Source organism: Polaromonas sp. (assembly GCF_029945685.1).
GTDB lineage: Bacteria > Pseudomonadota > Gammaproteobacteria > Burkholderiales > Burkholderiaceae_C > Polaromonas.
On sequence record NZ_JAQSDA010000007.1, the window covers coordinates 1 to 113,307 of the forward strand.

Sequence of the window (113,307 nt, forward strand, 5' to 3'; positions counted from 1 at the left end):
GCTCTCTGCCCCCCGAGGGGGCGCATTTTTCCTTGGGGCGGCCCGGCGGAAAAACCCGGCCCCCACGCTCGCTCGCTGCGTGTAGCTCCGTGGCTGGTCCCCGTCTCGGCCAGCAGGGGCCGCGGGTCCGGCTTTGCCGGGCCGCAGGCGCAGCGCCCCCGGGGGGGGCAGCGAACCTCACGCAGTGGGGAGCGTGGGGGCACACAGCTCCATGCCCTTGAAACTCTTCCAGCGGGAACGACGCAGCCTGTTCGGGGAGATCCTGGACTGGATGCTCACACCGCTGCTGCTGCTGTGGCCGATCAGCCTGGCGCTGACCTGGCTGGTGGCGCAGAACATTGCCGGCAAGCCCTTTGACCGCGCGCTGGAGTACAACGTGCAGGCACTGGCCAAGCTGATCGTGGTCAGGAACAAACAGGTGCAGTTCAACCTGACCGCGCCGGCACGCGAAATATTGCGTGCCGACGATACCGACCTGGTGTTCTACCAGGTGCTGGGCGCGCGCGGCGAATACATTAGCGGCGAACACGACCTGCCCCTGCCGACGGACGAGGAAATGACCTTTGACGGCGAAGTACGGCTGCGGGAAGACATCATGCAAGGACAGGACGTGCGGGTGGCCTACACCTGGATCAAGGCCGACGTACCGGGCGGCCACCCCATCCTGGTACAGGTGGCCGAGACGCTGGAAAAGCGCAAGACACTGGCCACCGAGATCGTCAAGGGCGTGATGGTGCCGCAATTCGTCACCCTGCCGCTGGCCGTGCTGCTGGTCTGGCTGGCGCTGGTGCGCGGCATCAAGCCGCTGGACCAGCTGGAAAAACGCATTCGTGCACGCAAGTCCGACGACATGAGTCCGCTCGATGAAACCATCGTGCCCGAAGAGGTGGCGCCACTGGTCTCGTCCATCAACGACCTGCTCGGCCGCCTCAAGGTGCTGCTGACCACGCAGAAGCGCTTTCTCGCCGACGCCGCCCATCAGCTCAAGACGCCTCTGGCCGGACTGCGCATGCAGGCCGACCTGGCTCAGCGCGAGACCGACGCCGACGAACTTAAAAAATCCCTCAAACAGATCGGCCGCGCCAGTATCCGCGCCACCCACACCGTCAACCAGCTGCTGGCCCTGGCGCGCGCCGAAACCACCGGCCGCAGCCTGGCCAAGCAGCGGCTGGACCTGGTGCACATCCTGGCCGAGGCCATCCAGGACTCGGTGCCACGGGCGCTGGAAAAACACATCGATCTCGGCTACGAAGGCCCGCCGGCCGGCGAAGCCGCCAACATGCTGGAAGCCAACCCAACGCTGCTCAAGGAGTTGGTACGCAACCTGCTCGACAACGCGCTTAACTACACCCCCGAAGGCGGCCAGGTCACGGTCCGGCTGCTGACCGACCGCTTCAGCGGCGTGGTGGTGCTGCAGGTGGAGGACTCGGGCCCCGGCATCCCGGCCGCCGAGCGCGAGCTGGTGCTGCAGCCGTTTTACCGCGCGCTCGGCACCAATGTCGACGGCTCGGGGCTGGGGCTGGCGATCGTGGAGGAAATCGCCAAACAGCATGGTGCCACTGTCGTCGTTGACGACGCCATGCCCGGGCGCACGCCCCCGGGGACACGCATCACCGTTCGGTTCATGGGGTTTGCCGACCTGCCGCAGGAATAAATGCCGTCACGTCACTACACTGCGCAGTAGCCCCGAACCGACGACCTGCCACTGGATCCGCGATGAGCAAAACCACAGCCGCCAACAGCCAGCGCCACATGCGCTCCAGACTCAAGATCGGCCTCTCGGCCTGCTTTTCCCACGCCGACCCGACGCGTTCGCTGTTCACCGGAAAAACCTTGCAGTATGTCGAGCAGACGGTCGCCCACTGGATCATGTCTTCGGGTGCGATGGTGGTCATGGTGCCCTGCCCGACCGGCGCCACCCAGCGCGGCGATGCAGGTTTTGACGACTATGCCCAGTGGCTCGACGGCCTGGTGCTGCACGGCGGGGCCGATGTCTGGCCCGGCAGCTACGGCGAGGAGCCGCTCGAAGAACGCTGGTCCGGCGACCGCGTGCGCGACGATTACGACAAGGCCATGGTCGCCTCCTTCGTAAAAGCCGGCAAGCCGGTCTTCGGCATCTGCCGCGGCTTGCAACTGCTCAACGTGGCCTTCGGCGGGACGCTGTACCAGGACATCGCCACGCAGGTGCCCGAGTCCTTCCTGCATCGCGACGCCGTGATCTACGACCAGAACTTCCACAGCGTGGAGATCGTGCAGGGCACGCAGTTGTCCCGCCTTTACCCCGGCGTGGAACGCGCACGTGTCAACAGCATTCACCACCAGGGCATCAAGGACCTGTCGACCGAGTTCGTGGCCGAGGCCTTCAGCGTGCCTGACGGCATGGTGGAAGCCATACGCCGCAAGGACGCATCGAAAAGCTACATCGCGGCGCTGCAGTGGCACCCCGAGTTTCACCAGCCGGGCTCGGACACGATTGATGACGCGGCAGTGCTGGAGGATTTTCTGTCTGCCGTGAAAGAGGCGAAGAGCCGGGCGCCGATCGGCTAAACCGCTGACTTGGTGCGCAAATCAGCCCCCAGCCCCCGTCTGAGCTGCGCGGGTAGCTATTGAATTCGTAGCATTTTGATTGTCATCCCGGACTTGATCCGGGATCCATGTTGGCTAGCTCTTGCGGGGGTGGTGTGCCAACAAGCCGGGGGTTGCCCGGCGGCAAGTAACTTTCTTTTGTCTCGCCAAAAGAAAGTCACCAAAGAAAAGGCGACCCTACTGTCTGCGACCCTTCGCTTGCGCTCAGGGCAACCTGCGGTGCTCGGTCCAGCCGGGGTCGAGCTCGAACTCGCCTTCGGCTCAAACAATCGCTCGCCCTTATCCGTCTGGCCCTGCGCTCCTCGGCGCATCCAGAAGGGCGGCGGAAAAAAACCAATGCGTGGACAAATCCGGAGTCCTTGAAGCGCGCAGCGCTTCAAGGACGGGAATCCCAACGAACGGTCATGTTTGCACGCGAGCGCAGCGCACGCGGCCACATGAAGTCCCCTCCATCGCCCAGCGGGGCGAGGGAGGGGCTAGGGGTGGGGAGTTGAAACTACTGCCCGAAGCGAGCCGGGGACGGAGCGTGATACATGGCAGGCAGGCGGGGCCTATTCCGCCGTCAGATGTTTCCCCACAATCCCCGCCAGCTCAAACATTGTCACCTGCGGCTTGCCGAACACGGCCAGCAGCTTGGCATCGGCATTGATGGCGCGCTTGTTGGCCGCGTCCTGCAAACCCTCGGCCTTGATGTAGTCCCAGAGTTTCTTGATGACCTGGGTGCGCGCCACCGGTTCTGAACCGATGACCGCGGCCAGGGCGTCGCTGGGTTTGAGGCCGCTGCCCGGTTTGGCCACGCGCGGGGCCTTGGGTTTGGCGACCTTGGCGGCTGGTGTCTTTTTGGCGGCGACTTTTTTTGCAGCCACTTTTTTTGCGGCCGGGCCCGCGCCCTTGGCGGCCACGGTTTTGCCGAACGGCGTTTTCACCGTGCCGGTGCGCGGCGGGCCGGCGGTCTTGCGCGGGGGGAATTTGGATGGCGCAAACTCGAAGTTGACCTTGCCGGCTTCCGCGTCCCAGGCCAGCATGGCCTTGAAGGGCCGGCGCGTACGCATCGACACGAACTTGTCGAGCAGGTCGGTCTTGCCGCTGGTGAGCAGCTTGACCATCTGTTCGCGCTCAACCGGCTGCTGCAGGATCATCTGGCCGGTCTTGAAGTCGCAGCTGGGTGTCGGTTGCGCGTTGGTCGGCACTGACTTTTCACACACATAGTTCTTGCCGTGTTCAAACACACCTGCACCGCACTTGGGGCAGGCCCCCAACGACTGCTGGGCGCTGAAGTCCACGATCTCGCCGGTTTCGCCGGCCTTGTCGTCGCCGAAATCAAACTCGAGTTTGTAGTTCTTGGTCTCTTCGTCGAACTTGATGACCATCTCGGCCGTAAAAGGCCAGCCGGCCTTGGAGCGGAAGCCGTCCAGCGGGCCGATTTTTTTGTCGCGCAAAAACTGTTCCACCTCGGCCACCTCGAAGGTGCGACCGGCCGGCGTCTTGCCGAACGAGAAGCCGCAACCGTCGTCGCCTTTTTTGCCGGTGCAGGTGTAGCGGCGGTAGTTTTCCTTGATCACGCCGCCGCAGTTGGGGCAGGGCGCGCTCAGGGTGGCGTAGTCGCCGGGAATGGTGTCCTTGTCGTAACCTTTGGCCTTGTCGACCAGGTTCTTGGTCATGGCGGCAATTTCGGCCATGAAGGTCTCGCGGCTCAGCTTGCCGTGTTCCATCTGCGCGAGCTTGTGCTCCCACTCGCCGGTCAGGTCGGCGCGCGAGAGTTCTTCCACGCCCAGGCCGCGCAGCAGCGTCATGAGCTGGAAGGCCTTGGCCGTGGGGATCAGTTCGCGGCCTTCGCGCAGCATGTACTTTTCGTTGATCAGGCCCTCGATGGTGGCCGCGCGCGTGGCCGGCGTGCCCAGGCCTTTTTCCTGCATGGCTTCGCGCAGCTCGTCGTCGTCAATGGTCTTGCCCGCGCCTTCCATCGCGCCCAGCAAGGTGGCCTCTGAATACCTGGCCGGCGGCCGCGTCTTGAGCCCTTTGGCTTCGACCACTTCGGCACGCACCATCTCGCCCGGCTTGACCGGCACCAGGCTCTGGCCCTTGTCGCCTTCCTTGGCATCGGCCACTTCATCGGCGGCTTCCTTGCCGTAAATCGCCAGCCAGCCCGGCTTGACCAGCACCTTGCCTTCGGTCTTGAAGCTGTGGCCGACGGCCTGCGAAATACGTGTGGTGACCAGGTATTCAGCGCTCGGGAAAAACACCGCCATGAAACGGCGCACCACCAGGTCGTACAGCTTTTGCTCGGCGTCGCTCAGGCCGCTGGGCGCCTGCAGCGTGGGAATGATCGCAAAGTGATCGCTCACCTTGCTGTTGTCGAAAATGCGTTTGCTGGGCTTGATGTAGTTGCCCTTGAGGGCCGTGGCCGCGTGCGGCGCCAGGTGCTTCATGGGGCTGGCGGCCAGCATTTCAAAGGTTTGCTTGACCACCGGCACATAGTCTTCGGGCAGCGCCCGCGAATCGGTACGCGGGTAGGTCAGTGCCTTGTGGCGCTCGTACAGGCTTTGCGCGATCGACAGCGTGGTCTTGGCCGAAAAGCCGAACTTGCCGTTGGCCTCGCGCTGCAGCGAGGTCAGATCAAACAGCAGCCCCGCGGCCTGCGTGGTCGGCTTGCTTTCCTCGGTGACCGTGGCGGCCTTGCCGCGCACCGCGTCGGCAATCGCCAGTGCCTCGCGCTCGGACCAGACGCGGTCGGCTTTCAGCTCGGCATCAGGCTCGGCGTTGTCGGCGTTGGCGGCTGCCTTTTTCCACTTCGGGTCGAACCACTTGGCCGGGTATTCGCCGGCCTCAGCCAGAAACGTGGCGTGGATTTCCCAGTAGTCGCGGCTCACGAACTTGCGGATTTTTTCCTCGCGCTCGACCACCACCGACAGCGTCGGCGTCTGCACGCGCCCCACGGTGGTCAGAAAGAAGCCGCCATCACGCGAGTTGAAAGCCGTCATGGCACGCGTGCCGTTGATGCCGACCATCCAGTCGGCTTCGGAGCGCGAACGCGCAGCGTCGGCCAGGCCCTGCATTTGCTGGTCGCTGCGCAGGCTCTCGAAGCCGTCGCGGATCGCAGCCGGTGTCATGGACTGCAGCCAAAGCCGCTTGACCGGGTGTTTGCTCTTGGCGTACTGCTGGATCAATCGGAAGATCAGCTCGCCTTCGCGGCCCGCGTCGCAGGCGTTGACGAGGGCGTCCACGTCCTTGCGTTTGGTCAGCTTGACGATGGCATTGAGCCGCGTCTTGGTCTTGTCCATCGGCTTCAAGTCAAAGTAGGGCGGAATCACCGGCAGGTTGGCAAAACTCCACTTCCCGCGCTTGACGTCGAACTCTTCCGGCGCCTGGATTTCCACCAGATGGCCGACAGCCGAGGTGACCAGCCAGTCGTCGCTTTCAAAGTACTCATCGTGTTTTTCAAACTTGCCCGCGGTCGGCGTCATCGCCCGCACAATGTCCTGTGCGACCGAGGGTTTTTCTGCAATCACCAGCGTTTTCATAAGTACTTCTTCAAACCTTCTACATCTTCGGGGAGCATTTCCCCGCTTTCGGCAAACAGCACTTTTCCGCTTTTGCCATTGACTTTCAAAACCACCACCACCGGCAAACCGTCCGGCTTGGGCAGAACTCTGGCTACCTCAGGGGTCAGCATCCCGGCGGGAAAGCTGTAGCCCCGGGTCTTCATATAGTTGACCGCCGCAACAGCCTCCCTATCAATCGACAGCGCCAGCACCTCCAGCCCCTGCGCCTTCTGCGCGCGCCATAAAGACTCAATGTAAGGCGACTGCACCGCACAAAAAGGGCACCAGCTGGCCCACCAGTACACCACAAGCAGCTTTCCCTGCATCTGTTCCGGCGTCCAGGCTCGCCCGTCCAGCAGGCTCAAGGCCGGCAAAGTCAGGGTGCTGCCCAGCCTGGGCAAGGGGCTGTCCGAACCCCTGGACCAGGCCAGCGGCCCCAGGCCCGCGGCGGCCAGCGCGGCGACGGACTCGATGGCCTTGCGGCGGTTCAACATGGCTTGCTCCTTGCGTGCATCACTACAATAACGGCTTCGCGCGTGCGCATGCGCGCACCCGCATGTGCGCGCACATGCATGAATTAACCATACCAAAAAAATACGTCGTGTCAAAAACTCAGGTCTCTGCCCCCCTTTCCAGCCCGCCTGCCAGACCCGCTCCTGAAGCCGGCCGCCGTATTCAAACCCGGGTATCCAACGTCCATGGCAAGGGCGTGTTCGCCGTGCAGGACCTGGCCGAAGGCGAGACGCTGATCGAATACGTCGGTGAAGTGATCACCTGGAAAGAAGCCCTGCGCCGGCACCCGCACGACCCGAAGGACCCGAACCACACCTTCTACTTTCACATCGATGAAAAGCATGTGATCGACGCCAAGTACGGCGGCAATTCCTCGCGCTGGATCAACCACAGCTGCAATCCCAACTGCGAGGCTGACGAACAGGACGGCCGCGTCTTCATCAAGGCGCGGCGCAACATCCAGGCCGGCGACGAGCTGTTTTACGACTACGGCCTGATCATCGACGCGCCCTACACGAAAAAACTGCTGGCCGAGTACCCCTGCTGGTGCGGCGCCAAAAACTGCCGTGGCACCCTGCTGGCGCCCAAGGACGACAAACCGGGCAAGAAGGACAAAAAGAAGAACAAGCCTGAAAAGGCGTCCGGTGCCGACAAGCCCGTGAAGGGCAAGCAGCTCAGGAAAGAGCTGAACAAGGAACTCCGGAAAGTCCTGAAGAAAGCCGGCAAGACCGGAAAAGCCGGGAAGGCCGACAAACCAGGCAAGGGCAAAAAGGACTGAGCGGTCCCTGCCGTGCACCCCCCTCCTGCTGCCCCCATCCGCTGGCCCGCCGAGGCCATCTGGGAGGCCGTGGCGCCGGTGTTGCCCGGTTTCACGGTCGAGGTGCTGCCGCAGCTGGATTCGACCAACACCGAACTGATGCGGCGTTTCCGGGCAGCCGGGCCTGACGCATGTGCGCCGGTGCTGCTGGTGGCCGAGCAGCAGACTGCCGGTCGTGGCCGCATGGGCCGCAGCTGGCAAAGCAGCGTCGGCGACAGCCTGACCTTTTCCCTGGGCCTGCCCCTGAAGCCGGCCGACTGGTCGGGCCTGTCGCTGGCGGTCGGCATCAGCATTGCCGAGAGCCTGGAGCCCGGCAACCCCGCCGCACCTGCCATCCGCCTCAAATGGCCCAACGACCTGTGGCTGGGCAACACGAGCGGCGAATCCAAGCTGGCAGGCATCCTGGTCGAAACCGCCAACTGGGGCGAGCAGCGTTACGTGGTCATCGGCGTCGGCATCAACGTCCGACCGATGGCGCAGCCGCTGACCCCTGCGGGCGCCGGCCAGCCGGCCGCACTGGCACCCGGCGCCCTGCAGGCGCTGCAGCCCGGCATCGACGTCGCGCAAACGCTGCTGCGCGTGGCGGCGCCGCTGGTGCAGGCGGTGCAGGCTTTTGGCCTGTTTGGTTTTGCGCCGTTTCAGGCCCGTTATGCGGCGCGTGACGCGCTCGCCGGCCGCGCCGTGCAGCTGTCCGACGGCACCCAGGGCGTGGCCCACGGGGTCGGCGAAAACGGCGCGCTGCTGGTGCATACTGCGGCTGGCATGAAAGAAATCACCAGCTCCGAAGTCAGCGTCCGGCCCGTGACGCCCCCCACCGCAGGCAGCGCGCGCCCATGCTGAGGCTGGTGGTGCTGCTGCTGGCGCTGGCCAACGTCGCCTACTTCGCCTGGTCCCGGGGCGCGCTGGCGCCGCTGGGCATGACGCCCAGCGTGCAGACCGAGCCCCAGCGCATGGCCACGCAGATCCGGCCCGAAGCCATCCGCCTGCTGAACGCCGACGAAACCCGGCAGCTTGAAAACAGCGGCGGCGCGGCCCGCCCGGGCAATGGCGCCAGCGCCGCGGCCGAAGCCACCGCCCCCGAATGCCTGCAGGCCGGCTTGTTCAACGAGCAGCAGACCACGACCTTGCGGGCCAGCCTGGAAAAAGCACTGCCCTCCGGCAGCTGGCAATTCGAGAGCAGCGCCGAGCCGGCGCGCTGGATTGTCTACATGGGCAAATACCCCAGCGAAGACGCCCTGGCCAAAAAACGCAACGAGCTGCGCCAGCTCGGCGTGGCCTTCCGTCCGGTCAGCAACGACGCGCTCGCCCCGGGGCTGGCACTGGCCAGCTTTGCACAGCAGGCCGACGCTGACAAGGAACTCGCGCGCGTTGCCAACAAGGGCGTGCGCACCGCCCGCGTGGTCCAGGAGCGCGCCGAGGCACGCGGCCAGATCCTCAAGCTCGCCGCGGTGGATGCCGCCCTGCACGCGCAGCTCGACGTGCTCAAGCCGCAGCTGGAGGGCAAGGCGCTGCGGCCCTGCCCTTGAATCGCCGCGCACCTGATTTGCTACATATTCGATAGCTGCTTGCGCCCGCCAGATATGGGCTGACGACCAATTTTAGTTACAAGACTGAGGCCTCAGCGGTCCTGTGCACGCACCGGCCGCTTGAACAGCTTGTGCACCAACGCCCGCATCCACTGGTGCGCCGGGTCCTTGTCGGTGCTGCTGTGCCAGACCAGGCGGACCTCGTACGCCGGCACACCGGGAATGCCCCAGACCCGGCAGTCGTAACGCTGGCGCAGGTTGCGCGCATACATTTCCGGCACGATGGACAGCAGGTCCGAGGTGAGCGCAAGGTCAGGCAGTGCGCCAAAGTGACGGGCCCGGAGCACGATGCGGTGTTCCAGTTTCATGCGCGCCAGCATCTGCTCGACGCTGCCGTGAAAGGTCGCCGTCGGCGCGGCCACGACAAAAGAGGCCTCGGCCAGTTGCTGCGGCGTCAGGCTGCGGCCGCTGCGGCCGGAGGCGGGCCGCCACTGCGGTGCGGCTATGGCCACATAACGCTCACGAAACAGCAGCTCGGTGCGTATGCCCCGGTGGCGCGGCTGCAGGATGCCGATGGCCAGGTCAATCTCGCGCGCCTCCAGCGCAGCCGCCACGTCACCGGAGGCCACCGAGATATTGGACAGGCGCGCGCTTGGGGCCTGGCTGCGCATCGCGCCGGCCAGCTCCGGCAGGAACAGCATCTCCCCGAGATCGGACAGCGACAGCCGCCAGTGCATGTCGCTGCGAAGCGGATCGAACTCCTCATGACCGGTGACCAGCGTCTCCAGCGCCAGCAGCTGGGCCAGCACCGCAGGCGCCAGCTGCTCGCACAGGCGCGTCGGCTTCAGGCCTGACGGCGCGCGGACAAACAGTTCATCCTCGAAAAAGCTGCGCAGCCGCGCCAGCGCATTGCTGGTGGCCGGTTGCGACAGCGCCAGCGTCTTGCCGGCCAGCGTCACCGAGCCGGTGCGGTGAATGGCCGCCAGCACACGCAGCAGGTTGAGGTCGAGTTGACGGAAATTCATCGCCGCGCCTTTCGTGAAGAACCCTGTGAATGGGTCTCAGGGTTGTCCCGAATTATTGATCAAACGCATGTGCCTTATTCATACAATCCATTTGCATGATGCTTTCAAGCTGCGTAAATTGCGATGCAAACAGAAAGCCATTGATGCAGCAAGCACCTATTTTCCAGACCACGAACGCCGTTGCGGTCAACGGGGCGACGCATGGCTGAACGCTCGTTTGCCGCCGAGGTGGAAAAACTGCGCCTGGGCGCGGGGGAAGAGTTTCGCGGCGAGGGCATCCTGGCCGTCACCAAGGCCCTGCTGCAGTCCGGCGTGTCTTATGTCGCCGGCTACCAGGGTGCGCCGATTTCACACCTGATGGACGTGCTCACCGATGCCAACGACATCCTGCAGGAACTCGGCGTGCGTTTCGAGCACAGCGCCTCCGAAGCCACCGCCACCGCCACGCTGGCCGCGTCCGTCAACTACCCGCTGCGCGGCGCGGTGACCTTCAAGTCCACCGTCGGCACCAACGTGGCCTCCGACGCGCTCGCCAACCTGGCCTCGGGCGGCGTCACAGGCGGCGCGCTGCTGATCGTCGGTGAGGACTACGGCGAGGGTTCCAGCATCATGCAGGAACGCTCGCATGCCTTTGCCATGAAGTCACAGGTCTGGCTGATGGACCCGCGCCCCAACCTCGAAAGCATTGTGCAGGCAGTTGAAATGGGGTTTGAGCTGTCCGAAGCCAGCCGCACGCCGGTGATGCTGGAGCTGCGCATACGCGCCTGCCACGTGCATGGGCGTTTTCCCGCCAAGGACAACAAACGCTCGGTCTTCACGCTCAAGGACGCGATGGAAAACCCGCAGCGCGACGCCAGCCGCATCGTGCTGCCGCCGGCGAGTTACGCGCAGGAGCAGGAAAAAATCACCGAGCGCTGGCCAGCCGCGGTGAAATTCATCCAGCAGCACCAGCTCAACGAATTTTTCGCCGAGGATGCGAAAGACTTCGGTATCGTCATGCAGGGCGGCCTGTACAACAGCGTGTTGCGCTCGCTTGAGCTGCTCGGTATGGCCGATGCCTTCGGGCAGTCGCAGGTGCCGCTGTATGTGCTGAACCTGACCTACCCGCTGATCGACGACGAGTTCAAGCGCTTCTGCGCCGGCAAGCGCGGCATTTTGCTGGTCGAGGAAGGCCAGCCCGACTTCATCGAACAGAACGTCAACACCATCCTGCGCCGGGCCGACCTGCAGACCCGGGTGCACGGCAAGGACCTGTTGCCCATGGCCGGCGAATACACCGGCGGTGTCGTGCTCAAGGGCCTGGCCCGCTTCATCGCGCTTTATGCACCCGAGCTGCTGGAAGGCCGGGAGCTGCCCCTGGCGGCGCGCCCCGCGGCCACCGGCCTGGCGCTGCTGGACGGCAACCCCAAGGCTTTTGCGATCCAGGCCGCCTCTGCCGAAGTGCAGGCCCGCCCGCCCTCGTTTTGTACCGGCTGCCCCGAGCGCCCCATCTTCACCGCGATGAAACTGCTCGAGCGGGAACTCGGCCAGCACCATGTGAGCTGCGACATCGGCTGCCACCTGTTTTCCATCCTGCCGCCTTTCAACATCGGCGCCACCACCATGGGTTACGGTCTGGGCTGGGCCGGCGCCTCGGCCTTCAACACCACCGAAACCTCCAAACGCACGATTGCCATGATGGGCGACGGCGGCTTCTGGCACAACGGGCTGACCAGCGGCGTCGGCAACGCCGTGTTCAACCAGACCGACAACGTGCTGCTGGTGGTGGACAACGGTTATTCGGCCGCCACCGGCGGACAGGACGTGCTGTCGTCCAAGGCGGTCAACCCGCTGCGCAGCACCAACAACCCGATCGAGAAAGCCGTGCGCGGCGTCGGCGTGAAATGGGCCAAAACGGTGACCAACACCTACAGCCTGACGCAGATGCGCGACACCCTGCGCGAAGCCCTGACCACGAAAGAAAAAGGCCCCAAGGTCATCATTGCGCAAAGCGAATGCATGCTGAACCGCCAGCGCCGGGTCAAGCCGCAGATCCGCAAGATGATTGCCGGCGGCGAGCGTGTGGTGCGTGAACGTTTCGGCATCGACCCCGACACCTGCACCGGCGACCACTCGTGCATCCGGCTCTCGGGCTGCCCCTCGCTGACCATCAAACCCAACCCCGACCCGTTGCGGCGCGACCCGATTGCCACGGTGATCGACAGTTGTGTGGGCTGCGGCCTGTGCGGCGAAGTGGCGCACGCCGCGGTGCTCTGCCCCTCGTTTTACCGCGCCGAGATCATCAACAACCCGACCGCCTGGGACGGCTTCAAGCTGAAGCTGCGCACAGCGGTGATCGGCTGGCTGCAAAACCGCATCGAGCGCCGGCTTGAGGGGATTGCGGCATGACTGAAACACTGCTGAGATCGGGCAGTCCCGCACTGAGCGCCGCCGGGCCGCCCCAAGGCGCGAGCGCCCCCTCGGGGGGCAGTGCAGTACACGGAGTGACAAACGTGGGGGCTCGTTCAATCACCATCGCCATTCTCGCGATGGGCGGTGAAGGCGGCGGGGTGCTGGCCGACTGGCTGGTGGACCTGGCCGAGCAGAACGGTTACTTCGCGCAGACCACCTCGGTGCCGGGCGTGGCGCAGCGCACCGGCGCCACCGTGTATTACCTCGAGATGTTCCCCGAAGCCGCCGTGCCCGCGGGCCGCATGCCGGTCATGGCGCTGAGCCCGGTGCCCGGCGAGGTCGACATCGTGATCGCCTCGGAACTGATGGAAGCCGGCCGCGCCCTGCAGCGCGGCCTGGTCACGGCGAACCGCACCACTTTTGTGGCCTCGACGCACCGTGTGTACTCCATGACCGAGCGCACCGCCATGGGCGACGGCCGCGTCAGCTCGGACAAGCTGCTCGAAGGCGGGCGCGCCGCGGCCCGGCATTTCGTCAGCGCCGACTTTGCCCAGCTGGCCGAAGCCACCGGCAGCCTGATCAGCCCCACCCTGTATGGCGCGCTGGCCGCCACCGCCCGGCTGCCTTTTACCCGCGAACAGTTCGAAGCCACCATCACGCGCGGCGGCGTCGGCGTCAGCTCCAGCCTGAAGGCCTTTGCGGCCGGTTTCGCCGTGGCACAGCAAACGCTGGCACCGCCTGCCGCAGCAGCAGCCATGCCGGCGGCCCCACCCATGCCCCCGGTGGGCGCGCGGCTCGCAGCCCTGGCGCTGCGTATTGAACAGGACTTTCCGGCCAGCAGCCGCGCGACGCTGGCCGCCGGCATTGTGCGTATGGCCGACTACCAGGATGTGGCCTACGCCGCGAGCTACCTGGACCGCCTGCAGCCGCTGCTGGCCCGCCTGCCGGCCGAGCCTGCGCTGGCCGCCGAGCTGCTGGACGAAACCGCGCGCCATCTGGCACTGTGGATGTCCTACGAAGACACCGTACGTGTGGCCGACCTGAAAACCAGGCGCTCGCGGTTTGCGCGCGTCGGCGGCGAAGTCAAATTGAGCAACACGCAGCACCTGGGCATCAACGAGTTCCTGCATCCGCGTGTCGAGGAAATTGCCGACACCTTGCCGGCAGGTTTGGGGCGCTGGCTGCTGGCCACGCCCTGGGCGCGCGCCTGCATCGAGCCCTTCACGCGCAAGGGCCGCATCGTGCAGACCAGCTCGATACGCGGCTACCTGCTGCTCTACACGATTGCCGCACTGCGGCCGCTGCGCCCGCGCTCACTGCGTTTTCAGGTCGAGCAGCAGCGCATCAGCGGCTGGCTGGCCAGCATAGAAAGCCTGGCGACTATCCACCCGGCGCTGGCGATGGAGGTGGCTCGCTCGCAGCGCCTGGTCAAGGGCTACGGCGACACCCATGAGCGCGGCTGGCGCAGCTACCAGCGTGTGATGGCCAAGCTGCCGCAACTCCAGGCGCAGCCGCAGGGCGCGCGAACCCTGCAGGCCCTGAGCCAGGCCGCGCTGGCCGACGACAGCGGCAAGGCGCTGGAACAGATGCTGGCGACGGTGTAGGTCACCGGCGTGAGAGTGGCAGTTGCCCGCATTGACGGGATTTTGTGCAGAGCGGATCATCGATAACACCATGAACAGGAGACAGACCCCATGAAACTCAGCTTTTCAAACACCGTCAGGACGGTTTCGGCCGTGCTGGTTGCCGCCAGCTTTTCGGGCGGCGTCGCCGCCCAGGAAGTCACGCTGCGCCTTGTCAGTGCGTTTGCCGAAAACGGCATTTACGTGCAGCGCCTGCAGCCCTGGATCAACAAGGTCAACGCCGAAGGCAAGGGCGTACTGCAGATCAACTTCCTCGGCGGCCCGAAAGCCATCCCCACCTTTGAGGCCGGCAATGCGGTGAAGACCGGCGTCGTCGACATGGCGCTGAACACGGGGGCGTTTTACACCAACGTCATGCCCGAGGCCGACTTCCTCAAGCTGACCCAGATCCCCGTGGCCGAGCAGCGCAAGAACGGCGCCTTCGACGCGATCAACAAGGTCTGGAACGAGAAGGGCAACATGCAGTACCTGGCCCGCATGGTCGAGAACCAGCCCTTTCACATCTACACCAACAAAAAGGTCGACAAGCCCGACCTGACCGGCCAGAAGATCCGCATCACCCCGGTGTACCGCGACTTCTTCCAGGCGCTCAATGCCAACGTCATCACCACGCCACCCGGCGAGGTCTACACCGCGCTCGAGCGCGGCGTGGTTGACGGCTACGGCTGGCCGATCGGCGGCATTTTTGATTTGAACTGGCACGAAAAAACCAAGTTCCGCATCGACCCCGGTTTCTACGACGCCGAAGTCTCGCTGATCATGAACCTGCCGGCCTGGAAAAAACTCACCGACACGCAGCGCAGCTACCTGCAAAAGCAGCTGCTCGCGCTCGAAGCCGAGAATACCTTCTGGGCCCAGTACACCACCACCGAAACCGCCCGCCAGCAGGCGGCCGGCATCCAGACCATCAAGTTTGATGCCGCCACGGCCAAGGCCTTCCGCGACAAGGCTTACGACATCGGCTGGGCCGGCGCCGCCAAGCAAAACCCGGACATCGCCGCCCGCTTCAAGGCGCTGTTTTCCAAATGAGGGGCCACCCGCAGCCGGCGCACGCCCGCCCTCCCTGCCGGCACCCTGGCTGCGGTGGCTTGATTCATGATTGACCGCTTCTCTTCCCACTACGGCAGGGCGCTCAGCGCGCTGGCCATGCTCGGCTGCGCCATCCTGATGGCCATGATGCTGATCATCGTGGCCGACGTGGCGCTGCGCAATGTTCCCATTCCCGGGTTGCCGCAAGGCCTGGCCTGGAGCAACGAAATCTCCGAGCTCATGCTCTACCTGATCACCATGTGTGTCGCGCCCTGGCTGCTGCGCCAGGGCCAGCACATCCGGGTGGACATCATGCTGCAGGCGCTGCCACCCCGGCTGGCCTGGACCCTGGAATGGGTCGGCGACCTGATCGGTTTTGCCTGCTGCGTGGTGATCGCCTGGTATGGCACACAGGCCGCCTGGTCGAGCTACACCTCGGGCGCCGTCAACATCAAGACCCTGGTCACCCCCGAGTGGTGGGCGCTGGCGCCGCTGCCCCTGGTTTTTGTTCTTCTTGGAATTGAAATGATTTTTCGCATGATCCGGCTGCAACGCGGCCCGCGCGGTCCGCGCCACGACGCAGTGAGCGCAGCATGATTCATTCGCACGGCCGCCCAAAGAATGAATCGCTCCCGGCTGGCGGGACGGCGCATGACGCGAGAGTTTTGGCCAGGGGGCTGTCATGAGCGGCTGGGGCCTGGCCGCCTGGCTGATGCTGGGCGGCTCCACCGTGCTGCTGTTCATCGGCATGCCGGTGGCGCTGACCTTCATCACCATCAACATCATCGGCGCCTGGTTTTACATGGGCGGCGAACCCGGGCTGATGCAGCTGGCGCGCAGCAGCGTGACCTCGGTCACGGCTTTTTCACTGACGCCGATTCCGCTGTTTGTGCTGATGGGCGAGATCCTGTTCCACACCGGCCTGGCGCTCAAGGTCATCGAAGGCGTGGAGCGCCTGATCAGGCGTGTGCCCGGCCGTCTGGCTGTGGTGGCCGTGGTCGCCGGTACGGTCTTCTCCGCGATTTCGGGCTCGACGATTGCCACCACCGCCATGCTGGGCTCGCTGATGCTGCCCATCATGCTGGCGCGCGGCTACCACCCGACCATTGCCACCGGCCCCATCATGGCCATCGGCGCGGTCGATATGCTGATCCCGCCCTCGGCCCTGACCGTGCTGCTGGGCTCGCTGTCGGGCATCTCGATTTCCAAGCTGCTCATCGGTGGCGTGATTCCCGGCGTGATTCTGTCGGTGGCCTTTGTGCTGTGGATCATCATCCGCGTCAGCATCAGCCCCCGGCTGGCGCCGGTCGACAAGGACGACGTGGTTCAACACCGCGGCTGGGCGCGCTGGAGCCTGTTTTTCGGCTATGTGCTTCCCACCCTGTCGATCTTCGGCGTGGTGGTGGGCGCGCTGGCCGCCGGCTGGGCGACGCCGACCGAATGCGCCGCCCTCGGCGCCTTTGCCACCATGCTGCTGGCCCTGTGTTACCGCGCGCTGACCTGGGATGCGGTGATCAAGGCACTCAAGGGCACCGCCGGCATCTCGGGCATGATTCTTTTCATCATCCTGGGCGCCACCACCTTTGCGCAGATCCTGTCGTTCTCGGGCGCCAGCAGCGGCCTGGTGCAGTTCATCACCGGCCAGGGGTTGTCCACCAACATGATTGTGGTCGGCATGATGCTGATGCTGATTTTCCTGGGCATCTTTGTCGACCAGGTCAGCATGATGATGATCACGCTGCCCATCTTCATGCCCATCGTGCAGGCGCTCGGCATCGACCCGATCTGGTTCGGCGTGATGTTCCTGATCTGCATGCAGCTGGGCCTGTTGCTGCCGCCGCACGGCCTGCTCTTGATGACCATGCGCGGCGTGGCGCCGCCGTCAGTCAGCATGGCCCACATCTTCATCGCCGTCGTGCCCTACGTGGTCATGAGCCTGGTGTTGCTCGCCGCGGTTTTCTGGATCCCGGCGATTGCGACCTGGCTGCCCCAGCTGATCGGGTAGCGCCGTGCACCCTTGAGCCGCTGCGGTTTTCATAGCTGCTTGCGTCCGTCGTTCTTGCGCGCGGGCCTGTTTCCCCTCTTCATCGTGCCAAGGGCGGGGGGTGGGACAGCGCCTACAGCGCGAGGTGGTCCCGGCCCACAGTGGCGCCATTGCCGGCGGCTTACGGTGGTCTATTCATAAAAAGGACACCATGCTGGTCAGTACTTTCCTTGTCGAGGACAAGCCCGAAATACGCGACACCGTGGTCGAAGCCATGCAAGAAGTGGCGCCGCTCAAGTTTGTCGGCTACGCCACCAGCGAGGCCGGAGCCCGCCAATGGCTGCGCACTTTCAATGACGACTGGCAGCTGGCCATTGTTGACCTCTTCCTCGCCGAAGGTTCCGGGTTTGGCGTGTTGCGCGACTGTCAAAGCCGCAAACCGACCCAGAAGGTGGTGGTGCTCACCAGTTATTGCCACCCGAACATCATGGACCGGTGCCTGCAACTGGGCGCCGACAGGGTGTTCGACAAAGCCGCCGACATTGAAGAACTGGTGGCCTTCTGCAAGGCCCACGCCGACAGCCTCGACGATCTGACACTGCCGACCGGCCAGACCGGCCTGATGCACTGAGACTGAGACTGAGACTGAGACTGAGACTGAGGCTGCGCCCTGTCCCGTTTCAGCAGCGGCAACCCTGACGCCGCCGTACGCTTCACGCACCAGGCCGGTCGTGTAACCTCAGAGGCATGACCGCCGCCGCCCCGCCAACCGACCCCTCAGCCGCGTCGCCCCTGCTGGCCGACCCCCGCGCCATGCCCCCGCGCGCCATCTGGGTCATGCTCTTTGCGCTGGTCACCGCATTTGCGCTGAGCCAGGCTTGCCGCACCGTGGCCGCCATCATGGCCACGCCGCTGCAGGCCGACTTCGGCCTGAGCGCCCAATCACTGGGTCTGTTTGCCGGCGCCTTTCACTTTGCCTTTGGCGCCATGCAGCTGTTCATGGGCATAGGCATCGACCTGCACGGCGTGCGCCGCACCGTGCTCACCGCGTTTCCGGTGGCGATTGCCGGCGCGGCCGTGTCGGCGCTGTCCACCAGCTTCGGCATGCTGGTGGCCGGCCAAGTGCTGATCGGCATCGGCTGCGCCCCGGCCTTTCTGGTGTGCACGGTGTTTATTGCGCGGCACATGCCGGCACACCGCTTTGCCGCCATCTCGGGCCTGGCCATGAGTGTGGGCGGCATCGGCCTGCTGCTGACCGGCACACCGCTGGCCTGGCTGATCGAGGCCAGCTCCTGGCGCATGGGTTTCTGGGTGCTGGGCGGCTGGGGCGTGCTGGCCTGGGGGCTGATCTGGGCGCTGGTGCACGAGCCGCCGCACCCCCTGGACGCGCTGAAAAAGAAAGAGTCGGTGGGCCAGGCCCTGGCCGGCTTTGGCGCGCTGTTCACGCTGCCGCACACCTGGGGCATCCTGCTGCTGGCCAGCGTGGGCTACGCCTCTTTCGTCTCGCTGCGCGGCCTGTGGCTGGGCCCCATGCTGATCGAGCGCCATGGCTTCTCACTGGTGCAAAGCGGCAACGTCGCGCTGGTGATGTCGCTGGTGTCGCTGGCCGGCCCGCCCCTGTTCGGCCGCTTCGACCCCGGTCCCGCCACCCGGCGCCGCTGGATCACCGGTTTCACGCTGGGGGTGGCCGGCCTGTTTGCCGCGTTTGCCTTCACGCACAGCCCGCTGATCGACGTGGTGGCGCCCATCGTCATCGGCCTGTTGTCGGGCTACATGATTCTTCAATATTCCGACGTGCGGGCCGCCTACCCCGCAGCCATGACCGGCCGCGCCCTGTCGGTCTTCACCATGGCGATGTTCCTGGGCGTGGCCACCATGCAGTGGTTCACCGGTGTGGTGGCCTCGGTGGCCTCGGCCCACGGCGTGGAGCCGTTCACCGCGGTGCTGGCCAGCATTGCCGCGCTGCTGGCGCTGGGCGCGCTGGCCTTTGTGGCACTGCCCCAGCCAGCGCCGCAGGCCTGAGCCCCTTTGCCGCATTGTCATGGCTGCTTGTGCCCACACTCTGGGCACAGGGCCGATGTCGTCCACCGCCTGCTGGCGGGCAGACGCCCGCCAACCACCCGGCCGGGCCGGACTTTTTTGGGGTTCGGCGCAACACCACCCCACTCCCTTCGAATAATGCTTCCCGGCCGGAAGGCCACCTGATAGTCTCGGCGGGTCTGCTTGAAAGGTTACAAAACGTACGCTGGCCATTTCGCCGGCGGCGACAACAACATTTTCCCGGGAGAAAACCATGATTTCTGGACTGAAGGCGCTCGTCGCCAGGCTGGCTGTGGGCATGCTGCTGGTTTTTGCGGGCAGCCACGCCCTGGCCGCCGGCTCACTGGCCATCGACACCCTGCAGGGTGAAAAATACGGCTTCTCGTTCAACCACCCCAGTTCTGACCTGGCCGACCAGCGCTCCATGCGCGAATGCGGGGCAGATTGCGCCGTCGTGCTGCGCTTCGCCGGCGAATGCGGCGCTTACGCCGCCGACCAGGCCAGGGGCTCCAACGCCTATGGCTGGGGCACCGGCAGCACCAGCGCCAGCACCCAGGCGCGCGCCATGTCCGAATGCCGGGCCAAGGGCGGCTCCAGCTGCAAGGTGCGCGCATGGGGTTGCGATGCCGTCAAGGCGTCTTCGGCAGCGCAAGGCGCGCAGCCCTACGACCAGGCCCGCCCGCAAGCCACGCCCCAAAACAACAACAACAACAATAACAACAGAGCGCCCGCAGGCTTCCCCATGCTGGGCGAGTGGCTGGTGGACTATGTCTCAACCACCGGCTACACCGCCAACGGCACCCTGCGCGTCACGCAGAGCCTGGGCAATGGCAGCTTCCAGGGCGTGCTGGTCCTGGGCTTTGTCAACGGCGGCGAGTCCAAGCGGGTGCAGCAAGACGCCACCATCACCGTGCGGGGCAACACCGTGGTGCTCAACGCCAGCAATCCGGTGTACCTGTTGGGCGCCGGCAAATACAACGCTGACAACTACACCCTGACCATCGGCAGCCAGAACCTCCTGCGCGGCGAGAACTCCGACGCCAAGGGCGCCGGCGGCGCGGTGGTGATCAGCCGGAAGTAAGCAACCTCTGCGGGCGGGGCCGTGGCGCCCGGGTCAGGCGCCCGACGGCCCCTCACGCGTCTCATGCGTTTCAGGCGCGTCCTGTGCAGGCACCGGCAGCGCGAAATGAAAGACGGCACCGTGGCCGACCCGGCTTTCGGCCCAGACCCGCCCGCCATGCTGCGTCACGATGCGGTGCACGATGGGCAGGCCAATGCCGGTGCCCTCGAACTCCTGGTCGGTGTGCAGGCGTTCGAACACCGCAAACAGCTTGTCGTAGCTGGCCATGTCGAAGCCGGCGCCGTTGTCGCGCACGGTATAGATCAGCTCGGCGCCCTCAGTGCGGCCGCTCACTTCCACCAGCGGGTCGGGGGCCCGGCTGCTGTACTTGATGGCGTTGGACAGCAAATTGACCCACACCTGCCGCAGCAACGCGGCATCGGCTCGCGCGGGCGGCAGCTGCCCCAGCTGGATGGGTGTCCTGACGGCCGTGTCCGGCTGCAGTTCTGCGGCTACCGACTGGACCAGCGCCTGCATGTCCACCGCGCTGGTGCTGACCGCGCGGTGACCCAGCTTTGAAAAGGCCAGCAGATCGTCAATCAGCTGGGCCATGCTTTTGGCCCGCCCGCCGATGACGGACAGCCAGCCACGGCCCTTGTCGTCGAGCAGCGGGCCGTACTTCTTTTGCAGCAGGCCGGCGTAACCGGCAATCACGCCCAGCGGCGCACGCAGGTCATGGGTGGCCGCCGCCGAGAAAACCTCCAGGCTCCGGTTCAAGGCCTCCAGGTCGCGGGCCTTGGTCTGCAGCACGGCATTGAGTTCCAGGATTTCCGCCTGCATCGCCTTTTGCCGGGTCACGTCTTCGGCAATGCCCAGGATGTGCGTCAACTCGCCCTGCGCGTCGCTGACTGGCACCTTGCGGGTGTGCAGCACGCGCACCCCGCGCCTGGAAGAGATCAACTGGTCCACCGACTCAAAGGCCGGGTTGTTCACCGCCACCTGGCGGTCCTGCTCTTCAAGAATGTCGGCCTGCGGTTGCCCAAACAGCTCGGCCGCCCCTTTGCCGATCACCTCGTCCCGGCGCATGCCCATCATCTCTTCCGCGGCGCGGTTGACGCGCACATAACGCAGCTGGGTGGCCTCCTTGATGTACACCGCGGCCGGAATGTGCTCGATCATCGAATCCAGAAACAGGTTGGCCGACACCAGCTCGGCGGACCGCTGTCCCAGCAGGGCGCGGCTGTCGTGCAGCTGCCGGTTGCGTTTGCTGGTCGCCAGCAGCGCCATCACCATGTGCGACAGCTGTGACAGCGCCCGCTGCTGCGCCGCGCTCAGAAGCCGCGGCTGCAGGTCCATCACACACAACATGCCCAGTGTGGCGCCGTTGTCCGTGGTGAGCTGGCTGCCGCCGTAAAACCGTATCTTGACCTCGCCGTTGAGGGTCGGGTTGCCGATGAAACGCTCATCGAGGCTGAGGTCGGGCACCTCGAAATACGTTTCCTGAAGAATGGCGTGGGCGCACAGGCTGTGGTCTCGCGGAATGTCGCTCTGCCCCACACCCATGCCGTGCTCGGCCTTGAACCACTGCCGGTCCCTGTCGATCAGGGTGACCGCCGCGAAAGGGGTGCCGCAAAGCGTGGCGGCCAGTTCGGCCACGCCGTCAAACAGGCTGTCGACCGGCGTGTCGAGGATGTCGTACGCGTACAACGCGCTGAGCCGCTCCGCTTCGTTGTGCGGAATGTCTGGTGTAAGCATCCGGTTCCCCTGGGTGGTCTGCGGGCAGCCCGGCGGCGCCCTGAATCGGTTTGCCGAAGTCCTGAACGTGCAGGCCTCCAAGGATGCGCTGCAATTCATCTTACGCCAGACAAGGGGCGGCATTGCCATCAGGCGGGGGGAGTTCGGGCCTCTGTTCCGGGAACCGCCGGCCCCTCAGCCCCGGCCCGGGCGCGTCCGGACACCTCTGAACCACGCTCCTGTATTCATAGCTGCCTGCGCACGCAGCACAAGGGCTGACGCCTGTTTTTGTTCTGAATCGGCGGGATTCGTCCGGCCGACCGCGCGCCAGCGAAGTGCAGGCCCGGGCCGGTGATGACAAAACCGCCGCCGGCATCAAGCGCAAGCCTTGGCCTACAGACGGGTGGCCGGCCGGCGGGTAAGGTGAGCAGTCGTTTCAGCCCACGCCTTCACTCAGCCCCAGCACCTGCTCCGCCATGAAACTCAAAGCCACCTGCACCCTGACCGTGAACACGGCGTCCGACTGTCCCATCGTCGCCATGCTGCGCCCGCGCAGCGGCCAGGCGCAGTGGATCGTCAGCGACCGTTATGAGCTGCAGCCCTGGGTGCCGACCACCGAGTACGTCGACGGCTACGGCAACCTGTGCCAGCGCCTGGTGCTGCCGGCCGGCGAGATGCACATCGAGGTCGAAGTGGTGATGGAGGTCGAGGACCAGATCGCGGTGCAGCCCGACGCGCCGCACACCCCCGTGGCCGAGCTGCCCGACGACGTGCTGCTCTACCTGCTGCAAAGCCGCTACTGCCCGTCGGACAAGATGTCCGAGAAGGCCCGCGAGATCGTCGGCAACACGCCACCGGGTTATGCGCAGGCTGAAACCATACGCGGCTGGATCCATGCCCACCTGGACTACCGCTACGGCGTGAGCGACGCCAGCACCGACGCCATGGACTCGCTGGGCCACGGCGCCGGCGTGTGCCGCGATTTTGCGCATGTGGGCATTGCGCTGTGTCGCAGCCTGCAGATTCCCGCGCGCATGGTCGTCGGTTACCTGCACGCGCTGGACCCGATGGACCTGCATGCCTGGTTCGAGGCCTTTGTGGGCGGACGCTGGTACACCTTCGACGCCACACAGAAAGAGCCGCGCGGCGGCCGCATCGTGCTGGCCTACGGCCGCGACGCCGCCGACGTGGCCTTCATCTCCGACTACGGTCCTGTGCCGCTGGAAGTCAGCGACATGAAGGTGCAGGTCAGCACGGTGGCCGAACCAGTCTGACCGGTACTGACCGTTACGCCCGGGGGCGTGGCGGCTTGCCCGACAGCGGGGCCGGGTCAGGGCGTGGTTTTCTTCTCGCCCCTGTTCGGCGCCCCGGCGGCAGGGGTGCTCGCTTCCGGATCGCCGTCTTGCTCCTTTAATGATAGCTGTCCACGCATGACAGGCGGGGGCTTCAGTTCGATATCATTTGCAGTCCTGGCGTGGCGCCCGATGAACCCCGACCCGCGGGCTGCTCGACTTGCAAACTGCCAAGGGTAACCCGCTCAAAAGTCCATGCCCCGCTGCGCTCGCAGGCGTTGAAATAACCCATACTGCTTACATTTGGTGGCAATTAGGCCATTACCGACCCGCGTCTACCTGATGCTGGCCAGCAGACAAGCAGCAACAAGCGTGAAGCAAATGAAGCAAATGAAACCGTCCGAGCCGTCCGAGCAGCTGGAGCAGCCGGGACAACAGCAATCACCGCAGAACCTGCAGGACCGCCTGCTGGCACTGACGCAGCTGAACCAGGACCTGCAGCAGCAGTTGCGGCAGCAGGCCGTCCGACTCGAGGCCCTGGAGAGCGCCGCCGGCGACGCGGCCAGCGGGCAGCAGTTCACCAGCGCCTTCGAAAACGCCGCCATCGGCATGGCCGTGCTGGGCACCGACTCGCGGCGCCTGCGCGTCAACCAGGCGTTTTGCAACATGTTCGGCTATTCGCACGCCGAACTGCTGGCCCCCGACGGACCCGAAGTCACCCACCCGGACGACGTGGCCGAGGACTTGCTGCAGCGCAACCGCGCCCTGGCCGGAGAGATCGACACCTACCAGCGCGAAAAGCGCTATCTGCACAGGTCGGGCAGCGTGATCTGGGCCGCGCTGACCTGTTCAATGGTGCGCGACGCACACGGCCAGCCCCTGCACTTCATCCTGCAGTTGCAGGACATCACCGAGCGCAAACTCGCCGAGCAGCTTTCGCGCGCGAACGAAGAGCGCTTCCGCGCGCTGGTGGAATTGTCCAACGACTGGTTCTGGGAACAGGACGAGAACTTCCGCTTTGTCCAGGTCGCGGGCAGGCTCGCCGACATGGGCGGTCTCACCAATAACAACAGCATCGGCAAACTGCGCCGGGAGCTGCCCTATGTGGGCATGGACGACAGCCAATGGGTCGCGCACGAGGCGCAGCTTGCAAGGCGCGAGCCTTTTCGCGACTTTGAAGTCACGCGGCTGGACTCTGGTGGCCAGGTGCGCCACCTCGCCATCAGCGGCGTGCCCATCTTCGATGCTGCCGGCCGCTTCACCGGCTACCGGGGCACGGGCCGCGACACCACCGCGATGCGCCGCTCCAGCGACCGGGTCCGGGCCAGCGAGCGCCAGCTGCGCGAGATCACCGACACCGTGCCGGCACTGATTGCCTATGTGGATGCCGAGCAGCGCTGCCGCTTTCACAACCGCGCCTACCAGGATGCCTTTGGCCTTTCCAGCGAGGAGCTCCTGGGCAAAAGCATGCGCGAGCTGATGGAGCCGGCGTTCTACGAGAAGCTGCGCCCCCGGGTGGAAGAGGTGCTGTCCGGCTACCCGGTGATGTACGAGCGCAGGCAGCGTTCGTCCAACGGCGACGTGCGCGACTACGTCGTCAATTATTTCCCGCGTTATGGCGAAGGCGAGGACGAGGGCAAGGTCATCGGCTTTTACTCCCTGGCCACCGACATCACCGAGCTCAAGCGCATCGACCGCCTGAAAAGCGAGTTTGTCTCGACCGTGAGCCATGAGTTGCGCACCCCGCTGACCTCGATCCGCGGCTCGCTGGGCCTGGTTGCCGGCGGCATGGCGGGCCAGCTGCCCGAGATGGCGATGAACCTGATCGGCATCGCCAAAAGCAACTGCGAGCGTCTGATCCGGCTGATCAACGACATCCTGGACATTGAAAAAATCGAGTCCGACAAGATGCGCCTGGACCTGGAACCCATGCAGCTGCTTCCGCTGCTGACGCAGGCCATCGCCGCCAACGAAGGTTACGGCCTGACCAACAATGTGAGCCTGACGCTGCACTGTGACGACACTGACCTGCAGGTCAGTGTCGAGGCCGACCGGCTCACGCAGGTAGTGACCAACCTGCTGTCCAACGCGCTGAAGTTCTCGCCCGCCGGCGGCAGTGTGGACGTGCACGTGCGCCGGGCCGGGCTGGGCGCGCGGGTGGAGGTGCGCGACCACGGTCCGGGCATCCCGGGGGAATTCCGCACGCGCATTTTCCAGAAGTTCTCGCAGGCGGACTCGTCCGACACCCGGCAAAAAAGCGGCACCGGCCTGGGCCTGAACATCTCGCGCGCCCTGGTCGAACGCATGGGCGGCAGCATCGGGTTTGACACCCGGCTCGGCGAAGGCACGACGTTTTTCTTCGAGCTGCCCCTGTCGCAGGCGCCCACCGGGCCCGCAGCGCGGGCGGCGCGCTCGCGCATCCTGGTGTGTGAATCCGACGTGGACGTGGCCCGGCTGATCGGCATCATGCTGGACAAGGCCGGGTTTGACTCGGACCTGGCACACAGCGCCGAGCAGGCCCTTTCGATGATCACCTCGGGCAGCTACCACGCGGTGACGCTGGACCTGCGCCTGCCCGGCCAGACCGGCGGCGCCTTTCTCAACGGCCTGCGTCAGAACGAAGCCACCCGCAACCTGCCCGTCATCGTGATCTCCACGCTGACCGGCGACGGGCAGCTTCAGCTCGACCAGAAACCGTCTGCGGTGTCGGACTGGCTGTCCAAGCCGATTGATGAGGAAAAGCTCGTCTCGGCCATGCAGCGCGCGGTGGCCGACCTGCACGGCCGCAAGCCACGCATCCTGCATGTGGAAGACGACCCGGACATCCAGCACATCACCGCCGCCATCGCGGACGACTTCGCCAGCTTTGAGTTCGCCGGCAACCTGACCGAGGCGCGCACGCGCCTGCGCGACAAGGTCTTTGACCTGGTGATGCTGGACCTGTCCCTCGGCAAGGAGTCGGGCTGGGACCTGGTGGAGCTGATCGACAACCTGCAGCCCCGGCCCGCGCTGGTGGTGTTTTCTGCCAGCGAAGTGCTGCCGGCCCGGGCGGGCGGGCGGCCCGACGCGGTGCTGCTCAAGGCCTCCACCTCCAACACCGACCTGCTTCAAACCATTCGGCGCGTGCTGAAGATGCCGGCGGAGCCGATGGCCGACCCGCAGCGAAAAACCTGATTGCTTCTTTTTTGATAGCTGGCTGCGCTTAGCGGACAGGGGCTAGTGGCATATTTGATGCTTCAAACCATGACCACAATTGCATTGATGGCCTCGGCGCCATGAACTTGACCTCACAACGAGGCATGGCATCTGGATTGCTGATGGCAGCCACAGCTATTGGCTCAAGGGGGGCGAGGACTTCGCTTAAAGTGAGCGTCTCTCCCACATCAACGCCACCATGTCAAAACTCTTCCCTCTTCTCGTTCTTATAACTTCTTTGGTCGGTTGCACCACGGTCGCCCCCTCACAAAACTACCGTTCAGCGGGCTCCACAGCAGCGCCATGGCAAATTCGCGGGGAGCTTTTCGACATCACAAACGTGAAGATTTTCATCAATGAAAGCAAGGTGATCGACGAGCGTCTATCGCTCTTGTCCGGCGAAGGTGAATTCCGGTCGAGCTATCAAAACAAGACGGTGACAGCGTCCTGCACCACCAACGTCTTCGCTTCGACTCGTTGCATGGTCTTCATCGACAACGAACGGGCTGCAACGCTGTCGTTTTGAGCTGTGCGTGCGTCGCTCCGGCGGTTAACGCCTTCACGCGACATCCATGCCCCATCAGCCACGCCGCCGCTTGGTCTGCGCCGCAGCCAGGTTGGCGACGGCACAGCTTCGGTCATGCCAGCGCCGGCAAAGGGCGGGTGAAAGCGATGCCCTTCCCCGCATGGGTTTGGAAAAAAGAGCCCGCGACGCTCCTGTATTGATAGCTACTCCCGCTTGCTGCACAAGGGCTGTCGGTCGATTCAACGCATAGACGTAAGCACTCAGGTCGTCTGAGCTGGTTTGACTCCCTCTCCCCCCGGGAGAGGGCGGGGGTGAGGGCCGGCGGTCTGCGCACAGAGCTGTCGCAGGTGGTGAGTTGCTGGCCCTCTCCCCAACCCTCTCCCAGAGGGCGAGGGGCATGAAAAAGGGCCGCGGCTCAGTCCTTGTAGCTGGTGTCGATGCGGTCCAGCTTGCGCAGCAGCGCCGGCCACACAAACGCGCCGCCCATGCCCCCGCCGCGCACATAGGTGGCGGCGCGGTCGCTGCCGGTGTAGATATCTTCTTCAAAATGAATCAGCTCGCCGCCGGCCTGCGCGCTGAGCTGGATCTGGCAGGTGCTTTCAAAGCGGTACATGTTCATGAAGGCGTCGGCAATCGTTTCGCCCACCGTCAGCAGGCCATGGTTGCGCAGCACCAGGTGGCGGGCCTGCCCCAGGTCTTGCTGCAGGCGCGGCTTCTCGTCGTCGCGAAAGGCCACGCCTTCGTAGTCGTGGTAGCCGAGCGAGGCCAGCACAAAGGCCGACTGCTGCGAGATCGGCAGGATGCCGCACTTCTGCGCACTGACGGCCACGCCCGCGCGGGTGTGCGTGTGCAGCACACACAACATGTCGTGCCGCGCCTCGTGCACCGCGCTGTGAATCACAAAGCCGGCCGGGTTCACCGGGTAGGGCGAGTCAATCACCTTGTTGCAGTGCGCGTCCACCTTGACCAGCGACGAGGCCGTGATCTCGTCAAACATCAGGCCGTAGGGGTTGATCAGAAAGTGATGCTCCGGCCCCGGCACCCGCGCGCTGATGTGGGTGAACACCAGGTCGCTCCAGCCGTACAGCGCCACCAGGCGGTAACAGGCGGCCAGGTCGCAACGCAGTTGCCATTCTTCGGCGCTGACAACTTCTTTGAGCGAGGCGATGTTCATGGTGTTTGTCTCCGCGATACCAACAAGCCCTGACTTTAAACCGGGGAGGCGCGGCCTGCTGTAGAGTCAAGCCCTGACCAAGGAATGAACATGCGCGACCATGAAAGCGAGCAGACTGGGCGCTTGCTGCTGCACCGGGCTATCGCATCGAGCCAGAACGGCATCACCATCGGACGCGTGGACAAGGGACAGATTCCCCTGATCTATGCCAATCCCGCGTTCTATCGCCTCACGGGTTACGGGCCCGAAGACGTCATCGGCAAGGACTGCCGCCTGCTTCAAGGCAACCAGACCGAGCAACCGGGCCTCAAGACCCTTCGGGCCGCCCTGGCGCAAGGCGCGGACGCCACGGTGCTGCTGCGCAACTTCCGCAAGGACGGCAGCGAGTTCCTGAACGAATTGACCGTCTCGCCGGTGCTGGGCGACGCCGGCGTGCTGACACACTACGTCGGTATCCAGCATGACGTCACCGAACGCGAAAACGACGCCCGTGCCATCGCGGCCCTGAACCTGTCGCTGGCCCGGCGCGGCGAAGAGCTGCAGCTGGCCAACGAGAGCCTGCGCTCCTTTTCATCGTCCGCATCGCATGACCTGCGCGCACCGCTGACTTCCATCAAGGGCTTTTGCGCCGCCTTGAGAAAATCCGTCGATCTGCCGGCAGACAGCCGCGCCGAACACTTCATGAACCGGATCGAGGTCAACGCCCAGCGCATGGAGCAGCTCATCGAGGCCTTGATGGAACTTGCCCGCTCCACCGCGAGTGAGCTCAGCGTGGTGCCCTGCGATCTGTCCCAGATGGCGCGCGAGGTGGTGGAAGCGCTGCGCAGCGCTTCTCCGGCCTTGGAGGTAGAAGTGCACATCGCAGCCGACCTGAGCGCCGAGGGCGACCCGGCCCTGCTGCGCTCGGTGTTGCAAAACCTGCTGGGCAACGCCCTGAAGTATTCGTCCAAAACCCCGGGCGCCACCGTTCATTTCGGCTGCGAGCCGGGGCCCTCGGGCGAGCCGCGGTTTTTTGTGCGCGACAACGGCGCCGGTTTTGACATGGCCGGCGCCGGCACGCTGTTCGGCACCTTTCAGCGCTTCCATGCAGAACACGAGTTTCCCGGCACCGGCGTCGGGCTGGCCACGGTGCGGCGCATCGTCACCCGCCATGGCGGCATGGTTTCTGCCGAATCGGCGCCTGGCAAAGGCGCGGTGTTTTACTTCACGCTGGGCACGCCGCGCGCCTGACCGGCACAAGCAGCCCGGTGCTTCAGCTTCGGCGCAAGTGCTCCTGATTTGATAGCTTTCTGCGCTTTCTGGACAAGGGCTGGCGGCCGGTTTTATGCTCAATTCGCGGGGACAACGCGCAGCCGAGCCGGCGACAACATCGCTTCGGTCAGGCCAAAGCCGGCGATGCGTTCCGGCAGCGGCAGGCCGCGTGCCAGTGCGGCGCAGGCCTCGCCCATGGCCGCCGAGGTCTGGATGCCGTAACCGCCTTGCGCCGCCAGCCAGAAGAAACCCGGCGCATCCGGATCAAAGCCGCCCACCAGGTCGCCGTCTGCCACAAACGAGCGCAGCCCGGCCCAGGTGCGTGTCGGGCGGCGTATGGTGAGCGTGGTCATCTCCTCGATCTGGTGAATCGCCATCGCGATGTCCAGCTCCTCGGGCTGGACGTCTTGCGGCGTCACGGGGTCGGCGTTGGCCGGCGAGCCCAGCAACATGCCGGCGTCGGGCTTGAAGTACCAGCTCTCGCCGATGCTCGCCGCCAGCGGCCAGGCCGCGCTGTTGATGCCTTCGGGCGGCGCAAAGATGAAGGCCGAGCGGCGCCGCGGCTCCAGCCCGATGGGTGCGACGCCGGCCAGCGCCGCCACCACATCGGCCCAGGCGCCGGCTGCATTGATGACCACAGGCGCTTCGTAGCTCTTGCCGCCTGCCGCTACCCGCCACCGGCCGCCCTCGCGCGCCAGCGCCGTGACCTCGGCGTTGCAAATGACTTGCCCACCCGCGCGGCGCAGGCCGCGCAGAAAACCCTGGTGGATCGCGTCCACGTCCATGTCGGCGGCGTCCGGCTCCAGCACTGCGCCCAGCACCTTGTCGGGGCGCAGCACCGGCACCAGCGCACAGGCCTGGGCGCTATCGAGCAGGCGCGCATGCGGCGTGACGCTGCGGAACACCTCCCACTGCGCCGCCAGCAGCGCCTCTTCGCCCTGCGTGGCAACCATCATCGCGCCGCGCGGCGAGATCAGCGGGTGGTCACTGAAGCCTTCCGGCGGGTTGGCAAAAAACGCGCGGCTGGCCATGGTCAGCGCCCGCACCTGGGCCGTGCCATAACTTTCCATGAACAGCGCCGCCGATCGCCCGGTCGAGTGGTAACCCGGCTGCGACTCGCGCTCCAGCAAGGTCACCCGCCCCTGCGGTGCCAGCCAGTAAGCGACCGACGCCGCAGCGATACCGCCGCCGATGAGGATGAAGTCGCTGGGTTCAGTCATGGTGACGGGCTTTCATCTTGGGCCGAATGGTTGAGGGACGCTCTGATTTTGATAGCTGCTGGCGCACGACCGACAAGGGCTGGAGGCCAATTTGATGCATCATCGGGCATGCAGCTGGGTCGATCGGCAGGCGGGCTAACTAACTGGCTAACTGGCTAACTGACGGGCTATCGCGGCCGGTACATGCGAAACAGCTGCTCCGGCCCGATGGTGAAGTAGTCGCCCGGCCCACCGCCGCGCAGCACATGGCCGGCGTTGGCGGTGTCGTACACGCCGTCTTTCAACAAGGCCTTGGCAATGTGCACCGCCACCACCTCGCCCAGCACCAGCCAGGTGTCGACCTTGCTGCCGTCCACGCCTTCGAGCTGCAGCACCTGCGTGCGCCGGCATTCGAACGAGACCGGGCTCTCGAGCACACGCGGCACCGCCACCACGCGCGAAGGCGCGGGCGTGAGGCCGGCCAACTCGAACTCATTGACCTCGGGCGGTACCGCGGCGCAGGTCTGGTTCATCTGCTCGGCCAGCGCGCGCGTGGTGAGGTTCCACACAAACTCGCCGGTGGCCTCGATGTTGCGCACCGTGTCCTTGTAGCCAATGCTGGCAAAACCCACGATGGGCGGCACGTAGTTGAAGGCGTTGAAAAAGCTGTAGGGCGCCAGGTTCAGCGCACCGGCCGCGTTGTGTGAAGAGATCCAGCCAATCGGCCGCGGCCCGACGATGGCGTTGAACGGGTCATGCGGCAGGCCGTGGCCGTGGCGGGGTTCGTAGAAGTGGGTGGTGTCTGGCAAGGAAGATCCCGAAGTAACTGTTGGACAACGATAACCGAGGACGCTGGAACCTGCCCGGTTCAACAGCCTACCTCCTTTCTCCCCGACGTTGTTGCTTGAGAAGATCTCAAGCATTTCCGGCCTATTACTCAGCGACGTACTGCCGGAACTGATCAACAAAGTAATGAAGGCACCAACCAAACCATCGATCAAGCTCGGCAACGGAAGTAGGGTAGTGTTGGTGCGGAAGTGGCGTCGTTGCGTTAGCGAAATATCCTTTCAACGAGAAGGCATCTACGTGCTGCCAACGTGCGATTGTGGGCAAATGAAGGTGTTGCAATATCGAGTCTGTGTTAGAAACCATGCCCGTTGCAAATTCGTTCAGAAATTGATTCGGCGATGAATCGAGGGAACCGGCCATAAATCCAGTTTGCGGCGGCAATGTACTTCTAAGGCGCTGCTTTGCAGCTTTAGTTAGTGGTATGGAGTCAAAATGAAAATGAGGATGCGCAATACCAGAGCCATTAAAGACCAAGGATAGTTTTAACTTTTCCTCCACTGTCGCATCAGCGTAGTAAATGTCTGCTGCTTCTGGCTCATATTCATAGGGCTCCCATTCACATCGAAGCCATTGATGAAGGCCTCGATCTTCTAGGGCGTCTTCAGCTTGCACGTAAAAACGCATTCGAAGACCGCCAAACAACCATATATCCAATAATTTGTTGGCTGCCGTCCTGCTTGTTTGAATGGAACTAGACGCGGCTGTTTGAAGGGTAACTATTTTTCGCCGCCAGTCGTTCTTATCTGGTGGAACCTTACGCCACTCTTCCTCGAACGATAAATAGAGCGTGAATGCAGTGCCACGCATGATGCGACCCGCCCACTCAGGACCACGTTGAGACGTCGCCTTTATTAGCCCATCCACTTCTGATTCAAGCATCCTGATTGCGACAACATCTGGACTGACTCTTTGACGGTCAATTTGGTAGCCACTTTCCGGAGCGGTAGCAAGCACTCGGGAGAATGCAGCGGCCCTTTGACTCAGCTCCAAATCATTCAGGATCAGTAGCATGTCAATTACCTTTTCAGCAATTAACGCACTCCAAAAGCGGCGTGAGCAAATTTCTCCAATTCCAAAGGATTTGAGACAAAAATATTTGCGAGTTCGCGGACCGTCTCTATGCGATCAAATCCAGTTGCCAAATTGTTTATGGTGTTCCAATCAGGAATGGGGAGCTCGTCAATATATTTCGGCGCCAGATCATATTGGCCTCCCGCGATGTTGACTGAAACCGTTTTGACTAAGTTCAGAAAAAAATCGGATGCGAAAAGAAACGCATATGCATGCAGGATGATTAGCTTTGTTTCTAGCGAGGCATTTGGTGCTAATCGACGCCAAACTGGATTCCAGCCATAACCTTGGACGACAGCATGCCGACCGGTTTCGTCGACTGCAAAGCCCAATTGCTTTTGTCCCAAGAACATACGGCTGACAATTCTTGGGTCAAACTTGCGTAGCCATGCACGATCCCATGAAAGCTCCCAAATTTCTGGGTTTCTCGGCCTTTTTCTCAGAATATCCAAATTAGGCTCAATGAATTCTTCAAAATAGGCAGGATAGCGGTTGCGGAAATCTAGTTCGGAAAGAATGGGCCTTTGGAGACTGTCGGCAAAAAACACTTGAGTTGAAGCTACTATTTTGAATTGAAATATCCCGTCTTTTTCCGCAATCGGTCGAAAGCCAACATGTTCTTCTTTGGGCAATTTCGCGACTTGTTCATTAGTCAATACAAAAGCCGCTCGTGCTCCAGTCCGAATACCTTGCTGCACTTTAAAAAGGTCGGCGAGACGAGGAAAATTACGTAATCGAAGTGCTTCAATGACACCCTCACTTCCTGCATCGGAAGGCGCCCAACTGGTTCGTCGCGTTAGTTCTCCTTGACGAATCTGATATGTGCGCCAACTTCGAAGCCCGTCACTATCGGGTTGTTGATAATTTCCGCGTCGCAAGCTACGTAATGCCGCCGAGGAAGCCCGCGGATCTTCGTTGGCCCACAGCATTAATGTCCTTCGACTAAGCGTCGAAGAAGGCGCAGACCGTCGCACCACTAATGCAGCAATGTTGACCATTGCATAGTCGAAAATATAGTGATCTCCAAGGGAGCCAATCAAGCTGACCTCAGCTTCTTGGCTTATTTTCTCTCTCCATTTGCGGGAATAATCAGAAGTCAAGACTCCAATTGGAAGGATGGTCGCCAAAACTCCGCCTGGCTTCAATAAACCATAGGCAAGATTCGCAAAAGCCAAACTGAGATCCGGTTTACCAGCAAAGACTCCGTCCAGATGCTGTTTAACCGACGCACGTCCATCGCCACTACTTTGTTCCCAAGAGCGGAAAGGCGGGTTCATCAAAATGATGTCAAAGTCCCCAAGTGGTGGCTCTAAAAGAGTGTTCCCTAAGTTGATATCGAGACTTATTCGAGAAACGTCTAAATCGCGGGCAGCACTCAGTGCAACAAAGCGAGCAATCTGTACCGCATAGGGTGAAATATCCCGTCCAACTAGCTCAATGCGCCCAGCATAATTTGCGCGAGCCAAAGCTCGCACGACCTCGGCAAGAAATACTCCAGATCCGCATGAAGGGTCGCAAATACGTAGTAAATTTCCGCCTGTTTTTCCTTGGATTGCAGCCTCCGCAAGGGATCTAGCTAAGCCGGGGGGGGTGAAATAACCACCGTGCTGGAGTGAGTCCGGAGCACCGAATTGAGCCGTTTGGCGTCCGGTAAAGAGCTGGTATTGTGGCGAAAAAGTTAGTTGCGCTGTAGCGCGCTGGAAAATTGCTCCGCCCGCATGCCGTATTGCGATGCCGCAGTGAAGCTGGAAATTTTCAGGGGGCGAGATATCGAAACCGTACGGAAGCGCTTTTTCTAGAATCCGACTCATCTGCTCGACGCATTCCAGCGGCAGATGATAGATTTCGGCCAGCTCCTCAATTGAGGTATCTCCTGGCTCGGTCAACTGGGCCATGAATAGCAGTAGCGTACGGGTTGCCAACAGGTCTGGCTGTTCGACTTGTCCTAAGCTCCGAGCAGACTCGCGAAAGTAATCTAACCGCCTCAGGAGAGAATCTACAACCGTCGCTTTTGGCGATTGCCGATCACCAGACAAGTATTCAAGAAATCGGTCTAGGTTTGAGTTAACGTCAGAAATGGAATAAGGCTCTGGCGATTCAGGCCGTGCAACGGATGTAACCGTTACTTTCTGGCTTTGGGTGTCGACCCAAACATGTTTTCTCAAGTTTGCAGACCAGGCCCAGCTCGCTGGATTCCTGGGGTCATTGGTGCTACTTTGCGCAACCGACAAGCTAAAGCTTGCACCCACGCCATCTAGCAATGCGTAATGTTCGCCAAGGCCAAAATGCCGGTCTGGCGTTCCGAACAATCCAGACAATGCCAATCCCAGCTTTTGAGACCAATCTTTTGCGATGTCCAACTTTTCCATTTTGATCCCTAGACACATCTGGCTTTAAGGGATAAAGCCTTTTTCGCAATCGATAGTGCCAACTACCAGCACTTGCTAGTTATTTGTATTTTATTCCTGAAAATGAGCAACCACAAGGAGTATTATTCCTAATATGCGTGCTCCTCGGGAAAAAAACTTCACACATCAAGTCTGTGAACGACTGACGGATTTTGCGTTTAATCAGCTACGTCTTACGCCCAAAGGTCTGGCCGACTTGTTGGGATGCGATCAATCGATGGTGTACAGAATTAAACGCGGTGAATCACTTCCGGATGTTGGGCGTTTGGTTGAGCTTTGGTCATACGCGCGAAATGTGGGCACGCCATTGAACTTTGAATGGCTTCTCACAGGACAAGCATCTCTAGGCATGATGGAACTGACCAGCACAAAGCATGCTGAGGCTCTCAGCCTACTTCAGCAATTGGACGAACGTGGAGTTTCTTCATTGATGCCTGTGTTACAGCTGTTATCCGAACGATTGAGCGGCGTCCACCACGCTCCTAAGTGTTAGGCATTTCGATTGCATTACGTTCGTTGATGCAATTCCGCACTCAATCTGGATCGGAGTGGATCAAAGGGTCAACTCGACTTTGGGGCTGGGATCAACTGGACGATGGCGCAGTAGCCTGGCGGCTTTAATGCAATCGGTTTCGCGCTGCTTGCCGTCTGTCGCGGTCAGTTTCAACTGTACGATTTCCTCGTACGGTTGCCCGGAGCCCGCCTCCTGCGCCAGCTTGCGTTTGAGGTCTGACCAGTAGCGCTTGGCGCTTTTGCTCTCAGTCAACACCTGCACCACATCAATAACCGAGAACCACCAGGTCTCGGAGGCTTCGTCAAACACGCGGCGGATGGACTGACCGTCAAAGCTGGCAGGCGAAACTTTCATGGCGACCCCTTGGAGCGGCAGCAAGTGTGCTGCGTGATGAATACTGTATTTTTGCACAGTATGTTGGCGCCGCCTACAAAGACTTGATTTGCTCTGCTTTTTATAGCTGTTAGCGCTTATTCCATGCTCGCTAGCAGCCTATTTGACACACAACGCATACCCCGTACTGCGCCCCCCACCCTCCAGCCTGCGCAGCACCCCCCGTGCCAGCAGGTCATTGATGTCGCGCAGCGCGGTGTCCGCGGAACACTTGCCCAGCGCTGCCCATCTGGCGTTGGTGAGCTTGCCTTCAAAGCCGTCGAGCACGCGGTTCAGCACCTGGGTTTGGCGTGTATTCATGGGGGTGCCGGCGCAGCGTTGCCAGAACTGGGCTTTGTCCAGCACGCCGGCCAGCGTGGTGTCCGCGCCTTGCACGGCGCGTAGCAGGCAGCCCAGGAACCAGCTGAGCCAAGGCGTCACGTCCAGCTGGCCTTTTTGCGTGGTCTCCAGTTGCGCGTAATAGTCTTTGCGTTCGCGCTGGATCTGGGCGCTGAAGCTGAAAAAGCGTTGGCCGGTGCCCTCGGCGCGGGCAAGCGCCATGTCGCCCACGGCGCGGCTGATGCGCCCGTTGCCGTCGTCAAAGGGGTGCAGGGTCACCAGCCGCAGGTGTGCCAGTCCGGCCTTGATCAGCGCATCGCCTACCGGGGCGGCATTGAACCATTGCAGGAATGCATCCGTTTGCGCGGGCAAGGTATCGGCAGGCGGTGCGGTGAAGTGCACTTTCTCCCGGCCCACAGGGCCAGACACCACCTCCATGGGACCACTGGCATCCGAGCGCCAGCCGGCCACGGTGATGCGCACCCGCCCGCTGTAGCCCGTGGGAAACAGCGCGGCGTGCCAGCCGAACAGGCGCTCTTGCGTCAAGGGCTTGTCAAAGTTGCGGGTGGCGTCCAGCACCACATCGACCACACCATCCACGTGCCTGTCGCTGGGCGCCAAGGCGCCAATGTCCAGCCCCAGCCTGCGGGCAATGGACGAACGCACTGCGTCCAGGTCAAGCCGCTCGCCTTCAATCTCGCTGGTCTTGATGACTTCCTGGGTCAGCACCTGCAAGGTGGCTTGTTCGCGTTGCGTCATGCCCAACTCGGCCATGCGACCCATGAGCTGGCCTTGCGCCCGGTGCACCTGTGCCAGGGGCGCGGCCAGCGCCGAAGCGTCGTAGCTGAAGTGCGGCCAATCGGACGACTGCCAGATGTAGCGGGGATTTCGGGGGGGTCGATGCGCGCGCATGCGGTGATTATGCATCATATTCACCGCATTTTTTGCGGCGAATGAGGCCGCAAATCGACTCACGTACCATGCGCACTGACCCGGGGCCTTGCCCCATTCCCCGTGACACGCTGCCGCACGCCTCGTGCGCTGTGGCCGTCGCGCAGCCTGCCGACGGCCTGAGGACGAAAGAAAAGTAGCAAAGAGCGTGAAATCTGCAAGTGACCAATGGTTCGACGAAGCGTACTACCAGCGCTATTACTTTGACGAAAAAACCGGCGTGGTGGACCCGGCGCATGTCGCGCGGCTGGGCACCTTTGTATGCAGCTACCTGAAGTACCTGCGCGTGCCGGTGAAGCGGGTGCTGGACATGGGTTGCGGCATTGGCGTGTGGCGCGAGATTGTGGCCACGCACTTTCCTGATGCGAGTTACCAGGGCGTGGAGTACAGCGCTTACCTGTGCGAACGTTATGGCTGGGAGCGCGGGTCGGTGGTGGACTACACATCGACAGAGCCCTTCGACCTGGTGATCTGCCAGGCCGTGCTGACCTACCTGAACCCGGCGGATCTGAAGCGTGCCCTGCACAACCTGGGCCGCCTGTGCCGGGGCGCGCTGTATGTGGAGGCCGCCACGCGTGAAGACTACGAGCGCGACACCATTGACGATGAACTGGCCGACCCGCGCCTGTTTCGCCACTCGGCGGAGCTGTACCGGCGCGGCCTGCGCGAGGGCCTGACCGAAATTGGCGGCGGCGTTTGGCTGAGCCGCCGGCTTGATGTGCCGCTGTTTGAACTGGAGTGCGCGGGCAAGTACTGAGCGTGTGCCGCTCACCGCGCACCAACCCGGCTGGCGCGGCCAGCGCGCTCAAGTAACATGCCCCCTTGCATTCGCCCGATCCCCGGGCGTCCCACGGAGACAACATCAATGTTCAGTCATGTCATGGTCGGTGTCAGCGACCTGGAAGCCTCAAAGAAGTTTTATGACGCGGTGCTGGGCACACTGGGCTTGGGCCCCGGCGTCGCCAACAAGAACCGCTATTTCTACCGCAGCCCGACGGGCAGCTTCGCGATCACCACGCCCATCGATGGCGAGCCGGCCTGCCATGGCAACGGCAGCACCATCGGCTTCAAGGTGGATTCGCCAGAGCAGGGTGCCGCTTTCCATGCGGCCGGTGTGGCCAACGGCGGCACCACCTGTGAAGACCCACCGGGCTTTCGTGAAGGGCCAACGGGCAAGCTCTACCTGGCCTACCTGCGCGACCCGGACGGCAACAAGCTCTGCGCGCTGCACCGGCCCGCTGCCTGATTCATCACCCCCGGCGTGCGGGCCAGCTTGGCGCTGCATGAAACCCGTGCCCCAGGCCCCCCACGCCCTTCCTCATGCGGTCAGCCTGCTGCGCAGCGCGCGCCTGGCGCGCAGCGCCAAGCCTTTTCTGGCGCGCGGCGGCCCGCGCGGGGAGCGCTGCGCCGGTTGCCGCCTGGTGCCCAGCCACTGCCTGTGCGCCTTGCGCCCGGTGCTGCCGGTGCGGGCGGGCATGTGTCTGATCATGGCCGACATCGAGCCGCTCAAGCCCAGCAACACCGGCTGGCTGATTGCCGATGTGGTGGCCGGCACCTTTGCCTTTGGCTGGGCCCGCACCGAGGTGGACCCGGCGCTGCTGGCCCTGCTGGCCGATCCGCAGTGGCAGCCCTACCTGGTGTTTCCGGGCGAGTTTGTGGCGCCAGAGCGGGTGGTGACCGGGCTGCAACACGGCGCTGGCGCGGGGCACGCCGCGGGCAAACGCCCGCTGTTTGTGCTGCTCGACGCCACCTGGCCCGAGGCGCGCAAGATGTTTCGCAAAAGCCCTTACCTCGACAAGCTGCCGGTGCTGAGCCTGCAGAGCGAGCAGCTGTCGCGCTACCGCCTGCGCCGCTCGCAGCGCGACGCGCACTTCTGCACCTCGGAGGTGGGGGCGCTGTGCCTGGAGCTGGCCGGTGAAACCCACGCGGCGCAGACGCTGGAGGCTTACCTGGACGTGTTCACCCACCACTACCTGCGCGCCAAGCAGCAGTTGCCGGTGGACCTGGAAGATGCGGCGCACCAGCGGTTGCTGGCTTTGGCAAACCGCTAGAAATTTGACGCTCTTTTTTTGATAGCTGCTCGCGCCCGCACCACAAGGGCCAGAGGCCGATTTGGCTTGAAGGTTGGGGGCCAAGGGCCAAGGCGCGACAATGGAGCCCATCACGCCCGGCCTGGCCGGGCGTCACCCCCACCTCCAAAGCCCCACCATGACCGACGACCTGAACCGCAAGACCGAACTGAAGAAGATGGAGCTGTGCGACTCGTGCGCCGGCATCCAGCGCAACTGGCGCAAGGCCCCGGGCCACCCGGAGCTGGTGCAGGGCGCCAACCGCCAGGAAAGGCGCGGCGGCGCGCTGGTCACCGTCACCAAGTACCGCTGCGACCGCTGCGGCACCGCCTGGGAATACGAAAACGACAAGGCCAACCTGAAGGCGGGCTGGTCGGTGGTGGGGCGCTAGGCCACCCAGGCCTGTTGCCGGCCGACGCACACCATGCTGCGCGCCTGAGGCTTCAACACGGAGCCAGCTTGGCCAACATCTGCCGGCCGGTGTAGCCCTCATCCACCCCTTCGACCAGAAACGCGATGCCGCGGGAATTGCGGGTCCGCAGCGGCAAAATGGCCTGGTAGGCCTCTGACTGATACCACTGCCTGGCGCTGGCCATATCGGGGAAGGCAATGGCGATCAGGTCGCCGGCCCAGGGGCCCTCGACCACTTCGGTCTTGCCGCCATGGATTTTGAACACGCCGCCAAACGGCGCCAGCGTGGCGTCAATGCGGCTGATGTACTGCGCAATCTCGTCATTGATCTGAACATCGCGCAGGACCGCGAAGGCATAGGCTGGCATGGGGTTCCCTTTTTTCTGTTGGGTCCATGCTCTCCTGATCGGTCTGCGGCGGCAATGACCTGTGGGGTAAAACCGGAGCAGGCTTGCTGCCGTGCCCCGGCTGGCGCGTAAAAAGCTGGAGGTGCAGTTCAGCCCACGGACCGGGACCGCCCATAAAAAAAGACAGGCCAAGGCCTGTCTTTTTTGTGTTGGCGGGCGCAGCTGCCGGGCAGCCGCTGCCTTGCCAATTTACTTGCTGCCGGCGGCTTTCACGTCGGACTTGGCTTCTGCCTTGACGGCATTGGTTTCGACCTTGGCGGTGGCTTTGTCGGCAGCAGCGTTGGCCTTGACGGTTTCCACCTTGGTGTCGGCCTTGATGATGGTTTTGTCGGCTTTGGCGTCGGCGTTCACGCTGGCTTTTTCAGCTTTGGCGGTGGCCTTGGCTTTGTCTTCTGCGTCGGCCTTGGCGGCTTTGGCATTTGCCTTGGCTTTGGCCTTGGCGGACTTGGTCACGGCCTTGGTTTTCTTTTCAGCGGCGTTGACTTCTGCCTTCTGAACCTTGGTGTCGGCCTTGGCGTCGACCTTGGCTTCGCTTTTCACAGCAGCTGCCACCGACTTGTCGGCCTTGGCTTCTGCCTTGACCACCGCAGGTGTTGCGGGCACGGCCGGGGTAGCGGGCGCGGCCGCTTGCGCAAATGCAGCGCCGGTCACGAGGGTAGCGAGCAGGGCGGCGAGTAATTTGTTCATGGGAGTCCTTTGAGTGAGCTGGTTGTGACCCGTGACCAGATGAAGTCATGACGATCCCGTGTACAACGTGCGGCGCGGCCAGACCGACGACGCAACACACAAGTTGTTTCAAGTCGGGACGTGCGCTTTACATGGCAATGCCCGCGCGCGGCGGTCAGCGCGCAGTCTTCAGCGGCTGCAGCTCGAAGCGCGGTGCGGACCGGGTCAGCAGGCGGGCCTTGGCGGTGGCGGCGGGCCAGGCCGCGGGCACTTCGTGCATGAGTGCAGCCATCAGCGTGCGCATGTCTTCATGGGCCGACTCGTGCAGGGCTTCGGCAACGATCAGCACCGTGCTGGTGTCGGCGCTGACGGCCGACAGGCTGCTTTGCCGGTTGGTCCAGCGGCGCGCGTGGGCGTTGTCGGCCTCGTCGACAAAAATAATCTCGTGTGGCTCGGGGTGTTCGAGCTCGCCGGAGAAGGTCTGGTAGTGCTCGAGGCCGTTGGCGTGGCGCACCTGCAGGTCGCCCACCACCTTGTCCAGGTCGAACACCGCCACCGGAATGGCAAAGGCCGCCGAGACCGCATTGCACAGGTCCACCAGCGGGTGCAGCCGCGGCAGCGCGCCCTCCTTGCGCAGGCGGCGCAGCAGCGCCTCGGCCGCGCAACGGTACTTGGTGGGTTTGAGCCCCATCTTTGAAAACATCTGGCGCCATGCCTTGATCTCCGGCAGCTCGCCTTCGCCGTGACTGGCCAGCCGGGCCGCGGCCATGCTGCTGAAACGCGCCACCTGCGGGCCGACGGCCGCTCTGGCGCTGATGCCCCGCACAAACATGGCACCCGGTACGAGCTCGGGGCACTGGGTCCAGATCTCGCTGGAATGGCTGAAGAACATGGTCCTCCCTGTTTTCTGTCAATCACGGCCCGCCGGGCTGCTCTCGCCGCGGCGCGCGGGCACTCCTGTTGTTATAGCTGCTTTCGTCCGTGTGGTTTGGGCTGGCGGCCGGTTGGACGCTTCAACCCCGCAGACCCTGCGCAGTGGAGCCGTGGGCGGGGCCGGAGAAAACCGTCATGAACCGGCGGGCTCCATGACGGCAGCACGCCCGTTTTCATCCTCCATTTGGGGGATGCCAAATCGCCGCCGGGCCGCTACAACCGGGGGCACAACAACTCACAAAACGCACGCCCGCTTTTTCAGGACCGCACCGTTCCTGCAGCGCTGGCTGCAGAAGGGCAACCACTCATGTTTACAGGCAAGGCGTCTCCACTGTCGCAACAGGGAATCGACACGGTGCTCGGCAGGCTGGGGGTGGACGCCCCCGCACTGTGGGCGGTGCTGACGGTTGAAACCAGTGGCTGCGGCTTCCTGCCGGACCGGCGGCCCAAAATCCTGTTTGAACGGCATTGCTTCAGCCGGCTCACGAAGGGTCGTTTCGATGGACAGGCGCCCGACATCAGCAACCGCAGCGCGGGGGGTTACGGGGACGGCGGCGCGTTCCAGTATGAGCGGCTCACCCGGGCCATGGCACTGGACCGGGAGGCGGCGCTGGAAAGCACGTCCTGGGGCCTGGGCCAGGTGATGGGGTTCAATGCCGCCAGGGTGGGTTTTGCCGATGTGGCTGCACTGGTGAGCGCCTGCGAGGCGTCAGAAGATGCGCAGCTGGACGCCATGGCGGGGTTCATCGAGCAGGGCCATCTTGCGCCGCACCTGCGCAACGCCGACTGGGTGCAGTTTGCCTTCCACTACAACGGGCAGGATTTCCAGAAAAACAAGTACGACGAGAAGCTGGCGCTGGCCCACAAGCGTTACCAGCTCGGGCCCTTGCCCGACCTGACGGTGCGCACCGTGCAGCTGGCGCTGATGCTGCTGGGTTATGGCGGCGCGCGCTTTGTGGATGGCTGGTATGGGCAGGCCACGCAAAAGGCGCTGGTCAAATACCAGCAGCGTGCCGGGCTGCCGGCGTCCGGCGTGCCCGACGACGCCACCATGGCCCGCCTGTCCACCAACCTCGGCTGGTAGAACCGGCTTTTACCTGCGCCGCGGATCGTCGGGCCAGCGGTCTGAACGATCGCGCGCGCCGTCACCGTCGCGATCCCGGTCGCCACGGCCACGGTCGTGGTGCGGGCCATGCGGAAAGGGACGCGGCGCCACCGGCACCACCACCACGGGCGGGGGCCGGCTGTAGCCGCGGCGCTGGTACACGCCTTCGATGTACACCGGCTGCTCCACCACCAGGGGCGGGCCGCCGCCATAGCTTGGGTAGGCCGGCACCGGATAGACGGCGCAGCCGGACAGGCCGGCTACGGTCAAAACCAGAAGAGTCGTTTTCATGAGGTGTCCTGACACCCGTCCACAAGCGGCCGGGTTGATGCATTGAACGCGCCGCAGGTGTCGTGCATGTGTGGGCTTGCAGGCGGCCCGTGTCCGCAGGTAACGGGATGTACCGGACAACCGCATCAGCGGGGCGGGTATGCGCTGGCGCCGCATGGGCGCGGGGCACAATGACCGATTGCATGCCTGCATGCGCTTTTTCATGAAGAACCGATGAAACGCAGACTGTTGTTGTTGACCCTGCCCGGCTGGATGGCCCTGGCCGCGGCGGCGCGCGCCGCCGCGCCGGCGGCACCCGGCGGGACGGGCTACAAGGTGACGGCCGAGCAGCTGCAGCAAGCTGTGGCGCAGCGTTTCCCGCGGCGTTATGAGATGGGCAGCCTGCTGAACCTGAATGTGCAGGCGCCACGCGTGCGCCTGCTGCCAGAACAGAACCGCCTGGGCACCGAGATGATGGTGGACGCGGCCGGCCCGGCGCTGGCACGCCCCTCGACCGGCAGCTTCGACGTGGACTTTGCCCTGCGTTACGAGGCCAGCGACCAGACGCTGCGCGCGCACCAGATACGGCTCAACGCCCTGCGCCTGGACGACATGGCGCCCGGCCCGGCGGCGCTGCTGCAGGCCTACGCCCCCACGCTGGCCAGCCAGGCGTTCAAGGAAGTGGTGCTGCACAGGCTCAAGCCGCAGGACCTGATGCTGACCGACGGCCTGGGGCTGGAGCCGGGCAGCATCACCGTCACGGCCAAAGGGCTGACGATTGCCCTGGTGCCCAAGAAGATGCTGTGAAGCGGGCCGCTGCCTGACACGGCTCGAGCCCGCCCCCCGGTTGCTCCATTTTTGATAGCTGCTTGCGCAGGTGCTGATTGGGCTGGCGCCTGATTTGATGCCCGAATTCGGCTCTGCAGGGAGACCGGGCCCTGTGCTTGTGGCCGGAACTTCTTCCCGCGCCTGAACGAGTCGCCCCGGTCAGAGCCCTTTTTCAACCATGTCGAGCAGGCGCTGGCCGACCAGCTCTATTTGCGGGCCGATCACCGGGCCCAGCGGGCCGTCCACCACCAGCATGGCCAGCCCGTGCACCGCCGACCAGGCCAGGTATTCGGCGCCGGGCCGGCGCTCGGGCGGCATCACGCCGGCAGCCACCAGCTTGTCGAGCGCGGCGCCCAGCAGCTCGAAGGGGTTCAGGCCGCCCGGGCCGGCCGTCGGGGAGTCGGGCCGGCTCTGCATGGGCTCATCGGAACGCGCAAAGGCGGTGCGAAACAGGCCGGTCTCCAGCACCGCAAAACGCAGGTAGCCGGTGCCGACGGCACGTACGCTGGCGCGTGCATGCTCGGCCGGCGGCAGGTCCGGTGGCAGGGTGGCGAGTTCGGCTTCCATCGCGACGGCCACGGCCGACAGGGCGGCGGCGCGTACGGCCCGCAGCAGGGCGTCGCGACTGGCGAAGTGCCGGTAGGCGGCGTTGGGCGCCACACCGGCGCGGCGCGTGGCCTCACGCAACACCACGGCGTCGGGGCCGCCCGTGCGCGCCAGCTCGATCCCGGCCTCCAGCAGCGCGCGGCTCAGGTCGCCGTGTCGGTAGGTGCTGCGGGCAGCAGGCGCGGCCGGGGGTTCGCAGGGGTGGGTCATGGTTTGTTACGTTTTTATGTGGACAGTGTTCATTGTCTTTGTTATTCTCTTGTGGACGGTGTACACAATAGCCTTGTTCTTGAGCTGGCACAAGACAGGCCAAAAAATGACAACACGCCCTTGGGGCACTTACCAGGAGAAGAGAGACATGCAGAAAATCACCACCTTCCTGACCTTCAAGGATCAGGCCGAAGAAGCACTGAAGTTCTACACCTCGGTATTCAGGAACGCCAAAGCGGGGCCGATCCAGCGCCGCTACGGCGATAGCGGGCCGGGGCCCAAGGGCAGCTTCATGACCGGCAGCTTCGAGATCGCCGGCCAGACTTTCTTCGTCCTCAACGCGGGCATGGACTTCGGCTTCGCGCCGGGTATCTCGCTGTTTGTCGACTGCCCGACCCAGGAAGAGGTCGATGAGCTCTGGGACAAGTTGTCCGAGGGCGGCAGCGTACAGGCCTGCGGCTGGCTGACGGACAAATTCGGCGTGTCCTGGCAGATTGTGCCCAGCGTGATGAGCAAGGTGCTGGCCGACAAGGACCCGGTCAAGGTCGAGCGTGTCATGAAAGTCATGATGCAGATGGTCAAGCTGGACGGCCCCAGGCTGCAGCAGGCTTACGAGGCCGCCTGAGCCATGAACTACAAGGGAAGCTGCCATTGCGGCAACATCGCCTTCGAGGTGGAAGGCGAACTCACCGGGGCGCTGGCCTGCAACTGCTCGATCTGCTCGCGCAAGGCTTCGCTGCTGTGGTTTGTGCCGCGCGACAGGCTGCGGCTGCTCACGCCGGAGGGCGCCATGAGCACCTACACCTTCAACAAACACGTGATCAGGCACCACTTCTGCCCGACATGCGGCATGCACCCTTTCGGCGAAGGTGTGGACCCGCAGGGCAACAAGATCGCAGCCGTCAATATCCGCTGCCTGGAAAACATCGACCTGGCCTTGGTGCCGCTGCAGCACTTCGACGGCCGGTCGAAGTGATGGCTGTCACCCGCGGCCACCAGCCGTCACCGCCCGCCCCATACAAGGAGATCACCATGCTTGTCCAACCCTACCTGTTTTTTGACGGCCGCTGCGAAGAGGCCCTGGCGTTCTACACAAGCGCGCTGGGCGCCGAAGTGACGGCCATGATGCGCTACAAGGAGAACCCCGAGCCCCAGCCGGGCATGTGCGGGCCGGATTTCGACGAGAAGATCATGCACGCCAACCTGCGCATCGGCGACACGCAGGTGATGGCCTCGGACGGCATGGTTTTCAGCGGCAAGCCGGCGTTCAAGGGTTTTTCGCTGACCCTCACCGCGCCCACCGACGCGGAAGCAGCGCGCCTGTTCAAGGCGCTGAGCGACGGCGGGCAGGTGCAGATGCCGCTGGGCAAGACCTTTTACGCCTCGTCTTTCGGCATGCTGACCGACCGCTTCGGCGTGGGCTGGATGGTCATCAACCCGCTGCCCATGCCCTGAAACGAGCAGCGTCCTGTCAGGTACCGAACAGGACCCCGGCGCCGCTGCGGGGATGCTGGCCCGGCACCGTCGGCTGCAGCATTCACGCGATCCAGTTAAAGTGGCGCTGGCCGGCGCGGCTTCATCGCGCCGGCATCAACCGGAACCCCGATTTGCCAGACATCATTTCCATTGAAAAACTCAGCAAGGTCTACGCCTCGGGCTTCGAAGCCCTGAAGTCGATTGACCTGACCATCCGGCGCGGCGAAATTTTTGCCCTGCTGGGGCCCAACGGCGCGGGCAAGACCACACTGATCAACATCGTTTGCGGCATCGTGCGCCCCAGCTCGGGCCGCGTGCTGGCTGACGGGCACGACATCGTGCACGACTACCGCGCTGCGCGCGCCAAGATCGGCCTGGTGCCGCAGGAGCTCTCGACCGATGCTTTTGAGACCGTCTGGTCCACCGTGAGCTTCAGCCGCGGCCTGTTCGGCAAGCCGGCCAACCCGGCCTACATCGAGAGGGTGCTGCGCGACCTGTCGCTGTGGGACAAGAAAGACAGCAAGATCATGACGCTGTCGGGCGGCATGAAACGCCGCGTGCTGATCGCCAAGGCGCTGTCGCATGAGCCGCAGATCCTGTTTCTCGACGAGCCGACCGCCGGTGTCGATGTGGAGCTGCGCCAGGGCATGTGGCAGATGGTGCGCAAGCTGCAGGAAAGCGGCGTCACCATCATTTTGACCACGCATTACATCGAGGAAGCCGAAGAGATGGCCGACCGCATTGGCGTGATCAGCAAGGGCCAGCTAATTGTGGTGGAAGACAAGCACGTGCTGATGCGCAAGCTCGGCAAGAAGCAGCTCACGCTGCAGTTGCGCGCGCCGCTGGCTGCCGTGCCCCAGGCGCTTGCCGGGCTTGCGCTGGAGCTGACGGACAGCGGCCACACGCTGGTCTACACCTTCGACACCCAGCGGGAAGAAACCGGCATCGGGGAGCTGCTCAAGCAGCTGGCCGGGCTGGGCATTGATTTCAAGGACCTGCATTCGAGCGAGAGTTCGCTGGAGGACATCTTTGTGAGCCTGGTCCATGCCGACAAGCCGGCGCCCCTGAAGGAGGCCGCATGAACTGGTACGCCATCGGGGCCATTTACCGGTTTGAAATGGCGCGCACCTTCCGCACGTTGACGCAGTCGATTGTCTCGCCGGTGATTTCCACCTCGCTGTATTTCGTGGTGTTCGGTGCGGCCATCGGCTCGCGCATGGGCGACATCGACGGCATCAGCTACGGAGCCTTCATCATTCCCGGCCTGATCATGCTGTCGTTGCTCAACGAAAGCATCTCCAACTCCGCCTTCGGCATCTACATGCCCAAATGGTCGGGGACGATTTACGAGTTGCTGTCGGCGCCGGTGTCGTCCATGGAAGTGGTGATGGGCTACGTGGGGGCGGCGGCGAGCAAGTCCGTCTTGCTGGGACTGCTGATTCTGGCGACGGCGCGGCTGTTCGTGCCCTACAGCATTGCGCATCCGTTCTGGATGCTCTGCTTTCTGCTGCTGACCGCGGTGACCTTCAGCCTGTTCGGCTTCATCATCGGGCTGTGGGCCGACAACTTCCAGAAGCTGCAGGTCGTGCCCTTGATGGTGGTGACGCCGCTGACGTTTCTGGGCGGCGCATTTTATTCCATCAACATGCTGCCGCCGCTCTGGCAGAAAATCGCCTTGTTCAACCCGGTCGTCTACCTGATCAGCGGATTTCGCTGGAGCTTTTACGGCGTGGCCGACGTCAATGTGGGCATCAGTGTCGCCGCCATCCTGGGCTTCCTGGCGCTGTGCCTGGGCGCGGTGTGGTGGATCTTTCGCACCGGGTGGAAACTGAAGACCTGACAGGGGCCGCCAGGGGCCTGCCAGGGCCCGCTGACGGCCGGATGAAGGCTTGTCTCGGGCGCATCCCCCTACCCGACCAGCCACGAAAAAAGGCCCCAGTCACCGCGGTGGCTGGGGCCTTTTCTTTTCATGCCGTGCCAGCCCCGTAAGGGCTGGCAGCGCGATGAAAGCTTACTTTTGCGGGACAACAATCACGGTGTCGCCGGTAGCGCCCGTGGCGCCGGTGGAACCGGTCGCGCCAGTGGCGCCGGTTGCACCGGTGGCGCCAGTTGCACCGCCGCTAGGGCCGGTGGAGCCAGTTGCGCCAGTTGCACCGGTGTAGCCGGTAGAACCCGTCGAACCGGTGGAACCCGTCGAGCCGGTAGAACCGGTGGAGCCGGTAGAACCTGTGGCGCCCGTGGCGCCAGCAGGACCAGGAACGGTCACAACAGCAGGAGTAGGCGTGACAACCGTGCGGTCGCAAGCGGTCAAACCCAGGGTAGCGATCAGGGCGGCGAGCAGAATGGAATATTTCATGGGAAGTCTTTCGGAATTTGAGCGGAAAATGCGCGCGAAATTGTGCGCAGGCAGTTTTCCCTGCCTCGGCCTTGTACTGCCTAAAATAATTTCTGGGTAGATGCAACAGGACGAAAACCAAATCTACCTGTCATTCCGGGCTGTCCCTGTAGGACGAACCCACGAGGGGGTGTCCCGAAATGTCAGGTGACGCGGGCACCCGGCGGCCTGAGGCCGGTGAAAGCCCATGGACAGGCGGGTGTGTTCAGCCAGCCCGCCGGCATGTGAAAACCAATGGCGGTAAGCTCATCGCAGACTTTTGAAGGACTGCGATGACCACGCCCACCATCCTGCAGAGCAAGCCCCTTGGCTTTCCCTGGGAAACCATCGACCCGTTTCTCTTTTGCGCCTACCACGATGACGCCTATCCCCGGGCCAATGCCGGGATGGGTCCGGCGGCCTCCCTGACCGGCCGTGCGATCGGTCAGGACTTCAGCCGCAAGGATGGCTGGAGCATGTACCACGGCGAGAAGGTGCCGGGCTTTCCGCCGCATCCGCACCGAGGTTTCGAAACAGTGACCATCGTGCGCAAGGGCCTGATCGACCATTCGGACTCGCTGGGCGCGACCGCGCGTTTCGGCCGCGGCGATGTGCAATGGCTCACGGCAGGCAAGGGCATTGTGCATGCCGAGATGTTTCCGCTGCTCGATGAGCAAAACGACAACCCGCTGGAGCTGTTCCAGATCTGGCTGAACCTGCCGGCGCGCAGCAAGATGAGTGCGCCGCACTTCACCATGTTCTGGTCCCCGGACATCCCGCGCCTGACCACCCGGGACGACCAGGGCTGCAGCACCGAGGTAGCCGTGATTGCCGGGCGCCTGCAGGACGCCGGCACAGCGCTGGCGCCACTGTCTCCGCCGCCCGACTCGTGGGCGGCCCAGGCCGACGCCGACGTGGCGATCTGGACGATTCGCATGGCGCCTGGCGCGCGCTGGACCTTGCCGGCCGCTGCGGGCGCGGGCACACGGCGCCAGCTGTACTTTTTCAAGGGCAGCGCCGTTCGCATTGGCGGCCAGCCCGTCACCGGCCATGCGGCCATCGAGCTGCGCGCGGGTGCGGCGGTCGAACTGCTCAACAGCGGCAGCGACGAGGCCGAGTTTTTGCTGCTGCAGGGCAAACCGATTGCCGAGCCGGTGGTGCAATACGGCCCGTTCGTGATGAACACCCAGGCCGAAATCGCCCAGACCCTGGCGGACTACCAGCGCACGCAGTTTGGCGGCTGGCCGTTTGCCGACGACGCGCCTGTGCATGGTCGCGAGCCAGCACGGTTTGCCAAGCACCCCGGCGGGCGTGAAGAGCGCCCTGCAAGTGAGGACCCCGCCCGCGCGCTTCGCTGAACCGGCGCGTCTGGGCTGCGCGGCCTCAGAAAGGGCCCGCCTGGGGTGACAGCGGAAGGTGACCGGTCTTTACAAAAATGGTGCAGCCTTCGTTGGTGAAGGGGGTGTGCTCACTCAAATGGGGGCCTCGAATCCAGGTCCCTGCCGGATAACGGCCATGCTCATCGGAAAACACGCCGTCCACCACATAAATTTCCTCACCGCCGAGGTGCCGGTGCCGGTTGAAGCGCGTGCCGGGCGCCCAACGCACCATGGCCGTGTGCCGGGTCCCGAAATGCGCCAGCGGCAACACCGTGAGTCCAGGCACCAGGCCCGGGAACCAAGAGGCGCGATGTATGTCGATCGCCACCGTTTCCTGATCGTCTGGCTCCAGATGGCGCAGCTTCACAAACAGCGTGCAACCGTGGCGGGAGCCAGGCGCGTGGGCAGAGCCTGGCGGGTTCTTGAGATAGGTGCCTGGCCCATAGCTGCCTGACGCATCAAAAAAATCACCCTCCAGCACCAGAATCTCTTCGCCCAGCGCATGGCGGTGGCTCTCAAATTGAGCGCCGGGGGCATAACGCACGATGGAGGTGGCCTGCGCCACTTCAGCGCCATCACGGTGGAGCAGGCGGCGCTCAATGCCGGCTGCGGGTGAGGCCACCCACGGCTGGTCTTGCGACTGAATCACCACGCGTTTGGAAAAATCGGAGTTGAGCTGCATGCCCGGATTGTTCCAGAAGGGCAGCAGGGCTGCAGGAGCGCCGTCGCGGCGACCGCCCCGCCCCCGGACCGGCATGTCATCGGACAGGATTTGCATGCTCTTCCGGCTGAGTCCTGGGCTCAAGTGGCTGGCGAATCCATGCGACGAATGGGCGACAGACATGAAAAAGCGCCCCGCAGGGCGCTTTGGCAAAGACCGCGTAGCCGGCTTATTTCGCCACCACGCGCACCATCTCCAGGCACTTGTTGGAGTAGCCCCACTCGTTGTCGTACCAGGCGACGATCTTGACGAAGGTGCTGTCCAGCGCAATGCTGGCGTCGGCGTCAAACACGCTGGTGCAGGTCTCGCCGCGGAAGTCGGTGGCGACCACCTTGTCTTCGGTGTAGCCGAGGATGCCCTTGAGCGCGCCTTCGCTTTGCGCCTTCATCTCGGCGCAGATTTCCTTGAGCGTGGCTTCCTTGCTGAGCTCGCAGGTCAGGTCCACCACCGACACGTCGGAGGTCGGCACGCGGAAGGACATGCCGGTGAGCTTTTTGTTCAGCTCGGGAATCACCACGCCGACAGCCTTGGCTGCGCCGGTGCTGGAAGGAATGATGTTTTCCAGGATGCCGCGACCGCCGCGCCAGTCCTTGTTGCTCGGGCCGTCCACGGTTTTCTGGGTGGCGGTGGCTGCGTGCACGGTGGTCATCAGGCCGCGCTTGATGCCCCACTTGTCGTTGAGCACCTTGGCCACGGGGGCCAGGCAGTTGGTGGTGCAGCTGGCGTTGCTGATGATGGCCTGGCCGGCGTAGGTCTTGTCGTTGACGCCATAGACGAACATCGGCGTGTCGTCTTTCGACGGCGCAGAGAAGATGACTTTTTTGGCGCCGGCGGCCAGGTGTTTTTCGCCCGAGGCCTTGTCCAGGAACAGGCCGGTGGCCTCGAGCACAATGTCGGCGCCGATCTCGTTCCACTTCAGGTTGGCGGGGTCGCGCTCCTGGGTCAGGCGGATTTTCTTGCCGTTGACGATCAGGGTGTTGCCTTCGACAGAGACCTCGCCCTTGAAGCGGCCGTGCACCGAGTCGTACTGAAGCATGTACTTGAGGTACTCCGGCTCGAGCAGGTCGTTGATGCCTACGATCTCGATGTCGCTGAAGTTCTGCACGGCGGCTCGCAACACGTTGCGCCCGATGCGGCCGAAGCCGTTGATACCTAGTTTGATGGCCATCTGCTTTTGCTCCTGGAAGTTGAAAACCTGAAAACCCGGGTCTCCGTAACGGCCCTCGGGCCGCCGCGGCACTTACTTTTTCGACAATACCTTGCGCACGGTGTCGGCCACGTTCTCGGGTGTGAAACCGAAATGTTTGAACAGCACCGGGGCCGGGGCCGACTCGCCGTAGCTGTCGATGCCGACCACGGCGGCGCAGCCGTATTTCCACCAGCCGTCGGTGACACCCATCTCGACCGCGATGCGCGGAATGCCTTCGGGCAGAACTTCGGACTTGTAGGCGGACTTTTGCCTGTCAAAGGTGGTGGTGCTGGGCATGGAGACCACCCGCACGGCGATTTTGTAGGTGGCCAGCAGTTCCTGCGCCTTGAGTGCCAGCTGCACTTCGGAGCCGGTGGCGATGATCACGGCCTGGGCCTTCTTGTTCAGGCCCACTTCGGCCGGCTCGGCCAGCACGTAAGCGCCCTTGCTGATTTCGCCGAGGTCGGTTTTCGGTGCGTAGGGCAGGTTCTGGCGGCTGAGCAGCAGGGCTGTGGGCCTGGTCTTGTTCTGCAGCGCCACAGCCCAGGCCACAGCGGTTTCGGCCGTGTCGCCCGGACGCCAGACGTCGAGGTTGGGAATCAGGCGCAGGCTGGCGGCGTGTTCGATCGACTGGTGCGTCGGGCCGTCTTCGCCCAGGCCGATGGAGTCGTGCGTGAACACGTGCACCACGCGGATTTTCATGAGCGCGGCCATGCGGATCGCGTTGCGGCTGTAGTCGCTGAAGGTCAGGAAAGTGCCGCCGTAGGGAATGTAGCCGCCATGCAGCGCGATGCCGTTCATGATGGCGGCCATGCCGAACTCGCGCACGCCGTAGTTGATGTGGCGGCCAATGACCTTGCCGCCGTCGGCTGCATCGGACATGACCACGTCGCCGGCCAGGTCGAAGCGCAGGGCCGGTGTGCTTTTGGTGTTGGTCAGGTTGGAGCCGGTCAGGTCGGCCGAGCCGCCCAGCATTTCCGGCAGGCCGGCGGTGAAGGCTTCCAGCGCGAGCTGCGAGGCCTTGCGCGAAGCCACGGTCTCGGCCTTGGTGTGGGCGCCGACCACGGTGTCCACCGCGATTTGCGAGAAGGCGCGCGGCAGTTCGCCCTTCATGCGGCGCGTGAATTCCGCCGCCAGCTCGGGGTGGGCCACCTTGTAGGCGGTGAATTTCGCGTCCCAGGCGGCTTCCAGCGCCAGGCCCTTGGCCTTGGCGTCCCAGGCTTCGTAGGCTTCCTTGGGCAGTTCGAACGGGGCGTGGGTCCAGCCCAGCGCTTCGCGCGTGAGCTTGATTTCTTCTGCGCCCAACGGCTCGCCATGGGCTTTGGCGGTGTTGGCGCGGTTCGGCGAGCCTTTGCCAATGTGGGTCTTGCAGACGATCAGCGTGGGTTTGTCGGCGCTGTTCTTGGCGTCGGTGAGGGCGCGGGTGACGGCCTCCACGTCATGACCGTCAAGCGGGCCGATCACGTTCCAGCCGTAGGCGGCAAAACGCAGCGGCGTGTTGTCGACAAACCAGGGGGTGACCTGGCCGTCGATGGAGATGCCGTTGTCGTCGTACAGCGCGATCAGCTTGTTGAGTTTCCAGGCGCCAGCGAGGGCGCAGGCCTCGTGGCTGATGCCTTCCATCAGGCAACCGTCACCCATGAAGACATAGGTGTGGTGGTCGACGATGCTGTGGTCGGCCTGGTTGAATTCCGCCGCCATCAGTTTTTCGGCGAGCGCCATGCCGACGGCATTGCTGATGCCCTGGCCCAGCGGGCCGGTGGTGGTTTCCACGCCGGGGGTGTAGCCGAACTCGGGATGGCCCGGGGTCTTGCTGTGCAGCTGGCGGAAGTTCTTCAGTTCCTTCATGGGCAGGTCATACCCGGTCAGGTGCAGCAGCGCATAGATCAGCATCGAGCCGTGGCCGTTGGACAGTACAAAACGGTCGCGGTCGAACCAGTGCGGATTGTGCGGGCTGTGCTTGAGATGGCGGCCCCAGAGGGCGACCGCCATGTCGGCCATGCCCATCGGTGCGCCGGGGTGGCCCGAGTTGGCCTGCTGAACGGCATCCATGGCCAGAGCACGGATGGAGTTCGCCATGAGGGATGTGGGGGTGTCAGCCATTGCTTGAAGTCCAGGGTGTGTGAAGGTCGCAGCGCCCGGTGCCGGCTCGGCCACCGGCAAGAACCGGGCACTCGGGAAAACCCCTGATTTTACGGGATGCCACCTCCTGCAGTTTGCCGACGCGCTGCCGGCCTGTCGTGCTATTGATTTGGTAGCTGGTGGCGCCCGATGCATATGGGCAGAGGGCGGTTTTTTCTTATAAGCCGGCATAATTGCAGGCACATGAGCACCCAAGCCCTGATTCTGGCCGCCGGCCGCGGCGAACGCATGCGTCCGCTGACCGACCACCACCCCAAACCGCTGCTGCAGGTGCAGGGCAAGCCGCTGATTGTGTGGCACCTGGAGCACCTGGCGCGTGCGGGTGTCACGGATGTGGTGATCAACACCGCCTGGCTGGAGGAACAGTTTCCCGCGCTGCTGGGCGACGGCCGCGGCTTCGGCCTGCGCCTTCGTTACTCGCACGAAGGGGCAAGGTTTGGCGGCGCGCTGGAAACCGCGGGCGGCATTGCCACCGCGCTGCCGCTGCTGCAGGATGCACCCTTCTGGCTGGTCGCCGGTGACGTGTTCATGCCGGGCTTTGATTTTCCCGCGGCCGATGCGCAGCGTTTTGCCGCCTCCGGCGCGCTGGCGCACATCTACCTGGTGCCCAACCCGCCGCACAACCCGAAAGGCGACTTCGGTATCAGCGAAGCGGGCCTGGCGCTGTCGCAGGCTGATGAAAAATTCACCTACAGCACGGCGGGCCTGTACCGCCCGGCCCTGTTCAGAAACACACCGGCCGGGCAGAAAGCCGCACTGGCGCCGCTGCTGCGCCAGGCCATGTCAAGCGGCGATGTCAGCGCGGCGCTATATTCAGGCGCATGGACCGACGTGGGGACGCCCAAACGCCTGGCCGAATTGAACCTCCCACGCTAAAAAAGGGCGCCTGACCCATGACCACGATTTACCAGAAACGCCGTGCCGCCGTGGCACGCGCCCTCAAGGCCGCCGGCGGCGGCATTGCCCTGCTTCCGACCGCCCCCGAAGTGGCGCGCAACCGCGACAGCGGCTTTCCCTACCGGCACGACAGCTACTTTTATTACCTGACCGGTTTTGACGAGCCGGGCGCCTGGCTGGCCATCGAGTCCAGCGGCCACAGCACGCTGTTTTGCCAGCCCAAGGACATGGAGCGCGAGATCTGGGACGGCATCCGGCTGGGCCCCAAGGCCGCACCGGCCGCGCTCGGTGTGGAGGCTGCTTTCAGCGTCGAAGCCCTCGAGGACAAGATGCCCGCGCTGCTGACCAACCAGCAGGCGGTGTGGTTTCCGTTTGCCACGCACAAGGGCCTGGAAACCCAGGTCGACGGCTGGCTGGGCAAGGTGCGTGCGCGCATCCGCTTCGGCGCCGAATGTCCGCAAAGCCAGCATGACCTGTGCAGGCTGCTCGACGAGATGCGCCTGACCAAGGATGCGCACGAGATCGCCATCCTGCGGCGCGCCGGAGCCATTTCGGCCGGCGCCCACGTGCGCGCCATGCAGACCTCGGCGGCCATGCTGCGCGAGGGCGTCAAGGGCGGGCTGCGCGAGTACCACCTGGAAGCAGAACTGCTGCATGAGTTCCGCCGCCACGGCTCGCAGTTTCCGGCCTACACCAGCATCGTTGCTGCCGGCGCCAATGCCTGCGTGCTGCACTACCGTGCCGGCGACGCCGAACTCAAGAACGGCGAGCTGTGCCTGATCGACGCCGGTTGCGAGCTCGACGGTTATGCCAGCGACATCACACGCACCTTCCCGGCCAACGGCAAGTTCACACCGGCGCAGCGCGTGTTGTACGAAATTGTTCTGGAAGCGCAAAACGCCGCGGTGAAGGTGACCCGACCCGGCAAGCGTTTTACGGACCCGCACGACGCGGCCACACGCGTGCTGGCCCAGGGCATGCTGGACACCGGCCTGCTCGACAAAAAGAAGCACGGCAAGGTCGATGACGTGCTGGCATCGGGCGCCTATCGCCAGTTCTACATGCACCGCACCGGCCACTGGATGGGCATGGACGTGCATGATTGCGGCGACTACACCGAACCCGGCAGCCGCCCGCGCGAGGAAAAGGACGCGCTGGGCCAGACCGTGATGCGCAAGCCCTCGCGCATCCTGCGCCCCGGCATGGTGACCACCGTCGAGCCGGGCATTTACGTGCGGCCGGCCAAGGGCGTGCCGAAAGAGTTCTGGAACATCGGCATCCGCATCGAGGATGACGCGCTGGTCACGGGCAAAGGCTGCGAGCTGCTGACGCGGGACGTGCCGGTGGAAGCCGATGAGATTGAAGCGCTGATGCGGGGGTAGGCCTGCGGCCGTGCATCAGCCGGCCTCCTCGACGCCCAACACCGTTTGGGCCCAGCGCGGCAGATGATCGGCGAAGAGGGTCACCTTGAGTCCCTCACACATCGCGACCATGAATGGTCCGCCGTCCTCCATATCCCGCCCTTCATAGAGATACGCCACCGTCGCCAGGCTGACTGCGTGGGACAGGTGACTCAAGGTGCGGGGATAACGCGTGAGGATTTTGTCAGGTGGCACAAAATGCCCGCCTTCCTGCACACGGCCTTGCACCCGCGCCAGCAGGCGCTGGGTGTCATCCAGCGCCACGACATACAAAGCCACCACGTAGCCTTGCACAAGCGCCTCCTCGATCAGGGCCAGCTTGGACTCATGGGAGAAAACCGTTTCGCTGACAAACGACTCGCCACCGGCAAGTTTGATCGCGCGTTGCGCATCGGCCCAGTCTCTGGCGGCTTGTGAACGCTGCACAGGATCGGTGATGTGTTGCAGGTGCTCACGCTCAAAAAGATCAGCGTTGATGAACGCCAGGCCGGCGCTGAGGATGCCATCGCGCACCAAGGCACGGTAAAGGGTGGACTTGCCCGCGCCGTTGGGACCGGCCAGCAGGTGAAAAACCGGCATGCCGCTAGGAGAGTTTGCGGTTTTCTTCCACCACTTCCCGTACCCGTTGGGCCAGCGAGCCGCTGACTTCTGCAGCCAGCAAGCGGCTGGTCAGGTCGGCGACGGCGCGCGTTTGTTGCGCCTGGCGGGCTGCGGCCTCATAAGCCTCAATCGCTGCGCGCGCCTCTTGAACCGTCAAGCCCGAATGCTCGACCACGCGGCCCAGGGTGGCCCAATACTCGATCTGGCCCGCAGCCGAACGCCGCAGGGGCTGCGCTGCCTCGCGCGCCTGTTCGACCAGGGCCGTGGGAAGTTTGACGGAAGCAAAGTTGCTGGGCGTAGCCATGAAGTACTCCTGTATGGCGCATTTTGCGCCATACAGGACAAAGTCGCAAGAGGTGCCGCGCTTTTGGCTGGGTTATTGCTTGTCCGTTGCATGGCACCTTTTCCCCTCCCCACCAAACCCGCCGCCGACCCGCAATGGCGCGCCCAGGAGCTGCTGCTCATGAGCGAGGTCATGCGCCTGGTGGGCAAAAGCCTGGCGCCGGAAATAGTGATGCGCGAGATGTTGCACCTGATGTCGGAGCTGCTGGGGCTGAACCGCGGCCGCATCGTGCTGGCCGACTTTGTGGGTGACCTGGCGCTGCAGGGACTGGCGGACCGCAAGCCGGCTGACCGCGTGGCCGATGCGCCGGCGCCGGCTTCGGCCATTCGTTATGCCTATGGCCTGACAAAAACCGAGATGGCGCGCGGACGTTACGGGCCGGGTGAAGGCATCACCGGCCGCGTGCTGGCCACGGCGCAGCCCATCATCGTGCAGGACATCGACGCCGAGCCACAGTTTCTGGCGCGGTCCGTCGCCCGGGCGCAGTTGCCGCCCGACACGGTGGCCTTCATCGCGCTGCCCATCGAGGTCAATCGCGAGGTCATCGGCGTGCTGGCCTGCCACCGCATCCGCAGCCGTGACCGGCAACTGGCGGACGACGTGGCGGTGCTGAAAATCCTGGCCACGCTGGCCGGGCAGTTGCTGCAGCTGCAGGCGCTGGTGGCCGACAAAACGCGCGCGCTGGAGGCAAAAAACCGGCTGTTGAGCCGCGCGCTGGAAACCGCGGCAGCGCGATACGGCATCATCGGCACCTCGCCGGCGCTGCTGCAGGCGCTCAGTGAACTCGAACGCGTCTCCGAGGCCACGGCCAGCGTGCTGCTGCTCGGCGAGTCGGGCACCGGCAAGGAGTTGTTTGCGCGCGCGGTGCATCTGTCCAGCCAGCGCCGCGACCAGCCCTTCATCAAGGTCAATTGCGCAGCGATTCCCGACACGCTGTTCGAGTCCGAGCTGTTCGGTTATGAGCGCGGCGCCTTCACCGGGGCACAAAACGCGCGCGCCGGCTGGTTCGAACAGGCCGACCGCGGCACGATTTTCCTCGACGAGATCGGCGAGATGCCGCTGGCCATGCAGACGAAGCTGCTGCGCACCCTGCAGGAAGGCACCATCGTGCGGCTGGGCGGCAAACGCGAGATCAAGGTGGCGGTACGCGTGGTGGCGGCCACCAACCGCGACCTCGAACAGGACGTGCTGGCCGGCACTTTCCGGCGCGATCTGTTCTACCGGCTCAACGTGATCCCGATCCGGCTGCCCTCGCTGCGCGAACGCCGGCAGGACATCCGGGCGCTGGCGCTGCATTTCCTGAGCCGCACCAACCAGGCCAACCAGCGCAATGTGAGCCTGTCCGCGACGGCCCTGGCCCGTCTCGAGCAACACCCCTGGCCCGGCAACATCCGCGAACTGGGCAATGTGATCGAGCGCCTGGTTCTGCTGAGCGACAGCGCCATGGTGTCCGCCGAAGAGCTGGCGCGGTTTCTGCCGCACGAGCAGGAAGGCCGGTCGCCAGGCCAGCTGGCGGCCAAGCCGCACCCGGCCACCCCGGCGCCCATGGTCCGCGACTACCTGGCCGCGCAATCGCACCCGGCGGCGCAACTGCAGCAGGTCTTGCGCGAGCATGGCGGTAACCAGTCGCGTGCTGCCCAGGCGCTGGGGCTGACCGTGCGGCAATTCAGCTACCGGCTGCGCAAGCTGGGCCTGCACAATGTCGACAATATGTAGACATTGTGTCGCAGTCGGCAGGCAGCCGGGTTTTACGAGCGCCTAATTCGCTATCAAATAAATAGCTGTTTGCGCTTGTACAGCAAGGGCTACAGCCCTTTTTTATTCAAAATTACCGCCAGGGGAAGACATGGCACGGCCGTTGCAATCACGGTAAGGACGGCATGTGCCGTGACCTCACCTGGAGATTGCCATGACGACCGACAGCGTTCTTGTTTCCCCCGAACAACTCTCGCGCATGATGGGCGCCGAGCCCGTGGTCATCATCGACACACGCGACGCCGACACCTATGCCGCCGGCCATTTGCCCGGCGCCGTCAACATGCGCGAGATCTTCACTTTCCTGGCCAGCTCCACGGCCGAAGGCCTGACCGCGCTCAAGTCCACCTTTGCCGAACATTTCGGGCTGGTCGGCCTGTCGGGCAAGGAAACCGCGGTGTTTTACGAGGATGCGCTGAACAGCGGCTACGGCCAGTCCTGCCGCGGCTACTACCTGCTGACCTGGCTGGGTTACCCCAAGGTCAAGGTGCTCAACGGTGGTTTCTCGGCCTGGAAAGCCCAGGGCCTGCCCGTCAGCACCGAAGCGGCAACGCCCACACCCGCCACCTTTCCGGCCAACCTCGCGATGACCGATGTGATGCTGACCAAGGACGACGTCGCCGCCGCACTTGGCAGCAACGTGGCCCTGCTCGATGTGCGCGACATCGACGAATGGACCGGCGAAAGCTCGTCGCCCTACGGCAAGGACTTCGCGCCCCGCAAGGGCCGCCTGCCCGGCGCCAAATGGATCGAGTGGTACCGCTTCATGAAACCGTCGGCCCAGGGCCCGGTGTTCAAGTCGCCCCTGGAAGTGCAGGCCGAATGCGCCACCGCCGGGATTGGTACCGACGACACGGTTTACCTGTATTGCTTCAAGGGCGCACGGGCCTCGAACACCTTCCTGGCACTCAAGCAGGCCGGCTTCTCGGACGTGCGCATGTACTTCGGCTCGTGGAACGAGTGGTCGCGCGACGACTCGCTGCCGATTGAAACCGATGCGCCGGTGATGAAGGCCAAGCCACCGTCGCTGGCTTTGGCTGCCTGAACGGCGCCCCGACACTTTCTTCTTCCGCTTTCCCTTCTTTTTTGACAACCTGATCAGGAGACTTTCCCCATGTCCGTGGACACCCCCATCGCCCCCGCCGCACCGACGACCGTCAAGGCCTGCCTCGAGCCCATCGACGGCGAGGGCCTGGCCGCCTTCGCCGCCAAAGGACGCGCCAACCCGACCTCACGCGGCACCAACAAGGTCCACACCGTGATGCAGGGCATGTACCGCTCGCTCAGCTACGTGGGCGAGCACACGCCGGTGGTGGTGGATGAACCCCTGCACCTGTTCGGCGAAAACACCGCGCCGGCGCCCGGTGAAATCGTGCTGTCTGGCCTGGGCGGTTGCCTGGCCGTCGGCATCACCGCCGTGGCGACATGGAAGAAGGTCAAGCTGTCCAGGCTGGAGGTCTTCATGGAAGGCGACATCGGCAACCCGGCGGCCTGGGGTGCCGGCGGCGCCACCAAGGAAGCACCCGACATGGGCTTCCAGGCGATCCGCGTGAAGATCGTGATCGAGGGCGACGCGCCGCGGGAGGTGCTCGACGACATTGTCCGGCATGCCAATTTCTATTCGCCGGTGGCCAACAGCATGCGCAACCCCATCCCATTCGAGATTGCCCTGGCCGACTGACCCGGTTCTGACCCGCACGCCCCCACCACCGCAAGGACTTCCTCATGAATCCCGCTGATCTTCCCCGTGAACTCACCTGCGTGCCGCCGCCAGCGACCGATGCCCTGCTGGCCGCCGTGCGCGCGGTCGCGCTGGGGCCACTACAGCAGCAGGTGCAAGCCATCGATCGCCAGGGCCACTACCCCCGGGCCGTGCTGCAGGAACTGGCAAAACTGGGGGCCATGAGCGCGCACCTGGACGCGCCCGCCAGCGCGGGCAGCTACGCACTGGCGATCCAGGCCATGGCCGAGGTGTCGCGCGTCTGCGGCGCCACCGGCTTCATGATGTGGTGCCAGGCGGTGTGCGGCCTGTACATGCAGCAGTCGGGCAACCCGGCCCTGATGGGCGACGTGTTGTTGCGGCACGCCCGCGGCGCCGGCCTGGGTGGCACGGCGCTGTCCAACCCGATGAAGAGCTACGCGCAGATCGAGAGCCTGTTGCTCAGGGCCACGCCCGTCGAAGGCGGCTACCTCGTCAACGGCAACTTGCCCTGGGTCAGCAACCTGGGACCGGACCATTACTTCGGCGCGATTGCAGCGGTGACGGAAGGAGATACTCCTGCCGCAGCAACAGCAAGCGCCGCATTCACGCCGCGGGAAGTGATGTTCCTGCTGCGCTGCGACGCCCCGGGCGTGGAGCTGCGCGAATGCCCGAGCTTTTCGGCCATGGAAGGCACCGGCACTTACGGCGTTCGCCTGAAGGACCATTTCATTGGCGGGGACGAAATCATGGCCGATCCGGCCAAGCCCTACATTGCGCGCATACGCGCCGCTTTTGTGATGCTGCAGTGCGGCATGGCGGTGGGCGTCACCCAGGGAGCGATCGACTCGATGTGGGCCGTGGAGTCCCAGCTGGGCCATGTCAACCAGTTCCTGGAAGACCGGCCCGACACCCTGCAGGCCGAACTGGATGCGCTGACCCGACGCGTGATGACACTCGCCGAAACACCGTTCGAGCCCTCAGCCGAATTTTTCATCGACGTGCTCGATGCCCGCGCCCACGGCGCCGAGTTGTGCCTGCGCGCCGCCCAGTCGGCACTGATGCACCAGGGCGCGCGCGGCTACCTGATGTCGTCGGAAGTGCAGCGCCGCGTGCGTGAATCGCATTTCGTCGCCATCGTCACGCCGGCCATCAAACACCTGCGCAAGGAAATCGCGCGGCTGAGTGCCGAGGAGCAGCCGGCATGATCCTGCCGCCGCCAGCACGGCCTGCCCAAGCCGTCACCACCGACGCGTCCGGCTTGCCCTTGGCGCTGTTTATCTGCAAGGCCTGCGGACTGATTTATGACGAAGCCAAGGGGGATGCCGACAGCGGGCTGGCGCCAGGCACACGTTTTGCCGACATTCCCGAGGACTGGGCCTGCCCACTGTGCGGCGTGGGCAAGGCCGACTTCGAACCCCATGTGGTGGTCGAGCTTGCACAGCGACGGGCCGCCAGCCCGGCCACCCGTCTGCCGCAACGCGCCGCCGCGCGGCACAACGCCGGCACGGTCATCGTCGGGGCAGGGCGCGCCGGCTGGGAGATGGCGCAAGCCCTGCGCGAACGCGACGCCGACATGCCCATCACCCTGGTCACCGCCTGCAGCGGCGACATCTACGACAAACCCATGCTGTCGGTGGCCATCGCACGCGGCATGGCCGTCGACAAGCTGGCGCGCGAAAGCGGCGACCAGGCCGCGCAACGCCTCGGCGTGCGCTTGCTGGCCCACACGCAGGCCGTCAGCATCACGCCGGGCAGCCGCCAGCTGCGCACCACCCGCGGCACGCTGCGCTACCGGCACCTGGTGCTGGCGCACGGCGCCCAGGCGCGCTCCCTGCCACAACTGCCTGCAGCCCTGTGCTGGCGCATCAACCATCTGCAGGCCTATGCAAAATTCCGTGCGGTGCTGGGCAGCTCTGCGCAACGGATCGCCATCGTGGGCGCCGGCCTGATTGGCTCCGAACTCGCCAACGACCTGGCGCTGGCGGGCCACCAGGTCACCCTGCTCGATGTGCAGACGCGACCACTCGCAAGCTGCTTGTCGGAAGCGCAATCGCAGCAACTGCTGGCGGCCTGGCGCGACCTGCCGCTGCGGTTTGTCGCAGGGGTGCAGATCAGCGGGGTGAAGTCGCTGGCAACGTCGGGCCAAGGGGAAAAACAGCTCGGCACGGCATGTGGCCAGACCTTCACGGTCGACCACATCATCGTGGCCGCAGGGCTACAGACACCGAGCCGGCTGGCGCGCAGCGCCGGCCTGGCCTGGAACCGGGGCATTGACGTCCAGCCCGACTCACTTTCCACCAGCGTTGAAGGCATTCACGCGCTGGGTGATTGCATTTCCGTCAAGGGCGAAGTCAGCCGCTTTATCGAGCCCATCGGCCGGCAGGCGCAAACGCTGGCGGCAGGCATTCTGGGGCTGGCTGCCATGCCCTACCATCTTGCTCGTGTGCCACTGCGGGTGAAAACAACGTCCCTGCCGTTCACGCTGTAGACGGCAGCGTTAGGGCCTGTTCGCACTTGTATAAATGGTGTGAACAGGCCCTAGCCTGGCTGGTGCGCCGGCCCCACGCGCAGGCGCCGGGCAATGACCCGGCGCGGCGATTCTTCCCCCTGCGCCTGAATGGTCAGCACCACTGAACGTGCGCCCAGGCTCACCCGGATCTGCAGCGGTAGCGCGCCCGCGGGCAAGCCTGCCGCAACAAAGGCCCCGGTCTCGGTATTGACCCGCAACCACGCCGGTAGCGGCCGGCCGCTGAGGGTTGTGGCACCGACCTGCACCGCACCTCCCGTCGCACCTGTCAGCAAGGCGGACGGCAGCGAGAAACGAAAACCGCTGCCCTCGGTGGCAAGTTCACTGACCACCGTGACCGTGACGAGGCCGGACTCCTGGTCGGTGGGCTCCCGAACGATCTTCACCGTCGTTCCGCTGTCACCGCCCGAGGCAGTCGGGGCACTTTCCATCAGGGCGTTCGCGCCGGCCACTGTCAGGCCGGAAGCAGCGAACCGCTGCGGGGGAACCGGCGGCAGCGAGGGCGTCTGGAACAAGGAGCCAGCGAAGCTGGACAGGTCGGTGATGCTGGCCGCGGTGGTGGCGGTGGGGTCCATCAGCGTGTAATTGTCTGCCGCCGCGCCACCCAGGGAGATGCCGGTGATGTAGACGGTTTTGTTGGTGCCCACTGAAGAGTTGTCAAAGTTTCCTGTGGCACGGCTCACGGTCAGGACATCCCCGGGGACGATGCCGGCGTAAGCTGCGCCAGCCGAGTTCAGTGTCGCACTGGTGTTGCCGTCCACGACCTTGTTGTTGGCGGTGATGCCGCTGACACTGCTGATCGATGCCCTGTTGATGGTCAGTTGCCCATTGCTGAGAATCAGCGTGTAGTTTTCGTTGTTGGCAGCACCGGAGACGATGGTCACCGGTCCTGCGGCCACCGGGGTATTGAACACCGCCGCGCTGGTGCGCGTCACACCCACGCTGGCTGCGGTGTCGCCGTCGATATAACCAGAAGAATTTCCGGTAAACACCGGATTGGTCTGGCCATAAATTTTGCTGGCGTTGTCGCTGGTGATAGTCAGCGTGGGCGCCACACGGTACAAAAACATGCTGCTACTTCCGCCGGGCGTGAAGCTCGTGGCGGTGTTGTAGCGCTTGCTGTAACCGGTAACCCCTTCCGTCGTGGTGAGCGGGTCGCCAAGCGTTCCGGGATCACCGCTATAAACAAGATAGCGGCCTGATGTAGCAACAATTCCCGCCGTGCCCAAGGTATTGTTGAGTTGCCCCCCCGTGGCGACACCCGCGGCATTGGAGCTACCGGCTTTAAGCACGATAGCGTCGCCGGTTCCCGCAGAAGTAACGGCATTGTCCAGCCTGAGGTTCGACGCGGCCCCTGTAGTTTCAATTTTGGCGGCGACCGCTGTGGTGACACCCGCCACACCGGCCACGGTACCGACGGTCAGCGCGCCAGCCTGGCTGTAGTCAATGCTGCCGGTGTTGGCGGCCAGCGTGGTCACAGCATTGCCAGTGTGGCGCAGGGTGTGGCTGCCACCTGCGCCAGTCAGCGCCAGACCTGATGCGCTGATCGCGCCCGATTGGGTCACCGTGCCGCCGGCCGAGAGCGTGGCATTACCGGTGGTCAGCACCGCCGCCACATCGAAACCATTGACGTCGGTGTATTGAATCGCCCCGGCCGAGGTCGCCTGAAGATTGATCGTACCGGCGTTGTTGCCGCTGTTGGTCAGTGTGATGGGCGAGTTTGCTGCCGAGTTCTGCACCTTCAGCGTGCCCGCCGTGATGTTGCCGGTGGAGGCCGTCTGGGTGACAGCGCCGCCAGCCAGCAGGTCAAGCGTGCCTGCAACGTTTGATGCTGCGCTACCCACCCCCATGTTGATCGCGCCGGTAGCGACGAAGGCACTGCCCCCTGCCGGGGTGTTGACGCCAAGATTGGTCGCCGCCACGTTAATGCGGTCGCCGCTGCTGCCAATGTTGCCGTTGGCATTGAGGGTGACGTTGGTGGCGGTGATGGTTTGCGTACCGGTGTCGGTGATTGAGCCCGCATTGAGCGTCAGGGTCTTGCCCGCCAGATTAACCGCAGCGCCTATCGTCATGACGCCCGTGCTGGCGGTATCACCGATCACGATGGGGCCTGTGGCGCCCGTCGCAATCGCCGTTATTTCCGCGCCTGAAATATCAAAGGCGGACGCGCCTGCCAGCGACATCGCGCGATTTGCAGTTTTTGCCTTGATGGTCAGCGTCCCACTGGTTGCCAGCGCGTTGTTACCCGTGTTTGTGCCGATCGCCACGGTGTCCGCAACAACGGTGATGGCTCCGGTACCTGAGACAACGTCGATGTTGGTGTTCTGTGTATAAGTACCCGTACCGGCGTCCACAAGAACCGTCCCACCGGAGCCTACCGCAGCGCCGCCGGTTGCGCTACCGCCCACCGCACTGAGATTGCTGCCCAGCGTGATGCCCAGCCCGCCCCCCGCCGCATCGAGCGTGATGGCCCCGGCGTTGCCGCCCGCCGCTACGCCGGCCACCCCGTTGCCGCCTGTCGTTGTGATCGCCGCCACCGTGACGTTGCCGCCTGTGGAGGTCACCGACACCGCCCCACCGTTGCCGCCTGCCTGATCGGCGCCGCTGCCTGCGCTGCCGCCCGCCGTGATGGCCGCAGCGGTGAGGGCTGCGCCCGCCTGCACGCTGACGCTGCCGGCGTTGCGCCCGGCGGTGCCGGCCTGGGCCGTTCCGCCGCCCGTGGCAATTGTGCTGGCGCTCAGGGTGCCGGTGGTGGTCACGCTGACCGCCCCACCGTCACCGTTGGCCCCGCCCGCCGTATTCAAGGCGCCAAGGGTGGCGTTGCTGCCTGTCAGAGTGAGCGAGCCGGCTGCGCCCCCTGCGCCGGTACCTGTCGCCCCGCCCGTCGATGCCGTGATGGTGCTCGTGCCCAGTGTGCCGCTGCCGGTGATGGAGACCACCCCGGCGTTGCCGCCCGCCTGGTTGGCGCCGTTGGCTGCACTGCCGCTGGCGGTGATGGCGCCGGTGATGCTTCGGTTCACGCCGGTGATCGTGATGTTGCCCGCGTTGCTGCCCGCGCGGGTGCCCGCTGCCAGCACGGTGCCGCTGCTGCTGATGGTCGTCGCGCTGACCCCGGCCTGCGAACTCAGGCTGATCGAGCCGCCGTTGCCGCCTGCCCCGCCTGCTGTGGACAGCGCCGTTGTGGTGACGTTGCCTGAGGCGGCCGTGTTGCTCACGCTGATGGAGCCTGCCGTGCCGCCCAGGCCTGTGCCTGCGGCAGCGCCTGTGCTGGCTGCCAGTGTTGTGGTCTGTATGTTGCCGGCCGCGCTGTTGCTCACACTGATCGTGCCCGCATTGCCGCCCGCGCCGTTGTTGACACCGGCGCCGCCGTTGGCCGCCAGGGCGGTGACGGTGATGCCGCTGTTGCCGGTGACAGAGATCGCCGCGCCGTTGCCGCCGGCCTGCTCGCCAGTGGTCACGCCGCTGCTGCCGCTGGCGGTGATCGTTGTGCCGGTCAGCAACCCGCCCGTCGCCTGCAAGGTCACCGCACCTGCATTGCGCCCTGTCGTGCCCGCATTGGCCGTGCCGCCTGAGCTGTTGATGACGCCTACAGTTTGTGCGCCCGCCGTGGTCACACTGATGGCACCCCCATGGCCGCTGGCGCCTCCCGTTGTGGTGAGGGTGCTCAACGTCGTGGCCATGCCCGCGGCGTTGTTGTTCACGCTGATGCTGCCAGCTGCCAGCGCCGCTGTGGTGCCTGCGGATGCGCCGGTGCGGACGTTGAGCCCGCCGGTGCCCGCAAGGCTGATGGTCCCGGTGCTGGCTGCGCTATTGGTCACACTGATGCTGCCTGCCGCGCCGCCCGCGGCGTTGCCGCTGCCGCTTGCGCCGCCGTTGGCCGTCATGGCGCCGGCGCCCGTGCTGCTCATGCCGCCTGCGGTACTGGTCACGCTGATGGTGCCGCCGCTGCCGCCTGCGAAGCTGGCACCGTTGCCTGCCCCGCCTGTGGCGCTCAGGACACTGGCTCCAAGGGTAACGGTGCCGCCGCTCAGGGTGATGTTGCCTGCGTTCGCTCCTGCGCTCGTGCTGCCCACCCCGCCCGTCGAGGTGATCGCCGCCCCGCCTGTGTCGAGCACGCCCGCACCAGTGGCGCTGACGCTGATGCTCCCGCCTGCGCCTTTGGTGCCGCCTGTGGTGGTCAAGGCTGCCGTGGTGACGTTACCGCCTGCAAATGTGTTGCTCACGCTGATCGAGCCTGCAGTGCCGCCTGCGCCCGATCCAACGGCGTTGCCGGTGCTCGCCGTCAGGGCGCCCGTCACGAGGTTGCCTGCGGTGTTGTTGGTCACCGAGATCGTGCCGGCGTTGCCGCCAGCGGCGTTGCCCGTCCCGCCCGCACCACCGCTGGCGGTGATCGTCGTCGTGCTTGCGCCACCCGTCGAGGTCAGGCTGACCGTGCCGGCATTGCCGCCCGCCTGGTTGGCGCCCGCACCGGCGCCGCCACTGACGTTGATCGCAGCGCTGCTGGTGAGCGCGCCCGTCGAGTTCACGGTGATCGCGCCACCCGTGCCGCCCGTGCCCGTGGTGCTGCCAACCGTGCCGTTGGCGGTGATGCCGGCCACCGTCACACCTGCTCCGGTGATATCCACCGCTCCGGCGTTACGCCCGTTGTTGGTGCCGCTCGCCGCACCGCCTGTCGATGTGATCAGGCCCGTGGCCACTGCCCCGCTGCCCGTGATGCTCACCGCACCACCATCTCCATTGGCCGCCCCTGTGGTGGTGATGGCGCCGGTGGAGATGGCTTTGCCCGTCAGGCTCAGCGCAGTGCCTGCGCCCGTGCTGGCGCCGGTGATGGTGATGTCACCTTTGTTGGTCGTGCGGTTGGTGTCAATCGTCACGCCGCTGGCCAGCGTCACCGCGCCGGTGATCGTGACGTTGTTGCCGGCGACGTCGGCGGTGGTGATGTCGCCGCGCAGCGTGCTGGTCGCCGCCGTCAGCGCTGCCGAGGCGATTTCGTTGCCTGCACCGATCTGGCCGACGCTGAGGGTGCTGGTGCCGGCGTTGAAGCTGACGGTTTCTGCCGAATTGCCGCGCACCCCGGCAAAGGCATTGATCACGCCGTTGGCGAGCACACCGGCGGTGTTCACGCTCAGGTTGGAGCCGTCGGCCAGCACCAGTGTGCCGCCGTTGGCGTTGGCTGCGTTGCCGAAGGTGATGTTGTCTGCGGTGCTGGTGAAGGTGGTCGCCGCGCCGGCGTTGACTTTGAGTGTGCTGCCGGTCGTGGCAACGTAGGTCTGCGCGTTGGCGTTGTACGTGGTGCCGGTGAAGCTGATCTCGCCGGTATCGGCGCCGGCTGTGGTGGCGGTCAGGGCTGTCGCACCGGTCACGCCGGCACCGGCTGCGCCAATATTGGCCACCGTGATGTCGTTGCCCGTTGCCGTCAGGGCCGACAGCGCGCTGGTGGCGCCCATCGCGCCGCTGACCGTCACATCGCCCGTGCCCGCCGTCACGTTCAGCGCGCGCGCGCCACCCGTGCTGTTGATGGTCGCGTCAAACTGCACGTTGCCGCCTGTGCCCACTCCGGCGTTGCCGCCGCGTGAGTCCAGCGTCACGGTCGCGGCATTGAGCAGGGCGTCTTTCTTGATGTTGATGGTGGCGCCACTGCCCGATGTGCCTCCACCAAACTGATTGCCGCCCAGCGCGGTCAGGTTGCCTGCCAGCGTGATGGTCGGTGTGCCTCCGGCTGCGTCCAGCGTGATGGCCCCGGCATCGCCGCCCGCCGCCACGCCGGCCACACCGTTGCCGCCCGTCGTTGTGATCGAGCCCACCGCTACATTGCCGCCTGTGGAGCCGACACTCACCGCAGCACCGTTGCCGCCTGCCTGGTTGGCGCCCACCCCGTTGCCACCTATGGCGCTGATCGCGCCAGTGCCGGTGATGGCCCCCGTCGAACTCAAAGTGATGGTCCCGCCGTTGCCGCCTGCGCCCAGTGTGCTGGCGTTTGTGCCGTTGGCAGTGATCGTGCTGGCGCCCAGCGTCAGGGCTGCGCCACTGATGCTGACGGTGCCGGCGTTGCGCCCATTGCTCGTGCCGCCTGCTGCACCGCCGCTGCTTGCAATGTTTCCAGCCACCACCGTGCCGCTGGCTGCGGCCAGTGTGATGTTGCCGCCATTTCCGTTGAGCCCGCCTGTGGTGGTCAGCGTGCCTGTCGTCAGGTTGCCTGCCGTGTTGCTTACGCTGATGGAGCCTGCCGTGCCGCCTGCGCCAGAGCCTACCGCAGCACCCGTCTGGGCAGCCAGTGCGCCCAGGCTGATCACGCCCGCAGCCGTGTTGCTCACCGTGATGCTGCCGGCGTTGCCGCCGGCGCCACCTGTGGTCGAACCGGCCCCGCCGCTGGCCGTGATCGCGCCGGTCTGTGTGATGCCGTTGGTGGAGGTAATTGAGATGGCCGCGCCGTTGCCGCCGGTCTGGCTGGTGCCGGCGCCTACACCTGCCGAGCCGCTGGCCGTGATGGCCGCCGCCGTCACGCCTGCTCCGGTAATGCTCACCGTTCCCGCGCTTCGCCCTGTGCTGTTGGCTGCTGCCGTGCCTCCTGTGGTGGTGATCGCACCCCCCAGATTCACCGCTCCCGCGCCCGTGATGCTCACCGCACCACCATCTCCATTGGCCGCCCCTGTGGTGGTGATGGCGCCGGTGGAGATGGCTTTGCCCGTCAGGCTCAGCGCAGTGCCTGCGCCCGTGCTGGCGCCGGTGATGGTGATGTCACCTTTGTTGGTCGTGCGGTTGGTGTCAATCGTCACGCCGCTGGCCAGCGTCACCGCGCCGGTGATCGTGACGTTGTTGCCGGCGACGTCGGCGGTGGTGATGTCGCCGCGCAGCGTGCTGGTCGCCGCCGTCAGCGCTGCCGAGGCGATTTCGTTGCCTGCACCGATCTGGCCGACGCTGAGGGTGCTGGTGCCGGCGTTGAAGCTGACGGTTTCTGCCGAATTGCCGCGCACCCCGGCAAAGGCATTGATCACGCCGTTGGCGAGCACACCGGCGGTGTTCACGCTCAGGTTGGAGCCGTCGGCCAGCACCAGTGTGCCGCCGTTGGCGTTGGCTGCGTTGCCGAAGGTGATGTTGTCTGCGGTGCTGGTGAAGGTGGTCGCCGCGCCGGCGTTGACTTTGAGTGTGCTGCCGGTCGTGGCAACGTAGGTCTGCGCGTTGGCGTTGTACGTGGTGCCGGTGAAGCTGATCTCGCCGGTATCGGCGCCGGCTGTGGTGGCGGTCAGGGCTGTCGCACCGGTCACGCCGGCACCGGCTGCGCCAATATTGGCCACCGTGATGTCGTTGCCCGTTGCCGTCAGGGCCGACAGCGCGCTGGTGGCGCCCATCGCGCCGCTGACCGTCACATCGCCCGTGCCCGCCGTCACGTTCAGCGCGCGCGCGCCACCCGTGCTGTTGATGGTCGCGTCAAACTGCACGTTGCCGCCTGTGCCCACTCCGGCGTTGCCGCCGCGTGAGTCCAGCGTCACGGTCGCGGCATTGAGCAGGGCGTCTTTCTTGATGTTGATGGTGGCGCCACTGCCCGATGTGCCTCCACCAAACTGATTGCCGCCCAGCGCGGTCAGGTTGCCTGCCAGCGTGATGGTCGGTGTGCCTCCGGCTGCGTCCAGCGTGATGGCCCCGGCATCGCCGCCCGCCGCCACGCCGGCCACACCGTTGCCGCCCGTCGTTGTGATCGAGCCCACCGCTACATTGCCGCCTGTGGAGCCGACACTCACCGCAGCACCGTTGCCGCCTGCCTGGTTGGCGCCCACCCCGTTGCCACCTATGGCGCTGATCGCGCCAGTGCCGGTGATGGCCCCCGTCGAACTCAAAGTGATGGTCCCGCCGTTGCCGCCTGCGCCCAGTGTGCTGGCGTTTGTGCCGTTGGCAGTGATCGTGCTGGCGCCCAGCGTCAGGGCTGCGCCACTGATGCTGACGGTGCCGGCGTTGCGCCCATTGCTCGTGCCGCCTGCTGCACCGCCGCTGCTTGCAATGTTTCCAGCCACCACCGTGCCGCTGGCTGCGGCCAGTGTGATGTTGCCGCCATTTCCGTTGAGCCCGCCTGTGGTGGTCAGCGTGCCTGTCGTCAGGTTGCCTGCCGTGTTGCTTACGCTGATGGAGCCTGCCGTGCCGCCTGCGCCAGAGCCTACCGCAGCACCCGTCTGGGCAGCCAGTGCGCCCAGGCTGATCACGCCCGCAGCCGTGTTGCTCACCGTGATGCTGCCGGCGTTGCCGCCGGCGCCACCTGTGGTCGAACCGGCCCCGCCGCTGGCCGTGATCGCGCCGGTCTGTGTGATGCCGTTGGTGGAGGTAATTGAGATGGCCGCGCCGTTGCCGCCGGTCTGGCTGGTGCCGGCGCCTACACCTGCCGAGCCGCTGGCCGTGATGGCCGCCGCCGTCACGCCTGCTCCGGTAATGCTCACCGTTCCCGCGCTTCGCCCTGTGCTGTTGGCTGCTGCCGTGCCTCCTGTGGTGGTGATCGCACCCCCCAGATTCACCGCTCCCGCGCCCGTGATGCTCACCGCACCACCATCTCCATTGGCCGCCCCTGTGGTGGTCACGGTACCCGCCGCGGTGCTGGTCACGCTTGCACCGGAGAGGGTGATACCACCGGCCTGCGCGCTCAGACCTGCTGCCAGTGAAAGGGTACCCGCGCCGCTGCTGTCGGCATCGGCTTTGAGGTTGATCGACCCGGTGCCGGTCACGGCAATGGTGGCACCGGTAGAAACGTTGATATTGTTGTTGGCTTCAAGTCGCACGCTGCCATTGGCGGCCATGGACAAGGGATTGTTGACAGAAATGTCGCGCGTGGCCTGCAAAAACAGCTCGTTGAATCCGGTGACGGTTGATATCTGCACGGTGTAGGTGCCAGGATCAGGCGCAGTTGCAAAGGCCAAATCTGGCGTGTTGACAGGCTGGTTAATCACCACCGACGGGCTCGACGCAGCGGTACTGAGAACAATATCCTGCGGATCAAACAGAACCTTGCCACCCACACCCTGAGGCGCCGTGACATCGATGCTGCCCCGCGTATCTAGGTATTGCTTGCCGGACACTTCGACGAAGCCTCCATTGCCGCTGTCAGTTCCGCCGCGCGCGCTGATGCTGCCTGCGCTGCGCGTGTCGCCGTCCGCCCAGATGACCACCTTTCCGCCATTGCCCTTGTCCAGCGCATCAGCACGGATCGTGGTGCCTGCGGCGACGTGTGTGCGCGAGGCATTTTGAACCGCGCCGTTTCCGCCCTGGTAGTCGCCCCCTACGAGCACGGTTCCGCCACCCGCCTGGCCAGACACGTCAATATGTGCGCCCGTCGCGAGCAACACCTTGTCGCCCAGCACCTGCACGGTACCGCCGCTCTGGCCCGCTGCGGCACCGCTGGCATCCAGCGTTCCGGAAACGTGCACCACACCACTGTGATTACCGCTCAACACAATCAAGCCATTGCGCTCGGTGGCCGAGGTGGCGCGTATCACGCCGGTCTGGTTGATGACGGTAGCCATTACGTCGCCCAGTGCGCTGGCCAGTACGGCGACCTGCCCACCCTGCGCAGTGATCACGCCGCTGTTGGCGGCGACGGCGTTGGCGGCCGCGGCATCCACCGAAAAACTCACCAGACCCGCGCCCGAGGTGTCCACCGAGACGCGCGCACCCGCGGCCAGCCCCACCGAACCGGCGTCGGCACTGATGGAGCCGGTGTTGCTGACTCTGGGTGCGGCCAGCAGAACGTAGCCGCCACGCGCGGTCCGGATATTTCCGCCGTTGCTCACGGCCCCTGCATTGACACCGCTACTGAAGGTGTACCGGCCGGCCATGAAGTCTTCGTTGCTGAGGGCCAGGGTAGACGCGACCAGGCCGCCCACATGGACTTGCGCACCGGGTGCGAACATGACACCGGCGGGGTTGATCAGGAACACCTGGCCGTTGGCGCTGAGCGAGCCATAAATAGAGGAGGGGTTCGCTCCCGTGACCCGGTTCAGCGCGACCGCGGCGGCACCAGGCTGCACAAACTGCATCGATTGACCGGTGCCGATGTTGAAGCTCTGCCAGTTCAGGATGGCCTTGTCGCTGCCTTGGGTGACCACCATGGCATTGGCGTTGGGTGTGCTGATGCTTGCTTGGCCAGCCACCAGGCTGGCGCCCTCGGGCAAGGCCGTCGCCAACGTCGAGAACCCCGCCAGCAGGGCCGCCAGCAGACGCGATAAAAGGCGGCCGTTGCGCAGGCGATACGTGGCGGTGAGCTTGCGTGACAGACGAACTACCACCGTACGAACCGCCCAGGGGCGGTAGGCGCCGTGTTTTGCTGATGGTTGGGTCATGGCAGTTCTTTGGGCCGCAGCTCAGAACCACTTCTGGGCGGACACCCAGGCGCGTGGCGAACGGTCCGGATCACCGGTGGAAGGCGTGGACCGCGTCGTACGCCAGGCCAGGTAGGTGGTGATCAGGAAATTGTTGACTCGCCCTGCAAGCGCGCCTATACCCACGGAGCCGAGGGCGATCCGGTTGGTCACGCCGGGCACCGCGGAATCATCCTGGTTGAACCGGACCGTTCCGTAATCATAAAAAGCCGCCAGGCTCACCGGCTCACCGGCCAGCGTGAGGGGCGCAGGCAACTGATGGCGGTATTCAAGATTGAACAGCAGCCCGGCGTCCCCGATGCCTTCGCCCACCGGATAGCCCCTGACCCCGTTGGGCCCGCCCAACGCCATTTTCTCTGCAGAGGCGAGGTTTCGGGAGGCCAGCTGGGTCTGGAAGCCAAGCAGCACGCTGGACGCACTGCCGAAAAGCTGGGTGCGCTGCAGCTCGAGGTTGAGCTTGCCAAAGCCGCCTGCCGTCCGCAGGCCACCAAGGCCCTGGTCGAAGCCGAGGCTGATCGCATCCAGCCGGGTGCGTCCCAGCGTACCGGTCAAAGCGTAACTGCTGGAGCCGCCGGCACCGATCACGTCATCGGAGAAGTTGCCCAGCAGGCCGATGCGCGTCGCCGTGATGCGGCGCTCGCTGTCGTTCGCAGGTGTGGTGATCTGATCGTTGAACTTTTTGTGCTCCAGGCTGAGCAGGCCATACAGGTTGTTGTCGCGCGAACGGATCAGCGGCCGGGTCAGGGCAACGCCCAGGATGTCCGCTTTGCCGGTGGCCCCCAGCGCCGCAAATTGTTCGCCCAAGGCGTAGTCGGTCCGGGCGGCACTGACTGCGAGCCGGGTGCCGGCGGTATCGACGGGAACCGCATAGGCCAGGCGGTACAGATTGCTGCGGGTCGCGTTGCTGGTTTGGGCACGCGCGCTGAACACATCGCCCCGCCCCGCAAGATTGGTGACATTGAGGCTGGCGGACAGATGCAGGGGTCCGGCCGCGCGTGCGCCGAAGTTGTCCACGCCTACCGATCCGTCAACCTGCGGTCCCTGGGCGCGAATGGTCACGATCACATCGGCCTGCCCCGGCCGCTGGCCCGGTTCCACCGTGGCGCTGGCGTCCACGCCGGCCAGGTCCCGCAGCAGCAGCACGGGCTTGTCCAGCAGGTATTCACTGATCAGCGCCCCGGGTTGCAGGTTGGCACCCACCACCCGCCGGACGTAGGACGCGGACCCGTTGTGACCCTCGAACTGCACATGGACCCTGCCGATGCGCGCCTCGATCACGGCAATAACGATTGTTCCGCCGACCGCCTGAAAGGCCTGCTCGGGCAGATAGGCTTCCGTCAGAAGATAGCCCTGGGCCCGGTAATACCGGCTGACAAGGGCGGCGGCTTCTGTCAGCCCTGCCAGGTCGGTCGTCCGGTTGACGCGGTCCACGAGCAGGGCCGCCAGGGCCTCCTGGTCAAAGAGGGTGTTGCCCTCGAAGCGGAATCCGGCCGGCGTGATGGACACCGCGGCCTGGACCGGCAAAGCCGTCTTCCCGGCAGGCAGACCGATCGGCGGCGCGCCCGGCTTCGGCAGCATGGGTATCTGGCGTTGTGGCTCCTGCAGGGAGCCAGCGTCAGGGCGGTGGACCGTCTGGGCGAAAACAGACGGGCCGCCCGAGGCTATAAGCAACAGACAGCAAACCAGCAACAAACAAGGCGGCAGGCGGCGACGCTTCACGGAAAGTCTGACAGTTAAGAAAGTTTACACATGGCAACTAAACGTATTAATCATTTATTGGGTCTTTAGTCAACAGCTGGGCCTGCCTATTGATGGAAATGAATTACCGATGTCGCAACGAGCAAACAAAACCGGGAGTTGTTCACACATCCAGGCGCCTAAAGCAACATGGTTGGAGATGCAAAAAGCACTGAGGGAAACTTCTGTCCGCGCCGTAGTCAGTTTCAATTGGCGTTTTAATAGTTAATGTGCATCATTGAATTGGCTTCAATAGTTTCAAGCTATTATTCAACCTGATGTGAGGATCTGTCGTTCCCGTTCTCTCACCCCAAGGAGCCCGACCATGGCCGAGTTTTCACGTGCCCATTGCCCACACTGAAAAAACCGCCAGCTACTTCGTGCTTCACGTCACGGTGCGACTGGGGTGGCGGGCGCCGTAACCGGCAAGCTGTTACTGTCCCTCACGCTGAGCCTGCTCGAGCCGGCAGTTCAGGCCATCGTCTTTTTCTTCCATGAGAAGGCCTGGCAACGCAGGGATCGTGGCCACCCCGCCGCAACACCCGCGTCCATGGGCGCCTGAACCCGCTCGCCATCGGCATGGGGGAGCCTGCATGCCAACCGCGCTATCCGACGCCTGCGGACGTCGCTGCGGGGAATATCGCAAAAGTAGCTTACGCCGTTGATCGCGCGCCATACAGCCGGCAACGGTCGGCAACAGGCTCTGCCTGGGTCAGCGGCCTCAGATTTGTGTGAAAAAGTCAAAAGCGCTCCACCGGGTTGCGTAGATCCACGTACTAGGGTTTTCCCCTTGGACGACCTACAATCACAGACCTTACAAAAAATTGACAGCCCCCGCCAGGGCCGCCGCTCAGGAGACAATTTCATGCCCGCAGTGCCAGCCACCCCCGACAGCCAGGAAAAGCGCGACGAACTGCGCCGCGCCGCGTTGGAGTATCACGAGTTTCCGACGCCCGGCAAGATCGCGATTGCTGCCACCAAGCAACTGGTTAACCAACGTGATCTGGCGCTGGCCTACTCGCCCGGCGTCGCGGCCCCCTGCGAGGAAATCGTCAAGGACCCGAATGCGGCCTTCAAATACACCAGCCGCGGCAACCTGGTCGCGGTCGTGACCAACGGCACGGCGGTGCTGGGTCTCGGCGACATTGGCCCGCTGGCCTCCAAACCGGTGATGGAAGGCAAGGGCGTGCTATTCAAGAAGTTCGCGGGCATTGACGTTTTCGACATCGAGATCGACGAAAAAGACCCTGCAAAGCTGGTCGACATCATTGCCTCGCTGGAGCCCACCTTCGGCGCCATCAACCTTGAGGACATCAAGGCGCCGGACTGTTTTTACATCGAGCGCGAGCTGCGCAAGCGCATGAAAATCCCGGTGTTTCACGATGACCAGCATGGCACGGCCATCACGGTCGGCGCCGCGATCCTGAACGCCCTCAAGGTGGTCGGAAAGCTCCCGACACAGGTCAAGCTGGTGACCTCGGGGGCGGGTGCAGCGGCGCTGGCCTGCCTCGGACTGCTGCTCAAGCTGGGCATTCCGCGCAGCAACATTTTCGTGACAGACCTGGCCGGCGTGGTCTACGAAGGACGCACCGAGCTGATGGACGAAGACAAGATCCAGTTTGCGCAGAAGACCCCGGCGCGGACCCTGGGCGAGATCATTGAAGGCGCAGACATCTTCCTGGGCCTGTCGGCGGGCGGTGTGCTCAAAAAGGACATGGTCAGCAAGATGGCCGCCAGGCCCATCATTTTCGCGCTGGCCAACCCGAACCCCGAAATCACGCCCGAAGACGTCAAGTCGGTGCGTGATGACGCCATCATGGCCACCGGCCGCACCGACTACCCGAACCAGGTCAACAATGTCCTGTGTTTCCCCTACATCTTCCGCGGCGCGCTGGACGCCGGCGCCTCCACCATCACGGTCGAGATGGAAATTGCTGCGGTGCATGCCATCGCCGAGCTGGCGCAGGCCGAGCAGAGCGAGGTGGTGGCAGCCGCCTACACCGGCGAGCAGCTGGCGTTCGGACCGGAATACCTGATTCCCAAGCCGTTTGACCCGCGCCTGATGATGAAGATCGCGCCGGCCGTAGCGCAGGCGGCGGCCGACAGCGGCGTGGCGCTGCGTCCCATCACCGACATGGACGCCTACCGGGAGAAGCTCCAGAGCTTTGTCTACGCCTCGGGCACGACCATGAAGCCGATTTTTGCAGCGGCCAAAAAAGCCGTCAAAAAACGCGTGGCCTACGCCGAGGGTGAGGAAGAACGCGTGCTGCGTGCCTGCCAGATCGTCGTGGACGAAGGTTTGGCCCGACCAACACTGATAGGCCGACCCGCCATCATCGCCCAGCGCATCGAAAAATTCGGCCTGCGGCTCAGGGAAGAGCTCGACTACGACGTGGTCAACGTCGAGCAGGATCACCGCTACCGCGACTTCTGGCAAACCTACCACCGCATCATGGAGCGCCAGGGCGTGACCGTGCAGATGGCCAAGATCGAGATGCGCCGCCGTCTGACGCTGATTGCGGGCATGCTGTTGCACAAGGGCGATGTGGACGGTCTGATCTGCGGCACCTGGGGTACCACCGCCCACCACCTGAACTACCTGGACCAGGTGATCGGCAAGCGCCCGGGCGTCTGCACCTACGCCTGCATGAATGGCCTGATGCTGCCGGACCGCCAGGTGTTTCTTGTCGACACCCATGTGAACTACGACCCCACGGCCGAACAGCTGGCCGAGATCACGACACTGGCGGCAGAAGAAATGATGCGTTTTGGCATCAAGCCCAAGGCCGCGCTGCTGTCGCACTCGAATTTTGGCTCGTCCAATCTTCCCAGCGCACTGAAAATGCGCCACACGCTGCAATTGCTGCGCGACGAAGCCCCCTGGCTGGAAGTCGACGGCGAAATGCACGGTGATGTGGCGCTGGACGCTGCATCGCGCGCCGCGGTCATGCCCAACAGCACCCTGTCCGGTGAGGCCAATTTGCTGGTTCTGCCCAACATCGATGCCGCCAACATTGCCTACAACCTGCTCAAGACGGCAGCGGGCGGCAACATCGCCATTGGCCCGGTCCTGCTCGGTGCCGCCAAACCCGTGCACATCCTGACCGCCAGCACCACGGTACGCCGGATTGTCAACATGACAGCCTTGACCGTGGCAGACGCCAACGCATCCCGATAAGCTCTTTTTAGACAGCTAGCACTAACTTATCGCCGCACCGAACGCGACGATCGACTGCCTGAATTTTGGGCAGGCCCTTGCGTTTTTCTGCGGGATGCGTCAAACTCTACCTCTTGAAATTTAAGGGTTAACCCGGCAACTGCTAAAAAATTGGCGGTTGGCTCTGGTTCAAGAAAAACGGATTTTTCCATGTTGCGAAAAAAAAGGGCCGGGTGGCGGCTAGTCGCAGCAGTCGTTCTGGCTGCTTTGAGCACGGGTTTCAGCCCGTCCGGCGTAGAGGCCAAAGGGCCAGTCCCCGGGGCCGAAGTCAGCACGATTTCAGTCGCGGCCCTGCCGGAGCAGGGGCGCCACATGGTCCGCTTGATTTATCAGGGGGGCCCGTTCAGGTACGACAAGGACGGTTCGGTGTTTGGCAATCGGGAAAGAATACTTCCCGCCAAAAATCGCGGTTATTACCGTGAATACACCGTCAGAACCCCAGGTGAGCGCAGTCGGGGCGCCCGGCGCATCGTTTGTGGTGGTTTAGTACCCACCGCGCCCGATGCTTGTTATTACACCGATGATCACTACGCGAGTTTTCGCAGAATCGCTCAATAAGGTTCAACAGTGATCGTCAACTTTGAATTATTGACTTAAGAAAGAGACGCGGAGATGGAAACACCACTTCGTACTGTTAGACCCAATATCGTGCAATCCATACGCGCCTTCCGCGTGCAGGACTTGCAGGATGCTGCCACCCAGCTTGGCCACCACTTCCTCTATGCGAACCTGGGCAACGCCCAGAGCAAGCAGGATGTGCTGGACATGATCGCGGCACAGTACACATTCCCGGCGCATTTTGGCAAAAACTTTGATGCGCTGTACGACTGCATGACGGACCTGGTTCACAAGTCCGGACCGCAGCCCGGCTTCATTGTCCTGCTGGAGCAGATCCCTGCGAATGCAAAATTTGACAAGGAAGCGCGCGAACAGCTGCTGGACATCTTCAGGGATGCGGCGGACTACTGGGCGGATCGAAAAATCCCGTTCAGATGTTTCTATTCTTTTCTGTAGCCCGCTCCCCAGACATTGGCCAAGGGGATCGGGCGAATGAGGCCCAGCAAGCAAACAGCGCAGACGGCGAAGAGCCGATGCCAACCGACAAACTGCTAGACGTGTCGCCTCTGGCGTTACGCATGAGCAGCCCGTTCAACGCGGGTTACTGGTTGGCCGCTGCCTGACACTTGCAAACATGCTGCAAGAAAAGCCCGTTGTTCGACGGGCTTTTTTCATGGTGAACCGCACCGGGTCGGACGTCAAAGGTGACAGGTGACAGGGCAATGGTGGACAGCGGACGCTGACCAAGCCCAGGTCGCTATAAATTCAGGAGCAACCGTTGCGGCCCGACAAGCGACTCAGGCCGCGGGTCCGTTTTCCAGCGCCTGAGCCAGTGCCACGTACTCAACCACTGGTACTTCCTCGGCACGCCGCTGCACATCGAAAGGCGGGCTGTGCGGCCGCTGCTCCAGCCATCGGCCCAGGGAGTGGCGCAACAGCTTGCGGCGCTGGCTGAACGCCACACGCACCACCTCGCTCAACAGCTTGACATCCACCTTCTCCGGCGCAGCCCGGGGGACCATGCGGACCACTGCGCTGTCCACCCGCGGCGGTGGGTCAAAACTCTGCGGTGGCACAAACAACACGTTCTCCATCGCATAACGCCACTGCAGCATCACGCTGAGCCGGCCGTAGTCGCTGGTCGCGGGGCGGGCCACCATGCGGTCGATCACTTCTTTTTGCAGCATGAAATGCTGGTCTTCAATGACCTCCACCGCGTCGAGCAGGTGGAACAGGATGGGCGTAGAAATGTTGTAAGGCAGGTTGCCCACCACCCTGAGCTTGCCGGTTTCTTCCCCTGCCGCCTCGGTTGCGGCGCCGCCCCGGGAAGAGGCGTCGGTCTGCACCTGCCGGGCCAGCTGCGTGAAATCCACCCTGAGCACATCGGATTCAACCACCGTCAGTCGTGGATGCGCGCGCAGTTGCCGGGCCAGATCACGGTCCAGCTCGATCACCGTCAAGTGGCCGAGGCGTTCGGCCAGTGGTTGGGTCAGGGCCGCCAGCCCGGGACCGATTTCAACCATTGCCTGGCCAGGACGGGGGGCAATCGCCTGCACGATGTCATCGATGATGGTGCGGTCGGTCAGGAAATGCTGGCCGAAGCGTTTGCGCGGGATATGTTTCACGCTAGCCCGAAGGCGGAAGTTGGGCGGTCCCGGACGTCGCTTTCAAGCAGGGGCCGCGGGTCCGGCTTTGCCGGCCCGCAGGCGCAGCGGCCCGCTGGGGGGGCACTGCGCGACCGTGGGGGCCACGTCATTGCGGCGGATCCCGGTATTCCACATAGGCGCGGCCGCGCACTTCCTGCGCCCAGGCACTGTAGGCCTCTTCAAACTTTTTCTCACGCAGCGAGGCACGCACGATTTCGCGCTGCTCACGCGGCGAGAGCTTGGTATTGCGCCGCTCCAGCACCTGGATCAGGTGAACGCCGAAACGCGACACAAGGGGATCACCCACCTGGCCGGGCGTCAGGCTGTTCATGCGCTCCTCGAACTCGGGCACAAACTGGCCGGGGCCGGCCCAGCCGAGGTCACCGCCGTCCTTGGCCGAGGCGTCCTGGCTGTTTTCGCGGGCCAGCGCGGCAAAGTCGGCCTGCCCGGCAGCAATGCGCTTCTGAAAATCGGCCAGCCGTGCGACGGCGGCCGCCTCGCCGAGCTGGGCCGTGGGACGCAGCAGGATATGACGGGCGCGGGTTTCCACCACCGTGGCACCCGGCATGCCGGCGCGTTTTCGCTCCAGCACCTTGAGCACATGAAAACCGGCACCACTGCGCACCGGCCCGGCGATACCCCCGACCGGTACATTTTTCGTGGTGTCGACAAAGAGCTCAGGGTAACGGTCGGCAGGGCGCAAGCCCATCTGGCCGTCGGCGCTGCGCTCCGGTGCAGTTGAAAATTCCCCCACCAGCGCGGTGAAGTCCGTCCCGTTGCGCGCGCGCTCTGCCGCCAGCTGTGCCCTGGCCTGGAGACTGGCGACCTGGGCCGGGGTGGCGTTTTCGGGAACAACCACCAGGATCTGCGCGAGGTTGAGCTCCTGTGCGGCGGGGTCGCTCCCGGCTTCCTGCTCGCGGATGAACTGCTCGACCTCCTGGTCGCTGACCTTGGCCTGGGATTCAAGTTCGCGCTCCCGGATCCGGGTCAGCAGGATTTCGTTGCGAAGATCGGCGCGAAACTGGGCAAAAACCAGCCCCTGGGCGCTCACGCGCTGGCGCAACTCATCCAGGGACACCTGGTTTTGCCGGGCAACATTGAGCACGGCCTCGTCCACCATGGACTCGCTGACCTGCACCCCCATTTCCCTGGCCAGCTGCAACTGTGTGCGCTCCACGATGATGCGTTCGAGCAGCAGCCGTGCCAGTTCGTTTTTGGGTGGTAGCGCCGTGCCTTGCTGCGCCATTTGCTGCTCGGTGCGCAGCATGCGCGCGCGTACCTCATTGTTGGTGATGGGCTCTGAGTTGACAACAGCCACGATGAAGTCGGCCTGCCGTTGCCCACCCGCCCCCGTTCCCAAGGTGCCCACACCCGGCACTCGCTGCTGGCCGGGCGGCCTCAAGAGCTGAGCCTGCGCGGACAGGGCGGGCAAGCCAAGCACCAGCGCCAGCACGGCGACGCAGCGAAAGCCAGGACGGGGGAAGAAACTGGATTTAGTCATAGTTGGTAAAACGGCTGGATGTCGTGCCCTGCTCACGCAGGTACTGGTAACGCGGGATGTTGGCTTTGAGGGTTTTCAGGGGATTGGAGCCAATGCGTGAGAAACCGACGAACTCCAATTGGAACAGGATGCGGGTGTTGTTGGCTTTGGATGGATTGCCCGCAAGCACACTACCGAGTTGGGTGCGCTCCAGCACCACGCGTCCTATCCAGCAGCAGCCGTCGTATTCAATGCCCAACACCATGTCCACGAATTTCCTGTCGGGCACACTGTAGTTCAGGCGACCGACGCTGTACCAGCGCCCGGCCCCTTGGCCGCGCCCGGGACCCAGATCCTTGCCCTTGTCGCCCCACAAGTCATTGATCGGCCATTGCCAGCCCACATCAAACTGCTCACTGACATTGCGCTGGCGACGGTAGGCCGCACTGATGACGCGGTAGTTGCCGGGGTTGTAACGGGCGCCCACGGTCGAGCGCTGGGAAATGCTGGTCTTCGGGTTGTACTGGACCGTGCTGTCCAGTGACCACGTTTTTGTCAAATTCACCGAGCCACCGAACAGCAGGTCGCTGAAACGATCCGTCACCGGCCCCCCCCCGGGCAAGGTGACCAGTTGGTCCTTGAACCGCAGGCGCTGGGCCACGCCCACACGCAAGGCCTCGGCGCCGGTGTCGGGGTCCAGCAGGCGCGAGGTCAGGCCCAGCGTCAGCAGGTTGGAGTCCGAGATACGGTCGTTGCCCACAAACGCATTTTCAGTGAACACCGTCGCGAAATTGAAATCGTTCGCTCCCGAGTCGTAATTGGGCAGAGAACTCTGGTCACGATAGGGCGTGTTCACATAAAACGCGCGCGGCTCCAGCGTCTGGGTGTAGGCCTGCCCGAAATAATTAGTCTCCCGCTCAAAGGTCAGTCCGCTGTCCAGGCTGAAGGTCGGCACTGTGCGCGAAGCCGAGCGTGCTCCATTGACCAAGGGGCCGTCAAACTGGTAAGTTGTGGTGTTAAGCATCAGCTTGGGCGTGATGTATCCCCCAGGCCGGATCCAGGGCCGGCTCACCTGCGCGAGTGCAAACGCACGGCTGGCATTGGGCTGCCCGGTCAGCCGGCGGTCCGACTCAAAACGGGTGTAGTCCGTGCTAATTGAATAATCAAGCCCGCCCAGCCCGCCCACCGGCACATTGAAGCGGTTGTAAGCGGCGGTGAGCTGCGGCATGCGGTCATAAGGCGGCACGATGGGCGCGTTCACATCCTGCAGGGTTTGCCACTTGAGCGTCCGCAGCGTGGTCGAGAAATAGCCGCGTCCCCAACTGAGGCTGGCGTCGCTGGGCAGCAAGCGCTGGGTCAGCAAGGTGCTCGCGCCAGCACTGCCAAACCCTGAAAAATCCCGCCAGTAGTTGTCGTCGCTGACCCGGTTCAAGTTGAGGTTGATGCCTACACCGCCGATTGCTGGTATCCCCGAGTTGAAACTTCCACTATGCAAATAGTTGTAAGACCAGCGGTTGCTGTTGCGCAACTGGTCATTGGGCAGCAAGCTGGCGCGCAATTCACCCTTGTACCCGGGCTCCAGATAACGAAACTCGCCAGCCAGGTCCACCCCGCGCTTGCTCATGATGGTCGGCGAGAAGGTGGCATCGCGATTCGGCGCAATGTCAAAATAATAGGGCACGGTCACGGCTGTGCCACTGAGACTGTCGATCGCCAGCGTTGGCGGCAACACACCCGACTTGCGTTTGTCGCTGAGCGGAAAGCTGAAGGTGGGCGCCGCCAGAATCGGCACATTCATGAAGCGCAAGACACCGCCCGAGGCCTCGCCGACGTCCGCTTCCCTGTCGAGCTTGAGTGTGGTCGCCTTGACAATCCACGCCGGCATCCAGCTCGGGCCCTCACCGCGCTGGCAGGTGGTGAAGGTGGCGTTTTGCGCCACCAGGCGCTTGTCGTCCAGAAAATCGATGCGGTCGGCTGTGCCGTAACCGTCGTTCTGCAAAAACCGGTAGTCCGGCGTCAGGAAAAAGCCTTCGAAGGTATCGAGCTTGATTTCCAGTTCTGGTCCGTTGTAAAGGTTGCCAGAGCTGTTGACACGCACGTTGCCCCGGGCCTTGACAACATCGGTCGGCTGGTCGTACTCGATCCGGTCGGCGCGTATCGCCGAGCCGCCGCGGCGCAACTCGGCCTCCCCGTCCACCACGGTCTCAAGATCCGGGCGTCCCGACACACGGTTGCCAAACACAAAGGTCGGCAGTTCGATGCCGGGGCCGCCCGGCGGCTGCTCGGCCAGCATGGACGAGCTCCTGAGCAGCACCGGTGCACCATCGCTGGTTTGAACCCCCGGCAGTTGCTGCGCCGGCCCGGGGGCCGTCGCCGGGCTTTGGGCATAAGCCGCCCCGCCATGCCCAAGGCCCAGCATGGTGCAGGACACCAGACTGAGGACGGCATGAGCGACCGGAGAATGAATAAAACGCGAGCGGGATGCGCGATGCATCGGAAGTATGAGATAAACCCGTTTGTGAAAGCTGGCCCGATTATCCTATGCCCACCCACCCCTTTGCCGATCTTTTGATGTATCCATGTGAAGCAGGCCGAAAGACCGCATGACCGAATCCCCCCCTGTCTGGCCTGATGCCACCCGCGCCGGCGCTTTTTCCGCCTGGCTGCAGGCCCATGCGCCCGACCATGGCCTGCTGCCGGACACCGTGCGGCCGGCTTCGGCCGACGCCAGTTTTCGCCGCTATTTCCGGGTGCTTACCGCCGGCGGCGGCAGCTGCATCATCATGGACGCGCCGCCCGCGCAGGAGGACTGCGCGCCTTTTGTGAAGGTCGCCGAACTGATGGCGGATGCCGGGCTGAATGCGCCGCGCGTGCTGGCCTGGGACCGGGCCCAGGGCTTCATGCTGCTGAGCGACCTGGGCGCCCGGACCATGCTCGAGGTGATCGAGCAGCAGCCCGATGCGAAGCGGACTGAACGGGCCTACACGCTCTACCGCGAAGCCGTGGACGCGCTGGTGACCTGGCAGCGGGCCTCCCGCCCGGATGTGCTGCCGCCCTATGATGACGCCCTGCTGTCGCGCGAGCTGGCGCTGTTTCCCGACTGGTATGTGGAGAAGCACCGCGGCATCCCCATCGACGGCGCGCTGCGCGGCAAGCTCGACGGCCTGTTTGCGCAGATCAAGGACAGCAACCTGAATTCGCTGGGCGGGGCGCGCGTGTACGTGCACCGCGACTTCATGCCGCGCAACCTGATGGTTCCGGAAAGCGGCGAGCCAGGGCTCGGCGTACTGGACTTCCAGGATGCGGTTTACGGCCCCATCAGCTACGACATTGCCAGCCTGCTGCGCGACGCCTTCATCAGCTGGCCGGAGGACTTCGTGCTCGAGATCACCGTGCGTTACTGGGAGCAGGCGCGCAAGGCCGGCCTGCCGGTCGGCGACGACTTCGGCGAGTTCTACCGCGCGGTCGAGTGGATGGGCCTGCAGCGCCACCTCAAGATCCTCGGCATCTTCGCGCGCCTGACCCTGCGCGACGGCAAGCCCAAGTACCTGGCCGACACGCCGCGTTTCATCACCTACGCACGTTCGACCTGTGCGCGTTACCGCGCACTCGGACCGCTGATGGTGCTGCTCGACGAGATCGAAGGCAACGAGACCCGGGTGGGCTACACGTTTTGAGCCTTCTCTCCAACGTCGAATCCGGCCCAGCCCCTTTGGGAACAAGCACGGACAGCTACATATTTCATAGCAACATGCAAGCTCCCGGGAACCAGCCATGACGGCCCGCTTCTACGCCGACCTGCCGCTGCGCGACGGCGACGCGCTGACCCTGCCCGAGCGCGCCGCGCGCCACGTGCAGGTGCTGCGCCTGCAGCCCGGCGACCTGATCACGCTGTTCAACAGCCAGGGCGGTGAGTTCCATGCGACGATTGAACGCATGGGCCGCAGCGACGTGCACGTGCGTATCGACGCCCACAGCGCCGTGGAGCGCGAAACCCACCGCGCCGTGCATCTGGCCATCGGCATGCCCGCCAATGAGCGCATGGACTGGCTGGTCGAAAAAGCCAGCGAGCTCGGTGCGGCCAGCATCACGCCACTGATGGCCGAACGATCGGTGCTGCGCCTCAAGGGTGAACGCGCCGACAAAAAAGTCGCGCACTGGCAGGGCATAGCCATCGCGGCCTGCGAGCAGTGCGGACGCAACCGGCTACCGCCGGTGCATGCGGTGGACACGCTCAGCGACTGGCTGGCCGCGTTGCCGCCCGCCGCGTCGGCCGAACCGCGGTTGTTGCTGTCGCTGCGCGCCGGCACGCAGCCCCTGGCGCAAGCCCTCGCTGCCTATGGGCGCACCACCCCCGTGACCCTGCTCGGCGGCCCCGAAGGCGGCCTGAGCACGGCCGAGGAAGACGCGGCCCTGGCGCGCGGTTTTGTGCCGGTAAGCCTGGGGCCGCGCGTGTTGCGCGCCGAAACCGCGCCGCTGGCCTGCCTGGCGCTTCTCACACTGGATGCCTGAACGATGAACCGCAATCTCTGGCTGCTGGCTGTTTGCCAGGGCCTGTTTCTCACCAACAACGTCACCTTCATCGCCATCAACGGCCTGGTCGGGCTGAACCTGGCGCCGCTCGGCTGGATGGCCACCTTGCCGGTGATGGGCTACGTCGTCGGCGGGGCGCTGTCGACCGGCATCGTCGCACGCACCCAGAAGCGCTTCGGCCGCAAGACCTCGTTCCAGCTTGGGCTGGTGGTGGCGGTACTGTCAGCGCTGCTGTGCTGTTATGCGGCCTACAGCCGCAACTTCTGGCTGCTGGTGACCGCTACCGTGGTGGCCGGTTATTACAACGCCAATGCCCAGCTCTACCGCTTCGCCGCGGCTGAGCTGGCACTGCCCGCGTTTCGCGAAAAAGCCGTCTCGCTGGTGATGGCCGGCGGCCTGATCGGTGCCATCGCCGGCCCCAACCTCGCTGCGGGCACCCGCAGCCTGACCGACGTGCCGTTTGCCGGTGCTTACCTGGCGCTGGCCGGCGTGGCCCTGCTGGCCATGGCCTTGCTGGCATTCATCCACTTCCCGCCAACGCCGGCCCAGCAGGCGGTCAGCGGGGGCCGGCCCCTGGGCGAGATCATGCGCCAGCCGGTGTTCATCGTCGCTGCCGCCGCCGGCGCGCTCGGCTTCGGCGTGATGAACCTCCTGATGGCCGCCACGCCGATTGCCATGCAGGTCTGCGGCCTGCCGTTTTCCGACGCGGCACTGGTGCTTGAATGGCATGTGATCGGCATGTTTGCGCCCGGCTTTTTCACCGGCCACCTGATCAAGCGTTTCGGCACCCTGCCCATCATGGCGGTGGGGCTGGCGCTCAACGTGGGATGTGTGCTGGTGGCGCTGTCAGGCGTCAACCTGCACCAGTTCCTGGTCGCGCTGTTTTTGCTGGGGGTGGGCTGGAACTTCCTGTTCACCGGCAGCACCACGCTGGCGCTGACAGCCTACCGGCCGGAAGAAAAAGACAAGGCGCAAGGCGCGCTCAATTTCTGCGTGTTCGCGGTGCTGGCGCTGTCCTCGCTGGCCTCGGGTGTGCTGGTCACGACCCAGGGCTGGACGCTGCTGAACCTGGGCTCGCTGCTGCCGCTGGGGTTGACGGGGCTTGCGCTGGCCTGGCTCGCATTTCGCAACCGGGCCTTGCGCAGCGCCTGATACGCTATAAGTTCAGGAGCTGCCTGCGCAGCAGGGACAAGGGCTGACGGCATTTTTTACCTAAAACCGGGCGTCCAGCCAGGCCTTCAAACTGGCAAACACCGGCGCCGCGTCCCGCTCGTTGAAGATCTCGTGGTACAGCTCATCGAAACAGCGTGCGGTCACAAGCTTGGCGCCACCATTGCTCGCGGCGGCTTCGGCAAAAGCGCGGCTGCCGGCCGGGTTGACCAGCCTGTCGGCGCCGGCATACATCAGCAGCGTGGGTGTGGTCCAGGTGGCCGCGGCAGCCACCGTCGCCGGCCCGGCGGTTGCGATGAACCTGGCCAGCCGCGCTGAAATCTTCGCATGCACCAGCGGGTCGGCCAGGTACTTGCGGACCACCAGCGGATCATGCGAGAGAAACTCGGGCTTGAGGCCGTTGTTGACACGCAGGTTGGGTGCCATCAGTGGCAGGGTGGCCAGCAGAAGTTTTTGAAACGCATTGAGCCCGGGATCGAGCGCCGGCGAGGACATCACCAGGCCATCGACCGGACGCAGGCCGAGCGACACAAAACGTCCCGCCACCAACCCGCCCAGGCTGTGGCCCAGCAGGATCAGCGGCAGGGGCTCCGCAAGTGCCGCACCGGCCGCACGCGGCAGGCGCAGCGAGCGCTGGCGGGTGTCGTCGACCACCTCGGCCAAGTCCTCCAGCAGCAGGGACTCGCTGGACAGGCCACCGCGTTCGCCACCCGACTCGCCGTGACCGCGCTGGTCATAGGCGCGCACTGCAAAACCCCAGTCCAGCAGCTTGCGCGCCACATGGTCGTAGCGGCTGGCGTGTTCGCCAAGGCCGTGCACCAACAGCACCACCGCGCGCGGCGGCAAGGCGTTGTCGGCCTGCCACGCCTCCATCGGCCACTCGTAGAGCGCCAGGTTTTCGCCATCGCGGGCGGTGAACGGTGCCAGCAGGGGGTGGTCCATGGCGGGCCGGCTCAGGGCATGCGGGCGATGACGGATGCCACGGCCGCGGTGATTTTCTTGGCGTAGGGCACGTGCAGGAATTCGTTGGGGCCGTGCGCATTGCTTTTCGGGCCCAGCACGCCGCAGACCATCATCTGCGCCTTCGGAAAACCCTGGCTCAGCATGTTCATCAGCGGAATCGTGCCGCCCTGGCCGATGGTGCCGCAAGGCGCCCCATAAAACGCCTGCGAGGCTTCGTTGAGCGCCTGCTCGAACCAGGGCGAGGTGGTCGGCGCATTCCAGCCGGTGGCACCACCAGCGCTTTCAAAGGTGACCTTGGCTTGGTAGGGCGCGTTGTCTTCCAGCAGGGTCTTGAGCTCCTGCACCGCGCCGGCAGCATCGACCAGCGGCGGCAGGCGCAGCGACAGCTTGAAGGCGGTGTAGGGTCGCAGCACGTTGCCGGCGTTGCCCATTTCGGGGAAACCGTCGGCACCGGTCACGCTCAGCGTGGGTTTCCAGGTGCGGTTGAGCAAGGCCTCGACCGGGTCGGTGGTGGTCGGCAGGGCAAAGGTGGTGGCGCCGCCGCAGTCGTAATGCGCCCAGGGGAACCGTTTGTAGATCTGGTCGCCGAGGATGGCCGCCGTGGCTTTCGCCTGCGCCAGCCGTTCGGCCGGAATCTCGCAGTGAAAGCTTTGCGGCAGCAGGCGACCGGTCTTGCTGTCCTCGAGCCGGTCCAGCACCTGGCGCATGATGCGAAAGCTGGACGGCACCAGGCCGCTGGCGTCGCCCGAATGCACACCTTCGGTGAGGATCTCGACTTTCAGCACGCCGCTGGCCATGCCGCGCAGCGAGGTCGTCAGCCAGAGCTGGTCGTAATTGCCGGCGCCCGAATCCAGGCAGATCACCAGGCCCACGTCACCCAGCCGCGTGCGCAAGGCATCGACATAAGGCAGCAGGTCGTAGGAGCCGCTTTCCTCGCAGGTTTCGACCAGGCCGACGATGCGCGGGTGCGGCACCTTTTGTGCCTTCAATGCCTGGATGGCGGCGATGCTGGCATACACCGCATAACCGTCGTCGGCGCCGCCGCGGCCGAACAGCTTGCCGTCCTCGTACTTGGGCGTCCAGGGGCCGAGGTCGTTGCGCCAGCCGGTGAACTCGGGCTGTTTGTCGAGGTGACCGTACATCAGCACGGTTTCCGTGGTTCCGCTTTTGGTGGCCGGCACCTCAAAAAACAGCACCGGTGTGCGGCCTGCCAGCCGGACGATTTCGAGCTGGAGGCCTTCGACCTTTTGCGCCTCGACCCAGGCCGCGGCATTGCGCATCACGGTCTCGATGTGGCCGTGGCCGGCCCAATCGGCATCAAACGACGGCGACTTGGCGGGGATGGTGATGTAGTCGGTGATCTGCCTGACAATGTCGCCGTCCCACTGGGCGCTGACCTGGGACAGGGCCTGGGCGGCGTCCAGCACGCCAGCGGGAATTTCTCGATGCAGGGGGGCGTTCATGGCAACTCCGGGAAGTGATGCGAAAGACCTACTGTACCCGCGCCTGCCCCGACCTGCCAGCCCGGCTGTGGGGGGTGCGTGGCGCGCCGGGTCATTTTCTGCAACCATGTGGCACCTCACCTCATCACAGAAGGAGTGTCATGAAAAAAGCGTCGTCTTCCGCCCCTGGCATCCGTGTCGGCATTGGCGGCTGGACCTACGCGCCCTGGCGCGACAACTTCTACCCGGCCAAATTGCCGCAGAGCCAGGAGCTGCGCTATGCCAGCCGCCAGCTCAGCACCATTGAGGTCAATGGCACCTACTACAGCAGCTTCAAGCCGCCGACCTTTGCCAAATGGCGCGACGAGACACCTGACGACTTTGTGTTTTCGCTCAAGGCCAGCCGCTTCAGCACGAACCGCCGGGTGCTGGCCGGGGCCGGCGAGTCAATCAACCGGTTTGTGGACAGCGGCATCAGCGAGCTCGGTGACAAGCTCGGCCCCATCGTCTGGCAGTTCATGCCGACCAAGGTGTTTGAAGCCGACGACTTCGAGGCCTTTCTGTCCCTGCTGCCCAGGATGGTGGGCGGCCGCCCCTTGCGCCACGTACTGGACGTGCGCCACCCCAGCTTCATGTCGGCGGACTACCTGACGCTGGCACGCAACTACCACTGCGCCACGGTGTTCACCGATTCGCCCGACTTCCCGTCGTTCGCGGACCTGACGTCTGATTTCGTGTATGCACGCCTGATGCGCAGCGACGCCAGGCTCAAGAGCGGTTATGCACCCAAAGCCCTGGACGCCTGGGCCGCGGCGGCCCAACGCTGGGCCAGCGGCAGCGAGCCGGCAGACCTGCCGCGTGTGCAGCCCGCGAGAGACAAGGCTGCGGCCAGGGACGTGTTTGTGTTCTTCATCAACGGTGCCAAGGAAAAGGCACCGGCTGCCGCCACCGGCCTGCTGCAGCGCCTGGGTTTCAAGGCGCAGGCCTAGACGGCCGCGTCGCCTTCCGCCGGTTCGGGGCCAGGCACACTGCGGCACTCTTCAAAAATGCGGGCCGTGCAGGACCGGCAGATGGCCGGATCGAGACGCGTGAAAATCGTGGCGATTGCGCTGCGCTTGTCTGCGAACTGGTGCTCGGGGCCGAGCAGGCGCGTGAACCCGGTGGTGTGCCACATGTGGATGACTTCGGGACGCGGGCGGTGAAAGTACAGATCGCCCCCCATGGCACGGCGCGCGTTGAGTTCGGCCTCCCACAGCTGGGCGCCGGTCAGGTCGATGAAGTTCATGCTTTTGCCCATCACCAGCAGATGTTTTTGCGGATGGCGCGCATGGCGCAAGGCGTGCAGGGTGTCGGCCACATGCTGGGTCGCGCCGAAATAGACCTCGCCTTCCATCCGCAGAAGTTTTAGCTGCGGGCATTCCGGCAAGGGATGTTCAGCATCCGCCAGCACCACAAACTGCCGGTCCGGCGCCCGGCTGTCGAAGCCCATGGTGCGCATGGCGGGTTTGGACGTGCGGTACAGAAAGGACATCAACGACAGCAGGGTGCCGAGCAGGATCGCGATCTCCAGCCGGATGCTGACGGTGGCCACCAGCGTGGCCAGCGCGACGCCGAATTCGGTGCGGCTCAGGCTGTACAACTGCCGCCAGCGGCCGAGGTCCAGCAGCGAGACCGCCACCAGCACCAGCAGCGCCGCCAGCGCCGCCATCGGGATCTGCGCCAGCAGCGCCGCGCTGACCGCGACCAGGCCGAGCAGCAACAGGGCAGAGAACACCGCCGCCAGCGGTGAACGCGCCCCGGCCTCCAGATTCGGCATGGACCGGTTCAGCGAGCCGCAGGACACGTAGGATGAAAAGAAGCCGCCGATGATGTTGGACAGGCCCTGGCCGCGAAACTCGCGGTTGGCATCGATGCGCTGACCGGAGCGCGCAGCCACCGCCTTGGCAATCGAGATCGACTGACCCAGCGCCACAATGGTCAGCGCAAACGCCAGCCCCAGCAGCTCGGACAGCGCCGACCAGCTGACGCTGGGGATGGCAAATTTCGGCCACGGCGTGCTGATCTGGCCCACCGTACGCAAGGGCAGCGGTGTCGCGCTGATGTACCTCGTCCAGACCCAGGCCAGCGCCGTGGCCGCCACCAGCCCGGCCAGCATGGACGGCCAGCTGGGGCGCAGCCGCCGCACCAGCAGGGCCACGGCCACGGTCACGCCGGCCACGGCCAGCGCCGCTGGCTGCACCGAGCGGGCCATGGCGACCACGTGCCGCAGCACCGCGGCCGCTCCATGCTCGGCCGCCGCCGGCAGCCCCAGCAGATCGGGCAGGGCGTATACCGCGATCAATACCGCCGCCCCCGAAGTGAAGCCGAACAATGCCGCGGGCGAGATGAAGTTGGCCAGCGAGCCCAGTCGCAGCGCACCAATCAGCCACTGCATGACGCCCACCATCACCGTGACTGCCAGCGCCATCTGGATGTAGCCCGGACTGAAGGCCAGCGCCAGCGGCGACAGCATGGCAAACAGCGCCAGCGAGTTGGCGTTGGTCGGGCCGGACATCACATGCCAGCTGGAGCCGAACAACGCGGCAATGATGCAGGGGATGATGGCGGTGTACAGGCCGTATTCGGGCGGCAGGCCGGCCAGTGTGGCAAAGGCAATGCCCTGCGGCAACACCAGCACGGCGCCCAGCAGGCCCGCCATCACGTCGGCGCGCAGGCTCTCCGGTGTGACCTGGTGCACCCAGTGGCCGAACAGCCGCTCAAACAGCTTCAGCGCCGGGGCAATGTGAGTTTTTTCCGGAAGGCCTTGCATGGGCTGGAGCATAACGCGGCGCGTGTCGCACGCCGCCGCCCCGCCCTCAGCCTCTCAGGCCAGGCCGCCCAGGCGCAGCAACAGCCCAGCCAGCGCGCTGGCGGCGATGACCGGAATCACGCCCACCTTGTAACGCAGCAGCGCCAGGCTGGCCGCAGTCATGATGGCCAATGACGGCCACGCCACATTTGAAGGAAAACTGCCTGTAGCGCCCGTCAATAAAGCGACATGCGCTATAAAAAACAGAGCGAGACTGGCAATCACGCCAACCACGGCAGCCGTGATGGCCGCCAGCGGCGCGGTGAAATGCAGCTTGCCGTGGGTAGACTCCACCAGCGGTCCGCCCGCCAGGATGAAGATGAACGAGGGCAAAAAGGTGAACCAGGTCACCAGCAAGGCCGCCAGCGCCGCGCCCTGGAACAAGGCGTGCGGTCCCAGCACCTCCTGGGTCCAGCCGCCGACAAAAGCCACAAAAGCCACCACCATGATGAGCGGGCCCGGCGTGGTTTCGCCCAGCGCCAGTCCGTCGATCATCTGCGGGCCGGTCAGCCAGCCGAACTGTTCGACCGCGCCCTGGTACACATAGGGCAGCACCGCGTAGGCGCCGCCAAAGGTCAGTAGCGCCGCCTTGGTGAAAAACCAGCCCATCTGCGTCAAGGCGCCGTGCCAGCCCTGCCAGGCGAGCAGTGCCCCCATGGGCAACAGCCACAACACGGCACCCACCGCCAGCACCCGGGCCAGCCGCCCCGTGCTGAAGCGCGCGTGGGCAGGGGTGGGTGTGTGGTCGTCGATCAGCGCGGGCACAGGCACCACCACCGTGCCGCCATGTCCGCCCCCTGCGGCAAACTGCCCGGGCGCAAAACGCGCGCACAACCAGCCGGTCAGCGCGGCGCCCAGGACCACCCAGGGAAAAGGCACATGCAAAAACGCAATCGCTACGAAACTGATAGCTGCTACCGCCCAGGGGACGGGGGCTTTGGCAGGATTTCTCAATGACTTGCTGCCGATGCGGTGTACCGCCTGCAGCACAATCGCCGCGACGGCTGGCTTGATGCCGTAGAACATCCCGGCAACCAGAGGCACATCGCCAAAGGCCACGTACAGCCAGCTCAGCGCGATCAGGATGAGCAGCGAAGGCAGCACGAAGAGCGCACCCGCCACGACACCACCCCAGGTCCGGTGCATCAGCCAGCCGATGTAGGTGGCCAGCTGCTGCGCCTCCGGTCCCGGCAGCAGCATGCAGTAGTTGAGCGCGTGCATAAAACGCTTTTCCGAGATCCAGCGTTTTTGCTCGACCAGCTCGCGGTGCATGATGGCAATCTGCCCGGCCGGCCCACCGAAACTGATGAAGCCGAGCTTGAGCCAGAACTTGAACGCTTCGCGAAAACTGGCCGCTGTCGGCACGTCGGTGGTCTGCGTCATGCGCCAGCACCTGTCATGGTTTCCGGCTTCCAGTTGTGTGTTTCGGGCGCTTGTCCTTGCCACACGGCGCTGGCTTCGCTGGCGCACCAGGCGTAAAGGGCGTCGTACAGCGGCATGGCGGCTTCCAGCATCCTGTGGTCGTCGGCGTGCAGGCGGGACAAACCCAGCGAAAAGGCCAGCAAGCCGGCGCACTGAGGCTCCAGCGCGAGGCGGTCGGTGTCGGCCCCGCGCACGATGCGGGCCAGGCGGTCCACGGCCGGGTCTTCAATTTCGAACGCCCGAAGCAAGCCATCAAAACTGCACCATTCGCCCTCGTGCGACAGCGGCGCGCCCGGAATGTCGTAGGCCACAGCGTGCAGTCGCGCCGCTTCACTGAAGACCTGCTCGGTGGGTACGTAGAAAAATTCGGCGCGAGTATCGATGAAACGTCGAATCAGCCAGGGGCAGGCGACGCGGTCAATCTTCGGCCGTTCGCGGGTGATCCAGCGCGACGCCTGCTCCCCGGTCACGCCCCAATCGGGGCGCTTGCGCATGGTGAGCAGCGGCGTCGTGCGCCATTCGGCGATGTTGGAGGCGGTGTCGACCCCGTCTTCACCCCCTTCGATGCCGCCGGCCAGCGCGTAGGCATTCCAACCGGCGGCACGCAGCGCAGCGACGGCTTCGGCGCTGACGTTGTGGCCATACACGCAGTAAACCACTGCCTCGCGTGGCGGGCCGGAGGCCGCCAGCGCAGCGACATCTTCCGGTGCGCAGCGCCGGGCGCCCGCCAGTATGAGTGGGCTTTCGAGAAATTTGCCTTCGCGCCGAACATCGAGCAGCAAAGGCATGTCAGCACGGCCCATGCGGGCAGCGAGTTCTTCGGGGGTGATAGGGGGAACGGAAAGGATAGAGGTGTCCACGGAATACTCCAATGAGTTGCCAGCGCTTGGACGGGACACCGTCTATCTGTGAAGAGTCGGGAGGCTGAAATCCCGATGGGCGAATCTTAGCATCGCGGCATGGCTACTGCCAACCCGGTGGCTAACCGTGCTGGAACTTGAACACCGCCCGGCTGGCGCGCGCATTGGGCCAGACGCGGATTTCCTGCCCATCCTGCAGTCCAAACGAGTCGAGGATCTTCAGGCGATTTTTCAGTGCCAGCGCCGCAAAATCCTGCAGGGTGCCGACCCGGATGTTCGGTGTGTTGTACCACTGGTAGGGCAGCACCTTGGTCACCGGCATGCGGCCGCGCAGCACCGCCATGCGGTTGGGCCAGTGGCCGAAGTTGGGAAAGGCGACGATGCCGGTGCGGCCCACGCGCGCCGTCTCGCGCAGCATGACCTCGGCATTGCGCAGGTGTTGCAGCGTGTCGATCTGCAGCACCACGTCAAAACTCGCGTCGCCGAACATGGCCAGGCCTTCGTCGAGGTTGAGCTGGATCACGTTGACGCCGCGCGCCACGCAGGCCTGGATGTTGGCGTCGTCTATCTCCACGCCATAACCGGTGCAGCCGCGTTCGCGGATCAGATGGTCGAGCAGGGCGCCGTCGCCGCAGCCGAGGTCCAGCACACGTGCGCCGGGCGGCACGAGACGGGCAATCACCCGCTGGTCGGCGGACAGGAGCGGCCCCGTCTTCAGCATGGCGTCACCTTGCTCTCAAAATAGGAGCGCACCACGCCCAGATAGCGGGGGTCGTCGAGCAAAAAGGCGTCATGGCCGTGGGGCGCGTCGATCTCCGCGTAACTCACATCGCGCTGGTTGTCGAGCAGGGCCTTGACGATTTCGCGGCTGCGCGCGGGCGAGAACCGCCAGTCGGTCTTGAAGCTCACGAGCAGGAATTTTGCCCGTGCCCGCGCCAGTGCCGGTGTGAGTTTGCCGCCGTGCTCTGAGGCCGGATCGAAATAATCAAGCGCCCGCGTGATCAGCAGATAGGTGTTGGCGTCAAAGTACTCGCTGAACTTGTCACCCTGGTAACGCAGGTAACTTTCGATCTGGAACTCCACCTCTTGCGTCGAGTATTTGAAAGGCGAACCGACATGCGTGGAGGCGCCCTCTTCACCAGCCAGGGCCGCGGAACCGGCTTCGCCGGGCCGCAGGCGCAGCGCCCCCTCGGGGGGCAGCGTAGTACGTGAAGCGACAAGCGTGGGGGCCTTTAGCTGGCGTCCGAACTTCTCGTTCATCACGTCGTCGCTCAGGTAGGTGATGTGCCCGATCATGCGGGCGATACGCAGGCCGCGCTGCGGCAACACGCCATGGCGCCCGTAGTGCCCGCCGTGAAAGTCCGGGTCGGTCACGATGGCACGGCGCGCCACTTCGTTGAAGGCGATGTTTTCGGCGGTCAGATTGGGCGCGCTGGCCACCACCACCGCGTGGCGCACGCGCTCGGGGTACTGCAACGTCCAGCTCAGCGCCTGCATGCCGCCCAGGCTGCCGCCCATCACCGCGGCCAGGGTGGTGATGCCCAGCGCGTCGAGCAGGCGCGCCTGCGCCTGCACCCAGTCCTGCACCGTGACCACCGGAAAGTCCGCGCCATAGATCTCGCCGCTGTCGGGGTTGCGCTGCATGGGCCCGGTCGATCCGAAGCAGGAGCCCAGGTTGTTCACGCCAATGACAAAAAACACATCGGTGTCCACCGGTTTGCCGGGACCGATCATGGTGTCCCACCAGCCTTCGGATTTCGGCAGCACGGCCCCCTGCGCATCGAGGTAGACGCCGGCCACATGGTGCGAGGCGTTCAGCGCATGACAGATCAGCACGGCGTTGGACCGGTCCGCGTTGAGGGTGCCATAGGTCTCGTAGCTCAGGTCATAGGCACGGATGGACGCGCCGCTTTGCAGGGGCAAAACGTCGGCGAAATGCATGGACTGTGGTGTGGCAACTAGCAAAACAGAAGGCCTCGACAGAAGCAGCGAACAAAACAAAACCCGGCATCGCTAAAAGCGAGTCCGGGTTCATGGATGTTCGTCTTTAGCGGTACTTTTTAAGCGCCCGCAAGCTGAGCAAATCGGCGCTGATTAAGTATACCCCCACGGTCGCTCACTGCGTGTAGCTCCCTGCCCCCCGAGGGGGCCGCTGCGCCTGCGGGCCGGCAGAGCCGGACCCGCGGCCCCTGCTGGGAGGGAAACGCCGCCCCCGGTCAGGCCTTGATCAGCAAGGCCGCCAGCCCCAGGCCGGCAAAAATGAGCGCCGATACGACGTGCACCACACGCAGCGGCACCAGCCGCGTGACGCGGGCGCCCAGCCAGACCACGGGGACGTTGGCCAGCATCATGCCCAGGGTGGTGCCGGCGACCACGCCGAACCAGGCGTCATAACGGGCGGCCAGCATCACGGTGGCAATCTGCGTCTTGTCGCCCATCTCGGCCAGGAAAAACAGCATCGCGGTGGTGCCGAACACGCCGAAGCGCGGCAGGCTTGCATCGGCCGAATCGTCGTCGAGCTTGTCCGGAATCAGCATCCACCCGGCCATGGCAAGGAAGGACGCGCCCAGAATCCAGCGCAGGGTTTGCGGGCTGATCAGGGTGGTCAACCAGGCGCCCAGGGCGCCGGCCATCGCATGGTTGGCAATGGTGGCGACAAAGATGCCCGCCACGATGGGCCAGGGTTTGCGGAAACGGGCAGCGAGGACGAGGGCGAGAAGTTGCGTCTTGTCGCCCATTTCGGCGAGGGCAACAATGCCGGTGGAGATGAGGAAAGCTTCCATGAAATGAGACTCCGGCCGAAAACCATTGACTGCACGGCATCCCCGGCCTTGAGCAGGAGCTGTGCAGTCAAAGGTCTCGCTGGGTCCGATGGACTGCTTGCGCCATGTCCGTGCTGGACAAGTCTGTTGACGCAAGCCCCTTTCAGGATTGAAAGGGTAGCTACTCCCCAATGACAGAGCTTCATTGTAACGCCCACCGTCCATGCTGCGGGTAAGCGCCACCCAACTTGGTGCGCACCTCTCTGGCGCAGTTTTTGCTTGTTTTTGGTGCTGTTGCTTTTTATATCCAGCTTTCGCACTAAAACTGCTCAAACACTCAAAGAGGGGCTTATGGACGCACTAAAACAGGGCTCGGATGCCTTGTTCATTTTGTTGGGTGGCATCATGGTGTTGGCCATGCATGCCGGTTTTGCTTTTCTGGAGCTCGGCACGGTCCGCAAGAAAAACCAGGTCAATGCCCTGGTCAAGATTCTGGTGGACTTCTCGGTGTCCACCGTGGTGTATTTCGTCGTCGGTTACGGCGTGGCCTATGGCACCAGCTTTTTTGTCGGCGCCGACGTGCTGGCCGCCAAAAACGGCTATGAGCTGGTCAAGTTCTTCTTCCTGCTGACCTTTGCCGCAGCCATTCCCGCCATCATTTCCGGCGGCATCGCCGAACGCGCACGCTTTTACCCGCAGCTGCTGGCCACCGCCGTGATCGTCGGGTTTGTCTATCCGTTTTTCGAGGGCATTGTCTGGAACCAGCACTTCGGCGTGCAGGCCTGGATCAAGGCCCTGACCGGCGCCGAGTTCCATGACTTCGCCGGCTCCATCGTGGTTCATGCGGTCGGCGGCTGGCTGGCGCTGCCGGCGGTGATCCTGCTGGGCGCACGCAGCAACCGCTACCGCAAGGACGGCGGCATCTCGGCGCATCCGCCGTCGAGCATTCCTTTTCTCGCGCTGGGTGCGTGGATCCTGACGGTCGGCTGGTTCGGCTTCAACGTCATGAGTGCGCAGACCATCGCCAATATCTCCGGCCTGGTGGCGGTCAACTCGCTGATGGCCATGGTGGGCGGCACGCTGGCGGCCTTGGTACTCGGCAAAAACGACCCCGGATTTGTGCACAACGGCCCGCTGGCCGGGCTGGTGGCCGTGTGTGCCGGCTCCGACCTGATGCACCCGCTGGGCGCGCTGGTCACCGGCGGTGTCGCCGGCGCCGTGTTTGTCGTGATGTTCACCTTGACACAGAACCGCTGGAAGATCGACGACGTGCTGGGCGTCTGGCCGCTGCACGGCCTGTGCGGCGCCTGGGGCGGCATCGCTGCGGGCATCTTCGGCAGCAAGGCGCTGGGCGGCTTGGGCGGCGTGCACCTCGGCGCGCAGCTGATCGGCACGGTCATGGGTGTGGGCTGGGCGCTGCTGGCGGGCTTTGTCGTCTACGGCCTGATCAAGGCCACCCTGGGCCTGCGCCTGAGCCAGGAAGAGGAATACGAGGGCGCCGACCTGTCGATCCACCGCATCGGCGCCACGCCGGATCGCGAGGTCAACTGGTGATGCGCCGAAGACCAGCCGCTGTTATTTGCTCCTGAATTTATAGCTGTTGGCGCAGACCCCTGTTGGACTGCTGGCCGATTTGACCTATGGGGTTCGGCAAGCGCGCTGCAGCAAGGGCGCCAGCCAGCGGTCCATCGACCATGGCCCTCCACCGTAAATCGCCAGCCCCGCCAGCAACGCGCCCCAGAACACATGCTGCTGCAGGGCGGCTGGTGCGATCTCGCTGAGCGAGATCACCGCGACCGCATTCACGACGAACAGGCCCAGCGCCGAAAAACGGCCCGCCAGACCCAGCACCAGCAGCATTGGCAGTACCAGCTCGCCGGCTGTTCCGGCGATCGCCGCTACCGCCGGTGGCAGCAGCGGGACCCTGTATTCATCGGTGAACAGGGCCAGCGTGGTGTCCCAGTCGCGCAGCTTCGTCAGGCCCGACAGAAAAAACACCTGGGCCAGGTAAAGGCGCGCCGCCAGCGCGGCGGCAGGCTGCAGCAGATCGAGCGCCGCACTGAAGCGGCGCCAGAGGCCCAGCACTTTTTGTGGGGCCGAGGGGGGGGTGTTCATGGTGTGTCCCTTTCTGGAGAAATAACAGGGCGAACGCCCAGCAGCAGGCCGGTGTGCACCGCCTGCGCGAGCCATGCCGTGAAGTTGAATCCTGGCGCGGCGGACAGGGCAGCGGCCAGCGAGCGGCCTTGCTGGAGCACCCCGACAAACAAGGCCTCGCCCGGCTGCGCCTGCCGTAGCGCCGGCTTCAGGCCCTGTCGCCAGACCAGCGCCGTTTCTTTCACGCGGTCATGCAGGCGCTCTGCCGCCTGCCGCAGCGACGGCGTTCCACTCAGATGCGCCAGCACGAGGCTGACCACCGGAAAATCACTGGTCAGCAGCGCCGCGCCTGGGCACAGCTGCAGCGTCAGCGCGGCCGGATCGCCGCTTTCCAGCAGTGCCAGGGAGCCGATGTCGGCCCGGCCATCGGCCTGCGTTGCGGCCACATGCAGGGCCCATTCGACACGCGCCACGTCGGGCAGGTAAGGCTCCTCGCGCAGCAGGTCGACCAGCGAGTCGAGGAAGGCCGCGAAACCGTCGCCCCACTGCGCCATGTCGCCGCGCGCCGGCGGACAGCGTTGCCAGAAGTGGCGCGACAGGGCGACAAGGTTCTCCTCACCCAGCAGTTCGCCCACCACCGGGTAGGCAGCGGCCAGCGCGCGCTGCGCCAGCGCGTGGCCGTTGCTGCGATAGGCCTGCAGCCCACGTTCAAGATATTTTTGACCTTCAGCCCCCTCGACATGGGCGCAGGCAGCTATTATTTCCATAGCATCTGCATGGCGCGGTCGGTACAGCGCCTGCAGCAGGGCCTGCTGCTGCGCCGCCAGGCCGACGCAGACGCTCATGTCGACATCTCCGCTGGCTGGTTCAGCAAACGCGCACGTTCGGCCTCGCCCAGCAGCACCGCCAGCGGCGGGATGGCGGTGTCCCATTCGATCAGCGCAGGCGGCCCACCGAAACGCGCGATGGCATGGGCATACAGCTGCCACACCTCGGGGGCCACGCGGCTGCCGTGGTCATCGATGACGATGTCGTCCATCACGCAGTGGCCGGCCAGATGGATCTCGCCCACCGCGGCGGCAGGCAGTTGGTCCAGCCAGTGCTCGCAGGCGCGCAGCGGATCGGGCGCATCCTGCCCGCCGGCGATGCGCGCGTTGAGCGCATTGACGTAAATATTGTTCACGTCCACCAGCAGGCCGCAGCCGGTGCGCTGCACCAGCTCGCAGAGGAAATCGGTCTCGCTGCGGTCGCTGCCCGCGAGCGTGAGGTAGGCCGACAGGTTCTCCACCAACAAGGGCCGTTTGAGCCGCTCCTGCACTTGCTGCAGATTGCGGCAGAACACCGCCAGCGACTCCTGGTTGAAAGGGACAGGCAGCAGGTCGCCAGCATGCACGTTCCGGCCATTGACAGCACCACGCGCAAAACAGGCGTGGTCGCTGATGCGAACCGGCGCTATGCGTTCTGCCAGGCGCGCCAGTTGCTCCAGGTGCCAGGAGTCCACGCCCACAGCCGAGCCCAGTGCCAGGCCGACGCCATGCAGGCTGATGGGGTAGGCGGCGCGGGCCTGCTCAAGCAACGCGATTGCGGCGCCGCCGTCGGCAAAAAAATTTTCCGAATGCACCTCGAGAAAATCCAGCGGCGGGCGCGTTTCCAGCAGCTCCGCATAATGCGGGTGCCGCCAGCCGATGCCGACCTTGCCGGGCACCGGGCTGACGACGGGTGAGAAACGGTTCATGGTGAGCACTCGCCGCTTCGTCTCATCACATCAGGTCAAAAAAAGGGCGATCCGGTCGATCAGCTTTTTTTGTCCATCATCGGCTTGTCCATCATGGCCTTGCCCTTCATCTTGGCCTGGTCGGCCGTCATGCCCTTCATGCTGGCGCACGAGCCTTTGGCGACGTATTTCCACTCGTTGGCGTCATCGCTGACCTTGGACTGGCCAGCGCAGGAATGCGTGCCACTCAGGTTGGCGCAATCGTTCTGGCCGGCCTTGGCGATGCCGTAACATTTTTCTTTTTCCTGAGCGACGGCGGGTGTGGCCACCAGCAAGGTGGACAGCAGGGAAGCGGCGGCTGCAGCAATCAGGGCGCGTTGGTTCATTTGAAATCTCCAGTGGGTTTGAACAGGTTAAAAATCCCAACCAGACCCATGTTGTTTCTCTGTCTGGTTAAGGGTTGGTCCTGCGACCCCGGGCTTTCTTACAGGATTCTTTTTGCCCCCCCGGGAAAATACGCGGAAGGCTACAGCAAGTCGGCAATCCGGTCCCAGGCCTCAGGCGGGATCCGGCCCACATAACGCTCCACGATTTTTCCGGACTTGTCGACCAGGTAACCCGCGGGCAGTTGCGCGTGCTGGCCCAGGTTGTCGCGGTAGCTGCTGTCACCGGCCCAGAGCTGCACAAACCGCTGGCGGGTCGGCACGGTGCGCGAGATGATGTTCTCGTAGTCCAGCAGGTCTTTCATGCGCGCGTCGGTGCTCACCGCCACCAGCTCGAAGGGCTTGCCGGCCCAGCCTTCGTAGTTCGTTCGCAGCTCGGGCATCTTGTCGCGGCAGACGGCACAGCCGGTGGACCAGTACAGCACCAGCACCACCCTGCCCTTGAGCGAAGACAGCCTGAACGGCATGCCCTCCACTGTTTTTCCTTCGATCTGTGGGGGTGCGGCGGCCGGCGCCGCTGCAACACGTTCCGCCTTGGGAGCGGTCGGCGCTGTCTGCGCCAGGGCGGGCGCGGCGATCCCCAGCGAGAGGAGGGCCATCGCCCCCAGGCCCCGCAAGCTTCGGCCGGGATGCGCAACGCCATAACCGGTGACGGGTGGTGGTAGGTGACAGGCGAAGCCCATGATGGTTTCCTTGTTGGTTGCAAAAACAGGGCGTTTGTTGCCTATGTTAGTCGCAGGGCAGGCGGCGTTCTTACGGCTCTTTCTGCAATTTTTTGCCGCGCCCGCGCCGCCGTGCGGCTAGACTCGCCATCCATGGCCACCTTCGAAGAGCAACTGGTTGAACACCGTATCTACCTCATGCGGTTTGCGCGGCTGCAGCTGCGCAACGATGCCTGGGCCGAAGACGCCGTTTCGGAGACCCTGCTGGCGGCCCTGTCCAGACCGCAATCGTTTGGCAACCGTTCACAGCTCAAGACCTGGCTGGTCGGCATCCTCAAGCACAAGGTTGTCGACCTGATTCGCAGCCACGCGCGGGAGGTCTCGTTGCCCGACCACGGGGCCGACGACGACGCGGACGAACTGGACAAGCTCGTCTTCCAGCGTGACGGCCATTTCGCCAGCCCGCCCGGTAACTGGGGCGATCCGCAGCAAACCCTGGCGCAAAGCCAGTTCTTCAAGGTCCTGGATGCCTGCGTCGAGCGGCTGCCCCCTGCTCTGGGGCGCTTGTTCCTGATGCGCGAATGGCTGGAACTTTCCTGCGAAGAAGTCTGTAAGGAACTCTCGCTCACGCCGACCAATTTATATGTCCAACTCCACCGTGCGCGCCTGCGCTTGCGCGAATGTCTGGCCATTCACTGGTTTGGCCAACACCCCCACTGAATGACCGGCATGAAAATCCAGTCCCTTCCCCTCAGGCGCACCTGCAAACAGGCCGCGGCCTTGCTGGTGGCCCGTGAGGACCGCGCTTTGCGCCTGGCCGATACCGTTGCCTTGCGTCTGCACCTGCTGGCCTGCAAGGCCTGCCCGCAATTTGAAAACCAGCTGCTCACCATGCGCTTGGCGATGGGCCGCTGGCGCAACTATGCAGGCGAAACCGAAAGCCCGGACACGGAAGGCCTCCAGCGGCCTGACTGATGGCAACGCGCCGCGTTGCGAACCAGCCGCCCGGCGTTCGTGGCGAGTGGCGAGCGCGAGTGTGAGCCCTCGCGAGAGCCGCTTGCTGGTGTGAACAGCGTAAAAATTCGTTTCTTTACGCCTCCGTTGAAACACGCCCCCGATCGGCCCCTTGGATAGTACAAGTGGGTACAAACTTCCCGTTTTCTGATTGAAAATCAACGTTCTTTCACGTCCTCAAGAGACGTCTATGGGTGCACCGCGCCTCCAACCCGCACGCCAGCGCTCGCGCTGCAGGGCAAGACCGCCCGCCAGCCCCATGTGGACGCGGGTCGAGCAGGTGCGGCGAAGGCAATATTTGCTTGTCTTCCCCGGGCCCGGCCGCATAACATAAAGGCTGTGGATGCGAGTCCACACCAGCCAGGTGATCGGTCAGTTTCGCGCGCTACAGCGGTACGTTGGAAGATTTGTTGTGCTTTCGGGACTCCATCGCTTTTATTATTGTGTTTTAGAGGAGTCCCTTCATGGGCAACAAACTTTACGTCGGCAATCTGCCTTATTCCGTCCGCGACGAAGACCTGCAACAATCTTTCGGCCAGTTTGGCGCTGTCACCAGCGCTAAAGTCATGATGGAGCGCGACACTGGTCGCTCCAAGGGCTTTGGCTTTGTGGAAATGGGCAGCGATGCCGAAGCGCAGGCAGCCATTGCCGGCATGAACGGCCAGCCCCTGGGTGGTCGCAGCGTGGTCGTCAACGAAGCCCGTCCGATGGAAGCTCGTCCTCCACGCACTGGCGGTGGCGGCTTCGGCGGCGGTAGTGGTGGTGGCGGCGGCTACGGTGGCGGCGGCGGTGGGGGCGACGGTGGTTTCCGCAGTCCTTACGGCGGCGGCCGTTCCGGGGGTGGCGGTTCTGGCGGTGGGCGCGGCGGCTACTAAGCCCTGACTCCAGCCTCTTCAGCTGCGGCTGAAGACAGCTTCTAAAGGCCTCAAAACCCCGGTTTTGGAGCCTTTTTGCATGGAGCACTTGACTTTGGCCTCAATCAACGATCGATTTTCCATCAATTTTGTTGGCTTTATTCATATCTGGCGCATAATGCACGGGTGTGGGTATAAATCCATACAGGTTAGGTGATCGGTCAGTTTCGCGCGCTACAGCGGTACGTTTGAAGATTTGTTGTGCTTTCGGGACTCCATCGCTTTTATTATTGTGTTTTAGAGGAGTCCCTTCATGGGCAACAAACTTTACGTCGGCAATCTGCCTTATTCCGTCCGCGACGAAGACCTGCAACAATCTTTCGGCCAGTTTGGCGCTGTCACCAGCGCTAAAGTCATGATGGAGCGCGACACTGGTCGCTCCAAGGGCTTTGGCTTTGTGGAAATGGGCAGCGATGCCGAAGCGCAGGCAGCCATTGCCGGCATGAACGGCCAGCCCCTGGGTGGTCGCAGCGTGGTCGTCAACGAAGCCCGTCCGATGGAAGCTCGTCCTCCACGCACTGGCGGTGGCGGCTTCGGCGGCGGTAGTGGTGGTGGCGGCGGCTACGGTGGTGGCGGCGGCGGTGGTGGTTACGGCGGCGGCGGCGGTGGTGGCCGTTCCGGCGGTGGCGGCTACGGTGGTGGCGGCTCTGGCGGTGGACGCGGCGGCTACTAAGCCCTCCCCCTGACTCTTCAGCTTCGGCTGAAGACAGCTTTAAAAGGCTTCAAGACTTCGGTTTTGAAGCCTTTTTGCATGGCGGCCCTTGATACGCGGGCGCATACAGCTATTGATTTTGTAGCGTCACAGCGGCTTTTCCGGCTGCCGATGTTTGCGCGGCCGGCCCGCCAGGGCCTTGTCAAACAGGCCATTGGGCAACAGGCGCAGCAGCTTGGCCACCACGCCCATCTGCCAGGGAATCACGCGGTAACCGGTACCTGCCTCAATGGCTGCGAAAGCCTTGTCGGCAAACGCCTCTGGCTGCATCAGAAACGGCATGGCGTAGCGGTTCTTCTGCGTCAGCGGCGTGTCGACGTAGCCGGGACACAGGGTCACAACCTTCACGCCCGAAGGCCGCAGCTCGCCACGCAAGCTCTCGCAGTACGCGATGACTGCCGCCTTGCTGGCACAGTAGGCGCCGTGGCCAGGCAAGCCGCGAATACCTGCCACGCTCGCCATGCCCACCAGCGCGCCCGAGCCCCGCTGCACCATGGCATCCACAAAAGGATGAAAAGTCGCCGCCAGGCCGATGTTGTTGGTGGCAAACGTCTGCGCCATCACCTCCAGGTCCTCGCGCACTGCCGTGTCCATGCCAATGCTGACGCCGGCGTTGGCGATCACCACATCCGGCACGCCCTGGGCCGCAATGCAATCCCGCCCAGCCGCCACAATGCTGCTGCTGTCCGACACGTCGGCGCTATAGATTTTATAGCTGTTGGCGCTTATTCCATGAGCCTGCACCCACGTTTCCACTTCGCGAGTACGGCGTGCCACGAGTGCCAGCCGGTAACCGGCCTGAAAAAAGCGCAGGGCCAGGGCCTGGCCGATGCCGCTGGAGGCGCCGGTGATGAAAACAAGTCTGGACATGAACAACTCCTGCCGGGCTTGAACAGGCCGGCTCTATTTTTGAAGACAGCCGCCGGCCGCCCTTCAGGGCGCGCCGCCCGCGGGGGCTTTGCGCGGCACCAGCACGCCTTTGACCCGCCCCTTGAGGTCAGCCACCCGCTCAAGATTGTCATAGGCAAAGGTGTCCCCGGCGAACTGGTCGCTTCCGCGTGTGATGACCACCGGCAGGTGCGACTTCGCACGCTCCTCATTCACAAACACGTGCAGGAACTCTCCCTGGAATTCAAGTCGCGGAATCTCACGGCCAGCCGCATCCACGGCCGCTTCACGCACCACGCGTGCATTGCCGATGAGCTGGACTTCCGAGCCGTCGGCATTGGTCAGCGCCCGGTTGCCGGTCGAGGTCGTCAACCGGCCCTCGAGGCTGTAGCTGCGGATCAGCGCCTTGTCGATCTCCAGCGTGTCGGTGTCCGGGTAGTGGCGCAGTTCGGCGCCCGAGACATCGCTTTTGAGCCGCCCCGCATCGTCAAAGGTCTTGATGCCGAACTTGCGCAGATAGTAGTCCGGCTCGGCGCTGACCGCTTTCTGGCCTTCCGGCGCCAGCGAGGCGGGCGTGTTTCTAACCAGCCAGTAAGTGCCCAGTGCCAGCACGCCCATCATCAGCACCGGGATATAGATGGCCGTACGCTCCCACAGCAGGGACGCCCTGTCCAGCGCGCTGCGCCAGGCCGGAACCACAGGCGCAGAAGGACCCGGGAAGGCGTTGGCAGCCATCACGCGGTGTACTCCTGCAGCAAGGCCGCGTAACGGCCGCTGGCCACCATCAACAGGTCGCAGAACTCGCGCACGGCACCGTCGCCGCCGCGGGCCTCGGTGACATGCGTGGCCAGGGCCTTGACCTCCGCATGCGCGTTGGCGGGCGCGCAGCTCAAGGCAACGCGGCGCATCACCGGCAGATCGGGCCAGTCGTCGCCCATGAACGCGGCTTGTGACCAGTCCAGTCCGAGCTCTTTCAGGGTGATCTCGGCGGCCGGGCGTTTGTCTTCGGTTCCGAAGTGGGCATGCACGATGCCGAGGGCCTGCAACCGGGTCCGCAGCACCGCGCTGTCGCGCCCGGTGATCACCGCCGGGGTGATGCCGGCACGCTGGAGCAATTTCAGGCCATGGCCGTCGAGCGAATTGAAGCGCTTGAGGGTCTCGCCCGCGGCATTGAAGCCGACCTGCGGCGTCGCCCGGGGGTCGCCTTCCGGATATTCGCCGAAATAAAGTCCCCCGTCGGTCAGCACGCCATCGACATCGAAGAACGCCACCTTGATATTCTGCGCGCGCAGCAGCAGTTCAGCCGCGAAGTTCAAGGCCGGCACCGATCCCATCAGATCACCTTCGCACGCAGCAAGTCGTTGCTGTTGAGGGCGCCGCACAAGACACCCGCGCCGTCCACCACCAGCACGCTGGTGATGCGGTACTGCTCCATCAGCGCCACCGCCTCCACAGCCAGGGCGCCGGCGCGCAGGGTGCGCGGGTCGGGATGCATGACATCGGCGGCCTTGCTGGTCCGCAAATCCACCCCTTTTTCAATCAGCCGGCGCAAATCACCGTCGGTGAAAATGCCGCGCACCCGGCGCGCATCATCCACGATGGCCGAAGCACCCAGGCCCTTGTTGCTCATCTCGCGCATCAGTTCCGTAAAACCGGCCTGCAGGCCGACCGCCGGCACCGCCTCGCCGGTTCGCATCACATCGTCGATATGCGTCAGCAGCTTGCGCCCCAGCGCGCCGCCGGGATGGGAACGGGCAAAGTCTTCTTCCCTGAAGCCGCGCGCATCGAGCAGGGCCACCGCCAACGCATCACCGAGCGCCAACTGCGCCGTGGTGCTGGCCGTGGGCGCAAGATTGAGCGGACAGGCCTCCAGGTCAACCGCGCTGATCAGGACGATGTCGGCATGCTGTGCGAGCGTCGAGTCGGAGCGGCCAGTCATGGCCAGCAACGTGACGCCGATCCGCTTCAGGGCCGGCAGGATGGCCGCCAGTTCATCCACCTCACCCGAGTAGGAAATCGCCAGCACCACATCGCCCGGGGCCACCATGCCGAGGTCACCATGACTGGCCTCGGCCGGATGCACAAACATCGCCGGCGTGCCGGTTGAGGCCAGGGTGGCAGAAATTTTCCGCCCGATGTGGCCGCTTTTGCCCATGCCCATCACCACGACCCGGCCCCTGCAAGCCAGCATGACCTCGACAGCGCGTGCGAACTCGGGGCCGACCCGGGTCTTCAGCCCGAGCACGGCAGCGGCTTCAATGTCAAAGGTTCTGTGGGCCAGTGCCAGCGCTTGCGCAGCGTCGAATTTCGCGGGATCAAAGCTCATGCCTGCATTCTATAGAGCCGCACCGGATCGGGGCCTGCCCTGTCCGCTGGCTACCCGGGGGAGAAGACACCCATCGGCTACCATCAAAGCATGACCGCGCTCGAACTCACACTGCTGTACTTGCTGGCTGCTGTGCTGGGCGTGGTCGCCTGCCGCTTCTTCAAGTTGCCGCCCATGCTGGGTTACCTGGCGGTCGGCGTGGTGATTGGCCCGAACGCGCTGGCGCTGGCGAAAAACTCCGATGGTGTGCGTCATCTCGGCGAATTCGGCGTGGTTTTCCTGATGTTCGTGATCGGGCTGGAGTTCAACCTGCCCAAGCTGCGTTCCATGCGGCGTCACGTCTTCGGCCTGGGCATGCTCCAGGTCGTGTCAACAATCGTGCTGGCCACGGTCGGCTCCCTGTTCCTGGCGTCGCTGGCACCCACGCTCTGGAAGATGCCGTGGCAGACGGCGCTGGCGCTCTCCGGCGCCGTGGCCATGAGCAGCACGGCCGTGGTGGTCAAGCTCCTGTCCGAGCGGCTCGAGCTCGATTCGGAACACGGCAAGCGCGTGGTGGGCGTCCTGCTGTTCCAGGATCTGGCTGTGGTGCCGCTGCTGGTACTGATCCCCGCGCTGGGCGCCTCCCCCGACAAGCTGCTGATGGCGCTGGCCGTTGCCGGGCTCAAGGCAACGGTGCTGGTCGGATTGCTGCTGACTGGCGGGCAGCGCGTCATGCGCTGGTGGCTCACGCTGGTGGCCAGGCGCAAAAGCGACGAGCTGTTTGTGCTGAACCTGCTGCTGGTCACGCTGGCGCTGGCCTGGCTCACCGAGCTGGCCGGACTGAGCCTGGCACTCGGCGCGTTCATCGCGGGCATGTTGATCTCGGAAACCGAATTCAAGCACCAGGTGGAAACCGATATCCGGCCTTTTCATGACGTGTTGCTCGGCCTGTTTTTCATCAGCATCGGCATGATGCTGGACTGGCGCCTGGTGCTCGAACGCTGGCCGCTGGTGCTGCTGCTGCTGACCGTGCCGGTGCTGTTCAAGCTGGTGATGATCACGGCGCTGGCCCGCGCTCTGGGCGCCACCGCCGGCGCCTCACTGCGCACCGGCCTGTACCTGGCGCAGGCCGGCGAGTTCGGCTTTGTGCTGCTGACGCTGGCGCAGGGCAACAACCTGATTCCCCCATCGCTGCTCAACCCCATCCTGGCCAGCATGGTGCTGTCGATGCTGGCCACGCCTTTCATCATCATGTACAGCAACCGCATCGTGATGAAACTGGTTTCCAGCGAGTGGCTGCAGCAGTCGCTGCAGATGACCACGATTGCGCGCAAGGCCATCAACACCGACCGGCACGTGATCGTCTGCGGCTACGGTCGCTGCGGCCAGAACCTGGGCCACATGCTGGAGCGCGAAGGCATCCCCTACATCGCGCTGGACCTTGACCCGGACCGGGTGCGCCAGGCGGCCGCCGCCGGCGATTCGGTGGTGTTCGGCGACGCCGTGCGGCTGCAGTCACTGATGGCGGCCGGCCTGGCGCGCGCCAGCGCCGTGGTGGTGACTTACCTGGACACCGCCAGTGCGCTCAAGGTGCTGGCCAACATCCGTGCCCATGCGCCCACCGTGCCCGTGATTGTGCGCACGGTGGACGACCGCGACCTGGAAAAACTGCAGGCCGCCGGCGCCACCGAGGTGGTGCCCGAAGCCATCGAAGCCAGCCTGATGCTGGCCAGCCATGCGCTGGCACTGGTGGGCGTGCCCATGCGCCGCGTGATCCGCGTGGTGCAGGACCAGCGCGATGCACGCTACAACCTGCTGCGCGGCTACTTCCGCGGCGCTGATGACGACACCACCGGCGACCTGGAACAGGAACGCCTGTCCACCGTCACGCTGCCGCTGGGCATCAAGTCGGCCGGCCGGCCATTGAGCGAGTTTGCCCTGCACGCGACGGGTGTGCGCGTGGTCAGCCTGCGCCGGGGCGGCGGCAAGACCCTGGAAGCGCTGGACAACACGCTGCTCGAAGGCGGCGACACGCTGGTTCTGTCGGGCAACTCCGAAGCGCTGGCGCTGGCCGAGCAGAAACTTCTACGCGGCTGAACGCTCTCATGCTGATGGACCGACGACTTTTCACCGGCGTACTGCTGATCACCCCCTGGGCGGCAAGCGCGCAAACCGACCCGCTCGCGGCCCGCCTTCTCGCCGGCGCCTGCGTGGTGTTGCTGCGGCATGCGCAGACCGTGCCCGGCATCGGCGACCCGCCGGACTTTCGCCTTGACCAGTGCAGCACGCAGCGCAACCTCAGCGAAGAAGGGCGCCTGCAGGCCGGGCGTATCGGCCAGTGGTTCACGTCCCGCGGCCTGTTGCCCCGCACCGTCCGGTCCAGCGCCTGGTGCCGGTGCAAGGACACGGCCGATCTGGCCTTCGGCCGTCATCAGGTCTGGCCGGCGCTCAATTCCTTTTTCGGGTCGGGCGGCGGGGAAACCCAGACCGCGCAATTGCGCGCTGCACTGCGCCGCGTCCCGGCGGGCCAATTCGAGGTATGGGTCACCCACCAGGTCAACATGACTGCGCTGACCGGTGAAGGCATGGCGATGGGAGAGGGCCTGGTGGTCGACGCAAGAGGCAAAATGGTGGCCCGCAGCACTTTTGGCTAGACCCATGCCCTCCAACCGCGACGCATTCGATTTCGGCCCCTATCTCCGCAGCCACATCCGCACCGTGCCCGACTGGCCGACACCCGGTGTCCAGTTTCGCGACATCACGCCGCTGCTGCAGGACCCGAAAGTGTTCCGTGTGCTGATTGACGCCTTTGTGCACCGCTACATGGATCCGGCGCTGCGCCCCGACGTGGTGGCCGGGCTGGATGCCCGCGGCTTCATTCTGGGAGCGGTCGTGGCTTACGAGCTCAACATCGGTTTTGTGCCGATCCGCAAAAAAGGCAAACTGCCTTTCACCACCGTGCAGGAAACCTACGAACTGGAATACGGCAGCGCCACTGTCGAACTGCACACTGACGCGGTCAAGACAGGGGACAAAGTGCTGCTGATCGACGACCTCATCGCCACCGGCGGCACCATGATGGCCGGGAAAAAGCTGCTGGAGAAACTGGGCGCCCGTGTCACCGAAGGCGCTGCCATCGTGGACCTGCCGGAGCTGGGCGGCTCCGCCAAACTGCGTGCGGCCGGTCTGCCGCTGTTCACCCTGGTGGACTTCGCCGGTCACTGAGACCGGCTGGACACTATCATTTCTATAGCTGTTCGCGCCCGCCCAACAAGGGCTGAAGCCCGAAAATATTGAATGTTTCCTAAACCAGGTCGCCGTACTGGGTGGCGCTGAGCGCCGGCACCGAGGCGGGGGACTCCGGCATCTCGGTGTCTTCAAAACCCGTGAGCAGGGTGTAGGAATGCGGGCCGCTGCGGGTGGTCACGCCTTTTGCCGCCACCGGCGCTGCTCCGCCACTGGCGGACGCGGCGGCCAGGGCCTGCTTGAAAGCGGCCACTTCGTCGGCCTGGATGGGTTCATAACGCGAAGCGACCGGAGCCGCAACCGCCGTCTCGGCGGCGGCAACAACAGCAACGGCCACCGCGGCGGGCGCGCTGTGGGACCGGGCCCCCTGGGCGCTGGGCTGGGGGCGGCCGATTGCCACCAGCTCGTTCATGCGCCAGTAGACGGCCGTCACGCGGATGTTGTAACGCGACTTGGCGCTCTGGGCGATCATCACCTCGATTTCCGCCAGTCGATCGGTCTGCCCGCCGAACTCCTGCGCCAGGTCCATCATGACCATGAACTGGTCACCACGCGGGTCCAGCGACAACACCTTGAATTTGTAGCTGGCCGACAGGACGCCGGCGCGGATCATGGCCTCGCGCACGGCGGCATACAGCAACTCCCTCTTGGCGTGCCGCTGGGATTTCTGCTCGCCCCCGAGTTCGCCGGTCTTAAGAGGTGTGGGCACCGAAGCCCTGGGTCGCGCGCCCGCTACCGGCCGGGTACGCTCGTCGCGCGTCAGACCCGAACTGTCGACATCGGGCCGCGCCTTGGGGGAGGCATGCCGTTCGTTGCTGGAGGTACCGGAAAACCAACTGAAAAATGACATCGACTGGCGCCTGCAAAATGATGGCTGCGCAAGCAGCGATCGGGGCGGTGTTGCAGGGGACCTGCAACTTTCATGGTCTAGTTTACTGAGTCCTCTTGTCAAGACAGCCCGCGCCGGGCGGCCGGAAGGTACCGCTCATACGTCCTGGCGCCTTTCCCTGCAATAAATCACGCTATGGCCACCTGAATGCACCGCCGGGGTCTTGCGTGCGCCCACTCTTGTGGTGGCGCCACCACGGGTCACGACCCAGCGCCCTCAGGTGACGGCTACACGCTTGGGACGGTTGTACAGCCGCTTGGCCAACACCCCGCCCAAGCCCAGACACAACTCCAGCGCGATCGGGCTGTTCCGGTTGGACAGCTCCTTGAAACGAATCGCCGTGAGGCACCAGAGTTGGCAGGCGTTGG

98 protein-coding genes and 1 riboswitch (1 of these 99 only partly in view) are annotated in these 113,307 nt (G+C 64.4%); of the genes, 52 read left to right on the forward strand and 46 right to left on the reverse strand.

The genetic code is table 11. The features are described 5' to 3' along the window. The first annotated feature begins 211 nt into the window (after positions 1-211). Both PSV26_RS04020 and PSV26_RS04025 read left to right on the forward strand, forming a co-directional pair. The gene (locus PSV26_RS04020) at positions 212-1,654 is read left to right on the forward strand and encodes a sensor histidine kinase (protein WP_300568083.1); all 1,443 of its coding nucleotides are present in this window, start codon (positions 212-214) and stop codon (positions 1,652-1,654) included. 62 nt (positions 1,655-1,716) lie between these two features. Continuing rightward, entirely contained in the window at positions 1,717-2,547 is an 831-nt protein-coding gene (locus PSV26_RS04025) for a gamma-glutamyl-gamma-aminobutyrate hydrolase family protein (RefSeq protein ID WP_300568085.1), read from the forward strand. 590 nt (positions 2,548-3,137) lie between these two features. Here PSV26_RS04025 and PSV26_RS04030 read toward each other — a convergent pair. Beyond that, a complete protein-coding gene (locus tag PSV26_RS04030; protein ID WP_300568088.1) occupies positions 3,138-6,107 on the reverse strand; it encodes a DNA topoisomerase III in 2,970 nt (989 codons plus the stop codon). After that, the gene (locus tag PSV26_RS04035) at positions 6,104-6,622 is read right to left on the reverse strand and encodes a TlpA disulfide reductase family protein (protein ID WP_300568091.1); all 519 of its coding nucleotides are present in this window, start codon (positions 6,620-6,622) and stop codon (positions 6,104-6,106) included. Before PSV26_RS04035 ends, PSV26_RS04030 begins: the two co-directional genes overlap by 4 nt. 74 nt (positions 6,623-6,696) lie before the next feature. Here PSV26_RS04035 and PSV26_RS04040 point away from each other — a divergent pair, with 74 nt between their 5' ends. Genes PSV26_RS04040 through PSV26_RS04050 form a run of 3 tightly spaced genes read left to right on the forward strand, consistent with a single transcriptional unit; the run spans position 6,697 to position 8,984 of the window. Further along, positions 6,697-7,419: an SET domain-containing protein-lysine N-methyltransferase gene (locus PSV26_RS04040; protein WP_300568094.1), complete on the forward strand. Its 723-nt coding sequence runs from the start codon at positions 6,697-6,699 to the stop codon at positions 7,417-7,419. A 12-nt stretch (positions 7,420-7,431) separates the two neighbouring features. Next, positions 7,432-8,298, forward strand: coding sequence for a biotin--[acetyl-CoA-carboxylase] ligase (locus PSV26_RS04045; RefSeq protein ID WP_300511965.1), 867 nt, complete (start codon positions 7,432-7,434; stop codon positions 8,296-8,298). Further along, positions 8,292-8,984 carry an SPOR domain-containing protein gene (locus tag PSV26_RS04050; protein ID WP_300511964.1) on the forward strand — a complete coding sequence of 231 codons (693 nt, stop codon included), beginning with the start codon at positions 8,292-8,294 and terminating at the stop codon, positions 8,982-8,984. The genes PSV26_RS04045 and PSV26_RS04050 overlap by 7 nt, the downstream gene beginning before the upstream one ends. Positions 8,985-9,076: 92 nt before the next feature. On the opposite strand, the gene PSV26_RS04055 is transcribed toward PSV26_RS04050, so the two are convergent. After that, positions 9,077-10,009, reverse strand: coding sequence for a LysR family transcriptional regulator (locus PSV26_RS04055; RefSeq protein ID WP_300568097.1), 933 nt, complete (start codon positions 10,007-10,009; stop codon positions 9,077-9,079). Positions 10,010-10,210: 201 nt separating this feature from the next. Here PSV26_RS04055 and PSV26_RS04060 point away from each other — a divergent pair, with 201 nt between their 5' ends. The 8 genes from PSV26_RS04060 (at position 10,211) to PSV26_RS04095 (ending at position 20,177) form a co-directional block, all read left to right on the forward strand. Beyond that, the gene (locus PSV26_RS04060; protein ID WP_300568100.1) at positions 10,211-12,397 is read left to right on the forward strand and encodes an indolepyruvate ferredoxin oxidoreductase subunit alpha; all 2,187 of its coding nucleotides are present in this window, start codon (positions 10,211-10,213) and stop codon (positions 12,395-12,397) included. 140 nt (positions 12,398-12,537) lie between these two features. Next, the gene (locus PSV26_RS04065; RefSeq protein ID WP_300568613.1) at positions 12,538-14,004 is read left to right on the forward strand and encodes an indolepyruvate oxidoreductase subunit beta family protein; all 1,467 of its coding nucleotides are present in this window, start codon (positions 12,538-12,540) and stop codon (positions 14,002-14,004) included. Between the two features lie 90 nt (positions 14,005-14,094). After that, positions 14,095-15,072, forward strand: a complete 978-nt coding sequence (dctP, locus tag PSV26_RS04070) for a TRAP transporter substrate-binding protein DctP (protein WP_300568103.1) — start codon at positions 14,095-14,097, stop codon at positions 15,070-15,072. Between the two features lie 66 nt (positions 15,073-15,138). Further along, positions 15,139-15,669: a TRAP transporter small permease gene (locus tag PSV26_RS04075; RefSeq protein WP_300568105.1), complete on the forward strand. Its 531-nt coding sequence runs from the start codon at positions 15,139-15,141 to the stop codon at positions 15,667-15,669. A gap of 85 nt (positions 15,670-15,754) precedes the next feature. Further along, on the forward strand, positions 15,755-17,077 hold the full coding sequence (locus PSV26_RS04080; RefSeq protein WP_300568108.1) for a TRAP transporter large permease subunit: 1,323 nt from the start codon (positions 15,755-15,757) through the stop codon (positions 17,075-17,077). A gap of 190 nt (positions 17,078-17,267) precedes the next feature. Beyond that, positions 17,268-17,687: a response regulator gene (locus PSV26_RS04085; RefSeq protein ID WP_300568111.1), complete on the forward strand. Its 420-nt coding sequence runs from the start codon at positions 17,268-17,270 to the stop codon at positions 17,685-17,687. A gap of 182 nt (positions 17,688-17,869) precedes the next feature. Next, positions 17,870-19,078 carry a nitrate/nitrite transporter gene (locus PSV26_RS04090; RefSeq protein WP_300568616.1) on the forward strand — a complete coding sequence of 403 codons (1,209 nt, stop codon included), beginning with the start codon at positions 17,870-17,872 and terminating at the stop codon, positions 19,076-19,078. 271 nt (positions 19,079-19,349) lie between these two features. Then, positions 19,350-20,177, forward strand: coding sequence for a DUF4189 domain-containing protein (locus PSV26_RS04095; protein ID WP_300568114.1), 828 nt, complete (start codon positions 19,350-19,352; stop codon positions 20,175-20,177). Between the two features lie 33 nt (positions 20,178-20,210). On the opposite strand, the gene PSV26_RS04100 is transcribed toward PSV26_RS04095, so the two are convergent. Beyond that, positions 20,211-21,911 (reverse strand): ATP-binding protein, encoded by a 1,701-nt coding sequence (locus PSV26_RS04100; protein ID WP_300568117.1) that lies wholly within the window; start codon positions 21,909-21,911, stop codon positions 20,211-20,213. A 455-nt stretch (positions 21,912-22,366) separates the two neighbouring features. On the opposite strand from PSV26_RS04100, the gene PSV26_RS04105 reads away from it, so the two are divergent. The 3 genes from PSV26_RS04105 (at position 22,367) to PSV26_RS04115 (ending at position 26,903) form a co-directional block, all read left to right on the forward strand. Then, positions 22,367-23,164 carry a transglutaminase family protein gene (locus PSV26_RS04105; protein ID WP_300511951.1) on the forward strand — a complete coding sequence of 266 codons (798 nt, stop codon included), beginning with the start codon at positions 22,367-22,369 and terminating at the stop codon, positions 23,162-23,164. Between the two features lie 408 nt (positions 23,165-23,572). After that, a complete protein-coding gene (locus PSV26_RS04110; RefSeq protein ID WP_300568120.1) occupies positions 23,573-26,356 on the forward strand; it encodes a PAS domain S-box protein in 2,784 nt (927 codons plus the stop codon). Between the two features lie 220 nt (positions 26,357-26,576). Further along, positions 26,577-26,903, forward strand: a complete 327-nt coding sequence (locus PSV26_RS04115) for a hypothetical protein (protein ID WP_300568122.1) — start codon at positions 26,577-26,579, stop codon at positions 26,901-26,903. A 415-nt stretch (positions 26,904-27,318) separates the two neighbouring features. On the opposite strand, the gene PSV26_RS04120 is transcribed toward PSV26_RS04115, so the two are convergent. Beyond that, positions 27,319-28,077, reverse strand: a complete 759-nt coding sequence (locus tag PSV26_RS04120; RefSeq protein ID WP_300568125.1) for a class II aldolase/adducin family protein — start codon at positions 28,075-28,077, stop codon at positions 27,319-27,321. Positions 28,078-28,167: 90 nt separating this feature from the next. On the opposite strand from PSV26_RS04120, the gene PSV26_RS04125 reads away from it, so the two are divergent. After that, positions 28,168-29,307 carry an ATP-binding protein gene (locus tag PSV26_RS04125; protein WP_300568127.1) on the forward strand — a complete coding sequence of 380 codons (1,140 nt, stop codon included), beginning with the start codon at positions 28,168-28,170 and terminating at the stop codon, positions 29,305-29,307. A 98-nt stretch (positions 29,308-29,405) separates the two neighbouring features. Here PSV26_RS04125 and PSV26_RS04130 read toward each other — a convergent pair whose 3' ends face one another. The 6 genes from PSV26_RS04130 to PSV26_RS04155 form a co-directional block, all read right to left on the reverse strand. Continuing rightward, the gene (locus PSV26_RS04130) at positions 29,406-30,548 is read right to left on the reverse strand and encodes an FAD-dependent oxidoreductase (RefSeq protein WP_300568130.1); all 1,143 of its coding nucleotides are present in this window, start codon (positions 30,546-30,548) and stop codon (positions 29,406-29,408) included. Between the two features lie 167 nt (positions 30,549-30,715). Continuing rightward, the gene (locus PSV26_RS04135) at positions 30,716-31,336 is read right to left on the reverse strand and encodes a flavin reductase family protein (RefSeq protein ID WP_300568133.1); all 621 of its coding nucleotides are present in this window, start codon (positions 31,334-31,336) and stop codon (positions 30,716-30,718) included. A gap of 124 nt (positions 31,337-31,460) precedes the next feature. After that, positions 31,461-32,387 (reverse strand): hypothetical protein, encoded by a 927-nt coding sequence (locus PSV26_RS04140; protein ID WP_300568136.1) that lies wholly within the window; start codon positions 32,385-32,387, stop codon positions 31,461-31,463. 20 nt (positions 32,388-32,407) lie between these two features. After that, positions 32,408-34,816 (reverse strand): N-6 DNA methylase, encoded by a 2,409-nt coding sequence (locus PSV26_RS04145; RefSeq protein ID WP_300568139.1) that lies wholly within the window; start codon positions 34,814-34,816, stop codon positions 32,408-32,410. A 592-nt stretch (positions 34,817-35,408) separates the two neighbouring features. After that, positions 35,409-35,723: a hypothetical protein gene (locus PSV26_RS04150; RefSeq protein ID WP_300568142.1), complete on the reverse strand. Its 315-nt coding sequence runs from the start codon at positions 35,721-35,723 to the stop codon at positions 35,409-35,411. Between the two features lie 138 nt (positions 35,724-35,861). Next, positions 35,862-36,992, reverse strand: coding sequence for a Fic family protein (locus tag PSV26_RS04155; RefSeq protein ID WP_300568145.1), 1,131 nt, complete (start codon positions 36,990-36,992; stop codon positions 35,862-35,864). Positions 36,993-37,179: 187 nt separating this feature from the next. On the opposite strand from PSV26_RS04155, the gene PSV26_RS04160 reads away from it, so the two are divergent. The 4 genes from PSV26_RS04160 to PSV26_RS04175 all read left to right on the forward strand — a co-directional run bounded on the left by PSV26_RS04160 (position 37,180) and on the right by PSV26_RS04175 (position 39,491). Beyond that, positions 37,180-37,788 carry a trans-aconitate 2-methyltransferase gene (locus tag PSV26_RS04160; protein ID WP_300568148.1) on the forward strand — a complete coding sequence of 203 codons (609 nt, stop codon included), beginning with the start codon at positions 37,180-37,182 and terminating at the stop codon, positions 37,786-37,788. A 108-nt stretch (positions 37,789-37,896) separates the two neighbouring features. Beyond that, positions 37,897-38,277: a VOC family protein gene (locus tag PSV26_RS04165; RefSeq protein ID WP_300511918.1), complete on the forward strand. Its 381-nt coding sequence runs from the start codon at positions 37,897-37,899 to the stop codon at positions 38,275-38,277. A gap of 37 nt (positions 38,278-38,314) precedes the next feature. Beyond that, entirely contained in the window at positions 38,315-39,082 is a 768-nt protein-coding gene (locus PSV26_RS04170; protein WP_300568150.1) for a tRNA-uridine aminocarboxypropyltransferase, read from the forward strand. A 157-nt stretch (positions 39,083-39,239) separates the two neighbouring features. Next, entirely contained in the window at positions 39,240-39,491 is a 252-nt protein-coding gene (locus PSV26_RS04175) for a hypothetical protein (RefSeq protein ID WP_096671011.1), read from the forward strand. A 52-nt stretch (positions 39,492-39,543) separates the two neighbouring features. Here the strand turns inward: PSV26_RS04175 and PSV26_RS04180 are convergent, their stop codons facing one another. The 3 genes from PSV26_RS04180 to PSV26_RS04190 all read right to left on the reverse strand — a co-directional run bounded on the left by PSV26_RS04180 (position 39,544) and on the right by PSV26_RS04190 (position 41,476). After that, positions 39,544-39,879 carry a DUF1330 domain-containing protein gene (locus PSV26_RS04180; protein WP_300568153.1) on the reverse strand — a complete coding sequence of 112 codons (336 nt, stop codon included), beginning with the start codon at positions 39,877-39,879 and terminating at the stop codon, positions 39,544-39,546. Positions 39,880-40,107: 228 nt separating this feature from the next. Beyond that, positions 40,108-40,605, reverse strand: coding sequence for a hypothetical protein (locus PSV26_RS04185; protein ID WP_300568156.1), 498 nt, complete (start codon positions 40,603-40,605; stop codon positions 40,108-40,110). 154 nt (positions 40,606-40,759) lie between these two features. Then, positions 40,760-41,476 carry a phenylalanine--tRNA ligase beta subunit-related protein gene (locus PSV26_RS04190; protein ID WP_300568159.1) on the reverse strand — a complete coding sequence of 239 codons (717 nt, stop codon included), beginning with the start codon at positions 41,474-41,476 and terminating at the stop codon, positions 40,760-40,762. Between the two features lie 348 nt (positions 41,477-41,824). On the opposite strand from PSV26_RS04190, the gene PSV26_RS04195 reads away from it, so the two are divergent. Next, the gene (locus PSV26_RS04195; RefSeq protein WP_300568162.1) at positions 41,825-42,601 is read left to right on the forward strand and encodes an N-acetylmuramidase domain-containing protein; all 777 of its coding nucleotides are present in this window, start codon (positions 41,825-41,827) and stop codon (positions 42,599-42,601) included. Between the two features lie 9 nt (positions 42,602-42,610). On the opposite strand, the gene PSV26_RS04200 is transcribed toward PSV26_RS04195, so the two are convergent. Next, complete coding sequence (locus PSV26_RS04200; protein WP_300511909.1) at positions 42,611-42,913, reverse strand: hypothetical protein; 303 nt, start codon at positions 42,911-42,913, stop codon at positions 42,611-42,613. 213 nt (positions 42,914-43,126) lie between these two features. Between PSV26_RS04200 and PSV26_RS04205 the strand changes: the two genes are divergently transcribed. Next, a complete protein-coding gene (locus PSV26_RS04205; protein WP_300568165.1) occupies positions 43,127-43,699 on the forward strand; it encodes a DUF1439 domain-containing protein in 573 nt (190 codons plus the stop codon). Between the two features lie 180 nt (positions 43,700-43,879). On the opposite strand, the gene PSV26_RS04210 is transcribed toward PSV26_RS04205, so the two are convergent. Further along, positions 43,880-44,536 (reverse strand): TetR/AcrR family transcriptional regulator, encoded by a 657-nt coding sequence (locus tag PSV26_RS04210; protein WP_300568168.1) that lies wholly within the window; start codon positions 44,534-44,536, stop codon positions 43,880-43,882. A gap of 148 nt (positions 44,537-44,684) precedes the next feature. On the opposite strand from PSV26_RS04210, the gene PSV26_RS04215 reads away from it, so the two are divergent. The 5 genes from PSV26_RS04215 to PSV26_RS04235 all read left to right on the forward strand — a co-directional run bounded on the left by PSV26_RS04215 (position 44,685) and on the right by PSV26_RS04235 (position 47,852). Next, on the forward strand, positions 44,685-45,161 hold the full coding sequence (locus PSV26_RS04215) for a VOC family protein (protein WP_300511904.1): 477 nt from the start codon (positions 44,685-44,687) through the stop codon (positions 45,159-45,161). A gap of 3 nt (positions 45,162-45,164) precedes the next feature. Continuing rightward, positions 45,165-45,512 carry a GFA family protein gene (locus PSV26_RS04220; RefSeq protein ID WP_300568171.1) on the forward strand — a complete coding sequence of 116 codons (348 nt, stop codon included), beginning with the start codon at positions 45,165-45,167 and terminating at the stop codon, positions 45,510-45,512. 56 nt (positions 45,513-45,568) lie between these two features. After that, positions 45,569-45,991 (forward strand): VOC family protein, encoded by a 423-nt coding sequence (locus PSV26_RS04225; protein ID WP_300511902.1) that lies wholly within the window; start codon positions 45,569-45,571, stop codon positions 45,989-45,991. A gap of 152 nt (positions 45,992-46,143) precedes the next feature. Next, the gene (locus tag PSV26_RS04230; protein ID WP_300568174.1) at positions 46,144-47,094 is read left to right on the forward strand and encodes an ABC transporter ATP-binding protein; all 951 of its coding nucleotides are present in this window, start codon (positions 46,144-46,146) and stop codon (positions 47,092-47,094) included. Beyond that, complete coding sequence (locus PSV26_RS04235; protein WP_300568177.1) at positions 47,091-47,852, forward strand: ABC transporter permease; 762 nt, start codon at positions 47,091-47,093, stop codon at positions 47,850-47,852. The genes PSV26_RS04230 and PSV26_RS04235 overlap by 4 nt, the downstream gene beginning before the upstream one ends. Before the next feature lie 171 nt (positions 47,853-48,023). Here PSV26_RS04235 and PSV26_RS04240 read toward each other — a convergent pair whose 3' ends face one another. Continuing rightward, entirely contained in the window at positions 48,024-48,368 is a 345-nt protein-coding gene (locus PSV26_RS04240) for a collagen-like protein (protein ID WP_300568180.1), read from the reverse strand. Positions 48,369-48,679: 311 nt separating this feature from the next. Between PSV26_RS04240 and PSV26_RS04245 the strand changes: the two genes are divergently transcribed. After that, positions 48,680-49,744, forward strand: a complete 1,065-nt coding sequence (locus PSV26_RS04245; RefSeq protein WP_300568183.1) for a pirin family protein — start codon at positions 48,680-48,682, stop codon at positions 49,742-49,744. A gap of 25 nt (positions 49,745-49,769) precedes the next feature. On the opposite strand, the gene PSV26_RS04250 is transcribed toward PSV26_RS04245, so the two are convergent. The 3 genes from PSV26_RS04250 to tkt form a co-directional block, all read right to left on the reverse strand. Then, positions 49,770-50,447, reverse strand: coding sequence for a cupin domain-containing protein (locus tag PSV26_RS04250; protein ID WP_300568620.1), 678 nt, complete (start codon positions 50,445-50,447; stop codon positions 49,770-49,772). 208 nt (positions 50,448-50,655) lie between these two features. After that, positions 50,656-51,654, reverse strand: coding sequence for a type I glyceraldehyde-3-phosphate dehydrogenase (gene gap / locus PSV26_RS04255; RefSeq protein WP_300568186.1), 999 nt, complete (start codon positions 51,652-51,654; stop codon positions 50,656-50,658). A gap of 72 nt (positions 51,655-51,726) precedes the next feature. After that, a complete protein-coding gene (gene tkt / locus PSV26_RS04260; RefSeq protein ID WP_300568188.1) occupies positions 51,727-53,778 on the reverse strand; it encodes a transketolase in 2,052 nt (683 codons plus the stop codon). 222 nt (positions 53,779-54,000) lie between these two features. Here tkt and murU point away from each other — a divergent pair, with 222 nt between their 5' ends. Both murU and PSV26_RS04270 read left to right on the forward strand, forming a co-directional pair. Beyond that, positions 54,001-54,693 carry an N-acetylmuramate alpha-1-phosphate uridylyltransferase MurU gene (murU, locus tag PSV26_RS04265; RefSeq protein WP_300568191.1) on the forward strand — a complete coding sequence of 231 codons (693 nt, stop codon included), beginning with the start codon at positions 54,001-54,003 and terminating at the stop codon, positions 54,691-54,693. Between the two features lie 17 nt (positions 54,694-54,710). Further along, the gene (locus PSV26_RS04270) at positions 54,711-56,096 is read left to right on the forward strand and encodes an aminopeptidase P N-terminal domain-containing protein (RefSeq protein WP_300568194.1); all 1,386 of its coding nucleotides are present in this window, start codon (positions 54,711-54,713) and stop codon (positions 56,094-56,096) included. 15 nt (positions 56,097-56,111) lie between these two features. On the opposite strand, the gene PSV26_RS04275 is transcribed toward PSV26_RS04270, so the two are convergent. Together PSV26_RS04275 and PSV26_RS04280 are read right to left on the reverse strand one after the other, a co-directional pair. Continuing rightward, positions 56,112-56,714, reverse strand: a complete 603-nt coding sequence (locus PSV26_RS04275; protein ID WP_300568197.1) for a zeta toxin family protein — start codon at positions 56,712-56,714, stop codon at positions 56,112-56,114. A 4-nt stretch (positions 56,715-56,718) separates the two neighbouring features. Beyond that, on the reverse strand, positions 56,719-57,039 hold the full coding sequence (locus PSV26_RS04280) for a hypothetical protein (RefSeq protein ID WP_300511892.1): 321 nt from the start codon (positions 57,037-57,039) through the stop codon (positions 56,719-56,721). 90 nt (positions 57,040-57,129) lie between these two features. Here PSV26_RS04280 and PSV26_RS04285 point away from each other — a divergent pair, with 90 nt between their 5' ends. The 5 genes from PSV26_RS04285 (at position 57,130) to PSV26_RS04305 (ending at position 63,023) form a co-directional block, all read left to right on the forward strand. Then, the gene (locus tag PSV26_RS04285; protein ID WP_300568200.1) at positions 57,130-58,794 is read left to right on the forward strand and encodes a sigma 54-interacting transcriptional regulator; all 1,665 of its coding nucleotides are present in this window, start codon (positions 57,130-57,132) and stop codon (positions 58,792-58,794) included. Between the two features lie 193 nt (positions 58,795-58,987). After that, entirely contained in the window at positions 58,988-59,878 is an 891-nt protein-coding gene (locus tag PSV26_RS04290) for a sulfurtransferase (RefSeq protein WP_300568203.1), read from the forward strand. A gap of 69 nt (positions 59,879-59,947) precedes the next feature. After that, positions 59,948-60,514, forward strand: coding sequence for an OsmC family protein (locus PSV26_RS04295; protein ID WP_300568206.1), 567 nt, complete (start codon positions 59,948-59,950; stop codon positions 60,512-60,514). Between the two features lie 44 nt (positions 60,515-60,558). Continuing rightward, a complete protein-coding gene (locus PSV26_RS04300; protein ID WP_300568209.1) occupies positions 60,559-61,740 on the forward strand; it encodes an acyl-CoA dehydrogenase family protein in 1,182 nt (393 codons plus the stop codon). Further along, positions 61,737-63,023 (forward strand): FAD-dependent oxidoreductase, encoded by a 1,287-nt coding sequence (locus PSV26_RS04305; RefSeq protein ID WP_300568212.1) that lies wholly within the window; start codon positions 61,737-61,739, stop codon positions 63,021-63,023. Before PSV26_RS04300 ends, PSV26_RS04305 begins: the two co-directional genes overlap by 4 nt. A gap of 50 nt (positions 63,024-63,073) precedes the next feature. Here the strand turns inward: PSV26_RS04305 and PSV26_RS04310 are convergent, their stop codons facing one another. Continuing rightward, a complete protein-coding gene (locus PSV26_RS04310) occupies positions 63,074-73,381 on the reverse strand; it encodes a filamentous hemagglutinin N-terminal domain-containing protein (RefSeq protein WP_300568215.1) in 10,308 nt (3,435 codons plus the stop codon). A 21-nt stretch (positions 73,382-73,402) separates the two neighbouring features. Next, positions 73,403-74,998: a ShlB/FhaC/HecB family hemolysin secretion/activation protein gene (locus tag PSV26_RS04315; RefSeq protein WP_300568218.1), complete on the reverse strand. Its 1,596-nt coding sequence runs from the start codon at positions 74,996-74,998 to the stop codon at positions 73,403-73,405. Between the two features lie 565 nt (positions 74,999-75,563). On the opposite strand from PSV26_RS04315, the gene PSV26_RS04320 reads away from it, so the two are divergent. The 4 genes from PSV26_RS04320 (at position 75,564) to PSV26_RS04335 (ending at position 79,388) form a co-directional block, all read left to right on the forward strand. After that, complete coding sequence (locus PSV26_RS04320; RefSeq protein ID WP_366945965.1) at positions 75,564-75,719, forward strand: DUF2061 domain-containing protein; 156 nt, start codon at positions 75,564-75,566, stop codon at positions 75,717-75,719. A 303-nt stretch (positions 75,720-76,022) separates the two neighbouring features. Then, complete coding sequence (locus PSV26_RS04325) at positions 76,023-78,335, forward strand: NADP-dependent malic enzyme (RefSeq protein WP_300515415.1); 2,313 nt, start codon at positions 76,023-76,025, stop codon at positions 78,333-78,335. Between the two features lie 189 nt (positions 78,336-78,524). Then, positions 78,525-78,932: a ribonuclease domain-containing protein gene (locus PSV26_RS04330; RefSeq protein ID WP_300515413.1), complete on the forward strand. Its 408-nt coding sequence runs from the start codon at positions 78,525-78,527 to the stop codon at positions 78,930-78,932. 54 nt (positions 78,933-78,986) lie between these two features. Next, on the forward strand, positions 78,987-79,388 hold the full coding sequence (locus PSV26_RS04335) for a barstar family protein (protein ID WP_096696873.1): 402 nt from the start codon (positions 78,987-78,989) through the stop codon (positions 79,386-79,388). 341 nt (positions 79,389-79,729) lie between these two features. Here the strand turns inward: PSV26_RS04335 and rsmA are convergent, their stop codons facing one another. The 3 genes from rsmA to PSV26_RS04350 form a co-directional block, all read right to left on the reverse strand. Further along, entirely contained in the window at positions 79,730-80,557 is an 828-nt protein-coding gene (gene rsmA, locus PSV26_RS04340; protein WP_300515409.1) for a 16S rRNA (adenine(1518)-N(6)/adenine(1519)-N(6))-dimethyltransferase RsmA, read from the reverse strand. A 127-nt stretch (positions 80,558-80,684) separates the two neighbouring features. Beyond that, a complete protein-coding gene (locus tag PSV26_RS04345) occupies positions 80,685-82,079 on the reverse strand; it encodes a peptidylprolyl isomerase (RefSeq protein ID WP_300568221.1) in 1,395 nt (464 codons plus the stop codon). Continuing rightward, a complete protein-coding gene (locus PSV26_RS04350) occupies positions 82,072-84,552 on the reverse strand; it encodes an LPS-assembly protein LptD (protein ID WP_300515404.1) in 2,481 nt (826 codons plus the stop codon). Before PSV26_RS04350 ends, PSV26_RS04345 begins: the two co-directional genes overlap by 8 nt. 109 nt (positions 84,553-84,661) lie before the next feature. Between PSV26_RS04350 and PSV26_RS04355 the strand changes: the two genes are divergently transcribed. The 3 genes from PSV26_RS04355 to PSV26_RS04365 all read left to right on the forward strand — a co-directional run bounded on the left by PSV26_RS04355 (position 84,662) and on the right by PSV26_RS04365 (position 87,743). Next, the gene (locus PSV26_RS04355) at positions 84,662-85,735 is read left to right on the forward strand and encodes a phosphotransferase (RefSeq protein WP_300568224.1); all 1,074 of its coding nucleotides are present in this window, start codon (positions 84,662-84,664) and stop codon (positions 85,733-85,735) included. A 97-nt stretch (positions 85,736-85,832) separates the two neighbouring features. Next, positions 85,833-86,570 carry a 16S rRNA (uracil(1498)-N(3))-methyltransferase gene (locus tag PSV26_RS04360; protein WP_300568227.1) on the forward strand — a complete coding sequence of 246 codons (738 nt, stop codon included), beginning with the start codon at positions 85,833-85,835 and terminating at the stop codon, positions 86,568-86,570. Positions 86,571-86,573: 3 nt separating this feature from the next. Beyond that, the gene (locus tag PSV26_RS04365) at positions 86,574-87,743 is read left to right on the forward strand and encodes an MFS transporter (protein ID WP_300515397.1); all 1,170 of its coding nucleotides are present in this window, start codon (positions 86,574-86,576) and stop codon (positions 87,741-87,743) included. 60 nt (positions 87,744-87,803) lie between these two features. On the opposite strand, the gene PSV26_RS04370 is transcribed toward PSV26_RS04365, so the two are convergent. Together PSV26_RS04370 and PSV26_RS04375 are read right to left on the reverse strand one after the other, a co-directional pair. Continuing rightward, the gene (locus PSV26_RS04370; protein ID WP_300515395.1) at positions 87,804-88,703 is read right to left on the reverse strand and encodes an alpha/beta hydrolase; all 900 of its coding nucleotides are present in this window, start codon (positions 88,701-88,703) and stop codon (positions 87,804-87,806) included. 11 nt (positions 88,704-88,714) lie between these two features. Beyond that, positions 88,715-90,187: a M20 family metallopeptidase gene (locus PSV26_RS04375; protein WP_300568230.1), complete on the reverse strand. Its 1,473-nt coding sequence runs from the start codon at positions 90,185-90,187 to the stop codon at positions 88,715-88,717. Between the two features lie 140 nt (positions 90,188-90,327). On the opposite strand from PSV26_RS04375, the gene PSV26_RS04380 reads away from it, so the two are divergent. Further along, a complete protein-coding gene (locus PSV26_RS04380) occupies positions 90,328-91,155 on the forward strand; it encodes a DUF72 domain-containing protein (RefSeq protein ID WP_300568233.1) in 828 nt (275 codons plus the stop codon). Here PSV26_RS04380 and PSV26_RS04385 read toward each other — a convergent pair. From PSV26_RS04385 to PSV26_RS04410, 6 genes are all read right to left on the reverse strand, one after another. Beyond that, a complete protein-coding gene (locus PSV26_RS04385) occupies positions 91,152-92,975 on the reverse strand; it encodes a SulP family inorganic anion transporter (RefSeq protein WP_300568236.1) in 1,824 nt (607 codons plus the stop codon). The two genes, PSV26_RS04380 and PSV26_RS04385, sit on opposite strands and share 4 nt — an antisense overlap. Positions 92,976-93,029: 54 nt before the next feature. Then, positions 93,030-94,397, reverse strand: coding sequence for a chromate efflux transporter (gene chrA, locus PSV26_RS04390; RefSeq protein WP_300568239.1), 1,368 nt, complete (start codon positions 94,395-94,397; stop codon positions 93,030-93,032). Next, positions 94,394-95,296, reverse strand: a complete 903-nt coding sequence (locus tag PSV26_RS04395) for a chromate resistance protein ChrB domain-containing protein (protein ID WP_300568241.1) — start codon at positions 95,294-95,296, stop codon at positions 94,394-94,396. Before PSV26_RS04395 ends, chrA begins: the two co-directional genes overlap by 4 nt. 121 nt (positions 95,297-95,417) lie before the next feature. Continuing rightward, a complete protein-coding gene (gene metW, locus PSV26_RS04400) occupies positions 95,418-96,017 on the reverse strand; it encodes a methionine biosynthesis protein MetW (RefSeq protein ID WP_300515379.1) in 600 nt (199 codons plus the stop codon). Next, entirely contained in the window at positions 96,011-97,279 is a 1,269-nt protein-coding gene (locus PSV26_RS04405) for a homoserine O-acetyltransferase (protein ID WP_300515603.1), read from the reverse strand. The genes metW and PSV26_RS04405 overlap by 7 nt, the downstream gene beginning before the upstream one ends. Before the next feature lie 233 nt (positions 97,280-97,512). Further along, positions 97,513-98,079 (reverse strand): TMEM165/GDT1 family protein, encoded by a 567-nt coding sequence (locus tag PSV26_RS04410; RefSeq protein ID WP_300515376.1) that lies wholly within the window; start codon positions 98,077-98,079, stop codon positions 97,513-97,515. A gap of 7 nt (positions 98,080-98,086) precedes the next feature. Next, positions 98,087-98,260, reverse strand: a riboswitch (yybP-ykoY riboswitch). A gap of 149 nt (positions 98,261-98,409) precedes the next feature. Between PSV26_RS04410 and PSV26_RS04415 the strand changes: the two genes are divergently transcribed. Further along, positions 98,410-99,612 carry an ammonium transporter gene (locus tag PSV26_RS04415; protein ID WP_300515374.1) on the forward strand — a complete coding sequence of 401 codons (1,203 nt, stop codon included), beginning with the start codon at positions 98,410-98,412 and terminating at the stop codon, positions 99,610-99,612. An 84-nt stretch (positions 99,613-99,696) separates the two neighbouring features. Here the strand turns inward: PSV26_RS04415 and PSV26_RS04420 are convergent, their stop codons facing one another. The 5 genes from PSV26_RS04420 to PSV26_RS04440 form a co-directional block, all read right to left on the reverse strand. Beyond that, positions 99,697-100,173 carry a DoxX family protein gene (locus tag PSV26_RS04420; protein WP_300568243.1) on the reverse strand — a complete coding sequence of 159 codons (477 nt, stop codon included), beginning with the start codon at positions 100,171-100,173 and terminating at the stop codon, positions 99,697-99,699. Next, entirely contained in the window at positions 100,170-100,997 is an 828-nt protein-coding gene (locus PSV26_RS04425; RefSeq protein WP_300568245.1) for a putative DNA-binding domain-containing protein, read from the reverse strand. The genes PSV26_RS04420 and PSV26_RS04425 overlap by 4 nt, the downstream gene beginning before the upstream one ends. Continuing rightward, positions 100,994-101,887, reverse strand: a complete 894-nt coding sequence (locus tag PSV26_RS04430) for a DUF692 domain-containing protein (RefSeq protein WP_300568248.1) — start codon at positions 101,885-101,887, stop codon at positions 100,994-100,996. The genes PSV26_RS04425 and PSV26_RS04430 overlap by 4 nt, the downstream gene beginning before the upstream one ends. A 59-nt stretch (positions 101,888-101,946) precedes the next feature. Further along, positions 101,947-102,252, reverse strand: a complete 306-nt coding sequence (locus PSV26_RS04435; RefSeq protein WP_300515363.1) for a DUF2282 domain-containing protein — start codon at positions 102,250-102,252, stop codon at positions 101,947-101,949. A gap of 140 nt (positions 102,253-102,392) precedes the next feature. Beyond that, on the reverse strand, positions 102,393-102,992 hold the full coding sequence (locus tag PSV26_RS04440) for a peroxiredoxin (RefSeq protein WP_300515360.1): 600 nt from the start codon (positions 102,990-102,992) through the stop codon (positions 102,393-102,395). A 132-nt stretch (positions 102,993-103,124) separates the two neighbouring features. Between PSV26_RS04440 and PSV26_RS04445 the strand changes: the two genes are divergently transcribed. The 4 genes from PSV26_RS04445 (at position 103,125) to PSV26_RS04460 (ending at position 105,572) form a co-directional block, all read left to right on the forward strand. Further along, positions 103,125-103,691 carry a sigma-70 family RNA polymerase sigma factor gene (locus tag PSV26_RS04445; RefSeq protein WP_300515357.1) on the forward strand — a complete coding sequence of 189 codons (567 nt, stop codon included), beginning with the start codon at positions 103,125-103,127 and terminating at the stop codon, positions 103,689-103,691. Between the two features lie 9 nt (positions 103,692-103,700). Beyond that, positions 103,701-103,946, forward strand: a complete 246-nt coding sequence (locus PSV26_RS04450; protein ID WP_300515354.1) for a zf-HC2 domain-containing protein — start codon at positions 103,701-103,703, stop codon at positions 103,944-103,946. A 503-nt stretch (positions 103,947-104,449) separates the two neighbouring features. Beyond that, positions 104,450-104,860, forward strand: a complete 411-nt coding sequence (locus PSV26_RS04455) for an RNA-binding protein (RefSeq protein ID WP_300568251.1) — start codon at positions 104,450-104,452, stop codon at positions 104,858-104,860. 292 nt (positions 104,861-105,152) lie between these two features. Next, on the forward strand, positions 105,153-105,572 hold the full coding sequence (locus PSV26_RS04460) for an RNA-binding protein (RefSeq protein WP_300515348.1): 420 nt from the start codon (positions 105,153-105,155) through the stop codon (positions 105,570-105,572). Positions 105,573-105,698: 126 nt separating this feature from the next. Here PSV26_RS04460 and PSV26_RS04465 read toward each other — a convergent pair whose 3' ends face one another. The 4 genes from PSV26_RS04465 to PSV26_RS04480 form a co-directional block, all read right to left on the reverse strand. Continuing rightward, positions 105,699-106,481 (reverse strand): SDR family oxidoreductase, encoded by a 783-nt coding sequence (locus PSV26_RS04465; protein ID WP_300568252.1) that lies wholly within the window; start codon positions 106,479-106,481, stop codon positions 105,699-105,701. Positions 106,482-106,544: 63 nt separating this feature from the next. Next, entirely contained in the window at positions 106,545-107,237 is a 693-nt protein-coding gene (lptC, locus tag PSV26_RS04470; RefSeq protein WP_300515344.1) for an LPS export ABC transporter periplasmic protein LptC, read from the reverse strand. Then, positions 107,234-107,833: an HAD hydrolase family protein gene (locus tag PSV26_RS04475; RefSeq protein WP_300568255.1), complete on the reverse strand. Its 600-nt coding sequence runs from the start codon at positions 107,831-107,833 to the stop codon at positions 107,234-107,236. The genes lptC and PSV26_RS04475 overlap by 4 nt, the downstream gene beginning before the upstream one ends. Beyond that, positions 107,833-108,825: a KpsF/GutQ family sugar-phosphate isomerase gene (locus tag PSV26_RS04480; RefSeq protein ID WP_300515338.1), complete on the reverse strand. Its 993-nt coding sequence runs from the start codon at positions 108,823-108,825 to the stop codon at positions 107,833-107,835. Before PSV26_RS04480 ends, PSV26_RS04475 begins: the two co-directional genes overlap by 1 nt. Positions 108,826-108,915: 90 nt before the next feature. Here PSV26_RS04480 and PSV26_RS04485 point away from each other — a divergent pair, with 90 nt between their 5' ends. The 3 genes from PSV26_RS04485 to PSV26_RS04495 are packed head-to-tail and all read left to right on the forward strand — an operon-like array spanning position 108,916 to position 112,029. Continuing rightward, positions 108,916-110,901 carry a monovalent cation:proton antiporter family protein gene (locus PSV26_RS04485; RefSeq protein ID WP_300568257.1) on the forward strand — a complete coding sequence of 662 codons (1,986 nt, stop codon included), beginning with the start codon at positions 108,916-108,918 and terminating at the stop codon, positions 110,899-110,901. A 14-nt stretch (positions 110,902-110,915) separates the two neighbouring features. Beyond that, a complete protein-coding gene (locus PSV26_RS04490; protein WP_300568260.1) occupies positions 110,916-111,458 on the forward strand; it encodes a histidine phosphatase family protein in 543 nt (180 codons plus the stop codon). Positions 111,459-111,462: 4 nt separating this feature from the next. Beyond that, positions 111,463-112,029 (forward strand): adenine phosphoribosyltransferase, encoded by a 567-nt coding sequence (locus PSV26_RS04495; protein WP_300515332.1) that lies wholly within the window; start codon positions 111,463-111,465, stop codon positions 112,027-112,029. 79 nt (positions 112,030-112,108) lie between these two features. On the opposite strand, the gene PSV26_RS04500 is transcribed toward PSV26_RS04495, so the two are convergent. Together PSV26_RS04500 and PSV26_RS04505 are read right to left on the reverse strand one after the other, a co-directional pair. After that, on the reverse strand, positions 112,109-112,900 hold the full coding sequence (locus PSV26_RS04500) for a hypothetical protein (RefSeq protein ID WP_300515330.1): 792 nt from the start codon (positions 112,898-112,900) through the stop codon (positions 112,109-112,111). Positions 112,901-113,155: 255 nt separating this feature from the next. Beyond that, on the reverse strand, positions 113,156-113,307 hold the 3' portion of the coding sequence (locus tag PSV26_RS04505; protein ID WP_300568263.1) for a Crp/Fnr family transcriptional regulator. The gene runs 340 nt beyond the window's last position; only the last 152 of its 492 coding nucleotides appear in the window; the start codon falls outside the window, past its right edge — the gene reads right to left on this strand; its stop codon occupies positions 113,156-113,158.

Bases quoted from the DNA above. Each gene is read 5' to 3' on its own strand.
- PSV26_RS04020 (WP_300568083.1), top strand. From the start codon at position 212: ATGCCCTTGAAACTCTTCCAGCGGGAACGACGCAGCCTGTTCGGGGAG.
- PSV26_RS04025 (WP_300568085.1), top strand. From the start codon at position 1,717: ATGAGCAAAACCACAGCCGCCAACAGCCAGCGCCACATGCGCTCCAGA.
- PSV26_RS04030 (WP_300568088.1), bottom strand. From the start codon at position 6,107: ATGAAAACGCTGGTGATTGCAGAAAAACCCTCGGTCGCACAGGACATT.
- PSV26_RS04035 (WP_300568091.1), bottom strand. From the start codon at position 6,622: ATGTTGAACCGCCGCAAGGCCATCGAGTCCGTCGCCGCGCTGGCCGCC.
- PSV26_RS04040 (WP_300568094.1), top strand. From the start codon at position 6,697: ATGCATGAATTAACCATACCAAAAAAATACGTCGTGTCAAAAACTCAG.
- PSV26_RS04050 (WP_300511964.1), top strand. From the start codon at position 8,292: ATGCTGAGGCTGGTGGTGCTGCTGCTGGCGCTGGCCAACGTCGCCTAC.
- PSV26_RS04055 (WP_300568097.1), bottom strand. From the start codon at position 10,009: ATGAATTTCCGTCAACTCGACCTCAACCTGCTGCGTGTGCTGGCGGCC.
- PSV26_RS04060 (WP_300568100.1), top strand. From the start codon at position 10,211: ATGGCTGAACGCTCGTTTGCCGCCGAGGTGGAAAAACTGCGCCTGGGC.
- PSV26_RS04065 (WP_300568613.1), top strand. From the start codon at position 12,538: ATGGGCGGTGAAGGCGGCGGGGTGCTGGCCGACTGGCTGGTGGACCTG.
- dctP (WP_300568103.1), top strand. From the start codon at position 14,095: ATGAAACTCAGCTTTTCAAACACCGTCAGGACGGTTTCGGCCGTGCTG.
- PSV26_RS04075 (WP_300568105.1), top strand. From the start codon at position 15,139: ATGATTGACCGCTTCTCTTCCCACTACGGCAGGGCGCTCAGCGCGCTG.
- PSV26_RS04080 (WP_300568108.1), top strand. From the start codon at position 15,755: ATGAGCGGCTGGGGCCTGGCCGCCTGGCTGATGCTGGGCGGCTCCACC.
- PSV26_RS04085 (WP_300568111.1), top strand. From the start codon at position 17,268: ATGCTGGTCAGTACTTTCCTTGTCGAGGACAAGCCCGAAATACGCGAC.
- PSV26_RS04090 (WP_300568616.1), top strand. From the start codon at position 17,870: ATGCCCCCGCGCGCCATCTGGGTCATGCTCTTTGCGCTGGTCACCGCA.
- PSV26_RS04095 (WP_300568114.1), top strand. From the start codon at position 19,350: ATGATTTCTGGACTGAAGGCGCTCGTCGCCAGGCTGGCTGTGGGCATG.
- PSV26_RS04100 (WP_300568117.1), bottom strand. From the start codon at position 21,911: ATGCTTACACCAGACATTCCGCACAACGAAGCGGAGCGGCTCAGCGCG.
- PSV26_RS04105 (WP_300511951.1), top strand. From the start codon at position 22,367: ATGAAACTCAAAGCCACCTGCACCCTGACCGTGAACACGGCGTCCGAC.
- PSV26_RS04110 (WP_300568120.1), top strand. From the start codon at position 23,573: ATGAAACCGTCCGAGCCGTCCGAGCAGCTGGAGCAGCCGGGACAACAG.
- PSV26_RS04115 (WP_300568122.1), top strand. From the start codon at position 26,577: ATGTCAAAACTCTTCCCTCTTCTCGTTCTTATAACTTCTTTGGTCGGT.
- PSV26_RS04120 (WP_300568125.1), bottom strand. From the start codon at position 28,077: ATGAACATCGCCTCGCTCAAAGAAGTTGTCAGCGCCGAAGAATGGCAA.
- PSV26_RS04125 (WP_300568127.1), top strand. From the start codon at position 28,168: ATGCGCGACCATGAAAGCGAGCAGACTGGGCGCTTGCTGCTGCACCGG.
- PSV26_RS04130 (WP_300568130.1), bottom strand. From the start codon at position 30,548: ATGACTGAACCCAGCGACTTCATCCTCATCGGCGGCGGTATCGCTGCG.
- PSV26_RS04140 (WP_300568136.1), bottom strand. From the start codon at position 32,387: ATGCTACTGATCCTGAATGATTTGGAGCTGAGTCAAAGGGCCGCTGCA.
- PSV26_RS04145 (WP_300568139.1), bottom strand. From the start codon at position 34,816: ATGGAAAAGTTGGACATCGCAAAAGATTGGTCTCAAAAGCTGGGATTG.
- PSV26_RS04150 (WP_300568142.1), bottom strand. From the start codon at position 35,723: ATGAAAGTTTCGCCTGCCAGCTTTGACGGTCAGTCCATCCGCCGCGTG.
- PSV26_RS04155 (WP_300568145.1), bottom strand. From the start codon at position 36,992: ATGCGCGCGCATCGACCCCCCCGAAATCCCCGCTACATCTGGCAGTCG.
- PSV26_RS04165 (WP_300511918.1), top strand. From the start codon at position 37,897: ATGTTCAGTCATGTCATGGTCGGTGTCAGCGACCTGGAAGCCTCAAAG.
- PSV26_RS04170 (WP_300568150.1), top strand. From the start codon at position 38,315: ATGAAACCCGTGCCCCAGGCCCCCCACGCCCTTCCTCATGCGGTCAGC.
- PSV26_RS04175 (WP_096671011.1), top strand. From the start codon at position 39,240: ATGACCGACGACCTGAACCGCAAGACCGAACTGAAGAAGATGGAGCTG.
- PSV26_RS04180 (WP_300568153.1), bottom strand. From the start codon at position 39,879: ATGCCAGCCTATGCCTTCGCGGTCCTGCGCGATGTTCAGATCAATGAC.
- PSV26_RS04185 (WP_300568156.1), bottom strand. From the start codon at position 40,605: ATGAACAAATTACTCGCCGCCCTGCTCGCTACCCTCGTGACCGGCGCT.
- PSV26_RS04190 (WP_300568159.1), bottom strand. From the start codon at position 41,476: ATGTTCTTCAGCCATTCCAGCGAGATCTGGACCCAGTGCCCCGAGCTC.
- PSV26_RS04195 (WP_300568162.1), top strand. From the start codon at position 41,825: ATGTTTACAGGCAAGGCGTCTCCACTGTCGCAACAGGGAATCGACACG.
- PSV26_RS04200 (WP_300511909.1), bottom strand. From the start codon at position 42,913: ATGAAAACGACTCTTCTGGTTTTGACCGTAGCCGGCCTGTCCGGCTGC.
- PSV26_RS04205 (WP_300568165.1), top strand. From the start codon at position 43,127: ATGAAACGCAGACTGTTGTTGTTGACCCTGCCCGGCTGGATGGCCCTG.
- PSV26_RS04210 (WP_300568168.1), bottom strand. From the start codon at position 44,536: ATGACCCACCCCTGCGAACCCCCGGCCGCGCCTGCTGCCCGCAGCACC.
- PSV26_RS04215 (WP_300511904.1), top strand. From the start codon at position 44,685: ATGCAGAAAATCACCACCTTCCTGACCTTCAAGGATCAGGCCGAAGAA.
- PSV26_RS04220 (WP_300568171.1), top strand. From the start codon at position 45,165: ATGAACTACAAGGGAAGCTGCCATTGCGGCAACATCGCCTTCGAGGTG.
- PSV26_RS04225 (WP_300511902.1), top strand. From the start codon at position 45,569: ATGCTTGTCCAACCCTACCTGTTTTTTGACGGCCGCTGCGAAGAGGCC.
- PSV26_RS04235 (WP_300568177.1), top strand. From the start codon at position 47,091: ATGAACTGGTACGCCATCGGGGCCATTTACCGGTTTGAAATGGCGCGC.
- PSV26_RS04240 (WP_300568180.1), bottom strand. From the start codon at position 48,368: ATGAAATATTCCATTCTGCTCGCCGCCCTGATCGCTACCCTGGGTTTG.
- PSV26_RS04245 (WP_300568183.1), top strand. From the start codon at position 48,680: ATGACCACGCCCACCATCCTGCAGAGCAAGCCCCTTGGCTTTCCCTGG.
- PSV26_RS04250 (WP_300568620.1), bottom strand. From the start codon at position 50,447: ATGCAGCTCAACTCCGATTTTTCCAAACGCGTGGTGATTCAGTCGCAA.
- gap (WP_300568186.1), bottom strand. From the start codon at position 51,654: ATGGCCATCAAACTAGGTATCAACGGCTTCGGCCGCATCGGGCGCAAC.
- tkt (WP_300568188.1), bottom strand. From the start codon at position 53,778: ATGGCTGACACCCCCACATCCCTCATGGCGAACTCCATCCGTGCTCTG.
- murU (WP_300568191.1), top strand. From the start codon at position 54,001: ATGAGCACCCAAGCCCTGATTCTGGCCGCCGGCCGCGGCGAACGCATG.
- PSV26_RS04270 (WP_300568194.1), top strand. From the start codon at position 54,711: ATGACCACGATTTACCAGAAACGCCGTGCCGCCGTGGCACGCGCCCTC.
- PSV26_RS04275 (WP_300568197.1), bottom strand. From the start codon at position 56,714: ATGCCGGTTTTTCACCTGCTGGCCGGTCCCAACGGCGCGGGCAAGTCC.
- PSV26_RS04280 (WP_300511892.1), bottom strand. From the start codon at position 57,039: ATGGCTACGCCCAGCAACTTTGCTTCCGTCAAACTTCCCACGGCCCTG.
- PSV26_RS04285 (WP_300568200.1), top strand. From the start codon at position 57,130: ATGGCACCTTTTCCCCTCCCCACCAAACCCGCCGCCGACCCGCAATGG.
- PSV26_RS04290 (WP_300568203.1), top strand. From the start codon at position 58,988: ATGACGACCGACAGCGTTCTTGTTTCCCCCGAACAACTCTCGCGCATG.
- PSV26_RS04295 (WP_300568206.1), top strand. From the start codon at position 59,948: ATGTCCGTGGACACCCCCATCGCCCCCGCCGCACCGACGACCGTCAAG.
- PSV26_RS04300 (WP_300568209.1), top strand. From the start codon at position 60,559: ATGAATCCCGCTGATCTTCCCCGTGAACTCACCTGCGTGCCGCCGCCA.
- PSV26_RS04305 (WP_300568212.1), top strand. From the start codon at position 61,737: ATGATCCTGCCGCCGCCAGCACGGCCTGCCCAAGCCGTCACCACCGAC.
- PSV26_RS04310 (WP_300568215.1), bottom strand. From the start codon at position 73,381: ATGACCCAACCATCAGCAAAACACGGCGCCTACCGCCCCTGGGCGGTT.
- PSV26_RS04315 (WP_300568218.1), bottom strand. From the start codon at position 74,998: ATGCTGCCGAAGCCGGGCGCGCCGCCGATCGGTCTGCCTGCCGGGAAG.
- PSV26_RS04325 (WP_300515415.1), top strand. From the start codon at position 76,023: ATGCCCGCAGTGCCAGCCACCCCCGACAGCCAGGAAAAGCGCGACGAA.
- PSV26_RS04330 (WP_300515413.1), top strand. From the start codon at position 78,525: ATGTTGCGAAAAAAAAGGGCCGGGTGGCGGCTAGTCGCAGCAGTCGTT.
- PSV26_RS04335 (WP_096696873.1), top strand. From the start codon at position 78,987: ATGGAAACACCACTTCGTACTGTTAGACCCAATATCGTGCAATCCATA.
- PSV26_RS04345 (WP_300568221.1), bottom strand. From the start codon at position 82,079: ATGACTAAATCCAGTTTCTTCCCCCGTCCTGGCTTTCGCTGCGTCGCC.
- PSV26_RS04350 (WP_300515404.1), bottom strand. From the start codon at position 84,552: ATGCATCGCGCATCCCGCTCGCGTTTTATTCATTCTCCGGTCGCTCAT.
- PSV26_RS04355 (WP_300568224.1), top strand. From the start codon at position 84,662: ATGACCGAATCCCCCCCTGTCTGGCCTGATGCCACCCGCGCCGGCGCT.
- PSV26_RS04360 (WP_300568227.1), top strand. From the start codon at position 85,833: ATGACGGCCCGCTTCTACGCCGACCTGCCGCTGCGCGACGGCGACGCG.
- PSV26_RS04365 (WP_300515397.1), top strand. From the start codon at position 86,574: ATGAACCGCAATCTCTGGCTGCTGGCTGTTTGCCAGGGCCTGTTTCTC.
- PSV26_RS04370 (WP_300515395.1), bottom strand. From the start codon at position 88,703: ATGGACCACCCCCTGCTGGCACCGTTCACCGCCCGCGATGGCGAAAAC.
- PSV26_RS04375 (WP_300568230.1), bottom strand. From the start codon at position 90,187: ATGAACGCCCCCCTGCATCGAGAAATTCCCGCTGGCGTGCTGGACGCC.
- PSV26_RS04380 (WP_300568233.1), top strand. From the start codon at position 90,328: ATGAAAAAAGCGTCGTCTTCCGCCCCTGGCATCCGTGTCGGCATTGGC.
- PSV26_RS04385 (WP_300568236.1), bottom strand. From the start codon at position 92,975: ATGCAAGGCCTTCCGGAAAAAACTCACATTGCCCCGGCGCTGAAGCTG.
- chrA (WP_300568239.1), bottom strand. From the start codon at position 94,397: ATGACGCAGACCACCGACGTGCCGACAGCGGCCAGTTTTCGCGAAGCG.
- metW (WP_300515379.1), bottom strand. From the start codon at position 96,017: ATGCTGAAGACGGGGCCGCTCCTGTCCGCCGACCAGCGGGTGATTGCC.
- PSV26_RS04410 (WP_300515376.1), bottom strand. From the start codon at position 98,079: ATGGAAGCTTTCCTCATCTCCACCGGCATTGTTGCCCTCGCCGAAATG.
- PSV26_RS04415 (WP_300515374.1), top strand. From the start codon at position 98,410: ATGGACGCACTAAAACAGGGCTCGGATGCCTTGTTCATTTTGTTGGGT.
- PSV26_RS04420 (WP_300568243.1), bottom strand. From the start codon at position 100,173: ATGAACACCCCCCCCTCGGCCCCACAAAAAGTGCTGGGCCTCTGGCGC.
- PSV26_RS04425 (WP_300568245.1), bottom strand. From the start codon at position 100,997: ATGAGCGTCTGCGTCGGCCTGGCGGCGCAGCAGCAGGCCCTGCTGCAG.
- PSV26_RS04430 (WP_300568248.1), bottom strand. From the start codon at position 101,887: ATGAACCGTTTCTCACCCGTCGTCAGCCCGGTGCCCGGCAAGGTCGGC.
- PSV26_RS04435 (WP_300515363.1), bottom strand. From the start codon at position 102,252: ATGAACCAACGCGCCCTGATTGCTGCAGCCGCCGCTTCCCTGCTGTCC.
- PSV26_RS04440 (WP_300515360.1), bottom strand. From the start codon at position 102,992: ATGGGCTTCGCCTGTCACCTACCACCACCCGTCACCGGTTATGGCGTT.
- PSV26_RS04445 (WP_300515357.1), top strand. From the start codon at position 103,125: ATGGCCACCTTCGAAGAGCAACTGGTTGAACACCGTATCTACCTCATG.
- PSV26_RS04450 (WP_300515354.1), top strand. From the start codon at position 103,701: ATGAAAATCCAGTCCCTTCCCCTCAGGCGCACCTGCAAACAGGCCGCG.
- PSV26_RS04455 (WP_300568251.1), top strand. From the start codon at position 104,450: ATGGGCAACAAACTTTACGTCGGCAATCTGCCTTATTCCGTCCGCGAC.
- PSV26_RS04460 (WP_300515348.1), top strand. From the start codon at position 105,153: ATGGGCAACAAACTTTACGTCGGCAATCTGCCTTATTCCGTCCGCGAC.
- PSV26_RS04465 (WP_300568252.1), bottom strand. From the start codon at position 106,481: ATGTCCAGACTTGTTTTCATCACCGGCGCCTCCAGCGGCATCGGCCAG.
- PSV26_RS04475 (WP_300568255.1), bottom strand. From the start codon at position 107,833: ATGGGATCGGTGCCGGCCTTGAACTTCGCGGCTGAACTGCTGCTGCGC.
- PSV26_RS04480 (WP_300515338.1), bottom strand. From the start codon at position 108,825: ATGAGCTTTGATCCCGCGAAATTCGACGCTGCGCAAGCGCTGGCACTG.
- PSV26_RS04485 (WP_300568257.1), top strand. From the start codon at position 108,916: ATGACCGCGCTCGAACTCACACTGCTGTACTTGCTGGCTGCTGTGCTG.
- PSV26_RS04490 (WP_300568260.1), top strand. From the start codon at position 110,916: ATGGACCGACGACTTTTCACCGGCGTACTGCTGATCACCCCCTGGGCG.
- PSV26_RS04495 (WP_300515332.1), top strand. From the start codon at position 111,463: ATGCCCTCCAACCGCGACGCATTCGATTTCGGCCCCTATCTCCGCAGC.
- PSV26_RS04500 (WP_300515330.1), bottom strand. From the start codon at position 112,900: ATGTCATTTTTCAGTTGGTTTTCCGGTACCTCCAGCAACGAACGGCAT.